The organism is Streptomyces sp. BI87 (assembly GCF_025957665.1).
Lineage (GTDB): Bacteria > Actinomycetota > Actinomycetes > Streptomycetales > Streptomycetaceae > Streptomyces > Streptomyces albidoflavus.
In genome coordinates this window covers 3,005,973-3,114,949 of the sequence record NZ_CP110079.1, presented here as the reverse complement: position 1 = coordinate 3,114,949, position 108,977 = coordinate 3,005,973, and the positions used below count along the sequence as shown (strand labels likewise).

Annotated in this window: 113 protein-coding genes, 2 tRNA genes and 2 pseudogenes (2 of these 117 cut by a window edge); 64 read left to right on the top strand and 53 right to left on the bottom strand. The window is 73.5% G+C overall.

Features of this window, described 5'->3' with window-relative positions; all coding sequences use genetic code 11:
* From OIM89_RS13680 to OIM89_RS13670, 3 genes are all read right to left on the bottom strand, one after another.
* A protein-coding gene (locus OIM89_RS13680; RefSeq protein ID WP_217467806.1) for a GntR family transcriptional regulator crosses the window boundary here: on the bottom strand, positions 1 to 63 show its beginning. 327 nt of this gene lie to the left of the window's left edge; 63 of the gene's 390 nt are visible here — the first part of the coding sequence; the start codon lies at positions 61 to 63; its stop codon lies off the left edge, out of view.
* A 103-nt stretch (positions 64 to 166) separates the two neighbouring features.
* Complete coding sequence (locus OIM89_RS13675; RefSeq protein WP_151168659.1) at positions 167 to 1,450, bottom strand: RNA polymerase sigma factor; 1,284 nt, start codon at positions 1,448 to 1,450, stop codon at positions 167 to 169.
* A 34-nt stretch (positions 1,451 to 1,484) separates the two neighbouring features.
* The gene (locus OIM89_RS13670) at positions 1,485 to 1,856 is read right to left on the bottom strand and encodes a YciI family protein (protein WP_217467807.1); all 372 of its coding nucleotides are present in this window, start codon (positions 1,854 to 1,856) and stop codon (positions 1,485 to 1,487) included.
* Positions 1,857 to 2,057: 201 nt separating this feature from the next.
* On the opposite strand from OIM89_RS13670, the gene OIM89_RS13665 reads away from it, so the two are divergent.
* Positions 2,058 to 2,495, top strand: a complete 438-nt coding sequence (locus OIM89_RS13665) for a hypothetical protein (protein WP_217467812.1) — start codon at positions 2,058 to 2,060, stop codon at positions 2,493 to 2,495.
* Between the two features lie 249 nt (positions 2,496 to 2,744).
* Here OIM89_RS13665 and OIM89_RS13660 read toward each other — a convergent pair whose 3' ends face one another.
* Positions 2,745 to 3,599: an alpha/beta hydrolase gene (locus OIM89_RS13660; protein WP_264491300.1), complete on the bottom strand. Its 855-nt coding sequence runs from the start codon at positions 3,597 to 3,599 to the stop codon at positions 2,745 to 2,747.
* A gap of 257 nt (positions 3,600 to 3,856) precedes the next feature.
* On the opposite strand from OIM89_RS13660, the gene OIM89_RS13655 reads away from it, so the two are divergent.
* A complete protein-coding gene (locus OIM89_RS13655) occupies positions 3,857 to 4,459 on the top strand; it encodes a TetR/AcrR family transcriptional regulator (RefSeq protein WP_319802327.1) in 603 nt (200 codons plus the stop codon).
* Between the two features lie 83 nt (positions 4,460 to 4,542).
* Here the strand turns inward: OIM89_RS13655 and mshD are convergent, their stop codons facing one another.
* A complete protein-coding gene (gene mshD / locus OIM89_RS13650) occupies positions 4,543 to 5,466 on the bottom strand; it encodes a mycothiol synthase (RefSeq protein ID WP_030699474.1) in 924 nt (307 codons plus the stop codon).
* A 175-nt stretch (positions 5,467 to 5,641) separates the two neighbouring features.
* On the opposite strand from mshD, the gene OIM89_RS13645 reads away from it, so the two are divergent.
* The gene (locus tag OIM89_RS13645; RefSeq protein ID WP_264491298.1) at positions 5,642 to 7,471 is read left to right on the top strand and encodes a bifunctional metallophosphatase/5'-nucleotidase; all 1,830 of its coding nucleotides are present in this window, start codon (positions 5,642 to 5,644) and stop codon (positions 7,469 to 7,471) included.
* Positions 7,472 to 7,547: 76 nt separating this feature from the next.
* On the opposite strand, the gene araD is transcribed toward OIM89_RS13645, so the two are convergent.
* The 3 genes from araD to araB form a co-directional block, all read right to left on the bottom strand.
* Complete coding sequence (gene araD / locus OIM89_RS13640; protein WP_151168653.1) at positions 7,548 to 8,267, bottom strand: L-ribulose-5-phosphate 4-epimerase AraD; 720 nt, start codon at positions 8,265 to 8,267, stop codon at positions 7,548 to 7,550.
* The gene (gene araA / locus OIM89_RS13635) at positions 8,264 to 9,775 is read right to left on the bottom strand and encodes an L-arabinose isomerase (RefSeq protein ID WP_047465987.1); all 1,512 of its coding nucleotides are present in this window, start codon (positions 9,773 to 9,775) and stop codon (positions 8,264 to 8,266) included. The genes araD and araA overlap by 4 nt, the downstream gene beginning before the upstream one ends.
* Before the next feature lie 65 nt (positions 9,776 to 9,840).
* Positions 9,841 to 11,556: a ribulokinase gene (araB, locus tag OIM89_RS13630; RefSeq protein WP_030699478.1), complete on the bottom strand. Its 1,716-nt coding sequence runs from the start codon at positions 11,554 to 11,556 to the stop codon at positions 9,841 to 9,843.
* Between the two features lie 243 nt (positions 11,557 to 11,799).
* On the opposite strand from araB, the pseudogene OIM89_RS13625 reads away from it, so the two are divergent.
* Positions 11,800 to 13,070, top strand: a pseudogene (locus tag OIM89_RS13625) (APC family permease).
* A gap of 65 nt (positions 13,071 to 13,135) precedes the next feature.
* Here the strand turns inward: OIM89_RS13625 and OIM89_RS13620 are convergent.
* Complete coding sequence (locus OIM89_RS13620; RefSeq protein ID WP_264491297.1) at positions 13,136 to 14,455, bottom strand: helix-turn-helix domain-containing protein; 1,320 nt, start codon at positions 14,453 to 14,455, stop codon at positions 13,136 to 13,138.
* A 151-nt stretch (positions 14,456 to 14,606) separates the two neighbouring features.
* Between OIM89_RS13620 and OIM89_RS13615 the strand changes: the two genes are divergently transcribed.
* From OIM89_RS13615 to OIM89_RS13600, 4 genes are all read left to right on the top strand, one after another.
* A complete protein-coding gene (locus tag OIM89_RS13615) occupies positions 14,607 to 14,750 on the top strand; it encodes an albusnodin family lasso peptide (RefSeq protein ID WP_204369276.1) in 144 nt (47 codons plus the stop codon).
* 64 nt (positions 14,751 to 14,814) lie between these two features.
* Positions 14,815 to 16,497 (top strand): albusnodin/ikarugamycin family macrolactam cyclase, encoded by a 1,683-nt coding sequence (locus tag OIM89_RS13610; RefSeq protein ID WP_226964173.1) that lies wholly within the window; start codon positions 14,815 to 14,817, stop codon positions 16,495 to 16,497.
* Positions 16,494 to 17,102 carry a lasso peptide biosynthesis B2 protein gene (locus OIM89_RS13605; RefSeq protein WP_047465975.1) on the top strand — a complete coding sequence of 203 codons (609 nt, stop codon included), beginning with the start codon at positions 16,494 to 16,496 and terminating at the stop codon, positions 17,100 to 17,102. The genes OIM89_RS13610 and OIM89_RS13605 overlap by 4 nt, the downstream gene beginning before the upstream one ends.
* Positions 17,099 to 17,662, top strand: a complete 564-nt coding sequence (locus OIM89_RS13600; RefSeq protein ID WP_047465972.1) for a GNAT family N-acetyltransferase — start codon at positions 17,099 to 17,101, stop codon at positions 17,660 to 17,662. The genes OIM89_RS13605 and OIM89_RS13600 overlap by 4 nt, the downstream gene beginning before the upstream one ends.
* Positions 17,663 to 17,716: 54 nt before the next feature.
* Here OIM89_RS13600 and OIM89_RS13595 read toward each other — a convergent pair whose 3' ends face one another.
* A complete protein-coding gene (locus OIM89_RS13595; protein ID WP_047465967.1) occupies positions 17,717 to 18,760 on the bottom strand; it encodes a LacI family DNA-binding transcriptional regulator in 1,044 nt (347 codons plus the stop codon).
* Positions 18,761 to 18,949: 189 nt separating this feature from the next.
* Here OIM89_RS13595 and chvE point away from each other — a divergent pair, with 189 nt between their 5' ends.
* The 4 genes from chvE (at position 18,950) to OIM89_RS13575 (ending at position 24,335) form a co-directional block, all read left to right on the top strand.
* Entirely contained in the window at positions 18,950 to 20,071 is a 1,122-nt protein-coding gene (gene chvE, locus OIM89_RS13590) for a multiple monosaccharide ABC transporter substrate-binding protein (protein WP_030699481.1), read from the top strand.
* On the top strand, positions 20,068 to 21,648 hold the full coding sequence (gene mmsA / locus OIM89_RS13585; RefSeq protein WP_030699482.1) for a multiple monosaccharide ABC transporter ATP-binding protein: 1,581 nt from the start codon (positions 20,068 to 20,070) through the stop codon (positions 21,646 to 21,648). The genes chvE and mmsA overlap by 4 nt, the downstream gene beginning before the upstream one ends.
* Positions 21,645 to 22,883 carry a multiple monosaccharide ABC transporter permease gene (mmsB, locus tag OIM89_RS13580; RefSeq protein WP_030699483.1) on the top strand — a complete coding sequence of 413 codons (1,239 nt, stop codon included), beginning with the start codon at positions 21,645 to 21,647 and terminating at the stop codon, positions 22,881 to 22,883. The genes mmsA and mmsB overlap by 4 nt, the downstream gene beginning before the upstream one ends.
* 132 nt (positions 22,884 to 23,015) lie before the next feature.
* Complete coding sequence (locus OIM89_RS13575; protein ID WP_226964175.1) at positions 23,016 to 24,335, top strand: DUF2993 domain-containing protein; 1,320 nt, start codon at positions 23,016 to 23,018, stop codon at positions 24,333 to 24,335.
* A gap of 22 nt (positions 24,336 to 24,357) precedes the next feature.
* Here OIM89_RS13575 and OIM89_RS13570 read toward each other — a convergent pair whose 3' ends face one another.
* The 5 genes from OIM89_RS13570 to OIM89_RS13550 all read right to left on the bottom strand — a co-directional run bounded on the left by OIM89_RS13570 (position 24,358) and on the right by OIM89_RS13550 (position 29,768).
* The gene (locus tag OIM89_RS13570; RefSeq protein ID WP_030699485.1) at positions 24,358 to 25,851 is read right to left on the bottom strand and encodes a sensor histidine kinase; all 1,494 of its coding nucleotides are present in this window, start codon (positions 25,849 to 25,851) and stop codon (positions 24,358 to 24,360) included.
* Positions 25,848 to 26,588 (bottom strand): response regulator transcription factor, encoded by a 741-nt coding sequence (locus OIM89_RS13565; RefSeq protein WP_030699486.1) that lies wholly within the window; start codon positions 26,586 to 26,588, stop codon positions 25,848 to 25,850. Before OIM89_RS13565 ends, OIM89_RS13570 begins: the two co-directional genes overlap by 4 nt.
* A gap of 75 nt (positions 26,589 to 26,663) precedes the next feature.
* Positions 26,664 to 27,692, bottom strand: coding sequence for a S1C family serine protease (locus OIM89_RS13560; RefSeq protein WP_030699487.1), 1,029 nt, complete (start codon positions 27,690 to 27,692; stop codon positions 26,664 to 26,666).
* A gap of 111 nt (positions 27,693 to 27,803) precedes the next feature.
* Positions 27,804 to 28,826, bottom strand: coding sequence for a LacI family DNA-binding transcriptional regulator (locus tag OIM89_RS13555; protein ID WP_003949050.1), 1,023 nt, complete (start codon positions 28,824 to 28,826; stop codon positions 27,804 to 27,806).
* A 150-nt stretch (positions 28,827 to 28,976) separates the two neighbouring features.
* The gene (locus tag OIM89_RS13550) at positions 28,977 to 29,768 is read right to left on the bottom strand and encodes a response regulator transcription factor (protein ID WP_003949049.1); all 792 of its coding nucleotides are present in this window, start codon (positions 29,766 to 29,768) and stop codon (positions 28,977 to 28,979) included.
* 477 nt (positions 29,769 to 30,245) lie between these two features.
* Between OIM89_RS13550 and OIM89_RS13545 the strand changes: the two genes are divergently transcribed.
* From OIM89_RS13545 to OIM89_RS13515, 8 genes are all read left to right on the top strand, one after another.
* Positions 30,246 to 31,088, top strand: a complete 843-nt coding sequence (locus OIM89_RS13545) for an alpha/beta hydrolase (protein WP_264491296.1) — start codon at positions 30,246 to 30,248, stop codon at positions 31,086 to 31,088.
* 538 nt (positions 31,089 to 31,626) lie between these two features.
* Positions 31,627 to 31,881, top strand: a complete 255-nt coding sequence (locus tag OIM89_RS13540; RefSeq protein ID WP_030699489.1) for a MoaD/ThiS family protein — start codon at positions 31,627 to 31,629, stop codon at positions 31,879 to 31,881.
* A gap of 11 nt (positions 31,882 to 31,892) precedes the next feature.
* On the top strand, positions 31,893 to 33,503 hold the full coding sequence (locus OIM89_RS13535; protein ID WP_264491295.1) for a hypothetical protein: 1,611 nt from the start codon (positions 31,893 to 31,895) through the stop codon (positions 33,501 to 33,503).
* A 229-nt stretch (positions 33,504 to 33,732) separates the two neighbouring features.
* Positions 33,733 to 34,461, top strand: coding sequence for a DUF2993 domain-containing protein (locus OIM89_RS13530; RefSeq protein WP_030698336.1), 729 nt, complete (start codon positions 33,733 to 33,735; stop codon positions 34,459 to 34,461).
* A 240-nt stretch (positions 34,462 to 34,701) separates the two neighbouring features.
* Entirely contained in the window at positions 34,702 to 34,782 is an 81-nt protein-coding gene (locus OIM89_RS29995; RefSeq protein WP_350495130.1) for a putative leader peptide, read from the top strand.
* A gap of 250 nt (positions 34,783 to 35,032) precedes the next feature.
* Complete coding sequence (locus OIM89_RS13525; protein ID WP_030698335.1) at positions 35,033 to 35,872, top strand: sulfurtransferase; 840 nt, start codon at positions 35,033 to 35,035, stop codon at positions 35,870 to 35,872.
* Between the two features lie 64 nt (positions 35,873 to 35,936).
* Positions 35,937 to 36,224, top strand: coding sequence for a DUF1416 domain-containing protein (locus OIM89_RS13520; protein ID WP_003949043.1), 288 nt, complete (start codon positions 35,937 to 35,939; stop codon positions 36,222 to 36,224).
* Between the two features lie 222 nt (positions 36,225 to 36,446).
* Complete coding sequence (locus OIM89_RS13515) at positions 36,447 to 36,980, top strand: DUF3099 domain-containing protein (protein ID WP_107049108.1); 534 nt, start codon at positions 36,447 to 36,449, stop codon at positions 36,978 to 36,980.
* A 53-nt stretch (positions 36,981 to 37,033) separates the two neighbouring features.
* Here OIM89_RS13515 and OIM89_RS13510 read toward each other — a convergent pair whose 3' ends face one another.
* Positions 37,034 to 37,396, bottom strand: coding sequence for a DsrE family protein (locus tag OIM89_RS13510; protein WP_030698333.1), 363 nt, complete (start codon positions 37,394 to 37,396; stop codon positions 37,034 to 37,036).
* 129 nt (positions 37,397 to 37,525) lie between these two features.
* On the opposite strand from OIM89_RS13510, the gene OIM89_RS13505 reads away from it, so the two are divergent.
* The 6 genes from OIM89_RS13505 (at position 37,526) to OIM89_RS13480 (ending at position 42,516) form a co-directional block, all read left to right on the top strand.
* Entirely contained in the window at positions 37,526 to 38,392 is an 867-nt protein-coding gene (locus OIM89_RS13505) for a hypothetical protein (protein ID WP_151168643.1), read from the top strand.
* The gene (locus tag OIM89_RS13500; RefSeq protein ID WP_052230983.1) at positions 38,389 to 39,183 is read left to right on the top strand and encodes a hypothetical protein; all 795 of its coding nucleotides are present in this window, start codon (positions 38,389 to 38,391) and stop codon (positions 39,181 to 39,183) included. The genes OIM89_RS13505 and OIM89_RS13500 overlap by 4 nt, the downstream gene beginning before the upstream one ends.
* Complete coding sequence (locus tag OIM89_RS13495) at positions 39,180 to 40,043, top strand: hypothetical protein (protein ID WP_217466332.1); 864 nt, start codon at positions 39,180 to 39,182, stop codon at positions 40,041 to 40,043. Before OIM89_RS13500 ends, OIM89_RS13495 begins: the two co-directional genes overlap by 4 nt.
* Before the next feature lie 274 nt (positions 40,044 to 40,317).
* The gene (locus OIM89_RS13490; protein WP_030698330.1) at positions 40,318 to 40,890 is read left to right on the top strand and encodes an FABP family protein; all 573 of its coding nucleotides are present in this window, start codon (positions 40,318 to 40,320) and stop codon (positions 40,888 to 40,890) included.
* A gap of 131 nt (positions 40,891 to 41,021) precedes the next feature.
* Positions 41,022 to 41,465, top strand: coding sequence for a Fur family transcriptional regulator (locus OIM89_RS13485; protein WP_030698329.1), 444 nt, complete (start codon positions 41,022 to 41,024; stop codon positions 41,463 to 41,465).
* 79 nt (positions 41,466 to 41,544) lie between these two features.
* Positions 41,545 to 42,516, top strand: a complete 972-nt coding sequence (locus OIM89_RS13480; RefSeq protein ID WP_030698328.1) for a YgfZ/GcvT domain-containing protein — start codon at positions 41,545 to 41,547, stop codon at positions 42,514 to 42,516.
* 202 nt (positions 42,517 to 42,718) lie between these two features.
* Here OIM89_RS13480 and dtd read toward each other — a convergent pair whose 3' ends face one another.
* Complete coding sequence (dtd, locus tag OIM89_RS13475) at positions 42,719 to 43,144, bottom strand: D-aminoacyl-tRNA deacylase (protein WP_195730640.1); 426 nt, start codon at positions 43,142 to 43,144, stop codon at positions 42,719 to 42,721.
* 194 nt (positions 43,145 to 43,338) lie between these two features.
* Here dtd and OIM89_RS13470 point away from each other — a divergent pair, with 194 nt between their 5' ends.
* Positions 43,339 to 44,154 carry an ABC transporter permease gene (locus OIM89_RS13470; RefSeq protein ID WP_175458962.1) on the top strand — a complete coding sequence of 272 codons (816 nt, stop codon included), beginning with the start codon at positions 43,339 to 43,341 and terminating at the stop codon, positions 44,152 to 44,154.
* A 98-nt stretch (positions 44,155 to 44,252) separates the two neighbouring features.
* Positions 44,253 to 45,272, top strand: coding sequence for an asparaginase (locus OIM89_RS13465; RefSeq protein ID WP_052230982.1), 1,020 nt, complete (start codon positions 44,253 to 44,255; stop codon positions 45,270 to 45,272).
* Positions 45,273 to 45,302: 30 nt separating this feature from the next.
* Here the strand turns inward: OIM89_RS13465 and OIM89_RS13460 are convergent, their stop codons facing one another.
* A complete protein-coding gene (locus OIM89_RS13460; RefSeq protein ID WP_030698338.1) occupies positions 45,303 to 45,653 on the bottom strand; it encodes a MerR family transcriptional regulator in 351 nt (116 codons plus the stop codon).
* 218 nt (positions 45,654 to 45,871) lie between these two features.
* Between OIM89_RS13460 and OIM89_RS13455 the strand changes: the two genes are divergently transcribed.
* A complete protein-coding gene (locus tag OIM89_RS13455; protein WP_195730639.1) occupies positions 45,872 to 46,507 on the top strand; it encodes a flavodoxin family protein in 636 nt (211 codons plus the stop codon).
* Positions 46,508 to 46,637: 130 nt separating this feature from the next.
* Positions 46,638 to 47,375 carry an HAD family hydrolase gene (locus OIM89_RS13450; protein ID WP_195730638.1) on the top strand — a complete coding sequence of 246 codons (738 nt, stop codon included), beginning with the start codon at positions 46,638 to 46,640 and terminating at the stop codon, positions 47,373 to 47,375.
* A gap of 16 nt (positions 47,376 to 47,391) precedes the next feature.
* Here the strand turns inward: OIM89_RS13450 and OIM89_RS13445 are convergent, their stop codons facing one another.
* Together OIM89_RS13445 and OIM89_RS13440 are read right to left on the bottom strand one after the other, a co-directional pair.
* Entirely contained in the window at positions 47,392 to 47,613 is a 222-nt protein-coding gene (locus OIM89_RS13445; RefSeq protein ID WP_151168639.1) for a hypothetical protein, read from the bottom strand.
* Positions 47,610 to 47,789: a hypothetical protein gene (locus OIM89_RS13440; RefSeq protein WP_030698321.1), complete on the bottom strand. Its 180-nt coding sequence runs from the start codon at positions 47,787 to 47,789 to the stop codon at positions 47,610 to 47,612. The genes OIM89_RS13445 and OIM89_RS13440 overlap by 4 nt, the downstream gene beginning before the upstream one ends.
* Positions 47,790 to 47,958: 169 nt before the next feature.
* Between OIM89_RS13440 and OIM89_RS13435 the strand changes: the two genes are divergently transcribed.
* The 3 genes and pseudogenes from OIM89_RS13435 (at position 47,959) to OIM89_RS13425 (ending at position 49,359) form a co-directional block, all read left to right on the top strand.
* Positions 47,959 to 48,789 carry a helix-turn-helix domain-containing protein gene (locus tag OIM89_RS13435; RefSeq protein WP_078858034.1) on the top strand — a complete coding sequence of 277 codons (831 nt, stop codon included), beginning with the start codon at positions 47,959 to 47,961 and terminating at the stop codon, positions 48,787 to 48,789.
* Positions 48,786 to 48,995, top strand: a complete 210-nt coding sequence (locus tag OIM89_RS13430) for a DUF397 domain-containing protein (RefSeq protein WP_047465944.1) — start codon at positions 48,786 to 48,788, stop codon at positions 48,993 to 48,995. Before OIM89_RS13435 ends, OIM89_RS13430 begins: the two co-directional genes overlap by 4 nt.
* A 153-nt stretch (positions 48,996 to 49,148) precedes the next feature.
* Positions 49,149 to 49,359, top strand: a pseudogene (locus OIM89_RS13425) (DUF397 domain-containing protein).
* Positions 49,360 to 49,457: 98 nt separating this feature from the next.
* Here OIM89_RS13425 and OIM89_RS13420 read toward each other — a convergent pair.
* Positions 49,458 to 50,201, bottom strand: a complete 744-nt coding sequence (locus tag OIM89_RS13420) for an ABC transporter permease (protein ID WP_030698318.1) — start codon at positions 50,199 to 50,201, stop codon at positions 49,458 to 49,460.
* Entirely contained in the window at positions 50,194 to 51,174 is a 981-nt protein-coding gene (locus OIM89_RS13415; protein ID WP_030698317.1) for a daunorubicin resistance protein DrrA family ABC transporter ATP-binding protein, read from the bottom strand. The genes OIM89_RS13420 and OIM89_RS13415 overlap by 8 nt, the downstream gene beginning before the upstream one ends.
* A gap of 115 nt (positions 51,175 to 51,289) precedes the next feature.
* Here OIM89_RS13415 and OIM89_RS13410 point away from each other — a divergent pair, with 115 nt between their 5' ends.
* Complete coding sequence (locus OIM89_RS13410; protein WP_030698316.1) at positions 51,290 to 52,075, top strand: TetR/AcrR family transcriptional regulator; 786 nt, start codon at positions 51,290 to 51,292, stop codon at positions 52,073 to 52,075.
* An 811-nt stretch (positions 52,076 to 52,886) separates the two neighbouring features.
* Here the strand turns inward: OIM89_RS13410 and OIM89_RS13405 are convergent.
* Both OIM89_RS13405 and OIM89_RS13400 read right to left on the bottom strand, forming a co-directional pair.
* Positions 52,887 to 53,525, bottom strand: coding sequence for a histidine phosphatase family protein (locus OIM89_RS13405; protein WP_030698315.1), 639 nt, complete (start codon positions 53,523 to 53,525; stop codon positions 52,887 to 52,889).
* A gap of 394 nt (positions 53,526 to 53,919) precedes the next feature.
* Positions 53,920 to 54,942: a helix-turn-helix transcriptional regulator gene (locus tag OIM89_RS13400; protein WP_175458577.1), complete on the bottom strand. Its 1,023-nt coding sequence runs from the start codon at positions 54,940 to 54,942 to the stop codon at positions 53,920 to 53,922.
* Positions 54,943 to 55,057: 115 nt separating this feature from the next.
* Between OIM89_RS13400 and OIM89_RS13395 the strand changes: the two genes are divergently transcribed.
* The gene (locus tag OIM89_RS13395; RefSeq protein ID WP_030698313.1) at positions 55,058 to 55,417 is read left to right on the top strand and encodes a VOC family protein; all 360 of its coding nucleotides are present in this window, start codon (positions 55,058 to 55,060) and stop codon (positions 55,415 to 55,417) included.
* A gap of 21 nt (positions 55,418 to 55,438) precedes the next feature.
* Here OIM89_RS13395 and OIM89_RS13390 read toward each other — a convergent pair whose 3' ends face one another.
* Positions 55,439 to 56,110, bottom strand: a complete 672-nt coding sequence (locus tag OIM89_RS13390) for a haloacid dehalogenase type II (protein ID WP_151168625.1) — start codon at positions 56,108 to 56,110, stop codon at positions 55,439 to 55,441.
* 210 nt (positions 56,111 to 56,320) lie between these two features.
* On the opposite strand from OIM89_RS13390, the gene rox reads away from it, so the two are divergent.
* On the top strand, positions 56,321 to 57,760 hold the full coding sequence (gene rox, locus OIM89_RS13385) for a rifampin monooxygenase (RefSeq protein ID WP_030698311.1): 1,440 nt from the start codon (positions 56,321 to 56,323) through the stop codon (positions 57,758 to 57,760).
* A gap of 12 nt (positions 57,761 to 57,772) precedes the next feature.
* Here the strand turns inward: rox and OIM89_RS13380 are convergent, their stop codons facing one another.
* Positions 57,773 to 58,627, bottom strand: a complete 855-nt coding sequence (locus OIM89_RS13380; protein ID WP_175458575.1) for an alpha/beta fold hydrolase — start codon at positions 58,625 to 58,627, stop codon at positions 57,773 to 57,775.
* 126 nt (positions 58,628 to 58,753) lie between these two features.
* Here OIM89_RS13380 and OIM89_RS13375 point away from each other — a divergent pair, with 126 nt between their 5' ends.
* Positions 58,754 to 59,494 carry a class I SAM-dependent methyltransferase gene (locus OIM89_RS13375; protein ID WP_226964182.1) on the top strand — a complete coding sequence of 247 codons (741 nt, stop codon included), beginning with the start codon at positions 58,754 to 58,756 and terminating at the stop codon, positions 59,492 to 59,494.
* Positions 59,495 to 59,628: 134 nt separating this feature from the next.
* Positions 59,629 to 60,267 carry a maleylpyruvate isomerase family mycothiol-dependent enzyme gene (locus tag OIM89_RS13370; protein WP_047465917.1) on the top strand — a complete coding sequence of 213 codons (639 nt, stop codon included), beginning with the start codon at positions 59,629 to 59,631 and terminating at the stop codon, positions 60,265 to 60,267.
* Positions 60,268 to 60,283: 16 nt separating this feature from the next.
* Here the strand turns inward: OIM89_RS13370 and OIM89_RS13365 are convergent, their stop codons facing one another.
* Both OIM89_RS13365 and OIM89_RS13360 read right to left on the bottom strand, forming a co-directional pair.
* The gene (locus OIM89_RS13365) at positions 60,284 to 61,093 is read right to left on the bottom strand and encodes a hypothetical protein (RefSeq protein ID WP_226964183.1); all 810 of its coding nucleotides are present in this window, start codon (positions 61,091 to 61,093) and stop codon (positions 60,284 to 60,286) included.
* 48 nt (positions 61,094 to 61,141) lie between these two features.
* Complete coding sequence (locus OIM89_RS13360; protein WP_030698306.1) at positions 61,142 to 61,519, bottom strand: hypothetical protein; 378 nt, start codon at positions 61,517 to 61,519, stop codon at positions 61,142 to 61,144.
* 85 nt (positions 61,520 to 61,604) lie between these two features.
* On the opposite strand from OIM89_RS13360, the gene OIM89_RS13355 reads away from it, so the two are divergent.
* The 4 genes from OIM89_RS13355 to OIM89_RS13340 all read left to right on the top strand — a co-directional run bounded on the left by OIM89_RS13355 (position 61,605) and on the right by OIM89_RS13340 (position 64,046).
* Positions 61,605 to 62,219 carry a TetR/AcrR family transcriptional regulator gene (locus OIM89_RS13355; protein WP_175458732.1) on the top strand — a complete coding sequence of 205 codons (615 nt, stop codon included), beginning with the start codon at positions 61,605 to 61,607 and terminating at the stop codon, positions 62,217 to 62,219.
* A gap of 70 nt (positions 62,220 to 62,289) precedes the next feature.
* Positions 62,290 to 62,700, top strand: a complete 411-nt coding sequence (locus OIM89_RS13350; RefSeq protein ID WP_047465906.1) for a helix-turn-helix domain-containing protein — start codon at positions 62,290 to 62,292, stop codon at positions 62,698 to 62,700.
* 71 nt (positions 62,701 to 62,771) lie between these two features.
* Positions 62,772 to 63,431, top strand: coding sequence for a hypothetical protein (locus OIM89_RS13345; protein ID WP_030698303.1), 660 nt, complete (start codon positions 62,772 to 62,774; stop codon positions 63,429 to 63,431).
* A gap of 270 nt (positions 63,432 to 63,701) precedes the next feature.
* Positions 63,702 to 64,046, top strand: a complete 345-nt coding sequence (locus OIM89_RS13340) for a DUF2516 family protein (protein WP_030698302.1) — start codon at positions 63,702 to 63,704, stop codon at positions 64,044 to 64,046.
* 106 nt (positions 64,047 to 64,152) lie between these two features.
* Here OIM89_RS13340 and OIM89_RS13335 read toward each other — a convergent pair whose 3' ends face one another.
* The 3 genes from OIM89_RS13335 to OIM89_RS13325 all read right to left on the bottom strand — a co-directional run bounded on the left by OIM89_RS13335 (position 64,153) and on the right by OIM89_RS13325 (position 68,100).
* Positions 64,153 to 65,700: a PP2C family protein-serine/threonine phosphatase gene (locus OIM89_RS13335; RefSeq protein ID WP_030698301.1), complete on the bottom strand. Its 1,548-nt coding sequence runs from the start codon at positions 65,698 to 65,700 to the stop codon at positions 64,153 to 64,155.
* A 232-nt stretch (positions 65,701 to 65,932) separates the two neighbouring features.
* The gene (locus OIM89_RS13330) at positions 65,933 to 67,039 is read right to left on the bottom strand and encodes a C40 family peptidase (protein ID WP_151168614.1); all 1,107 of its coding nucleotides are present in this window, start codon (positions 67,037 to 67,039) and stop codon (positions 65,933 to 65,935) included.
* Between the two features lie 251 nt (positions 67,040 to 67,290).
* Complete coding sequence (locus tag OIM89_RS13325) at positions 67,291 to 68,100, bottom strand: class I SAM-dependent methyltransferase (protein ID WP_195730631.1); 810 nt, start codon at positions 68,098 to 68,100, stop codon at positions 67,291 to 67,293.
* Between the two features lie 226 nt (positions 68,101 to 68,326).
* Between OIM89_RS13325 and mshA the strand changes: the two genes are divergently transcribed.
* Complete coding sequence (mshA, locus tag OIM89_RS13320) at positions 68,327 to 69,706, top strand: D-inositol-3-phosphate glycosyltransferase (protein WP_047465899.1); 1,380 nt, start codon at positions 68,327 to 68,329, stop codon at positions 69,704 to 69,706.
* Positions 69,699 to 70,232 (top strand): YbjN domain-containing protein, encoded by a 534-nt coding sequence (locus OIM89_RS13315; RefSeq protein ID WP_030698297.1) that lies wholly within the window; start codon positions 69,699 to 69,701, stop codon positions 70,230 to 70,232. Before mshA ends, OIM89_RS13315 begins: the two co-directional genes overlap by 8 nt.
* Before the next feature lie 78 nt (positions 70,233 to 70,310).
* On the opposite strand, the gene OIM89_RS13310 is transcribed toward OIM89_RS13315, so the two are convergent.
* Entirely contained in the window at positions 70,311 to 70,565 is a 255-nt protein-coding gene (locus tag OIM89_RS13310; RefSeq protein ID WP_030698296.1) for a hypothetical protein, read from the bottom strand.
* A gap of 316 nt (positions 70,566 to 70,881) precedes the next feature.
* On the opposite strand from OIM89_RS13310, the gene OIM89_RS13305 reads away from it, so the two are divergent.
* Positions 70,882 to 72,093 (top strand): lactonase family protein, encoded by a 1,212-nt coding sequence (locus tag OIM89_RS13305; protein WP_047465892.1) that lies wholly within the window; start codon positions 70,882 to 70,884, stop codon positions 72,091 to 72,093.
* Positions 72,094 to 72,148: 55 nt separating this feature from the next.
* Here OIM89_RS13305 and OIM89_RS13300 read toward each other — a convergent pair whose 3' ends face one another.
* The gene (locus OIM89_RS13300) at positions 72,149 to 73,498 is read right to left on the bottom strand and encodes an MDR family MFS transporter (RefSeq protein WP_257203756.1); all 1,350 of its coding nucleotides are present in this window, start codon (positions 73,496 to 73,498) and stop codon (positions 72,149 to 72,151) included.
* A 133-nt stretch (positions 73,499 to 73,631) separates the two neighbouring features.
* On the opposite strand from OIM89_RS13300, the gene OIM89_RS13295 reads away from it, so the two are divergent.
* A complete protein-coding gene (locus tag OIM89_RS13295; RefSeq protein ID WP_030698293.1) occupies positions 73,632 to 74,393 on the top strand; it encodes a phosphoglyceromutase in 762 nt (253 codons plus the stop codon).
* Positions 74,394 to 74,698: 305 nt separating this feature from the next.
* On the opposite strand, the gene OIM89_RS13290 is transcribed toward OIM89_RS13295, so the two are convergent.
* Positions 74,699 to 74,890 carry a hypothetical protein gene (locus OIM89_RS13290; protein WP_257203755.1) on the bottom strand — a complete coding sequence of 64 codons (192 nt, stop codon included), beginning with the start codon at positions 74,888 to 74,890 and terminating at the stop codon, positions 74,699 to 74,701.
* 1 nt (position 74,891) lies between these two features.
* Complete coding sequence (locus OIM89_RS13285) at positions 74,892 to 75,356, bottom strand: helix-turn-helix domain-containing protein (RefSeq protein ID WP_257203754.1); 465 nt, start codon at positions 75,354 to 75,356, stop codon at positions 74,892 to 74,894.
* Positions 75,357 to 75,548: 192 nt separating this feature from the next.
* On the opposite strand from OIM89_RS13285, the gene OIM89_RS13280 reads away from it, so the two are divergent.
* Genes OIM89_RS13280 through OIM89_RS13270 form a run of 3 tightly spaced genes read left to right on the top strand, consistent with a single transcriptional unit; the run spans position 75,549 to position 76,974 of the window.
* Positions 75,549 to 76,073 (top strand): DUF4232 domain-containing protein, encoded by a 525-nt coding sequence (locus OIM89_RS13280; protein WP_047465879.1) that lies wholly within the window; start codon positions 75,549 to 75,551, stop codon positions 76,071 to 76,073.
* Between the two features lie 42 nt (positions 76,074 to 76,115).
* Positions 76,116 to 76,802 carry an MOSC domain-containing protein gene (locus OIM89_RS13275; protein ID WP_151168610.1) on the top strand — a complete coding sequence of 229 codons (687 nt, stop codon included), beginning with the start codon at positions 76,116 to 76,118 and terminating at the stop codon, positions 76,800 to 76,802.
* On the top strand, positions 76,795 to 76,974 hold the full coding sequence (locus OIM89_RS13270) for a hypothetical protein (RefSeq protein WP_264491294.1): 180 nt from the start codon (positions 76,795 to 76,797) through the stop codon (positions 76,972 to 76,974). The genes OIM89_RS13275 and OIM89_RS13270 overlap by 8 nt, the downstream gene beginning before the upstream one ends.
* Before the next feature lie 53 nt (positions 76,975 to 77,027).
* Here OIM89_RS13270 and OIM89_RS13265 read toward each other — a convergent pair whose 3' ends face one another.
* The 4 genes from OIM89_RS13265 to phoU form a co-directional block, all read right to left on the bottom strand.
* Positions 77,028 to 77,591 carry a TetR/AcrR family transcriptional regulator gene (locus OIM89_RS13265; protein WP_030698288.1) on the bottom strand — a complete coding sequence of 188 codons (564 nt, stop codon included), beginning with the start codon at positions 77,589 to 77,591 and terminating at the stop codon, positions 77,028 to 77,030.
* Positions 77,581 to 77,904, bottom strand: coding sequence for a DMT family transporter (locus tag OIM89_RS13260; protein ID WP_030698287.1), 324 nt, complete (start codon positions 77,902 to 77,904; stop codon positions 77,581 to 77,583). The genes OIM89_RS13265 and OIM89_RS13260 overlap by 11 nt, the downstream gene beginning before the upstream one ends.
* A gap of 121 nt (positions 77,905 to 78,025) precedes the next feature.
* Complete coding sequence (locus OIM89_RS13255) at positions 78,026 to 78,193, bottom strand: hypothetical protein (protein WP_165438940.1); 168 nt, start codon at positions 78,191 to 78,193, stop codon at positions 78,026 to 78,028.
* A gap of 333 nt (positions 78,194 to 78,526) precedes the next feature.
* Positions 78,527 to 79,207 (bottom strand): phosphate signaling complex protein PhoU, encoded by a 681-nt coding sequence (gene phoU, locus OIM89_RS13250; protein ID WP_030698286.1) that lies wholly within the window; start codon positions 79,205 to 79,207, stop codon positions 78,527 to 78,529.
* Positions 79,208 to 79,494: 287 nt separating this feature from the next.
* Between phoU and OIM89_RS13245 the strand changes: the two genes are divergently transcribed.
* Together OIM89_RS13245 and OIM89_RS13240 are read left to right on the top strand one after the other, a co-directional pair.
* Positions 79,495 to 80,799 carry a sensor histidine kinase gene (locus tag OIM89_RS13245; RefSeq protein WP_030698285.1) on the top strand — a complete coding sequence of 435 codons (1,305 nt, stop codon included), beginning with the start codon at positions 79,495 to 79,497 and terminating at the stop codon, positions 80,797 to 80,799.
* Positions 80,796 to 81,476, top strand: coding sequence for a response regulator transcription factor (locus OIM89_RS13240; protein ID WP_008410337.1), 681 nt, complete (start codon positions 80,796 to 80,798; stop codon positions 81,474 to 81,476). Before OIM89_RS13245 ends, OIM89_RS13240 begins: the two co-directional genes overlap by 4 nt.
* Before the next feature lie 86 nt (positions 81,477 to 81,562).
* Here the strand turns inward: OIM89_RS13240 and OIM89_RS13235 are convergent, their stop codons facing one another.
* On the bottom strand, positions 81,563 to 82,243 hold the full coding sequence (locus OIM89_RS13235) for a copper chaperone PCu(A)C (RefSeq protein ID WP_264491293.1): 681 nt from the start codon (positions 82,241 to 82,243) through the stop codon (positions 81,563 to 81,565).
* 734 nt (positions 82,244 to 82,977) lie between these two features.
* Here OIM89_RS13235 and OIM89_RS13230 point away from each other — a divergent pair.
* The 3 genes from OIM89_RS13230 to ispF all read left to right on the top strand — a co-directional run bounded on the left by OIM89_RS13230 (position 82,978) and on the right by ispF (position 85,132).
* On the top strand, positions 82,978 to 83,460 hold the full coding sequence (locus tag OIM89_RS13230) for a CarD family transcriptional regulator (protein ID WP_003949795.1): 483 nt from the start codon (positions 82,978 to 82,980) through the stop codon (positions 83,458 to 83,460).
* A 372-nt stretch (positions 83,461 to 83,832) separates the two neighbouring features.
* Positions 83,833 to 84,630: a 2-C-methyl-D-erythritol 4-phosphate cytidylyltransferase gene (ispD, locus tag OIM89_RS13225; RefSeq protein ID WP_030698283.1), complete on the top strand. Its 798-nt coding sequence runs from the start codon at positions 83,833 to 83,835 to the stop codon at positions 84,628 to 84,630.
* A complete protein-coding gene (gene ispF, locus OIM89_RS13220; RefSeq protein ID WP_264491292.1) occupies positions 84,620 to 85,132 on the top strand; it encodes a 2-C-methyl-D-erythritol 2,4-cyclodiphosphate synthase in 513 nt (170 codons plus the stop codon). The genes ispD and ispF overlap by 11 nt, the downstream gene beginning before the upstream one ends.
* A gap of 164 nt (positions 85,133 to 85,296) precedes the next feature.
* Here the strand turns inward: ispF and OIM89_RS13215 are convergent, their stop codons facing one another.
* Positions 85,297 to 85,575, bottom strand: coding sequence for a hypothetical protein (locus OIM89_RS13215; protein WP_030698281.1), 279 nt, complete (start codon positions 85,573 to 85,575; stop codon positions 85,297 to 85,299).
* Between the two features lie 136 nt (positions 85,576 to 85,711).
* On the opposite strand from OIM89_RS13215, the gene OIM89_RS13210 reads away from it, so the two are divergent.
* The 8 genes from OIM89_RS13210 (at position 85,712) to OIM89_RS13175 (ending at position 95,784) form a co-directional block, all read left to right on the top strand.
* On the top strand, positions 85,712 to 86,317 hold the full coding sequence (locus OIM89_RS13210; RefSeq protein ID WP_030698280.1) for a GNAT family N-acetyltransferase: 606 nt from the start codon (positions 85,712 to 85,714) through the stop codon (positions 86,315 to 86,317).
* 58 nt (positions 86,318 to 86,375) lie between these two features.
* The gene (locus tag OIM89_RS13205; protein WP_264491291.1) at positions 86,376 to 87,926 is read left to right on the top strand and encodes an ABC transporter substrate-binding protein; all 1,551 of its coding nucleotides are present in this window, start codon (positions 86,376 to 86,378) and stop codon (positions 87,924 to 87,926) included.
* A gap of 34 nt (positions 87,927 to 87,960) precedes the next feature.
* Positions 87,961 to 89,727: an ABC transporter permease subunit gene (locus tag OIM89_RS13200; protein WP_264491290.1), complete on the top strand. Its 1,767-nt coding sequence runs from the start codon at positions 87,961 to 87,963 to the stop codon at positions 89,725 to 89,727.
* Complete coding sequence (locus OIM89_RS13195; protein WP_047465859.1) at positions 89,724 to 90,992, top strand: MFS transporter; 1,269 nt, start codon at positions 89,724 to 89,726, stop codon at positions 90,990 to 90,992. The genes OIM89_RS13200 and OIM89_RS13195 overlap by 4 nt, the downstream gene beginning before the upstream one ends.
* Before the next feature lie 50 nt (positions 90,993 to 91,042).
* Positions 91,043 to 91,453, top strand: a complete 411-nt coding sequence (locus tag OIM89_RS13190) for a PPOX class F420-dependent oxidoreductase (RefSeq protein ID WP_030698276.1) — start codon at positions 91,043 to 91,045, stop codon at positions 91,451 to 91,453.
* A gap of 92 nt (positions 91,454 to 91,545) precedes the next feature.
* Positions 91,546 to 92,946: a cysteine--tRNA ligase gene (cysS, locus tag OIM89_RS13185; RefSeq protein WP_030698275.1), complete on the top strand. Its 1,401-nt coding sequence runs from the start codon at positions 91,546 to 91,548 to the stop codon at positions 92,944 to 92,946.
* Between the two features lie 140 nt (positions 92,947 to 93,086).
* Positions 93,087 to 94,025 (top strand): 23S rRNA (guanosine(2251)-2'-O)-methyltransferase RlmB, encoded by a 939-nt coding sequence (gene rlmB, locus OIM89_RS13180; RefSeq protein WP_047465856.1) that lies wholly within the window; start codon positions 93,087 to 93,089, stop codon positions 94,023 to 94,025.
* A gap of 175 nt (positions 94,026 to 94,200) precedes the next feature.
* Positions 94,201 to 95,784 carry a DoxX family membrane protein gene (locus OIM89_RS13175; RefSeq protein ID WP_030698273.1) on the top strand — a complete coding sequence of 528 codons (1,584 nt, stop codon included), beginning with the start codon at positions 94,201 to 94,203 and terminating at the stop codon, positions 95,782 to 95,784.
* A 114-nt stretch (positions 95,785 to 95,898) separates the two neighbouring features.
* Here the strand turns inward: OIM89_RS13175 and OIM89_RS13170 are convergent, their stop codons facing one another.
* The 5 genes from OIM89_RS13170 to OIM89_RS13150 form a co-directional block, all read right to left on the bottom strand.
* Entirely contained in the window at positions 95,899 to 96,921 is a 1,023-nt protein-coding gene (locus OIM89_RS13170) for a hemolysin family protein (protein WP_030698272.1), read from the bottom strand.
* Positions 96,918 to 98,258, bottom strand: a complete 1,341-nt coding sequence (locus OIM89_RS13165) for a hemolysin family protein (protein WP_047465853.1) — start codon at positions 98,256 to 98,258, stop codon at positions 96,918 to 96,920. Before OIM89_RS13165 ends, OIM89_RS13170 begins: the two co-directional genes overlap by 4 nt.
* Before the next feature lie 211 nt (positions 98,259 to 98,469).
* Complete coding sequence (locus tag OIM89_RS13160; protein WP_195730622.1) at positions 98,470 to 99,219, bottom strand: nucleotidyltransferase family protein; 750 nt, start codon at positions 99,217 to 99,219, stop codon at positions 98,470 to 98,472.
* Positions 99,216 to 99,626, bottom strand: a complete 411-nt coding sequence (locus OIM89_RS13155; RefSeq protein ID WP_030698269.1) for a hypothetical protein — start codon at positions 99,624 to 99,626, stop codon at positions 99,216 to 99,218. Before OIM89_RS13155 ends, OIM89_RS13160 begins: the two co-directional genes overlap by 4 nt.
* Before the next feature lie 185 nt (positions 99,627 to 99,811).
* Positions 99,812 to 100,945, bottom strand: a complete 1,134-nt coding sequence (locus OIM89_RS13150) for an ABC transporter ATP-binding protein (RefSeq protein WP_030698268.1) — start codon at positions 100,943 to 100,945, stop codon at positions 99,812 to 99,814.
* A gap of 252 nt (positions 100,946 to 101,197) precedes the next feature.
* Between OIM89_RS13150 and OIM89_RS13145 the strand changes: the two genes are divergently transcribed.
* A tRNA-Thr gene (locus OIM89_RS13145) sits at positions 101,198 to 101,271 on the top strand.
* Between the two features lie 70 nt (positions 101,272 to 101,341).
* On the opposite strand, the gene OIM89_RS13140 is transcribed toward OIM89_RS13145, so the two are convergent.
* The 7 genes from OIM89_RS13140 to OIM89_RS13110 all read right to left on the bottom strand — a co-directional run bounded on the left by OIM89_RS13140 (position 101,342) and on the right by OIM89_RS13110 (position 107,505).
* Complete coding sequence (locus OIM89_RS13140; RefSeq protein ID WP_264491289.1) at positions 101,342 to 102,622, bottom strand: hypothetical protein; 1,281 nt, start codon at positions 102,620 to 102,622, stop codon at positions 101,342 to 101,344.
* Positions 102,623 to 102,830: 208 nt separating this feature from the next.
* Complete coding sequence (locus OIM89_RS13135) at positions 102,831 to 104,339, bottom strand: SulP family inorganic anion transporter (RefSeq protein WP_264491288.1); 1,509 nt, start codon at positions 104,337 to 104,339, stop codon at positions 102,831 to 102,833.
* Between the two features lie 8 nt (positions 104,340 to 104,347).
* Positions 104,348 to 104,938, bottom strand: a complete 591-nt coding sequence (locus OIM89_RS13130) for a carbonic anhydrase (RefSeq protein WP_030700126.1) — start codon at positions 104,936 to 104,938, stop codon at positions 104,348 to 104,350.
* 144 nt (positions 104,939 to 105,082) lie between these two features.
* Entirely contained in the window at positions 105,083 to 105,460 is a 378-nt protein-coding gene (locus OIM89_RS13125) for a hypothetical protein (protein WP_030700127.1), read from the bottom strand.
* A 416-nt stretch (positions 105,461 to 105,876) separates the two neighbouring features.
* Positions 105,877 to 106,467, bottom strand: coding sequence for a TetR/AcrR family transcriptional regulator (locus OIM89_RS13120; protein ID WP_030699860.1), 591 nt, complete (start codon positions 106,465 to 106,467; stop codon positions 105,877 to 105,879).
* 409 nt (positions 106,468 to 106,876) lie between these two features.
* A tRNA-Met gene (locus OIM89_RS13115) sits at positions 106,877 to 106,953 on the bottom strand.
* A gap of 60 nt (positions 106,954 to 107,013) precedes the next feature.
* Entirely contained in the window at positions 107,014 to 107,505 is a 492-nt protein-coding gene (locus OIM89_RS13110; RefSeq protein WP_030699859.1) for a GNAT family N-acetyltransferase, read from the bottom strand.
* 245 nt (positions 107,506 to 107,750) lie between these two features.
* Here OIM89_RS13110 and OIM89_RS13105 point away from each other — a divergent pair, with 245 nt between their 5' ends.
* Positions 107,751 to 108,977: the 5' portion of a PP2C family protein-serine/threonine phosphatase gene (locus tag OIM89_RS13105; protein ID WP_264491287.1), read on the top strand. 462 nt of this gene lie beyond the right edge of the window; the window shows 1,227 of its 1,689 coding nt (coding positions 1-1,227); it begins with the start codon at positions 107,751 to 107,753; its stop codon lies beyond the right edge, outside the window.

Genomic DNA, 108,977 nt, shown 5'->3' with positions numbered 1-108,977 from the left:
CTGCTGGACGATCTGGAGGTACGTGGCGACTCCGCTACGCCGGTCGATCCGGTAGGCGATCACCTGTCACCCCCCTTTCACTAATCAAGTAGTGAAAGGGTGATGCAAGGGTGGTGTTCCGTCAAGTGCGGTGCGCAGAAGTGGCCTTGTTGCCGATGAGCCGCCGTCAGCTGCCGGCCACGTCGGCCCCGTCGGCCCGTTCGGCCTCGGTGAGGAGGTAGCGGCGCTCGGCTCCGTTGGCGGTGAGGGTGGCGGCCTCGCGGTAGAGGGTGGCGGCGTGGGCGGTGTCGCCGGTCATGCGGGTGAGGTGGGCGCGTACGGCGCGTTCGTGGTGGCGTACGAGGGGGTCCCGGTCGAGGGCGTGGCGGCGGCAGAGGGTGTCGAGGAGGGTCAGGCCGCGAGTGGGGCCGAAGGCGCGGGCGACGGCGACGACGCGGCTGAGCCGGACCGGCGCGGTCGGGGTGAGGTGCTCCAGCCAGAGGTAGAGCATCGCGATGCGTGGCCAGTCGGTGAGTTCCGGCGCGGGCGCCTGCGCGTGGAGCGCCGCGATGGCGGCCTGGAGCTGGTACGGGCCGGTCCCGGTACCGCTCGGGTCCCCCACCGCGTCGAGGAGTCGGGTTCCCTCGCGGATCAGCTCCTGGTCCCAGCGGGTGCGGTCCTGCGACTCCAGCGGGACGAGGGCGCCGTCCGCGTCGGTCCGGGCGGTGTGGCGGGACTCGATGAGCAGCATCAGGGCGAGCAGTCCGGCGGCCTCGGCGTTGTCCGGGTCGGCGGCGTGGAGGAGGCGGGCCAGCCGGACGGCTTCCTCGGAGAGGTCGCGGCGGGCCAGGGTCTCTCCGGAGCTGGCGGTGTAGCCCTCGTTGAAGATGAGGTAGAGCACGCGCATGACGGCCTCGGTGCGGTCGCGCCGGTCCGTGTCGGTGGCCGGTACGAAACGCGCCCCGCTGCGCACCAGTTGCTGCTTGGCCCGGCTGATGCGGGTACCCATGGTGGCCTCGCTCGTCCCGTACGCGCGGGCGATCTCGGCCGTGGTGAGCCCGCCGACCGCGCGCAGGGTGAGCGCCACCTGGGAGACCGGGCTCAGCCGGGGGTGGCAGCAGAGCAGGAGCAGGGTGAGGCTGTCGTCCGTACTGCCGGTCGGCGCCGCCCGGCGTTCCGGTGCCCCCAGGGCGAGTTCGGTCCGGCCGACCTCCTGTTCGCGGCGGTGGCGGGCCTGTTCGGCGCGGAGCAGGTCGACCATGCGGCGGTAGCCGACGCGGATCAGCCAGCTGCGCGGGTCCTGCGGGACCCCCTCGGCCGGCCACCGCTGCCCGGCGACGATCAGCGCCTCCTGCACGGCGTCCTCGGCGACGTCGAAGCGGCCGAAGCGCCGGGTCAGCGCACCGAGCACCTGTGGCGCCTCGGTGCGCAGCAGGTGCTCGACGCCCGCGTCCGGGGGAGGCCGCCTCATCGTGGACCCAAGCGGGTCCGCCGGCTGCGCGGGGTCACGCCGCGAAGTCCGCGCCCATGACCGGCCGGATCTCGACCGGTTCGCCCAGCACCGCGACGATCCGGGCGGCGATCTCCACGGCCCGCTCCTGCCCCGACACGTCGATGACGGCGAAACTGGCCAGCACCTCCTTCAGCTCCGCGAACGGCCCGTCGGTGGCGGTGACCCCCTCGGCCGTGGGGCGCACGGTGGTGCTGACCGCCGGATGCCCCAGCCCCTCGGTGGAGACCAGCTCGCCGGAGGCGGTCAGCTCCTCCTCGAACCGCTGGTAGGCGGCGAACGCGTCCAGCGCCTCCTGGGTCGGCGCACCGGCGGTGGCGGCGTCCCAGCCGTCGGCCGAGGTGTAGCCCAGCAGCAGGTACTTCACGGAACCTCCGTGGTGGTCGTCGGTGACGGGCCGGGCGACCCGTGGTCGTCCAGGGAACCTCGGAGCCGGGCGGCCGTCCTCGACATCCCCGCCATGTGACGTACGTCACCGCCTCCCTGTGTCGAACTCCCGCCGACGGCCCCGAGGTAGCGGCGAGAACCCGGACGACGACGGACGACGAAGGAGAACACGATGAACACGATGTCCGAGACCGAGGGCGCCCCCCAGCAGCCCACCCCCGAACTCCGGGCCCTGGACCGCCTGACCGGCACCTGGAAGGTGACCGGCGGCGCCGAGGGGACCGTGCGCTACGAGTGGATGGACGGAGGCTTCTTCCTCCTCCAGCACGTCGACCTGGTCCAGTTCGGCCAGCCGGTCACCGGGATGGAGATCATCGGCAACCTGCGCCCGTTCGGCGAGCCCACCGGTCCCGACGTGGCGTCCCGCTACTACGACTCCCAGGGCAACACCTTCGACTACGTCTACGAACTCGACGGCGACACCCTCACCATCTGGGCCGGGGCCAAGGACGGCCCCGCCTACTTCCGGGGCACCTTCGCCCCGGACGGCACGGTGATGACGGGCGACTGGGTCTACCCCGGTGGAGGCGGCTACTCCTCGACCATGACCAGGGCCTGACCGGGGGCGTCGGTACCGGCGACGCTCACCAGAAGTCCGGAGCAGTTCGTGCGGCCGCCCGCACCCGAGCATGGGGCAGCGGACGTGGCCGGGCGGGGGCGGGCAGGGCCGGGGGTGGTGGGCCTGGTCGCCCTCCCGCCCTGGCTCCGGGACCGAATCCGATGTCCCTTCCGGACGTGCGGAGTCCTCGGGGATCTGCACGGGTTCGCTCCTCGGGGGCGAGAGGAAGGCGAACGGTTCGATGGTGCCCTACTGGGCTCGGCAGGTCCTGAGGTAGCTGAGGAACGACGCCTGTAGTCCGGTCACATGCGTCTCGTGCAGGAGCGCGCTGGTGACGGGCCCGCCCCGGGCGGTGAGGCGGTGAAGGAACGTGGCCGCGTTCTTCGCGAGATTCTGGTAGACCGCGATGTCTCCCAGCAGCTCCCGCTCGTTGAAGGTCACGTGAAGCCGGGTGGCGGGCAGGGCGTCACCCATTGCCTGGAGGCGGGCGAAGACCTGGCTGGACGTGTCCACGATGCCGGGGCTGCCCGCGCCGACGCTCTCGAAGAAGGTGCTTCGGGTGAGCCAGGCGTAGAGGCTGAAGAGCCCTCCGTACGAGTAGCCGAAGAGGCCGTGGCCGTTCGGGGCCGCGCCCCAGTCGCGTGCGATCCGCGGGTGAAGGTCGTCGGTGAGGAAGTCGAGGAACATGTCCCCGCGGCTGTTGCTCAGTTCGGCGAGGTAGGCATCGGCCTGGTCACGAGTGGTCGTGCCCGTCTCGACACTCATCTCCACGGCGTCGACATACTCCTTCGCGATGGGCTCGCCGGGGGGTACGAGGTCCCGGTTGCGCAGCCGCTCCCAGTGCTCGGCCTCCTTGCCCGCGTATCCCACGCTGACCTGGATGTAGGGCCGGATCGACTGCATGGGGTCCAGTTGCGTGACGATGAGGGGGGCGGTCAGGCCCACGGTCCAGTTGCCGTCGAGCACGTACACGACAGGCGCCTGCGCCACGGCGGCATCGTGGCCCGGGGGCGTGGTGACCCAGATGCCGTAGTCGTGCCCCCCGCCGGAGCGCATCTCGAAGTAGTCGGTGTGGGCGAGGCAGCCCTGCCACATGGTGCTCATCTGAGGTCCTTCACGATTCGGCCGGCCTTGATCACGAGGGCGGCGAGGGTGGGTCCGAGGGCGGCGCCGGGGAGCGACGGAGCGGCTGGCGCCACGGCGGCAGGCGAGCCTGTGGGATCGCGCGCCGACCCGTCGGTGATCGTCACGCCGATCACCCGAGCAGGTCCCATGAGCGATCCTCCGAGGGCGCGAGCCGACTGCGACCATGAGCGGAGCAACACGGAATCGCCGGCATTTTCTTTTCCAATGGATAAACTGTGGGAGTGGTCCTGTCAACCTCCGAACGCAAGGGCAGCGCGCGCGAGCGACTCCTGGCACGGCTTCTCGACGCCTTCGGCGAGGCCCTGCCCCCGCCGGAGATGTCGCTCCGTGAGATCGCCGCCCGGGCCGACACCAGTCACGCCCTCCTGCGTTACCACTTCGGGTCGCTGCCGGGCGTGCTGGCCGACGTGCTCCAGGCGCAGCGGTCCCGGGACAACGAGGCACTTCTGGAGGAGGCCCAGCAGGGCACCTTCGAGGATTTCGTCGCGGCGATCTGGCGTACCTACGCGAGACCGGAGCAGTTGTCGCGTGTGCGCGGCTTCTTCTACGTCGCCGGACTGGCCGCCTACGGCCCGGAGGACTTCCGTGAGTTCGTGGAGTCGCTCGACGATCTGACCGTGACGCTGTCCTCGCTCGCGGAACGCGAGGGGCTGGACGCGCGGGAAGCGCGGGACGTGGCCACCGTCACCGTCGCCGCGATCCGCGGCCTCCTCCTCCAGGAGGTTCTGGCTCCCGGCACCCGTTCGAAGGACGCGGTCGGCCTGATCCTGCGCATGAGGGAGGGCGGGCCCGATCCGCGGGCACGTCCACAGCGTTGAGCGGGCCCCCGGCTCTCCAGCGAGAAGCCCCGCCGCCGCCCGGCGGAGGGGCGACGGCGGGGCTCTTCCGGGAGCCTGCGAGGTCACCCCTCCGTGCGGTACATCAGGTCCGTCTCGTACGTCGTGAAGCCGAGCCGCTCGTACACGCTGACGGCCGCCTCGTTGTCGGCGTCGACGTAGAGCATGGCGGTCGGGAGGCCCTGGGCGGCGAGGTGGGCGAGGCCGGTGGTGGTGAGGGCCTTGCCGAGGCCGGAGCCCTGGGCCTCGGGGGCGACGCCGACGACGTAGACCTCGCCGAGGCCCTCGTCGGCGTGGATCTTGGTCCAGTGGAAGCCGGCCAGGACGCCGTCGCGCTCGGCGAGGAAGAAGCCCTTCGGGTCGAACCACGGTTCGGCCATGCGGGCGTCCAGGTCGCGCTGGGTCAGGGAGCCCTGCTCGGGGTGGTGGGCGAAGGCGGCGGCGTTGACGGCGAGCCAGGCCGCGTCGTCCTCACCCGGGACGAAGGTGCGGACGGTGACGCCCTCCGGGTACGCCGACTCGTGCAGCGGCGGGACGGAGAGCGGGCGGCGCATCTGGCGCAGCTCGCGGAAGAGGCTCATCCCCAGCACCGTCGCCAGGTGGCGGGCGGCCGGGTGGCCGCCGTGCGCCCAGAGCCGCAGCGGGCCACCGGACGCCTCCAGCAGGGCGGTGCCCAGTGCCCGGCCGTGGCCGCGACCCCGGTGCGCGGGGTGGACGACCAGTTCGCCGGCGGGCGGCTCGACGGGGTCGGCGCCCTCCAGCTGGGCGTAACCGGCGAGCTGGCCGTCGGCGGTCAGCAGGAGGTGGCGTACGCCCTCGCGGCGGCCACCGCGCAGCTGGAGCCGGCCCTGTTCGGAGACGGCCTGCTGGCCGTCCTCGGCGGCGGCGTCGGCCAGCAGGGCCAGGACCGTGGCGGCCTGGTCCTCGGTGAGCTCGTCGGTGGTGTGGATCTGGCGGGAGGGCACGGGGGCCGCGGCGTCGCTGGTCATGGTCCCGAGGGTACGGCGGACGGGCCGCCGGGCCGCCGCATTCGGGGGCGTAACGGGCGTCCGGGGTGGCGCGCCGTCCGACGGCAACCTGTCCGTAACCGCAACCCCCTGTCGCGCTACGCGCGTTGACCCTAGGCTGCCGCTCGTATCCCAGACCACTCCCTCAGGGGGACGCATGTCAGCCACACCCCGCACGAGACGCCGTACCTGGCGCCTGGTGACCGGTACCGTCTCGCTGGCCGCCGTGGGCGCGCTGGTCGCCGCGATGCCGGCCGGGGCCCACGGGAAGCCCGGCCACGGCGGCGGCCACGACCACGGCAAGCCGGGCCACGGCCACGGCCGCACCGTCGACGTGCAGCTGCTCTCCTTCAACGACCTGCACGGCAACCTCGAACCCCCGGCCGGCTCCTCCGGCCAGGTCACCGAGGACCAGCACGACGGGACGACGAAGGCGATCGACGCGGGCGGCGCCGAGTACCTGGCGACCTCGCTGCGCACCGCGCGCAAGGGCAACCCGTACAGCGTCACGGCGGCCGCCGGTGACATGGTCGGCGCGAGCCCGCTGCTCTCCGGGCTCTTCCACGACGAGCCGACCATCGAGGCGCTCAACAAGATGAAGCTCGACGTCGCGGGCGTCGGCAACCACGAGTTCGACGAGGGCCGCGCCGAGCTCGACCGCCTCCAGAAGGGCGGCTGCCACCCCGAGGACGGCTGCTACACGGACGGTCGCACGTTCGAGGGCGCCGACTTCCCCTACCTCGCCGCCAACGTCACGGACGAGAAGACCGGCAAGCCGATCCTCAAGCCGTACACGGTGTGGAAGAAGAACGGCGTCAAGATCGGGTTCATCGGCGTCACCCTGGAGGGCACGCCGGACATCGTCTCGGCCGAGGGCGTCAAGGGGCTGAAGTTCCACGACGAGGTCGAGACGGTCAACAAGTACGCGCGGGAGCTGGAGCGCAAGGGCGTCAAGTCGATCGTGGCGCTGATCCACGAGGGCGGGGCCCCGGCCTCCAAGTCGTACAACTACGACTGTGACGCCTCCGGTGCCGGGGACGGCATCTCCGGCCCGATCGTCGACATCGCCAAGGGCATCACGCCGAAGGTCGACGCGCTCGTCACCGGCCACACCCACGAGGCGTACGTCTGCACGATCCCGGACCCGGCCGGCAAGCCGCGCACGGTCACCTCGGCCTCGTCCTTCGGCAAGCTCTACACCGACACGACGCTGACCTACGACCGGAAGACCAAGGACATCGTCCGCACCAGCGTCTCCTCGGCCAACCACGTCGTCACCCGGACCCAGCCGAAGGCCGAGGACATCACCCGGCTGATCTCCGACTGGAACGAGCTGGCCGCGCCGATCGCCGCCCAGCCCGTCGGCCACATCTCCGGCGACCTGCCCGGCCGGGGCGCGACCACCCCCGAGTCGCCGCTCGGTGACGTGATCGCCGACGCCCAGCTGGCCCACGCCAAGACCCTGGACGACACGGCGGTCCTCGCCCTGATGAACCCGGGCGGCATCCGCTCCGACCTGGTCTACAAGGCGTCCGGCAGCGAGGGCGACGGGGTGGTGACCTACGGCGAGGCGTTCACCGTCCAGCCGTTCAGCAACACGGTCAACCTCGTCACGCTCACCGGCGAACAGCTGGTCACCGCGCTGAAGCAGCAGGTCAGCGGGGGTAACGAGGCCTCCCCGAAGATCCTCCAGGTGTCGGAGGGGCTGACGTACACCCTCGACTACACCCAGTCCGGCGCCGACCGCGTCGTCGCCGACACCATCCGCCTGAACGGCGAGCCGATCGACCCGGCCGCCTCCTACCGCGTCGCGATGAACTCCTTCCTCGCGGGCGGCGGCGACGGCTTCGCGGCCCTCGGCGAGGGCACCGACCCACTCGTCGGCGCCGACGACCTGGCCGCCTTCAACGACTACCTGACGGCCACCACCTCGGCCGACAACCCGCTGGACCCGCCGAAGGCGGACCGGATCACGATCGTGAAGTAGGGCTCACGCCCACGACGCGAGGAGGGGCGCCCCCGGCAGGTCCGGTGGGCGCCCCTCACGCGTGCCAGGACCCGTGTCAGGCCGCGTCCGGTGCCGGGTTCCCGTAGTACGCGCCGGGCCCGTGCTTGCGCGTGTAATGCCGGTCCAGCAGATGCTGCGGCGGCTCCACCCGGCCGAGCGCCAGGGTGTGCAAGGCCATCTCGGCGACCGCCTCCAGGACCACCGCGTGCTCCAGCGAGGCCGTCGCCGTGGCGCCCCAGGTGAACGGCCCGTGGTGGGCGACGAGCGCGCCCGGGACCGCCTCCGCGCGGGCCTCGTCGCCGTCGAGCAGGTCGACCACGACCTGGCCGGTGTGGAACTCGTAGTCCCGGGCGCACTGTTCGGGGGTGAGGACGTCGGTCACCGGGACCGGGCCGTCGAAGGTGTCGGCGTGGGTGGTGCCGAGTACCGGTATCGCGCGCCGGGCCTGGGCGAAGGCGACGGCGTGGGTGGAGTGGGTGTGGGTGACGCCGCCGATGGCCGGAAAGGCGCGGTAGAGGCAGCGGTGCGTCTCGGTGTCGGTGGAGGGGCGCAGGGTGCCCTCGACCACGCGGCCGTCGTCCAGGGCGACCACGACCAGGTCGTCCTCGGTCAGCCGCTCGTACGGCACGCCCGAGGGCTTGATGACGAAGACGCCGGCCTCGCGGTCGACGCCGCTGACGTTGCCCCAGGTGAGGGTGGCGAGGCCGGTGGCGGGGATGCGCAGGTTGGCCTCCAGCACCTCGCGGCGCAGGGCGGCCCGCGCGGTGGCGGTCACAGCGGCAGGGCCAGGCGGTGGTACGCCTGGTTCCAGCGCAGTTCGCGGACGAACGTGCGGATACGGGTGTCGGCGTCGATCACGACCAGCTCGGTACGGAGCATTTCGGCCAGGTCGTCTATCGCCTCGGTGCCGAGAGCGGTGGTCAGCACGGTGTGGTGCGGGGCGCCGGCCGTCAGCCATGCCTCGGTGGAGGTTCGCAGGTCGGGGGCGGGGCGCCAGACCGCGCGCGCCACCGGAAGGGCGGGCAGCGGCTCGGGCGGGGTGACCACGTCGATCTCGTTGGCGACCAGCCGGAAGCGGTCGCCGAGGTCGGCGAGGCCGACGACGACGGCGGCGCCCGGATCGGCGTCGAAGACGAGCCGCACCGGGTCCTCCCGCCCGCCGATGCTCAGCGGATGGATCTCGCAGGACGGCCGGGAGCCGGTCAGCGAGGGGCAGACCTCCAGCATGTGCGCCCCGAGGATCACCTCCTGGCCGGGCGTGAGGTCGTACGTGTAGTCCTCCATGAAGGAGGTGCCTCCGGGCAGCCCCGCCCCCATCACCTTCAGGGTGCGCAGCAGCACCGAGGTCTTCCAGTCGCCCTCGCCGCCGAAGCCGTAGCCGTCGGCCATCAGGCGCTGCACGGCCAGCCCAGGCAACTGCCGCAGCCCGCCCAGGTCCTCGAAGTTGGTGGTGAAGGCGCGGAAGCCGCCCTCGGTGAGGAAGGCGCGCAGCCCGGCCTCGATCCGGGCCGCGTACCGCAGGGAGTCGTGGCGGGGCGCGCCCGGGCGCAGCTCGTCGGCGAGGGAGTACAGGTCGCCGTACTCCTCCACCAGCGCGTCCACGGTGGCCTCCTCGGCCCCGTCGACGGCGGCGGCCAGGTCGTTCACGGCGTACGCGTTGACGGAGACCCCGAAGCGTCGCTGGGCCTCGACCTTGTCGCCCTCGGTCACCGCGACGTCCCGCATGTTGTCGCCGAACCGGGCCAGCCGCAGCGTCGCCAGCTCCGCCCGCCCGGCCGCCGCCCGCGCCCAGGACTCGACGCGGGCGCCGACGGCCGGGTCCGCGACGTGCCCGGCGACCGTCTTACGGGCCACCCCGAGCCTGGTCTGCACGTGCCCGAACTCGCGGTCGCCGTGGGCGGCCTGGTTCAGGTTCATGAAGTCCATGTCGATGGTGGACCAGGGGAGCGCCTGGTTGGCCTGGGTGTGCAGGTGGAGCAGGGGCTTGCGCAGGGCGTCCAGGCCGGAGATCCACATCTTGGCCGGGGAGAAGGTGTGCATCCAGGCGACGAGGCCCGCGCAGCTGTCGTCGGCCTCCGCGTCCAGGCAGATCCGCCGGATCGCGGCGGCGTCGGCGAGGACCGGCTTCCAGACCAGGCGGGCGGGGAGCGAGGTGCGCTCGGCGAGGGTCCGGCAGATCTCGCGGGACTGGGCGGTGACCTGGGCCAGGGTCTCCTCGCCGTAGAGGGACTGGCTGCCGGTGAGGAACCAGATCTCGGACTCGGGCGGTGCGGGCGGGGTCATGGCGATGTGCTCCTCGTACGGGACGGGGCGGGGCGGGGCGAAACGGGGCGACGCGGACGGCGGGCTCAGGCGGGGGAGCCGGCGGTACGGGTGGCGGTCCGGGCGGTGTTGCGGATGCGGCGCAGGCGGTGCAGGAGGAGGTCCGGGCCGGTGCCGAAGTGGTCGTGCAGGGCGCGGTACTCGGCGAAGAGCGCGTCGTACGCGTCGGCCCGCGCCGCGTCCGGGAGGTAGGCGGCCCGCTCGACGCTGCCCATCGCGGCGGCCGCCGCCCGTACGTCCGGGTGGGCGCCGGCCGCGACGGCGGCGTGGATGGCGGAGCCGAGCGCCGGGCCCTGGTCGGAACCGGCCAGCGAGACGGGGCGGCGCAGCACGTCGGCGTGGATCTGCATGAGCAGCGGGTTCTTCTTCAGCCCGCCCGCCACGATGAACTCCTCCACCGGGACCCCGCCCTGCTCGAACGCCTCCACGATGACGCGCGTGCCGTACGCCGTCGCCTCCAGCAGGGCGCGGTAGACGTCCTCCGGGCGGGTGTCCAGGGTCAGGCCCGCGACCACACCGGAGAGGTGGTGGTCCACGAGGGTCGAGCGGTTGCCGTTCATCCAGTCCAGGGCCACCAACCCATGGGCTCCGACCGGCTGTTCGGCGGCCAGCCGGGTCAGGTACGCGTGCGCGTCCTCCCCGGCCGCCTCCGCCTCGGCCCGGTACTCCTCGGGCAGGCCCTGCCGCAGCCACCAGGCGAAGATGTCGCCGACGGCGCTCTGCCCGGCCTCGTAGCCGTAGGCGCCCGCGACGATGCCGCCGTCGACCACGCCGCAGATCCCCGGGACCTCGGCGAGGGCCGGGCCGCTGAGGACGTGGCAGGTGGAGGTGCCCATGATGGCGAGCAGCCGGCCGTTCTCCACGGCGCCGGCGGCGGGTGCGGTGACGTGCGCGTCGACGTTGCCGACGGCGACCGCGATGCCCTCGGGCAGGCCCGTCCAGGCGGCGGCCTCGGCGGTCAGCCCGCCCGCGTGGCCGCCGAGCGCGGAGAGCGGATGGGCCAGGCGGGTCGCCGGGAAGTCCGCGAACTCCGGGTGCAGCCCGGCCAGGAACTCCGGCGACGGGTACGTGCCGTCCTGGTGGATGCCCTTGTACCCGGCCGTGCAGGCGTTGCGCGACTCGGCCCCGGTCAGCTGCCAGACGATCCAGTCCGCCGCCTCGATCCAGCGCACGCAGGCCGCGTACACCTCCGGGTCCTCCTCCAGCACCTGGAGCGCCTTCGCGTACTGCCACTCCGCCGAGATCCGCCCCCCGTACCGCCCGATCCACGGCTCCCCGCGCTCGTGCGCCAGCGCGTTCAGCCGGTCGGCCTGGTCCTGCGCGGCGTGGTGCTTCCACAACTTGGGCCAGGCGTGCGGGCGTTCGGCCCACTCGGGCAGCAGGGCGAGCGGGGTGCCGTCGGCGGTGGCCGGGAGCACCGTGCAGGCGGTGAAGTCCGTCCCGATGCCGATCACGTGGCCCGGCTCGACCCCGGCCGCCGCCAGCGCCTCGGGAACGGCGTGCCGCAACACGTCCCGCCAGTCCTCCGGATGCTGAAGCGCCCAGTCCGGCGGCAACCCGGCCCCGCTCCCGGGCAGGGCCCGGTCGATCACTCCGTGCCGGTACTCGTGCACGGCCGTCCCCAACTCGGCCCCGTCCGCCACGCGGACGACCACGGCCCGCCCGGACAGCGTGCCGAAGTCGACACCGACGGTGCAGGGGGCGCCGGGGGCTCCCTGGGCAGGGGGTGCGGGGGTGTTCACGGGGCTGGCCTCCGGGGGTCGCTCGGGTGGCGGCGGGGTACCCGGATGATTGTTAGCGCTCACATTGGCGGGGGGCAAGGGGGGTGCGGGGAGGTTTCGGGTCCGCGTCGGGCGCGGCCGGTCCGGCGGCGTGGCTGCCGAGGCGCTCCATCACGGCCTCGGGGCGGACCAGCAGCTCCTATATCGTCGGCCGACACCGGAGGCCGTGGAGCGTGCGGCCTCGTGTCGCTGAGGAGTACGGCCATGAGCACTCCACCGAACGCCGGCGGCCTCCCGGAGGAGCTGCGGCGGACGCTCGGCGTGCCCGACGCCGTCATGATCGGCCTGGGGGCGATGATCGGCGCCGGTATCTTCGCCGCGCTCGCCCCGGCCGCACGCGCCGCCGGGTCCGGGCTGCTGATGGGTTTGGCCCTGGCGGCCGTCGTCGCCTACTGCAACGCCGCCTCCTCCGCGCGGCTCGCGGCCCGCTACCCCGCCTCCGGCGCACCTACGTGTACGGCCGCGAGCGCCTGGGCGAGTTCTGGGGCGTCCTGGCGGGCTGGGGCTTCGTCGTCGGGAAGACGGCCTCCTGCGCGGCGATGGCGCTCACCGTCGGCTCGTACGTGTGGCCCGGTCAGGAGCACGCGGTCGCGGTCGCCGCGGTGGTGGCGCTGACCGCGGTGAATTACACCGGGGTGCAGAAGTCCGCGCTGCTGACGAGGATCGTCGTGGCCGTGGTCCTGGCGGTGCTGGCCGCCGTGGTGGTGGCCGCCCTCACCTCCGGCACGGCGGATGGGGCCCGCCTGGACATCGGCTCGGACGCCACGGTGGGCGGAGTGCTCCAGGCGGCGGGGCTGCTGTTCTTCGCCTTCGCCGGCTACGCGCGCATCGCCACCCTGGGCGAGGAGGTCCGCGATCCGGCCCGCACGATCCCTCGGGCGATCCCGGTCGCGCTGGGCGTCACCCTCGTCGTGTACACGCTCGTCGCGGTCTCCGTCCTGATGGTGCTGGGGCCGGAGGGCCTGGCCCGGGCGACCGCGCCGCTGTCGGAGGCCGTGCGGGCCGCGGGCGCCGACTGGCTCGTGCCCGTCGTCCGCATCGGTGCGGCCGCCGCCGCACTCGGCTCCCTGCTCGCCCTGATCCTCGGCGTCTCGCGCACCATCCTGGCCATGGCCCGCGACCGGCACCTGCCGCCCGCCCTCGCAGCCGTCCATCCGAAGTTCCAGGTGCCCCACCGCGCCGAACTGCTCGTCGGCGCGGTCGTGGCCGTGGCCGCCGCGACGGCGGACCTGCGCGGGGCGATCGGGTTCTCCTCCTTCGGCGTCCTGGTCTACTACGCCGTCGCCAACGCCTCCGCCTGGACCCTCACTCCCGACGAGGGCCGGCCGAACCGCCTGATCCCCGCCGCCGGGCTGGCCGGCTGCCTCGTCCTGGCCTTCGCCCTGCCCCTCTCCTCGGTCGTCTCCGGCGCCGTGGTGCTCGCGCTGGGCACCGCGGTTCACGCGGTACGTCGCGCCCTCGGTGCGCGGGGGTGACCTGCCCGGCCCCGCGTCCCCGAGCGCCGGGCTGAGCGACGGGGGAGTCGCCGCCGCCGAGTGGGCTACGCGCTGGCTTGCAGGAATTCGGTCACGCCGGGGGCTTGCGAGTGCTCCTCGAAGCGAGGGCGTAGCCGCTGGATGAGGGTGACGCAGCGAGGGGCGCCGATGGTCCGGGCGAGAGTCAGGGAGTCGGTGGCCGCCACGGACGCTTCGTCGGCGTGGCCCTGGGCGAGGAGGCTGGAGGCGCGGTAGGAGAGGAAGACGGCCCGGGTCTTCGCCCGCGCGGGGGCCAGATGGCCGATGCCCCTGTCGATGAGCCGGTCACCTTCGCCGGTGTCGCCGAGGTCGACGAGGGCCTGGCCGGTGTCGACCTGGAGGTCTTCGGGGCCGAACCAGGCGCACCAGGCGGGGGCGGGGTCCGGGGTGGTCCGGTCGAGGTTGTGCTCGGCGGCGCGGAGCGAGGCGCGGCAGTCGGCGGCCTCGCCGAGCGCGGCCTGGGCGCGGGCGAGGCGGAGGTGGAGCAGGGCGCGGGCCGTGGGGTGCTCGGTGCGGGCGACGGCGTGCTGGAGGATCGTGGCGGCGGTAGCGGGGTCGTGGCGCCAGGTGGCTTGGTAGGCGAGGTCACTGACGATGCCGGCGCCGAGATCGCGGTCATGGGCGGCATGGGCGCTGTGGAGGGCACCGTGCCAGAGGCGGGCGGCGGCCGCGTGCTGGCCGGCGTCGAAGCGGGTCCAGCCGGCTGTCTGGGCGAGGCGGGCGCCGAGAGTGTGCAGGCGGGCGGCCTGGCCGGCGGTATAGGTGGCGTCGGCGATGAGGTCGGTGACGGTGGCGAGGTGGCCGTCGAGCGCGGCGAGGGTGTGCTGCCGCTGGTGGGTGATCATGCCGGCGAGACGGAGCCCGGATTCCTCCATGACATCGAGGAGGTCGGGGTCGAGCCGGCCACCGTCGAGGGAGCGGGCGAGGGCGGTCGGCTCGGTGGTCGCCCACTGGTGGGTGAGGCCGGTGAGGGCTGCGGTGGAGTAGGCGAGGAAAGTGCGGCGGTCCATATAGGTGCGCAGGGCCTCTCGTAGGGCTGGAGCGGTGCTGTGCCGGGTGAAGGGGTGAGGCTGTTCGCGGCCGGGGAGCCAGTCGGGCCACGGGGTGGCGGCGACGGCGCCGGGGTCCACGCCGAAGATCTCGGCGAGGTAGGACTGGGACTCCGCGTCCGGCCGGGCCCGTCCGGTCTCCCAGGCCCAGATCCGCTGTTTTTTGGTGCCGGACTGCAGACCGCGGCGCTCGGCCGCCCGGCGGACGCGGTCGGCGAGGTCGGGCTGGGTCCAGCCGGCCTGGATGCGGGCGTACGCCAGGGGGTGACGGATCAGGTCGTGATCGTCCACGAGCATCCCTCCCGAGAGTGACGAACGATCTACAGATCGTGAAGGCACGGGGGTACCGCGAGGGTACCGGCAACTCCTGTTCCGTGGTCGCTGGTTGGCGTGTACTGGCGGTGTCGGGACGCCACCGGGGCGGACCGCCGAACGCCAGGAGGGTCCCGTGACCAACCCCACCAGCACTTCGCTCACCGCCGTCACCGCCACCGACGACGCCATGTCCGTCGACCTCGGCGACGCCGCCGACCTGACGCTGGGCGGCGACAACGACTCCTCCGAGAACAAGCAGAGCCCGTACAGCCACTGACACCGGTGGTTCGGCCCCCTCGCGTCCGGCGTGCGAGGGGGCCGCTCCGTGAAGGGAGGCGCCGGTGAGCAGCACGGAGAGATGGACGGGCGGGGGACAGCCCGGCGGTACCGGCCCCGCAGTCGTGTCGCAGGGCGCGCGGGTGCGCTGGTCCGATCCGCTCTGGTGGACGGCGGGAAACTGGGCCGGCCGGCTGCTGTGCCTGGATGCCGGGGAGTCCACCCGCATCGCGGTCTTCGGCGCGAGCGAGGCCGGGGCCGCCGGCCTGGCCCGGGCCCTGGCCGCCCCCGACCTCGGTGCGGCCGTACGCGGGTGGCCGGGGGCTTTCGGAGTGGTGCGGGCGGTGGACGGCCGGGTCGAGGTGCTCGCCGACGCGGTCGGCACAGTGCCGGTGTACTGGACGAGTACCGCGACCGGCATCGTGTGGTCGACGCACGCCAGGGCCCTGGCTGCCCTGGCCGGCGACGGGCCGGACCTCGCGTGGTTGGGGGCATACCTACGCGACCAGCGGGCCCCGGCGGCCTGTTCCGCGTTCGCCGGCGTGCACCGCGTACCACCGGGCCACCGCCTGGTCCTCACCGAGCGGGGCGCGAGCGTCTCGCCCTGGTGGTCGGTGCCGCACCCGGATCGCTACGAGGTGGCCGTGGCGCGGCTGCGGACGGCGCTGACGGGCGCAGTCCGGGTGCGCGTTGGCTCCGGGAAGCCGGTCTCGACCGACCTCGCCGGCATGGACTCCACGACCCTGACGGTGCTGGCCGAGCGGTACGGGCCGGTCAACGGCGTCACCGCCCACCCCCGGGGTGTCACGGCCGGCGGCGACCTGGACTTCGCGCGCACCCTGTCCCTGCCGCAGCTCACCCGCCGCACCTTCGAACTGACCGACGAGCACCTGCCCTTTGCGGAGGCAGAACTGCCCGCGACTGACCAGCCGCCGTTGTCCGCGCACCTGTGGGGGATGTTCTCCGCGCAGCTCGCGGCCGCACGTCCGGTACACCTGACCGGCGACGGCGGCGACCACCTCTTCCAGCCCGCCCCCACCCACCTCGCCGACCTCGTCGCCCATGGCCGGCTTCTGCACGCCGCCCGGGACGCCGCACAGTGGGCCCGCGCCCGACGGATCAGCCCGGTCCCGGTGCTGAGGCACGCCATCGCCCGCGATGTCGCCGCCCTCGGAGCGTCCGGGGCCGGCGCCGCCGCGTCTTGGCTGACGCCCGGCACCGCCTACGACCGGGACCCCGTCGACCGGACAGCAGCCGCCGCGCTCACCGACAGCCTGCGCGCGGCCGCCCGGCGCGCCCAGGCTGACACCGAACTCGCCGCCTCGGTCGGCGTGGAGCTGCACAACCCGTACCACGATGCGGCCGTCCTGGACGCCGTCCTGGCCGCCCGCTCCTGGGAGCGGGTCAGCTCCACCCGTTACAAGCCCATGCTGGTCGACGCCTTCGGTGACCTTCTCCCGGCCCGCCATCGTGACCGCACCACCAAGGGCACCTTCGAGACCAGCTTCCACGCGGGTGTCCGCGCCCGGCTCCCCCACCTCCTCGACCACTGCGACGGGCACCTCGCCGCCCTCGGCCTCATCCGCCCCGAGCAACTCCGCGCAGCCCTCCACAGGGCCGCCCTCGGCGCCCGGACGCCGTGGCGGGCGATCCTCGCCGTGTACGGCGCCGAGGTCTGGCTGCGCGCCGTCGGCAACGCCCCCGCTCCCACCTGGGCCGTTCTCGCCCCCGCCCGGAGGATGCCGTGACCGCGCCCCGCCTGCCGCGCCGAGCCTGGGTCGGCACCGGCCACGCCCACATCGAGGTCGACTACGCGCACGGCCGCGTCGTCCTCCACCCTCCCGCCACCCCTGTTCCGCCGGACGCAGTCCTGCACACGCGCGAGGTGAGTGCGCCCTCCTGGGGAACCAGCGAGCTGGACGCCGTCCTCACCCTGGCTCCGCCTGCCCCCCGGCGCTGGAAGGCAGCCGCCCTGCTCGCGACCGCTGCCACCGCCACCGTCCTGCTCTGCGGCCGCCGCCACAGGCGCCTGGCCCGGCTCGCCAGGCTCGCCGCGATCGGGCACCGTCTTGCCGCCGCCGACCCCGGCCAGGCCACCCACGCCGTACGAGCCGCCCGCTGGGCCGGACGCCTCCTCCCCGCCCGCTGGGCCTGCCTGGAGGAGTCCGTCACCGCCGCCGTGGCCCTCGCCGTCGCCGGACGCGGCGCGCACTGGCACCACGGCGTCGCGACCGACCCCGTGCGGCTGCACGCCTGGATAGCATCTCCCGACGGCAACCCCGTCGAAGAACCCCCCTCCACCGGCGCCTACACCACCACCCACACCGTCCGCCGACCCCGAAGGACGCCGTGACCGACCTCCCGCAGTTCCTGCTCACGGGCGACCGCCTCGCCCTCACCCAGCCCACCCGGGGTCACCTGGAGACCTACCACCGCTGGGAGAACGACCCCGGCACCATCCACGCGTACGGCAACCACTTCCCCCAGGCGTGGGAGGTCCGCGTCGCCGGCTGGGACCGGCAGCGCGCCAACGAGCGCTACCGCCAGTTCGAGGTCGCTCTGGCCGACACCGGAGCTCCCGTCGGGATGACCACCCTCGCCGTCAACCCCTACGTCAACACCGCTGAGTACACCCTCCTCATCGGCCCCGAACACCGCCGCCAGGGCTACGCCGCCGAGGCCACCCGGCTCACTCTGGAGTGGGCGTTCGCCCGCGCCGCGCTCCGCGCCGTCTGGCTCAAGGTCCTGACCCCGAACACCTCGGCGATCCGCGCCTACACCGAGGCAGGCTTCCAGGAGGCCGGCCGCCTCCGCGCCGCGGGCTACTGGAACGGCCAGCCCGTCGACGAACTCCTCATGGACGCCCTGGCCGACGACCATCGCGGGAACGGGGCGCTGTCCGACCGCACATGACGCCCGGCCCGCGCCATGGCATGGGTCCGGACCGCTCCGGTGCGCATGCCCCGCTCACCACTCCGCCACCCCCCGCGTGCTCCCCCGAACGATCAACTGCGGTTCCACCAGCAGATGCTCGTTCCCGTCGGCCCGCCCCTCGATGTGGTCGACGAGCAGCCGAATGCTCTTCCGCCCGATGGACCCGAAGTCCTGGCGGACCGTGGTGAGCGGGGGCGGGAAGAACTCGGCCTCGGGGATGTCGTCGAAGCCGGCGACGGCGACGCGTTCCGGGGTGCGGACGCCGGCTTCGCGCAGGGCGCGGAGGACGCCGAGGGCCATCTGGTCGTTGGCGACGAAGACGGCGGTGACGCCGGGGCCCCGGCCGGACAGGACGTGGCCGGCGAGTTCCTGGCCGGCCCGGTAGCCGGAGAGGGGGCTCCAGTCGCCCTGGAGCGGGGGCGGGGCGTCGATGCCGCGTTCGCGCAGGACGGCGCGCCAGCCGGCGGTGCGGGCCTCGCTCTCGGACCAGCCGTCCGGCCCCGCCACGTGCCAGACCGTGGCGTGCCCGGCGGCGAGCAGGTGCTCGGTGACCATGCGGGCGCCCGATTCCTGGTCGAGGGAGACGGCGGGCAGTCCGAGCTGGTCGCCGCCCTCGACGCTGACCACGGGGAACGGGGCGTCCAGGCGGGCGAGCGCCTGCCCGGTGGCGCGCTGCGGAGTGAGCGCGACGACGCCTTCCACGCCCCAGGAGGAGAGGTGGTCGACGGCGTCCTTGAGCCCTTGGCGCCCGTCGCCGCGCAGGGTGACGGCCGAGACGAGGTACCCCTCGTCGCGGGCGGCCTCGTGGAGCCCGGCCATGGTGCTGGCGGGACCGTAGAGCGTGGTGTTGACGGCGATGACGCCCAGCGTGCGGGTGCGGCGGGTGACCAGGGCGCGGGCGGCGGGGTTGCGGCGGTAGCCGAGGCGGTCGACGGCGGCGGTGACCTGGGCGCGGGTGGCGGGCCGTACGTGCGGGTGGCCGCTGAGGACGCGGGAGACCGTCTGGTGGGAGACGCCCGCCTCACGGGCCACGTCGGCCATCGTCGGCGGCCGGGAGACTTCCGCGGACCGGGCCACGCGGGCCTCCCCTCTCGCTGGGACGCGCGCGATCCGGCCGGATCGCGGTCTGGTGTCGATGCCGAAAAAGCGTATCCCCCATCTTGTATCACCCGTGTGTGAGCGCTAACAATCGTGCCTTGCCGGGAGAGGGACGACGACCCGGCAGCCCCGCCCATCGCCCCCACCACGGGATTGCCAGGGAGAGACATGACGAAGGCCCGAGCCGCCACGACCGCCGCAGCGGTGACCGCCTGCTGCGCCCTCCTGCTGACCGCCTGCGGCCAGGACAGTACGGGCGGCAGCAAGGAGGAGAAGGGGAAGAAGAAGCAGACCATCGGGGTGGCGATGCCCACCAAGTCGTCCGAGCGCTGGATAGCCGACGGCCGGAACATGACGAAGATCCTGGAGAAGGCGGGCTACGGCACCACGCTCCAGTACGGCGAGGACGACCCGGACCAGCAGGTCGCGCAGATCGAGAACATGATCACGCAGGGCGTGGACGCCCTGGTCATCGCGGCCATCAACGGCGAGGCCCTCTCCAACGTCCTCCAGCAGGCCGCCGACGCCGACATCCCCGTCATCTCCTACGACCGGCTGATCCTCGGCTCCCCGCACGTCGACTACTACGCCTCCTTCGACAACGAGAAGGTCGGCCGCCTCCAGGGCGAGTACCTGGTGGAGAAGCTGGGGCTGGACAAGGACGGCGGGGAAGGGGCGGAGAAGGGCCCGTTCAACATCGAGCTGTTCGCCGGGTCGAACGACGACAACAACACCCGCTACTTCTTCAACGGCGCGATGGAGGTCCTCAAGCCGTACCTGGACAAGAAGCAGCTGGTGGTCCGCTCCCAGCAGACCAAGCTCAACCAGGTGACCACCCTGCGCTGGGACGGCGGTACCGCCCAGAAGCGGATGGACGACCTGCTGACCTCGGCGTACTCGAAGGAGCGGGTGGACGCGGTGCTGTCGCCGTACGACGGCATCTCGATCGGCATCCTCTCGGCGCTCAAGTCGGACGACTACGGGTCGAAGGCGAAGCCGCTGCCGGTCGTCACCGGGCAGGACGCCGAGGTGTCCTCGGTGAAGTCGATCATCGCCGGGGAGCAGACCCAGACCGTCTACAAGGACACCCGCGAACTGGCCAGGATCGCCGCCGAGATGGTCGACGCGGTGCTCGGCGGGGACGAGCCGGAGATCAACGACGACAAGACGTACGACAACGGCGAGAAGGTCGTCCCCGCCCACCTGCTGGAGCCGGTCAGCGTCGACAAGTCCAACTACCAGGAGATCCTGGTCGACTCGGGCTACCTCGACGCCGAGGACCTGGGATGAGTTCCACGACCGTCCTGGAGATGCGCTCCATCGTGAAGCGCTTCACCGGCGTCACGGCGCTGGCCGACGTCACCCTCTCCGTCCGGCGCGGCGAGATCCACGCCCTGTGCGGGGAGAACGGCGCGGGCAAGTCGACGCTGATGAAGGTCCTCTCCGGCGTGCACCCGCACGGGAGTTACGAGGGCCAGGTGCTCTTCGACGGTGAGGAGTGCCGGTTCAAGGACATCCGGGCCAGCGAGCGGCGCGGGATCGTCATCATCCACCAGGAGCTGGCGCTCGTCCCGCACCTGTCGATCGCCGAGAACATCTTCCTCGGCAACGAGCCCTCCCGGCGCGGCGTCATCGACTGGGACCAGGCGCTCAGCGGCGCCGCCCGGCTGCTGCGCCGGGTCGGCCTGGACGAGCACCCCCGGACCCGGGTCAGTGACATCGGTGTCGGCAAGCAGCAGCTGGTGGAGATCGCCAAGGCCCTGGCCAAGGACGTGAAGCTGCTCATCCTGGACGAGCCGACGGCGGCGCTCAACGACGAGGACAGTGCCCAACTCCTGCGACTGATGAAGGAGTTGCAGGAGCAGGGCATCACCTCGATCATCATCTCGCACAAGCTCAACGAGATCTCCGAGGTCGCCGACTCGGTCACCGTGCTGCGCGACGGCCGCTCCGTGGAGACCCTCGACGTGCACGCGCCGGAGACCACCGAGGAGCGCGTCATCCGCGGCATGGTCGGCCGCGACCTCGGCAGCCGCTTCCCCGACCGCACCCCCTACGAGGGGCCGCGCGACAGCGAACCGGCGCTGGAGATCCGCGACTGGACCGTCCGCCACCCCGTCGACCACCACCGCCGGGTCGTGGACGGTGTCTCGCTCACCGTCCGCCGGGGCGAGATCGTCGGCCTCGCCGGTCTGATGGGCGCGGGCCGCACCGAACTGGCGATGAGCGTCTTCGGCCGCAGCTACGGACGGTACGAGCGCGGCACCGTGCACAAGGACGGCCGCGAGATCCGTACCCGCACCGTCCCGGAGGCGGTCGCGCGCGGCCTCGCGTACGTCACCGAGGACCGCAAGCGGTACGGGCTCGACCTCGGCGACACCGTGGCCCGCAACATCTCGCTCTCCTCGCTGCCCGACCTCGCCCGGGGCGGCATCGTCGACGCCCACCGGGAGCGGCAGGTCGCCGAGGAGTACCGGCGGGTCATGAACATCAAGACCCCCGACGTCCTGGAGCCGGTCGGCCGGCTCTCCGGTGGCAACCAGCAGAAGATCGTGCTGAGCAAGTGGGTGCTGTCCGGGCCCGACGTGCTGATCCTGGACGAGCCGACGCGCGGCGTCGACGTCGGCGCCAAGTTCGAGATCTACGGCGTGATCGACCGGCTCGCCGCCGAGGGCAAGGCGATCCTGATGATCTCCTCCGAGCTGCCCGAACTCCTCGGCATGTGCGACCGGGTGTACACCATGGCCGCCGGCCGGCTCACCGGCGAGGTGGCCCGCGCCGACGCCTCCCAGGAAGTCCTCATGCGCCACATGACGCGCGTCCCGTCCGCCGCCGGCACCGACCCCAGTGAAGGGCACCACCCATGAGCAGCGAAGCGACCACCCAGCCCGAGGCGCCGGCGGGCGCCCCGGAACGCGGAAAGGGCCGCGGGCTCGGCACGATGCTGCTGGACGCCGTCCGGCAGAACTCCCGCCAGTACGGGATGCTCTTCGCGCTCGGGCTGATCGTCGTCCTCTTCCAGATCTGGACCGGCGGCGACCTCCTGCTGCCGCGCAACGTCTCCAACCTGGTCCTCCAGAACAGCTACATCCTGATCCTCGCCATCGGGATGATGATCGTCATCATCGCGGGCCACATCGACCTGTCGGTGGGCTCCCTGACGGCGCTGGTCGGCGCGGTCGCGGCCGTGCTCATGGTGCAGCAGCAGATCCCGTGGCCCGTCGCGGTCGCCCTCACGCTGCTGATGGGCGCCGCCGCCGGGGCCCTGCAAGGCTTCTTCATCGCGTACATCGGCATCCCGTCGTTCATCGTGACGCTGGCCGGGATGCTGCTCTTCCGGGGGCTCACGGAGATCTTCCTCGACGGGCAGACCATGGGCCCGTTCCCCTCCGGCCTCCAGAAGGTGGCCAACGGCTTCCTGCCCGAGGTCGGTCCGGCCACCAACTACCACAACCTCACCCTCCTCCTCGGCCTCGTGCTGATCGTCTTCGTGGTCTTCCAGGAGGTCCGCGACCGGCGCCGGCAGCGGGAGTTCTCCCTCCAGGAGGTCCCGCCGACCCTCTTCGCGCTGAAGCTGGCCGCCCTGGTCGCGGTCATCCTCGTCGCCACCCTGCTGCTCGCCAGCTACAAGGGCGCCCCGGTGGTCCTGCTGATCCTCGCCGCCCTCCTCGTCGGCTTCGGCTACGTGATGCGGAACGCGGTCGCAGGGCGCCACGTCTACGCGATCGGCGGCAACCTCGGCGCCGCCAAGCTCTCCGGCGTCAAGGACAAGCGGGTCACCTTCGCGGTCTTCCTCAACATGGGCGTCCTCGCCGCCCTCGCGGGGCTGGTCTTCGCCGCCCGGTTCAACGCCGCCTCGCCCAAGGCCGGCATCAACTTCGAACTGGAGGCGATCGCCGCCGCGTTCATCGGCGGCGCCTCGATGAGCGGCGGCGTCGGCACCGTCCTCGGCGCCATCATCGGCGGCCTGGTCCTCGGCGTCCTCAACAACGGCATGAACCTCGTGGGCGTCGGCACCGACTGGCAGCAGGTCATCAAGGGCCTGGTGCTGCTCGCCGCCGTCGGCTTCGACGTCTGGAACAAGCGCCGCGCGGGCGGCTGAGGCCACCGGTCCGTACCCCCGGCACGCGGCACCCCCCCCCGCGTGCCGGGGCCGTGTGGAATACCTCGCATTCCCCGAGGTACCGGAAGCCGAAGTTGCGGGTGGTGGCGGGGTGCGTGGTGGGATGACGCGATGCGTTCCCCCCACCGCATGACCCAGGACACCGACCGTTCACCCGAGGCCCCGGCCCCCACCGAGGCGCCCGCCACCCCCGCACCGCGCTACGGCCCGTACGACTCCAACCCCGAGTGGGACAACCCGTACGAGCAGCTCGCCGGGCTCGACGACCGGGCCGTGGACACCTTCCTCCAGAAGGACCCGGACGCCTTCGACGCCTTCGAGACCGGCGAGCCCCCGGCCTACGAGCCGCCCCCGGCCACCCCGCCGAGGCGCCGCCGCCCCCGCGGACGCAGCCCCTTCCGGCGCGCGCTGGGCCACCTGAGCTGGGGCGCCAAGATCACCGTGGGCATCCTCGTCCTCGCCGCCTTCCTCACCCTCGGCGACCGCTGGGTGGTCCTCTACGCCGAGAACAAGGCGGAGGAGTCGCTGAAGCAGTCGATGGACCTCACCGCCGCCCCCGAGGTCGACATCGACGGCTTCCCCTTCCTCACCCAGGTCGCCGCCCGCCGCCTCGACACCGTCCACCTCACCGTCCCCGACGTCGCCGCCGGACGCGTCTCGCTCGCCGAGGTCTCCGCCACCGGCCACGACGTGCGGATATCCGGGGAGGGACTGACCGGCATCGACGGCGCCGACATCGGCGGCGTCGACGGCGAGGTCCGGCTCTCCTTCGACGACCTCGGCCGCGAACTCGGCGCCTCCCAGGTCACCTTCACCGGCAAGGGCACCGACCGGGTCCTCGCCCGCGGCACCCTGCCCGTGGCCGGCCACGAACTCGCCCTGCGCGCCGACGCGTCGATCCGCCGCGACGGCGACCGGGGTGTCTCCACCGAGGTCACCGGCATGCGCCTGGACATCGGCGACCTCGCCGTCTTCCGTCCCGGCACCGGCCCGGACGACGGCCTCCACCTCACCCCGAGCAGCCTGAAGAAGCTCACGGACGAGACGGCCAAGGCCAAGGCCCTGCTCTCGGTCCCGGCCATCGTCCACGCCCTCGGCGTCCCCGACGCCCACATCCGCGCGGCCCTCGACAACGACCGCAAGCTCGCCGATCTCCTGGGCACCCCCGCCGTCGTCGACGACCTCCTCGCCGTCAACCTGGTCGACCTCGCCGCCACCCACCCCGACGTCCTCCGCCGCCTCGGCATCGACCCGGGCCTCCTCGACGCCCTCACCGACCTCACCCGCCCCCAGCTCGCCGACCGCCTGACCCTCGGCTTCACCCTTCCCGAACTCCCCGGCGAGGGCGACGTACGCCTGCGGGACGTGCGGGTGGAACCGGACGGCATCCTGGTGCGGCTGGAGGGGACGGGGGTCAGCTTCGGCAAGTAGGCGGCGGGGAAGAGGGCAGGGCTCAGTCCGCCCCCGGACCCCTGTCGTCCTCGCCCTTGCCCGCGCCCTCGCCCGTACGCTCCGAGCCCGGCGGTGGCGTGGGCGCCCCCGGCAGCACCAGCCGCACCAAGGTCCCGCCCCCCTCGGCCCGTTCGACCGCGACCCGGCCGCCGCACTGTTCGGCGGTGCGGGCCACGATGGACAGGCCCAGTCCCGAGCCGGGCAGGGAGCGGGCCGAGGGGGAGCGCCAGAAGCGGTCGAAGACGTGGCGGAGTTCGTCCTCGGGGATGCCGGGGCCCCGGTCGCGGACGGTGAGTTCGCCGCGGTGGAGGCGGAGATCGACGGTGCCGCCGGGCGGGCTGAACTTGACCGCGTTGTCGAGGATGTTGACCACCGCCCGTTCCAGCGCGGCCGGGCGGCAGCGGACGTACCACGGGGCCAGGTCGGCGGTGAAGGTCAGCTCCGGGCCGCGCAGGCGGGCCCGGCGCAGGGCGGTCGCCGTCGTCTCGTGGAAGGCGACCACCTCCAGGCGGCCCTGCTGCGCGCCGTCGGTACGCGAGAGTTCCTGGAGGTCGCCGATGAGCGCGGCCAGCTCCGTCATCTGCGCCTTGACCGAGTCGAGCAGCGCGGCCCGGTCCTCGGCGGGCAGCGCGCGGCCGGTGCGCTCGCTGCGGGCCAGCAGCTCGATGTTGGTCCGCAGCGAGGTCAGCGGGGTGCGCAGTTCGTGCCCGGCGTCCGCGATCAGCTGCTGCTGGAGGTCGTGGGAGTCGGAGAGCGCGCTGGTCATCGCGTTGAAGGAGGCGGAGAGCCGGGCGATCTCGTCGTCGCCGCCGACGGGGATGCGCACGGTCAGGTCCCGGGTGCGGGCCACCTCCTCGACGGCCTCGGTCAGCCGGTCGACGGGCCGCAGCCCCGACCGGGCGATCCACAGCCCGGCCCCGCCCGCACCCAGCACCCCGACGCCGGAGACGAGCAGGAGCAGCAGCGCCAGGTCGTCCAGGGTGTCCCGGGTCTCCTCCAGCGAGTACGCGTAGACGATCGCGGTGTTGCGGAAGTGGGCCGGGGGCGGGCCCTTGGCGAGGGCCGGGGCGGCCAGGACGCGGACCTCGGTGCCGTCGGCGGCGGTCGCGTCGTGCGGCTCGGGGTCGTGGCCGGGGCCGCCCGCCGCCACCGCGAGGTCGGCCGGGTCGGGCTCGACCACTCCGGCGGAGGCCTCGGCGACGCAGACCTGGCCGTCGGCGGTGACCAGCTGGAGGTACAGCTCGGGCTGGGCCCGGCCGAAGCCGCCCGGGCCGGTCGGTGCCGGTTCGCTCGGGCAGTCGGCGAGCAGGTCGCGCAGGGCGGCGGTGGGCTGCGGCTGGTTCTGCGCGTGCAACTGGGCGTCGATCTCGTCGTACAGCTTGCCGCGCACCACGAACCAGCAGGCCACCGAGACGGCGGCGACCGCCAGGGCCACGGCCGCCGCCACCAGCAGGGCGAGGCGGGCCCGCAGCGGAAGCGCGCCGAGCCGTCTCACTCGCCGCTCCCGGAGCGCAGCACGTAGCCGACGCCGCGCACGGTGTGCACCAGGCGCGGTTCGCCGCCCGCCTCGGTCTTGCGGCGCAGGTACATCACGTACACGTCCAGGGAGTTGGAGGTCGGCTCGAAGTCGAAGCCCCAGACGGCCTTGAGGATCTGTTCGCGGGTCAGCACCTGGCGCGGGTGGGCGAGCAGCATCTCCAGCAGGGTGAACTCGGTACGGGTCAGCTCGACTCGCCGGTTGCCGCGCAGCACCTCGCGGGTGGCGAGGTCCATCCGCAGGTCGGCGAAGGCGAGCACGTCCCCGTCGTCGGCGGGGCCGGCCTGCTCGGCGGCGTACGAGGAGCGGCGGAGCAAGGCGCGGACGCGGGCGAACAGCTCGTCGAGTTCGAAGGGCTTGACGAGGTAGTCGTCGGCGCCCGCGTCGAGGCCGGTGACGCGGTCGCCGACGGTGTCGCGGGCGGTCAGCATGAGGATGGGCACGGTGTCCTGCGCGGCCCGGACCCGCCGGGCCGCCGTCAGCCCGTCCATGCGGGGCATCTGGATGTCGAGGACGATCAGGTCGGGCCGGTAGGAGGCCACCTTCTCCAACGCGTCGAGCCCGTCGACGGCGACCTCGGTGCCGTACCCCTCGAAGGCGAGGCTGCGGCGGAGCGCGTCGCGGACCGCGGGCTCGTCGTCGACGATCAGGATGCGCTGCTCACGCTCCTGGTCCTGGGGTTCGGCGGCCGGCATGGCGGACTCCCTGGGGGCTTCGGGGTACGGGTCTCGGTGCGGCCAGCCTCGCACGCGCGAGGCCGGGCGCGCCGGTCACCGCTGGGAGCCGGAGCGCAGCGTGTCGAGGTCGGCCTTGAGGTCGTTCACGGGGATGGCGAAGCCGAGGCCGACACTGCCCGCGTCGGAGGACTGGCCCTGCGAGGAACCGGCCGAGTACATCGCGGAGTTGATGCCGATGATCTGGCCGTCCATGTTGATCAGGGCGCCGCCGGAGTTGCCCGGGTTGAGCGAGGCGTCGGTCTGGATCGCCTGGTAGGTCGTGGTCCGCTCGCCGGTCTCGCCGTTGAACTGCTCCCCGCCGTACTCGAACGGCCACTCCCGGCCGCCGCCCTGCCCGCTGCCGCCCTGGCTCTCGTCCCGGGAGACGGTCACGTCGCGGTCGAGGGCGGAGACGATGCCGCTGGTCACGGTCCCGGTGAGCCCGGCGGGCGACCCGATGGCCACCACGTCGTCGCCGACGGCCACCCTGTCCGAGTCCCCGAGCGAGGCCGCCTTCAGCCCCGAGGCGCCCTGGACCTTGATCAGCGCCAGGTCCTTGGAACTGTCGGTGCCGACCACCTCGGCGCTGTACGTCTTCCCGTCGCTGGTCGCCACCTGGACCTGGGAGGCCCCGGAGACCACGTGGTTGTTGGTGACGACCTCCCCGTCCTCGCTGATGATCACGCCGGAGCCCGTCGACTGGCCGGACGACCCCGCCGCCTTGATCTCCACGATGCTCGGCCCGACCGCCTCGGCCACCCCGGCCACCGTCCCCTTGCTGGAGGCGGCCACGGTCGTCCCGTTCACCTGCGAGCCCGAGCCGCCGGCCCCGCCCCCGGTCAGCTCCTGGAAGGCGTACGCCGTCCCGCCGCCGACCGCCGCCGCGGCCACCGCCACCGCGGCGAGCAGCCCCGCCGGACCGCGCAGGCGGCGCCGGTGGCGCGGGGTGTGCGGCGGGTGTGCGGGCGGCGGCGGCCAGGCGCCCGCCGCGCCGGAACCGTCGGGGGAGGTCGTCGGGTACGTCGTGGGGTACGCGCTCGGGTACTCACTGGGTGCGCCGTCGTGGCGGTAGCTCTCCGTCATGTCTCCGACGATCCGGCCGCCGGATGAGAGCGAGCTGAGAAGGGGCTGAGAAGCGGGGGAGAATCCTGTATGCCCGGTATAAGGGCGGCCCCGCCGGGAGGGCCGCCCGCCTCACGAGCAGCCGCAGGACCGCCGGACGACCAGCCGCGACGGGAACACCTTCTGCCGCTCGCGGCGGGAGCCGGCCACGCGCAGGGCGTCGTCGAGGACGAGGTCGACGGCGGCGCGGGCCATCGTGGTGCGGTCGGAGGCGACCGTGGTCAGGGGCGGGTCGGTGAGGCCGGCCTCCTTGACGTCGTCGAAGCCGGCCACGAGCAGTTCCCCGGGCACGTCGATGCGCAGCTCGCGGGCGGCGCGCAGGACGCCTATCGCCTGGTCGTCGGTGGCGCAGACGATGGCCGGCGGGCGGTCGGGCCCGGCGAGGAGGGTGAGGGCGACCTCGTAGGCGTCGTAGCGGTTGTACGGGGCCTGGAAGAGGCGGCCCTCCGTGGGGCGGCCGGCCTCGGCCATGGCGCGGCGCCAGCCCTCGACGTGGTCGGAGACCGGGTCGCCGACCGAGGGGGTGCTGGGGGTGCCGCCGAGGCAGGCGACGTAGGAGACGCCGTGCTCCAGGAGGTGGCGGGTGGCGAGCTGGGCGCCGCCCACGTCGTCGGTGACCACGGCGACGTCGTCGATGGCGTCGGGCCGGCGGTGCAGCAGGACGACCCGGGCGTCCCACGCCTCTATCTCGCTGGCGGCGGTCTCGCTAGGGCCCTGGCTGACCAGGATCAGGCCGGAGACCCGCATGCCGAGGAAGGCGCGGAGGTAGTGGACCTCACGCTCGTCGAGGTAGTCGGAGTTGCCGACCAGGACCATCTTTCCGCGTTCGGCGGCCGCCTGTTCCACGGCGTGCGCCATCTCCGCGAAGAAGGGCTGCCGGGCGTCGGGCACGATCATGCCGATGAGGTCGGTGCGCCGGGACGCCATCGCCTGCGCGACCCGGTCGGGCCGGTAGCCCAGCTCCTTGATCGCGGCGAGTACCCGCTCTCTGGTGGCCGGGGCGACCGGCCGGGGTCCGTTGTTGATCACGTAGCTCACGACGGCGGTCGATGTCCCCGCCAGTCGCGCCACGTCGTCCCGCGTCACCTTGGCCACGGCGGCAGTCTACGCGGGTCGAGGCCGCTCCCTAAGGGCTGTCCGCCCTTCAATACCGGGCCGGGACACCCCTCCGCCCGCCTCCCCGGGCCGCCGTGCGGGGCGGCCGGGAGACGGGCGGAGTAGGGCATGATCACGGACCGGGGCGGCTCAGGGCTTGGCCGCCGCCTTCTCCGTGACAGTGGAACCGGAGGCGGCGCGGGACTCGCGCACCTTCTCGGCGGCCTCCTCCTGTGCCTGCTCCTTGGCCGCCTTCTCCTTCGCCTCGGGCTTCTCCGGGGTGACGAAGCGGTAGCCGACGTTGCGGACGGTGCCGATCAGCGACTCGTGCTCGGGGCCGAGCTTGGCGCGCAGCCGCCGTACGTGCACGTCGACGGTGCGGGTGCCGCCGAAGTAGTCGTAGCCCCAGACCTCCTGGAGCAGCTGGGCGCGGGTGAAGACCCGGCCCGGGTGCTGCGCCAGGTACTTCAGCAGCTCGAACTCCTTGAAGGTGAGGTCGAGGATGCGGCCCTTGAGCTTGGCGCTGTAGGTGGCCTCGTCCACGGAGAGGTCGCCGTTGCGGATCTCCATGGGGGAGTCGTCGGTGGTGATCTGCTGGCGGCCCATGGCCAGCCGCAGCCGCGCCTCGACCTCGGCCGGGCCCGCGGTGTCCAGCAGTACGTCGTCGATGCCCCAGTCGGCGGTGACGGCGGCGAGGCCGCCCTCGGTGACGACCAGGACCAGCGGGCAGCCGGGACCGGTGGAGCGCAGCAGCTGGCAGAGGCTGCGGACCTGGGGCAGGTCGCGGCGGCCGTCGATCAGGATGACGTCCGCGCCCGGGGTGTCGACGAGGGCCGGGCCCTCGGCGGGGGCGACGCGGACCTGGTGGAGGAGCAGCCCCAGTGCGGGCAGCACCTCGGTGGAGGGCTGGAGGGCGTTGGTGAGCAGCAGCAGGGAGCTCATCGGCGCTCACCCGCCTCGTGGCGGGAGTCTCGGCAGCTCGGATGGTGGGGGTTGGATCGTTCGCCCATGACGTCGGTTCCTCCTCGGTTCCCTGCGAGAGGGAGTCCGTCCGGAGTGGCGCGCCGGACGGACTTGCGGCACTGCGTACGGATACGTCCACGACCCCCGCGCCCTGGGGACCGCCGGCCTCCCGGAGCGCAGGACGCGACCGGGAGGCCCGGTCGTATACAACGTGCCGGAAAGCACGAAAGGACCCGGGGGCGTCGCTGCCCGAGTCCTCTTCCCAGCACAATAACCCACATGAGTACGCCTACGGCAGGGCGCGACGTGCGCCCGGACCCCTCTCCGGCCGCCTCCCGACTGCCCTCGCAGGGTCGTGCGGACGGGCCGGAACCCGGGCCCGGCGGCGGTGCTCGCGGACCTCGCCAGGGCGCCTTTCCCGCAGGTCAGAAAGGTTTCGCCGAAGGGGCCGAACGGGTGGTGCTGCTGGCGGCCGACGGGGTCGCCATCGAGGCGGTGTACGAGCCCGCCGATTTTGACGCGGATGTGACCCGGGACGCGGCCGGGCGGGTGCCGGTCACCGTCGTCGCCCACGGCTTCACCGGCAGCGTCCACCGCCCGCACGTCCGCCGGGCCGCGGCCGTCTTCCGCCGTTACGGGGCGGTGATCACCTTTTCGTTCCGCGGACACGGAGCCTCCGGCGGCCGCTCGACCGTCGGCGACCGCGAGGTGCTCGACCTCGCCGCCGCGGTCGCCTGGGCACGGCGGCTGGGCCACCGCACGGTCTGGACGGTCGGCTTCTCCATGGGCGGCTCGGTCGTCCTGCGGCACGCCGCGCTGTACCCGGCGGGGGCGCCCGACGGGCACGGCTCCGCCCACGACGACGTGCACGGCTCCGGCCACGACGACGCGCACGGCCCGGCCCACACCGACGCCGTGGTGGCGGTCAGCGCCCCGGCCCGCTGGTACTACCGGGGCACCGCCGCCATGCGCCGCCTCCACTGGGTGGTCACGCGGCCGCTGGGGCGCGCGGTCGGCCGCTACGGGCTGCGCACCCGCATCCACACCTCCGACTGGGACCCCGTCCCCCTCGACCCCGCCGAGGCCGCCGCCCGCATCGCCCCCACCCCTCTCCTCCTCGTCCACGGCGACCGCGACCCCTACTTCCCCCTCGACCACCCGCGCGCCCTCGCCACCGCCGCCGGCTCCCACGCCGACCTCTGGCTCGAACCCGGCATGGGCCACGCCGAGAACGCGGCCGACGAGGCCCTACTGGCCCGAATCGGCGCATGGGCGGCCCGGCGGGCGCCGGGCGGGTGAGGGAGCCGGGGGTGCCCCTCGGGACACCGGCCTGCGGCCGTGTGCGTCCTCAAATGCCGGACGGGCTCAGTGTCCTTAAGCGCCGGACGGGCTGAGATTGCGCCCGGACGCGTGGTCGAGCTCGCGCGGGAGCCGCTCGGGATTGTCCCTGGACCGGCAGAGATCCCGCGCCGACCGGTCGAGACTGGGCCCGGACGTGGCTGAGATCCCTCGTGGACCCGTTGAGACTGGCACTGGGGCCCCAACCTGACCAAGATCGCGCGGGCCGGCCAAGAGACTTCGCCGCCCAGCGGGCTGATCCAAGCCCGTCCGGCGCTTGAGGACATCCAGCCCGTCCGGCGTTTGAGGACACTCAGCCCGTCCGGCGCTTGAGGACACCCCAGCCCCCGGCACGGCCACCACGAGCCCACCCCCGCGAACCGGGGCAGCGCAGAGTCCCCCCGCCCCGCGAGGGCCTAACCTTGCGTTCGGGCGCGCCCGCGGACCGCGCCAGGCAGCAAGCAGGGCCGGTGTCCCGCACCCGGCCGAGGAGGACCCCATGCCCACCGGCACGATCCGCTACTGGGCGGCCGCCAAGGCCGCCGCCGGGATCGCCGAGGAGCCGTACGTCGCGGCGACCCTCGCCGAGGCCCTGGACGGCGTTCGCAGCGCCCACCCCGGCGAGCTGGTCCGCGTGCTCCAGCGCTGCTCGTTCCTGGTCGACGGCGACCCCGTCGGCACCCGCGCCCATGAGACCGTACGGCTGGCCGAGGGCGGCACGGTCGAGGTGCTCCCGCCGTTCGCAGGAGGGTGACCCCCCACAGCATGAGCAATCAGCCGCAGCAGCCGTACTACGACCCGTACGGTCAGCAGCCCCCGCAGGGCCAGCCGTACGACCCGAACGCCGCGCAGTACGGCCACGACCCGTACCAGCAGGCCCCGCAGGACCAGACCGGCCCGGCGCAGACCTGGCAGGGCCAGACCTGGGAGAGCCAGAGCCACCCCACGATCCACCCGGACCCGGCGCAGGGCTCCTACGGCGGGCAGCCGTACGGCGGCCAGCAGGGGTACCCCGTGCAGGGGCACCCGGCGCAGAGTTACGGGGCCCAGCCCTCAGGCCAGTACCCCGGCCCGGCCGCGCCCTCCCCCTACGAGGAGACGGCGCTCATCCCGCCCACCCCGGCCGCCGGCCCGCCCCCGGCCCCGCCCGCGCCCCCGGGCGTCCCGGCCCGGCCCGCCCCCTCCCCGTACGAGGAGACGGCGATGATGCCGCAGGCCACCTCGGGCGGCACCCCGACGGGCCCGCCCCCGCCGGGCATGCCGTCCTACGGTGGCCAGGGCCGCCCGGTCCCGCCGCCCTCCCCGTACGAGGAGACGGCGCTCATCCCGCCGACCTCGGCCGGGCAGCCCTCCCCGTACGAGGAGACGGCCTTGATCCCGCCGGTGACCGGCGCCGGGCCCGCCCCGTACGAGGAGACCGCCCTGATCCCCCCGGTGACCGGCGCCGGGCCGATGCCCGCGGCCCAGCCGCAGCCGCACCCCCAGTCGCACGCCCAGTCGCAGGCCGGACACCGCGCACCCGCCGGGACCGGCAGTCACCGTGCCGCCCCGGCCGCCGAGGAGCCGGCGGCCGACGGGCCCGCCTACGGTCCGGCCACCGTCACCGGCAACACCCGGATCACCGACGCCCAGCGCGCCCGCGCCGAGGGCCGCTCGCCGATCATCGATCCGGGGACGCAGCCCGCGCTGCTCACCGCCGCGCTCGGCCTGCTGATGGCGGGCGGGGCGGCGCTCGGCTGGTTCGGGCTGCTGGTGCCGCTGGTGGTGCTGCAAGGGCTGACGGCGGCGGGCTGGTTCCGGCTGAACGGGATGTGGCCCGCCCGGCAGGGCATCGCCCTCGCCTTCGCGGGCGCGCTGGTCGCGGACGCGGTGCTGCTGGTCGCCGGGCGGTCGAACGGCCCGGCCGCCGTCGTCGGCACGCTCGGTGTCTGGGTGCTGCTCTGCCTCGTGCTGCAACTGCGCAGCAACGCCCCGGCCGACGACCGGCTGCACGGCCTCTTCGCCACCATCGCCTCGGCGGCGCTGGCGATCCTCGCCGCCGGGTACCTGGCCGCCGAGGCGGACGCCGTCGTGGTCGGCGGGATTTCCGTGGCCGTGGCGATCTTCGTCCGCTCGCTGCCGCTGCCCGCCGCCGCCTCGATGGCCGTCGCCGTCCTCGCGGGCGCGGGCGCCGGGGCGCTGGGCGGCGCCCTGACCGGGCTCGGCACCCAGGCCGCGCTGATCGGCGCGGGCGCGGCGGCGTGCGCGGTGATCGGCCACCGGGTCGCGGCGTACGACTACCCGTCGCGGTTCGTGCACATGACGGCGGGCGTCGCCCTGCCGCTGACCGCGGCCGTCCCGGCCGTCTACCTGCTGGGCCGGGTCGTCACCGGCTGACCCCGCCCCCTCGCGAGTCCCACCGCGCCCCCGGCCCTTCCCGGCCGGGGGCGCGGTGGCTTTCCGTACGCGTCCGGTCGCGTCCGGTCTCCTCCGGGCGTCGGGACGTATCAGGTCGCACACACTCGGGCGGAGACGATCAGGACGTTGGGCCGTCCGGGTTACGCTCGCGGCCAGGTGCCCACCGGGGCGCCGGGAGCGAAGTCCACCTGGTGGGGGAAGCCGAACGATGCGCGCACTACGCATACTCCTGATCGTCGTCGTGGTCCTGGGGGGACTCTTCGTCATCGCCGACCGCCTCGCGGTCAACTTCGCCGAGGGCGAGGTGGCCGACCGGCTCAAGGCGAGCGGGTCGATGAACGCCGACCCCGAGGTGACCATCCACGGCTTCCCCTTCCTCACCCAGGTCGTGGGCAGCGGCCTGGAGGACGTCGAGGTCTCGGTGAAGGAGTTCGACGCCACCACCGACGGCAAGAGCGTCCGTATCGCCGACCTCAACGCCCACCTGCGCGGCGTCGAGTTCTCCGGCGGCTTCAGCCAGGCCACCGCGAAGACCGCCGAGGGCACCGCCCGGATCGGTTACGCCGACCTGCTGAAGGCGGCCAAGCCCGACCCGATCGACGTCGGCCCCGGCGTCACCGCCAAGGTCATCGGCCTCTCCGACGGCGGCAACGGCAAGATCAAGGTCGAGATCGAGGCGGAGGTGTTCGGCGCGACCCTCCCCAAGCCGCTGGAGGTCCTCTCCACGCCGACCGTGCAGGACGGCGAGGTGCGGGTGAAGGCCGACGCGCTGCCCAGCCTCGGCATCAAGGTCGCCGAGGACAAGGTCCGCGAGATCACCGACTTCCAGCAGAAGGTCGGCGGCCTGCCCGGCGGCATCGAGCTGTCGAAGGTGACACCGGCGAAGGACGGCGTCGAGATCAGCGTCGAGGGTTCGTCGGTCCGCCTCGCCGGGTAGGACGGGGACGGCCGCGCGCGTCCGGGTCCACCGGCCCGCGCGGCGTCCGCAGAGCGAGACGCCCTCGTCCGTAATTCCGGCCGCCCGGGCCGCTCGCGACCGCCCCAGCCCTCTCCGCGAGGGGCCGGGGCGGTTCGGCGCTGTCCGGGGCCGACCCGGGTGCCCGTATCGCGGACGATCTCGTCTCGGATGGTGAAACGTCGGTGACATCGCCGCCGATTCGTCCCTACGATCGGACCCATGAAGCGACAGGCGGACCTCACGAAGCGGCGGGCAGTCGACCTGTGCCGCGTCGCCGCCATGCTCTGTCGTCGCGGCTGAGCAGCACGGGGACCGTACGCCTGGGCCCGCCCCGTCCGCGACGGGACCGGCCCGCTACCGCCCCGCCGAGAAGCCCGGAAGCCCGCGCGAGCGCCACGATCCCGCATCCTGTCCGTATCGCGGACACCGCAGCCACCGGACCGCACCGGCCGGAGACGGGCGGAACCCCGCGCACCGGCACCCCGGACCGCCCCGCACCGCACGCACGCACCGCCGTACCAGCCCCGCAACTGCCCCGGAGGAATGCACCATGAGCCGTAGTGACGTCCTGGTCGACGCCGACTGGGTCCAGGAAAACCTGGACGACCCGAACGTCGCCGTCGTGGAGGTCGACGAGGACACGTCCGCGTACGACAAGAACCACATCCGCAACGCGATCCGCATCGACTGGACCAAGGACCTCCAGGACCCGGTCCGCCGCGACTTCATCGACCAGGAGGGCTTCGAGAAGCTCCTCTCGGCCAAGGGCATCGCCAACGACACCCTCGTCGTCCTCTACGGCGGCAACAACAACTGGTTCGCCTCGTACGCGTACTGGTACTTCAAGCTCTACGGCCACGAGAACGTCAAGCTCCTCGACGGCGGCCGCAAGAAGTGGGAGCTGGACTCCCGCGACCTGGTCGCCGAGGTCCCCCAGCGCCCGGCCACGGACTACAAGGCCAAGCCGCAGAACACCGCGATCCGCGCCTTCCGCGAGGACGTCGTGGGCGCCATCGGCAACCAGAACCTGGTCGACGTGCGGTCCCCCGACGAGTTCTCCGGCAAGCTGCTCGCCCCGGCCCACCTCCCGCAGGAGCAGTCGCAGCGCCCCGGCCACGTGCCGAGCGCCCGCAACATCCCGTGGTCGAAGAACGCCAACGACGACGGCACCTTCAAGTCCGACGAGGAGCTGAAGGCGCTCTACGCCGACGAGCAGGTCGACCTCGCCAAGGACACCATCGCGTACTGCCGCATCGGTGAGCGTTCCGCGCTCACCTGGTTCGTCCTGCACGAGCTGCTCGGCGTCGAGAACGTCAAGAACTACGACGGCTCGTGGACCGAGTACGGCTCCCTGGTCGGCGTGCCGATCGAGCTCGGCGCCAACAAGTGACCCCCCGCCCCCGCCGCCCCTCGGCGGCGGGGGCACACCGCACCAGCGAAGGACGGATGCAGGAATGTGTGGAGCCAAGGCCGGCGGCCCCGACGCCTCGACCATCAAGCCCGGTGAGACCACCATCCAGGGCAGCGTGACCCGCGACGGCGAGCCCGTCACCGGTTACGTGCGGCTGCTCGACTCGACCGGCGAGTTCACCGCCGAGGTCCCGACCTCGGCCACCGGTCAGTTCCGCTTCTACGCCGCCGAGGGCACCTGGACGCTGCGCGCCCTGGTCCCGGGCGGCTCCGCCGACCGCACGGTCGTCGCCCAGCAGGGCGGCCTCGCCGAGGTCGCCATCGCCGTCTGAGACGCCCCGCCGTCCTCGGGCGGCGGGCGCCGGGCAGGCCGCGGGGCCGCACTCCACGGGGTTGGACGCCACCGGTACGGAGTGCGGCCCCGCGGCCTGTCCGTGTCCGGACCGCTACCCACCGGCGTCGCCGTTTCCCCTGGTCAGGGGCGTTTTTCGGGCAGTTTCGCGTGAGGCCGTCCGCCGGGGTGCGGGGCGGCCCGACGTGCCTACGCTGGAACCATGTATGCGCGAAGGCGGCATGTGTACTTCGCCATGATGGGCCTCTGCTTGAGCCTCTTCGTCGTGGCGTGCGCCGTCGTGCGCCTGTGGTCGGTACCGGCCGCCGTCGCGATGTGCGTGGTGGCGATGGTGATCCCGCCGTTCGCCGCCATCGTCGCCAACCGCAAGGGGCCCGAGGACCGCTGGTACGACGACCCCGGCGCCGGTTCCGCTTCCGGCCAGGACGACGGCACCTCTCCCGCCCCGCCGACCCACGTCCGCAGGAAGGACCCGAGGGACGGCCCCGGCACGCCACCGGTGAAGCCGCCCTCCGAGCGGGGCGCGTCCGGCTCCACCGGGATCTCCGGCGGGCACGGCCCCGGTCACGGCCATGGCCACGGCGGGCGCCGGGGGCCCCTCTCCGACCAGGACCGGGTCAAGGGCGACGACCCCGAGTCCGAGGCGTGGTGGCGGGAACTGGACCGGCGCGGCAGCGGCGGCCCGCCCGGACACGGCAGCGACCCGCGCCGGCCGGGACCCTGGCCCGAGGAGTAGCGGCCCGTACTGGCCCCCGGTGTACGGGAGTCGGGCGGAAGTCGGGGCGGGACTCAGTAGACGAGCGCCTGCACCCCGTCCGCCATGATCTCGCTGACGAAGACCTGCGCCCCGGCGATCCGGACGCCCTCGATGACATCGCCCTCCGAGATGTCCCGGCGGGCGGCGCACTGCGTGCAGAGGGTGATCCCGCCGCCCGCCATGATCCCCTCGATCAGCTCCGGCAGCGGTGCGGCGTGCGGGAGTGCGAACTCGGCCGCCCGTCCCGGCAGCGCGAACCACGACGACTCACCGGTCAGCCAGAGCGACACCTCCACCCCGCTGGCCACGGCCACCGCCGCCACCGTGAACGCCTGCGAACACCGCTCCGGGGAGTCCGCCCCGGCCGTCACCTTGATCACGAGCTTTTTCGCCATGCCCGAATCGTAATGAACCCCGGGGCAACCCCGGACCCGCCTGGTCGGTCACCCGTGCGAACTGATCATGCACCGCACACACGCATCCGGAGCCTGATCCTCGACTTCGCGGACCCTGGGGGGACCTCTTTGGACACGTCAGACCCGAGCAGGCCGGGGGCGGAAGCCACTCCGGCCGAACCGCCCACCGAGGCGCCGGCCGAAGCAGTGGAGGCACCGGCCGAGGCGCAGGCCGAGACCCCGGCCCCGCGCCGCCGCCCGCGCGGCCTCACCACGCTCATCGTGGCCTGCGCGGCCCTCGTGGGCGTGGTCGGCGGCACCGCCACCGGCTACGCGATCCAGGCCGAGCGGAAACCGACCCCGCTGCCCGCCCTCTCCCAGGCGGACCTGGCCTACCCGAAGAAGGCCCTGCCGGAGAGCGAGCGGCCCGCGCCGCTGACGGCCAAGCACGACACGGCGGTCAAGGCGGACGGGGATCTGCGGAAGCTGCTGGTGGGGAAGCCGAAGGGGTTCCGGGAGGCCACGGGCTACTTCGTCAACGGGGTCAGCCCCGAGGACGGCTGGCTCTCGCCGGGTGGGCGCAGCCTTGAGTACACCGAGCCCGGTGAGGTGCTGGTCGACTCGGTGCGCAACGGCATCCGGCGGGTCGCGGCGGCCAACTGGCAGCGCGGCGAGTACGAGTACGTCGCGGTGCGGCTGGTGCAGTTCCGGCCGGGAGCTGTCGCGGAGGCCCAGGCAGGGGTGGAGAGCAGCCGTTGGGACGCCGCGAACCGCACGCGTTCCGGTCACGAGGAAGGCCGTGAGGTCAAGGCAGGCAGCGGGGCCGGCTTCTTCGTCTACGAGCCGGACTCCAAGCCGGGCTACCTGACCGTCTACGGGGGCCGCGCCGTCGGCTACCGCGGTGACGTCATGTTCGACCTGCACTTCAGCGACACCAAGCCCCTGTCCGAGAAGGCGATCAAGGATCTCGCCCTGAAGCAGCTGGAGCGCCTGTGACCGACTCCGGAAAGCCGGACACCACGGCGCTCGCGCCCGCGTCCGGCAAGAAGCCCGCCCGGTTCTCACGCGGCCGGATCCTGCGCGTCGTGGCGGTCGGCCTGGTGGCGGGCGCCTGCATCGGCACGGTCACCGGCGTCTCGGGAATGGTGGAGAGAGCCGACAAGAAGGTGGCGACGGAACGCTGGGGCGAGCTGGCCGAGCCCGGCAAGGACCCCGCCGAGCGGGCTTACGAGGGCCGCCACAACACCCCGCTGAGCAAGCTCCTGCTGCCCGCCTCGGACTACGCCCTCGGGCCGGACAGCGGCGAGCGGGGCAACGACACCGAGGTGGACGGTGCCGAGGCGGTCGCCGCCGTCAAGGAGACGCTGCGCGGCCTGCCGCAGAAGCTCCGCCGCGACATGGAGAAGCGACTCGACCGCAGCGGCGTCGAGGGCGCCGCCATGCGCACCTACGCCCGCACCGACAACGACACCTTTTTCGCCGAGATGAACATCAGCGTCGTCAAGGACACCCAGGTCATCCAGGACCGGTACCGGAGGATGACCAGCCTGCTCCGGTCGATCGGCGTAGACAAGGGGCCGAAGGTCAAGGGCCACCGGGACGCGGCGTGCTTCCGGTTCAAGGGCGAACGCAAGAAGGACGTGCAGGAGCTGTACTGCGCGGCCGCGAAGGGCAAGCACTTCGTCTCCATGTCGGCCGAACTGCCCGGCGACGGCTCCGTGAAGCCGCCCGCCGAGCTGTTCGCCGCCCAACTGGACCACCTCGCCTCACCGGGGGAGTACGTATGACCGAGCAGACCCTGCCCAGAACGCCCGAGGAGCCCGCCGCCCCGGCCGAGGCCGCGGGGCCCTTCGCGGCGCCGGCCGAGCCGCCCCGCAAGCCCTTGCGGGAGCGCCGCGTACTGCGCGCCGTCGCCCGCTGGAGCCTCGCCGTCGTGGTCGCGGGTGGCCTCGGCGCGGGGACGGCTGCGTTCGTCACCTCCCAGGAGCGCACCGACCTGCCGGGCCTTGCCACCGCCTCCGACGGCCGCTGGGACTTCCCCCGGCAGAAGCTGCCGGCCCTGCCCGCCGACGCCCCGCGCCCGGGCCACTCCGACAACGCCGCCGGCATCCACCACGCCGACCTCCGCGACCTCCTGGTCACCGCCCCCGGCAGCGCCGAGCCGGACGCGAAGCTGACCGGCGACTGGACACCCACCTCGGCCTACCTCGCCGAGTACGCCAAGGGCGACCGCCGCGAGCTGGGGCACAAGCTCCACGAGTTCGCCCTGCGGCACGTCGCCTCCCGGGCCTGGACCATGCCCGACGGCACCGAGGCCCGCGTCCACCTGCTGCGGTTCCCGTCGTCGGGGCTCACCGACCTGTACCGGGACGAGGGGCTCGACTTCGGCTCGACCACCGGTGCCTCGCCGGCTCACGCCAAGGAGACCTCGATCGACGAGCAGTGGACCAGCCGAGGCGTCCCCGACACCACTTCCGTCTACGCCTACGAGGAACCCGCCCCCTACGGCGACGACGGCGTCCAGACCCGGGTGGCGTACATCGTCGCCGGGGACACCCTCGGGATGGTGGTGCACGAGAAGAAGGACGGCGCGGCTCGCGTCCCCTTCCACCAGACGGTGATTCTCCAGACGCAGCTGCTCGGCTGAGGGGTGTGGCCGGGCCGGGTGCGGGGCCCGGCCCGCCCTCGCCGAGAGAGCCGGGGCCAGGCCGTCTAAGCTGGGGGCGGCTTCGTATCCGCTCATCCACGTGTCACCGAGGAGCACCCCGTGCTTGAGGCATTCTTCTCCGCCCTGCTGGTCCTGGTCTGCGTCGGCGTTCTCGCCTTCGTCGGCCTGAGCGTGAAGAAGCTGTACCAGGGCCAGCGCTGACCCGGCTGCCCCGCCCGAACCGAACCCCTGCGACGAAACGCGTGAGCCGCTCATGATCGAGATCCCGTCCGACCTGCACCCGGACCTCGTGCCGCTGACCTTCCTCCTCGGCGACTGGGCGGGCGCGGGCGTCTTCGACTTCCCCGGCGCCGAGAAGTGCAACTTCGGCCAGGAGGTGTCCTTCAGCCACGACGGGCGGGACTTCCTGGAGTACCACTCGCACACCTGGGTCCTCGACGAAGAGGGCAAGAAGGTCAGGCCGCTGGAGTCGGAGGCGGGGTTCTGGCGGATCGACAAGGACCGCAAGGTCGAGGTCGTCATGACCCGTGACGACGGGGTCGTCGAGGTCTGGTACGGCGAGCTGGCCGACAAGAAGCCGCAGATCGACCTGGCCACGGACGCGGTGGCCCGCACGGCGGCCTCCGGTCCGTACAGCGGCGGGAAGCGGCTCTACGGGTACGTCAAGAGCGACCTCATGTGGGTCGGGGAGAAGCAGACCCCCGAGGTGCCGCTGCGGCCCTACATGTCCGCCCAGCTCAAGAAGGTCGTGACCCCGGGCGAGGTCGAGTCCTGGGCCAAGGACCTGGGTGACCTTCCGGACGACGGGATCGCCTTCTTCAAGTAAGCGGCCCTCAAACGCCGGCCGTGCTCTTCTTGGCCTCAAGCGCCGGCCGGGCTGTCTATAGCCCGGCCGGCGCTTGAGGCCGTCTTTTCGCGAGCCCGGCCGGCGTCGAGGCCCCCTCTACACTGGGCCGTGTGGTGAGCATCGACTGGAAGAGCGACCTGCGGCAGCGCGGCTACCGACTGACGCCCCAGCGTCAGCTGGTGCTGGAGGCCGTCGACAAGCTGGAGCACGCGACCCCGGACGACATCCTCGGCGAGGTCCGCAGGACGGCGGCAGGCGTCAACATCTCCACGGTCTACCGCACCCTGGAGCTCCTGGAGGAGCTGGGCCTGGTCAGCCACGCCCACCTGGGCCACGGCGCCCCCACCTACCACCTGGCCGACCGCCACCACCACATCCACCTGGTCTGCCGCGACTGCTCCGAGGTCATCGAGGCCGACGTCTCGGTGGTCGAGGCGTTCACCGCCCAGCTCCGCGAGAGCTTCGGCTTCGACACCGACATGAAGCACTTCGCGATCTTCGGCCGGTGCGAGGCGTGCACCCGGAAGCGCGAAGAGGCGGCGGCCCGCGACTGACCCGCGCGCCCGGGCACGTACCCGGGCTCGTACGGACGGAATATTCAGGCCCCCACCTGGCGTCCTAGGCTGTGTGTCCATGAAGAGTCCCCTGCTGTCCCTGCCCGGTGCCGTGCCCGCCGAAGGGCCCGACGAAGGCGTCGCCGCGCACTACGGCGACCTCTTCCGCGAACAGCGTGCCCTCGCCGACGGCACGGGGTTCGTCGACCTCTCGCACCGCGGCGTCCTCACCGTCACCGGCGACGACCGGCTGAGCTGGCTCCACCTGCTGATCACCCAGCACGTCAGCGAGCTGCCCGCCGGCCGCGCCACCGAGGCCCTGGTGCTCACCGCCAACGGCCACATCGAGCACGCGCTCTACCTGGTGGACGACGGGTCGACCACCTGGGTGCACGTCGAGCCGGGTACGCAGGGCGCGCTCCTCGCGTACCTGGAGAGCATGAAGTTCTTCTACCGGGTCGAGGTCGCCGACCGGACCGAGGAGTTCGCCCTCGTCCACCTGCCCGCCGGGTCCATCGTGAACCTGGCCGAGGGCGAGGCGGCGGCGGTCCGCGAGACCCCGTACGGGCGGGACGTCTTCCTGGAGCGCGGGCGGCTGGAGGAGTTCGCCGCCGCGCACGGCCCGGCCGTCGGCGTCCTCGCCCACGAGGCGCTGCGCGTCGAGGCGCACCGGCCGCGGCTCGGCTTCGAGACCGACCACCGCACCATCCCGCACGAGCTGGGCTGGATCGGCACCGCCGTCCACCTCCAGAAGGGCTGTTACCGGGGCCAGGAGACGGTGGCCCGCGTGCAGAACCTGGGCAAGCCGCCGCGCCGCCTGGTCTTCCTCCACCTCGACGGCAGCGAGGTGCACCTGCCGGGACCCGGTACGCCGGTCCGGCTGGCCGCCGACGGGCCCGACGGGCGGAAGCTGGGCTTCGTCACCACCTCGGCCCGCCACCACGAACTGGGCCCGATCGCGCTGGCGCTGGTCAAGCGGAACGTACCGGTCGACGCCGAGCTGATCGCGGAGTCGACGGCGGCGGCGCAGGAGGTCGTGGTCGAGCCTTAGGGCAGTCGTAGGGCAGTCGTAGGGCAGCTGTGGGGCGTAGGGCGTTCTACGGTTGCGGGGGAGCCCGGTGGGGCCGGTGCGCCCCGTGTGTCGCCGTGCGCCGTCCGTGCCCCCAGGTGCGCCCTGGGGTGGCGGAGGCGCGCCCGCCGGGGGTGGCGGAATGCGACGGGCGGGGCCGGACGCCGGAAGGGCCTCGGCCCCGTCAGACCTCCAGCAGGACCGTGAACGGGCCGTCGTTGGTCAGCCCCACCCGCATCTTGGCGCCGAACCGGCCCGTTGCCACCGTGGCGCCCAGTTCGCGCAGGTGCGCCACCACCGCCTCGACCAAGGGTTCGGCGACCGGGCCGGGAGCCGCCGCCGACCAGGTGGGGCGGCGGCCCTTGCGGGCGTCGCCGTAGAGCGTGAACTGGCTGATGACCAGGAGCGGGGCGCCGGTGTCGGAGCAGGAGCGCTCCTCGTTCAGGATGCGCAGCGACCAGAGTTTGCGGGCCAGTTGGGCCGCCTTCTGCGCGGTGTCGTCGTGGGTGACGCCCACCAGGACGCACAGCCCCTCGCCGCCGATCTCCCCGACCGTCTCGTCGTCGACCACCACGCTCGCGCCGTCGACCCGCTGCACCACTGCTCGCATGGGGCCCATCATGCCGTGCGCCCGGCGCGTGCCGCGCACGCGCCCGCGCGCCCCTCGCGCCCCACGCCGGGCAGGAACGGTACCGCCGTACGGGCACGAAATCGGGCACTCCGGCACGTTGCGGTCATCCGGGGTGGCACGATGCTCCCACGCGGTGCAGCCCGCCGCCGGTTCGAGGGGACGGACGAGAAGACATGAGCACGTCGAGCACATCGAGTACACCGACCACGGCAGCCACCGGACGACTGGCCCCGGAGCAACGTTCCGGCGGCGTCTACGGGAGCGCGCGCCCGCCGACCCAGCGCACCGACAGCCCCGCCCCCGGCGCCGTCCTGTCGGCCACCGGCGAGCCCACCCGCGACCTCGTCCTCCTCTCCCTCGCCGAACTGCGCACCGTGCGCCGCACGGCCCTGCGCGACGAGGGCGACCTGAGTTACGTACGGCGCATCCTCCAGGGCCGGCTGGACATCCTGCGGGCCGAGGCGGCGACCCGCAGGGCCGAGCGGACCCCGGCCCCCGGGAGCGATTCCGGTTCCGAGGCCGCCCAGGCGGGCAGCCCGCACCCCGCCGGGGCAACCGGCGCCGGTGAGGGCACCGTCTCGCGTTCCGGTTCGAGCCCGGTGCCGGGACTGGCGCTCGGCTTCGGCTCCGGGCTGACCGGGGCGGGCCGGCGGCTGGTCGTGGGGGCGCCGGTGGTGGCGCGCCTCTCGCAGATCCTCGCCGACGCCCCCACCCGGCACCGCGCCTCCGCCCGGCACGTCACGGTCTCCGTGCCGCAGGGCGAGGAGTACCGGCGGCTCGCCGCCGAGATGCTCTCCGAGGTGGAGCTCTCCGACCTCTCCGCCCTCACCGACGAGGAACTGGAGAACGCCACCGCCCGCCTCGGCCGCTACGAGCTACAGGTCTCCCGCCGCCGCGGCCAGCTCCAGCGCACCGCCGACGCCTGCGGCGCGGAGATCACCCGCCGGTACCGGGAGGGCGAGGCGCAGGTCGACGACCTGCTGGCCTGACCCGGAGCCGGGCCGGGTGGCGGCCCGGGGACCCCCGCCCGTGCGGGACGGCGCCGGGTGCCGAGAATGGGAGGGACCCCGCTCCGGAAGGCCGCCCGATGTCCCCCGCTCAGCCCGTCCCGCCCCGCCCCGCCGACGACATCCCCGCCGACGACGTCTCTGTCGCGCCGTCCGCCGCGCCGTCCCCGGTCCTCGCCGAGGTGGTGCGCTCCGGCTTCGTCGAGGGCGTCCACCGGGGCAGCGTCGTGGTGCTGGACGCCGACGGCACCGTCGTCTGGTCCCTCGGCGACCCGGACCGGCCGGTCTTCCCGCGCTCCGCCAACAAGCCGATGCAGGCCGCCGCCATCCTCCGCGCCGGCCTCGACCTCGCGGGCGAACGGCTCGCCCTGGCCGCCGCCAGCCACTCCGGCGAGCCCTTCCACCTGGAACTGGCAGAGCGGATGCTCACCGAGTTCGGCCTGAGTGCCGACGCCCTCCAGTGCCCGCCCGACCTGCCGCTCGACCCGGTCGAGGCCGAGCACTACCTCGCCTCCGGTCAGGTCCGCCGCCCCCTCACCATGAACTGCTCGGGCAAGCACGCCGCCATGCTCGCCGCCTGCGCCCGCAACGGCTGGCCGCTCGACAGCTACCTCGACCCCGGTCACCCGCTCCAGCTCCTCGTCCGCGAGACCGTCGAGGCGGCCGCCGGCGAGCCCGTCGCCGCCCTCGGCACCGACGGCTGCGGCGCCCCGCTGATGGCCCTCACCCTGCCGGGCCTGGCCCGCGCCTTCGCCGCCTTCGTCCGCGCCGAGCCCGGCACGCCGGAACGCCGCGTCGCCGACGCCATGCGCGCCCACCCCGAGTACGTCGCCGGGACGCGCCGCCCGGACACCTGGCTCATGCGCGGCATCCCCGGCGCCCTGTCGAAGATGGGCGCCGAGGCGGTCCAGGCGGTGGCCCTGCCGGACGGCCGCGCCCTCGCCTTCAAGGTGGACGACGGCGCCACCCGCGCCCTCGGCCCCGTCCTCGCCCGCCTTCTGGAGCAGCTGGGATACGCGGGCGAGACGGCCACCCGGATCGGCAGCGCGCCGCTGATGGGCGGTGCCGTCCAGGTCGGGGAGATCCGGGCCGCCTTCTGAGGCCGGCCGGGCGGGCGGCGGTGGCGCGGGTCAGCTCTGACCGAGCAGGCCCGCCAGTGAAGTGCGGCGCTCCTGGAGGCAGTTGAGGCGTTCGTCCAGGGCGGCCAGCTCCCCGGCGAGGAGGTCGCGCAGCTCGCCGCACCAGTCGATGCCGGTGTCGAAGGTGTCCTGGTCGACGCAGGGCAGCACGGCCTGGATGACCTCGGTGGTCAGCCCCGCGTCGAGCAGGAATCTGATCCGGCCCACGACGGCGACCGCGTCCTCGCCGTACGAGCGGTAGCCGTTCTGGCCGCGCGCGGCCTGGAGCAGGCCCTGGTCCTCGTAGTAGCGCAACAGCCGCCTGCTGACGCCGGTCCGGCGGGACAGTTCTCCGATCAGCATGTGACGCCCCCGTCTCCTCACGGCCCGCCGGAGAGAGATCCGGCTTGACCTTCTCACTGATGTGAAGCCTTAACGTCCTTTCCCAGAGCGGCATTCCGCCCCGCCGGGGGAGGGCGGACCGCCCCGGGCCGTCCGCCCGTCCACGGGGGAACGGGCGGCGGCCCGGACCGTAGCGCCCCCGGCCGTCCGCCCGCCCGCCCCGCACCGCAGGAGCAGCCGTGACCTCCTTCCCGACCCAGGCCCCGGACCAGAACCAGCACCAGGACCGCTCGTTCCTCTTCGTCCTCGGCAGTTCGCGCCCGGACGGCAACACCGCGCAGCTGGCGCGGGCCGCCGCCGAGCACCTGCCCGCCGACTACGGCCGGCGCTGGATCGACCTCAACGACCTCGTGCTCCCCGACTTCCAGGACGGCCGCCACGAGGGCGAGGGCTGGCAGCCCGGTGAGGCCGAGGCGACCCTGCACGAGGCGACCGTCGCCGCCACCGACATCGTCATCGCCACCCCGCTGTACTGGTACTCCTTCTCCGCCCAGACCAAGCGCTACCTCGACTACTGGTCGGGCTGGCTGACCCTGCCCGGCTCCGACTTCGCCGCGCGCATGGCCGGGCGCAGGCTCTGGGGCGTCACGGTCATGGCCGACCGCGACGAGGTGGTCGCCGACGGCCTGGACACCTCGCTCCACCACACCGCGGCCTACCTGAAGATGGGGTACGGCGGCATCCTCCTCGGCAACGGCTCCCGCCCCGGCCAGGTCGCCGCCGACGAGCGGGCGATGCGCCGCGCCAAGACCTTCTTCGCCGGCCCCACCCCGCTCGCCCGCTTCCCGCACGAGGAGACGGCCGAGGCCGCGTGAGGCCCCCGGGGACCCGCCGCAGATCCGGCCGCCGGGACCTCCCCCGGCGGCCCACTCGGCGGTACGCTGCCCGGCACGCCCCCTGGGGCCCGCCCTGGTCCTGCCGCCGAGTGAAGCGGACACTCCCCTCGTGACCTCCAGCACGCACCCTCCCGAGCCGACCGCCGACGAACTCGCGGGCCTCCGCGACCTGGTCGCCGCCGCGAAGACGGTGATCCTCGGCTTCGACGGCCCCCTCTGCCGCCTCTACGACCCGCTCACCGCGCGCGCCGCCGCCGACTCCCTCACCGGGCTCCTCGCCGAGCACGGCGTCCCGGCCGGTGACGTAGCCGGCCGCACCCCGCTCGCCCTGCTCCGCTCCCTGACCCTCGGCGCCCTCGACGACGACCCCGCGCTCAGCACCGCGCTGGACGAACTGCTGACCGGCTCCGAGGTCGCGGCCACCCTCACGGCCCGCCCCGCCCCCTACGCCGACAACCTGGTCCGCACCTGGTCGGCGGTGGGCACCCGGCTCGCCGTCGCCACCGGCCACTCCGCCGACGCCGTCCACGCCTACCTCGCCGGACGCGGCCTCACCGCCTGCTTCGGCCCGCACGTGTACGGCCGCACCGACGGCCTCACCCACCTGGGCCACGACGCCCCGCCCAGGGCCCTGGCCGCGCTGGGCGCCGACCCCGCCGAGGCCCTGGTGGTCGGCTCCACCCCGGAGGACCTGCGGGCCGCCCGGGACGCGGGCGCCCCCTTCCTCGGGTACGCCCGCGACCTGCCCGCCTACGACCGCCTCCGCGCGGCCGGTGCCCCCCTGATCACCGGCACCCTGGAACCCGTACGCCAGGCCGTGTGGGAGCTGAACCTGCCCCGGCGGTGATTCCGGTGCGGCACGCTCACCCGGGGTCGTCGGGGAGCGCGGGGTGCAGCCGCCCGCAGCCGAGCATGGGGCAGCGGACGTAACGGGGCTGCTCGGGAGCGGGGACGGGGTCGGTGGGCGGCAGGGGCTGGCTCTCCAGCGCCGCGCGACGCCGGCAGTCCTCGCACTCGCAGGGCGGGAAGCGCAGCGGGTCGAACTCGCGGTACGCCTTCCCCGGCGGCTCGTACCCCGCGCTCATCCCTGCCCACCCGCGACGCACTCGGCGCTCTCCTGGTGCCGCTTGAGCAGAACCCGGCAGTCGGTGGCCTTGCTGTAGTCCCGCCGGCCGTTGGCGTCCGTCTCGGCCAGCTTCCACGACTCGCAGGTGGAACAGGGCTGGGCGCCATTCCCGTGAGGGGAGTCGGCAGCACTCATGGGCATGCCTCCTTTCGTCGGGGGAAGCGCCCCGGGGGCGTGAACACCCGTGAATACGCCCCGGCGTTCACTCCACTCCGTAGCGATTCCGCTACCAAGGGGCATCAGCGTGGCCTAGTGTCGAGAAGTCATCAACGTGGGAACCCTGGGCGAGGAGTTGAGCTGCGCCGTGGTGAATCGAAAGGACCTTGACCCCGAAGAGTCGCCTGCTGCGGAGTTCGGGGTACTTCTTCGCAGGTTACGAGACGAGCGGGGCTGGACCCAGGAGGACCTGGGTGCGCGAATGCGCGTTTCCGGGACGCATATATCCGCGGTGGAAACTAATCGCAGGCCCCCAACTCCTCAGTTCGCGAGGAGTGCTGATCGGGCGCTGGGGACGGGCGACCTGCTGGCCCGGAAGGTGCGTGCGGTGCGGAACACCTCCTTGCTGGAGGGCTTCCCGGAGTTCGTGAAGCAGGAGATACGCGCTGCCGAACTCAGGCTCTTCGAACTGGGCATCATCCCCGGATTGCTTCAGACGCCCGAGTACGCCGCTGCCATCACTCAGGGTGCAGTACGTCGCGGGGCCATCAGCGAGCAGCAGGCCGAGGAGCGCTTGACGCTACTCGCCAAACGACAGACTTCGCTGGTGCGCGACCCGGCTCCCATCGTCCACGTGGTGCTGGACGAGAGCTGCCTTCGTCGCTTGGTCGGTGGCCCGCACGTCATGTCTGCACAGTTGGAAAGCATCGTCGCTTTCGGGGAGCTGCCGAACACTGTCCTTCAAGTAGCCCCGTACGACCTGGGCGAACGTAGATCATTTGACCTGCCCATTCACCTGCTCACGCTACCGGAACGGACGTTTCTGGCGTACTCGGAGTCAGCCCAACAGGGCATGCTGGAGCGCGATTACACCGCTGTCCAACCCTTGCTGACGGCGTACCATCAGCTTCAGGCCGAAGCGCTGTCCCAGACCGCCTCCATGGCCATGATCGAGCAGGTACGAAAGGGCATCTCGTGACGACCGAATCCCCCCGCTGGTTCAAGTCCTCCTACAGCAGCAACGGCGGCGCCTGCGTCGAGGTCGCCACCAACCTCGTAGCACCGCAGGGCATCGTCCCCGTCCGCGACACCAAGGTGCAGTCCGGCCCGGTTCTGGCCTTCCCTGCCGCCGCGTTCTCCTCCTTCGTGGCGGGCGTCAAGGCGGGCGAATTCCGCTCCGCCTGAACGATTCGGCCTCCCCGGGCCACCGCTGAACCGCCCCGTCGCCTCCTGCGGCGGGGCGGCCCGCTGTCCGGATCGTGCCTCCTGACCGACGCACACCTCGCCCCTACGATCGAGGTAGACCGAAGCGTGCCCAGGGCTACGAGAGGGTCCCCCATGACTCCCAACTCCCCTTACTGGCACAAGTCCTCGTACAGCGCGAATGGCGGGGACTGCGTCGAGGTGGCCGCCAACCTCGTCCCCCACCCACGGCCTCGTCCCGGTCCGCGACTCCAAGAATCCGTCCGGCCCTGTCCTGACGGTCCCGGCTGCCGCGTTCTCCTCCTTCGTGGCAGGCGTCAAGGCGGGCGAGTTTCGCTCCGCCTGAACGATTCGGCCTCCCGGGACGCCGTCGAACCGCCCCGCCGCACCCGGCGGTGGGACGGTCCACCCCTGCCCGTGGGGACGCTGCTCGCTCTCAGCCCCTCAGCGCGTCCGGCGCCGGAACAGCGCGTTCGAGGCGGCCACGGCGACCAGCAGGATGCCGCCGCACCAGGCCAGCGCCGCCCAGGGCGCCGAACCGACGGGCTCGCCAAGCAGTAGTGCGCGCAGCGTCTCGATGATCGGGGTGACGGGCTGGTGCTCGGCGAATCCGTGCAGCCAGGTCGGCATCGTCTCGATCTGTACGAAGGCGCTGCTCGGGTACGGCAGGAACATCAGGAAGAAGGTGAACCCGCTCGCCCCCTCCGGTGTCCTGGCCAGCAGCCCGACGCCCGCCGCCAGCCAGGAGACGGCGACCAGGTAGGCGAGCAGCATCCCCGCCGCCGCCAGCCAGGCGAGCGGGTCGGCGGCGGGGCGGAAGCCGATCAGCAGGGCGACCGAGAGCACCATCGCGGTGGCCAGGATGTTGCGGACGACGCTGGCCGCGACGTGCCCGGCCAGCATCGGCGTACCGGTGACCCCCATGCTCCGGAAACGGTCGACGACCCCGGTCCGCATGTCCTCGGTGACCCGCATCGCCGTCCCGGCCGACCCGTACCCGGCGCAGAGCACCAGCAGTCCGGGGACGACGTACGTGACGTAGGCGCTGCCGGTGTCGATGGCGCCGCCGAAGAAGTAGACGAAGACCAGCATCAGGGCGACCGGCAGCAGGATCGCCATGAACAGGGCTTCCGGGTCACGGCGGTTCATGCGCAGGCAGCGGCCGGCCAGGGTCAGTGCCTCAGACATGGCTGGGCTCCTTCGCGTCGGTCGAGCCCGTCGTCCCGGCCGTCCCGGTGAGGGCCATGAACACGTCGTCCAGGGTGGCCCGGCGCACGCTGAAGCCGGTGATCTCGTCGCGGCCCGGGTCGAGTTCGTCCAGCAGGGTGCGCAGGTGGCGGGCGTCGCCGCGGGTGGGGAAGGAGAGGGCCAGCGTCTCGGGGGAGCGGTGCGCCACCGGGTGCGGGGTGCGGGCCTCCAGCCGGGCGAAGGCCGCGGCGTCGGCCGCCGTCACCTCCAGCACCGTCTGCCCGGCGGACGCCTTCAGCTCCTCGGGCGTCCCCTCGGCCGCGATCCGGCCGCCGTGCAGGACGGCGACGCGGTCGGCCAGCTGATCGGCCTCCTCCAGGTACTGCGTGGTCAGCAGCACGGCGGTCCCGGCCGCCGCCAGCTCCCGCACCACCTCCCACAACTGCCGCCTGCTGCGTGGGTCGAGACCGGTCGTCGGCTCGTCCAGGAAGAGCACCCGGGGCTCGCCGACCAGTCCGGCCGCGAGGTCGAGCCGGCGCCGCATCCCGCCGGAGTACGTGCGGACGAGGCGGCCGCCGGCGTCGGTGAGCGCGAACCGCTCCAGCAGTTCGGCGGCGCGCCTGCGGGCCGCCGACCGGGTCAGGCCGGCCAGCCGGGCCGTCGTCCAGAGGTTCTCGGCGCCGGTCTGCGTCTCGTCGACGGCGGCGAACTGGCCGGTCAGGCTGACCGCCCGCTGCGCCTGGCGCCGCTCGGCGACCACGTCGTACCCGGCGACCCGCACCGTTCCGGCGTCCGGGTCGGTGAGCGTGGCCAGCACGCGGACGGTGGTCGTCTTGCCCGCGCCGTTCGGGCCGAGCAGGGCGAGGACGCCACCCTGCTCGACGCGCAGGTCGACGGAGCGGAGTACGGCGTGGTCGCCGTAGGACTTGCTGAGGCCCTGGACCTCTACGGCGTTCTGCGGTGGCGGTCTCATGACGGTGTCCCCCGGGGAAGGTCTTCGCGCATGCTCTGCGTATGGCATACGCGCTACTGTTTAAGGGTTACGCAGAAATAGGATGGCGTCAACAGGCCAGGTAGGAGGAGCAGGCATGGCGCCACCACCGCCCGAGAGGGGCGGCCCCGCGGACGAGACGGGGCTGCCCGCCAGCGTCGAGGCCGCCTGGGGGCTGCGCGGGCGCCCCACCAAAGGGCCGCGCCCCGGCATCGGGGTCGAGCGCATCGTCGACGCCGCCGTGAGACTGGCCGCCACCGAGGGGCTCCAGGCCGTCTCCATGGGCCGGGTCGCCAAGGAACTGGGCGCCTCCACCATGTCCCTGTACCGCTACGTCGCCGCCAAGGACGAACTCTTCATCCTCATGCAGGAGGCGGCCACCGGGCTGCCGCCCGAGGACGCCCCGCCTCCCTCGGCCGGCTGGCGGGCCCGGCTCGCCTGGTTCGGCCACGCCTACCGTGGCGTCCTGGAGGCCAACCTCTGGCTCCTCCACATCCCCATCAGCTCCCCGCCCGCCACCCCCAACTCCGTCGCCTGGATGGAGGCCGGGCTCGACGCCCTCGACGGGACCGGGCTCGACGAGGCGACCAAGCTCGGCGTGATGATGCTCATCAGTGGCTACGTCCGCAGTCAGGCCGGGCTCATGGCGGACCTCACCGAGGCGATGCGCCGCAGTGGGCGTTCGGCCGAGGACACGCACCGCCAGTACATCCACACCCTGACCCGCCTGGCCGACCAGCGGGGGCCCGAGGCGTTCCCCGCGGTCCGGCGGTTGCTCGCCTCCCAGGCGCTGGGTGAAGGGGATGACGCTGACGCGGACTTCGACTGGGGGTTGCACCGGGTGCTCGACGGGGTCCAGGTCCTGGTCGAGGGCCGGGCTTAGCCCCTTTGCCGGGCTGTGGCTCTGTGGCCTCACTCGCCGGCCGGGCTGGGGTGGGCTGCGCCCCGGCTGGGCTTCCTCGCGATCTGCCGCGGCCGCGCCCCTGCGGGTCACCGATTGGCCTCAATCGCCGGCCGGGCTGTGGGGTTCGCGGTTCGTTCGCCGTGTGGGTCGGGCGGGGCCGGGCCGGGGTACCTCCTCACAAACTGCATGGTGCGGGGTCAGTCGCTTCAAGGCGGCCGTGTGTGCAGTTTGCTGCGGGGGCACCCCGACCCGTCCCCGCCCTTCCGTCTCGTCGGCGTCGTCCCGCCGGTGGGAGAGGAAAAGACAGACCGTCGCCTATTGATCTTTGTGGCGAGCGAGAGCGATGACGGTGGTCACTGTGGGGGAGGGAGCCATCGGTGACGGCCTCGTCCCCCCTCCGGCGGTCGGCCGCGTACGAGACCGTGGGGTGGGGTCGTGTCGGGGTGCCCCCGCAGCAAACTGCACACACGGCCGTCTTGAAGCGACTGACCCCGCACCTTGCAGTTTGTGAGGAGGTACCCCGGCGCGGCCCCACCCCACCCCCGCACCGGAGGAACCGCGAACCTGACAGCCCGGCCGGCGTTTGAGGCCAGTCGGTGACCCGCAGGGTCACGGCGGGGCAGGCGGAGGCGGAGCCCAGCCACAGCGCAACCAAACCCAGCCCGGCCGGCGCTTGAGGCCAGTCAGTGACCGGCACGGGCACGGTCGGCACCCCCAGACGCGGCGCAGCCACACCCCAGCCCGGCCGGCGCCCGAGGCCCCAGAGCCAGGCCGGCAAGTGAGGCCAGCCCTAGACGCGAAGCCCCGGCGGGAACCCGGTCCACCGAAGCTCCTCGGGGAGGTGGCGGATGTCGTTGTAGACGATCAGCGAGGAGGGCCGCTCAGGCGCGTAATGGATGATGCTGAGCGCGGCGTTGGCATGGTGCAGCCCGATCCACCGCCAGTCAGGCGCATCCAGCGCCTCCCGCACGAGCCACCCGATCACGAAGTTGTGCGTGACGACCAACTCGTGCCGAGCCACACCCCCGGGCACCGCCCCGGTGAACCTCCGCAAGGCATCCCGGGCCAGCTCGGGCCCGGGCAACCGCTCCCGCTCGGGCAACTGCAAAAGCCACTCCCACGTCGCCTCGGGCAACCCCGAGGCCACCTCCCGGCGCTCCGGCAGGTAGGGCACGTAGTCCCCGGCCGACTCGCAGGTACGGGGCACCGGCGCCCCGTCGACCCGCTGGGCGGCCACGATCTCGGCCGTCTCGCGGGCCCGCGCTTGCGGCCCGTGGTGGATGGCGGAGAGCGGAACCCCGCGCAACCGCTCGCCGAGGAAGGCGGCTTGTCTGCGCCCCTGCGCGGAGAGCCCTCCCTCGCCCGGCGCGTCCCCGTGCCTGGCCAGGTAGAGCGTGCGGGAGGCCGTCCCGGTGGCGGCGGTGGTCATGGGTGTGGGTCTCCGGATCTGTGGTGCGGACCGGCGCGCCACGTGCTGGCGGGGGCGGCCGGTGGGCCGGTCGTACGGCCGGTGGTTGTCAGGACTGCCATCCGGGAAGGCACAGTTCCGCGCGTGCGGGTGGCTGCCGACTCCCTCTGGTTGACGCGGTGTTCGCCCCGACGTGCGGCCCCGTCGCAGGTGCGACGAGGCCGCACAGGGACTGCCCACCCCCTCGCCGTTCCATGACTGCCGAACAGGAGCACGCGGTGGTGGCGGCGCACACAGGGGCGTACGCCGTAACCCTTCACGCCCCGCCTTGTACACGTCCAGGGAGAGCGGATGGCCGTACGCGCGGTCGAGGTGACGCACCAGCTCCCCGGCCCTCTGGCCTCGCTGGGACCGGTCATGAGGGGGCAGGGCGCGAGGGGCCGGTCTCCTCGTCCGCCGGCTCCGGCTCCGCGTACTGGGCCACCACCTCTGCCGCGAGTTCGCGTAGGCGGGCGCGGGCCTCGGGTGGGTCGGTGATGAGCAAGTCGGCGCCGAAGGGGAGAAGTTGGCGGACCTCCTCCAGGTTGCGGCAGGTGAGGGTGATGGCGACCTGGTCCGGGCCGGGGGCGAGGGCAGGGCCCTCGCCGGTGCGGTGCACGGTCACGCGGGAGCCGAGGATGCGCCCGGCGCGTTCGGCGTGGCGGGCGGCGAGCAGGCCGTGGATGTGGAGGCCGGCCGAGGTCTCCCAGCCGGTGGTCAGTTCGGCGACCGCGTCGGCGAGGGAGATTCCGGGGCGCAGGCGGCGGGGTGCGGCGGTGGGGCGCCAGTCGGTGAGGCGTTCCAGGGAGTAGAGGCGGGGGGTGCCCGAGCGGTCCGCGACCAGGTACCAGCGGCCCGCCTTGGCCAACAGGCCGTACGGGTCGACCAGTTGCCAGGCCGGGGCGGCCTCCGCCGCGCGGCGGTACCGGATGCGGAGCCGTACCCCGCGCCGGACGTCGCCGATCAGGGCGCTCGGTTCGAGGCCCTGGGTGCCGGACCAGAACCACGGCCTGCTGTCGGTGGTGACCACCGCGCTCAGCGGCAGCAGGGGGCCGGGCGCCCCCGCCGTCCGCGCCGCGACCTTCTCGCGCGCCCGCCGCCCGTCGGCAGCGGCCCCCAGTTGGTGCCGCTGCCGGTCGTCGAGGCCGTGCAGGGCGAGCTGGTCGCGCTCGGCGGGGGTGAGCCGCGCGGTGTCCAGGGCGCCGCCGGGCAGCAGCGTCACCCCGCCCCACCTGCCCCGCTCGACGAGGACGGGGAAGCCCGCGTCCTGGAGCCAGCGCAGGTCGCGCAGGACGGTGCGGACCGACACGCCGGTCTCGGCGGCGAGGTCGGTGGTGGTGACCGGGTCGCGGCGGGTCTGGAGGGCGAGGAGCAGGGCGAAGAAGCGGTCCGGCGTCACCCGGCCACGATCTCACCCGGCCGCCGCGCGGCAACACGCCAGGATCTGTCAGGTATGGCAGGCAGGCTTCCCCCGTACCGCACGACCACCGAGACCGAGCAGGAGCTGCTTCGCCATGACCCGCCCGAACATGTTCATCGTCCACGTCTCCGACGCCCCGAAGTCCGCCCGGTTCTACGGGGACCTCTTCGCGATGGAGCCCGTCTTCGAGGCGCCGCGCTTCATCGCCTTCGAGCTGGGCGGTGGCGTCCAGCTCGCCCTGTGGAGCGGCGCCGCCGAGGACCTGTCAGGACCGCGTACCTCCGAGGTCTGCCTCAACCTCGACGGCGCCCCGGCCTCGGTCGACGCCCGCTACGAGGAGTGGACGGCGAAGGGCGTCACCATCGTCGAGGAGCCGCACGACGCGGTCTTCGGCCGCACCTTCGTCGCCGCCGACCCCGACGGCAACCTGATCCGCGTCGCCCCCTTCGACTGAGACCGGCCGGTCAGGCGCCCTCTAGGCCCCGAGGAGTTCCACCACCCCGGCCAGGGTGGTGACCTCGTACGCGTGGCAGTGCGGGGCGGACGGTTCGTACCCCCGGTTGAGGTACACCGTCTCCCGCACGCCGAGGTCGGTCGCCGACTGGAGGTCGTAGCGCGGGCTCGCCGAGACGTGCAGCGTGTCCTCCGGCCGGCAGCCCAGCTGTGCGTAGAGGAACTCGAAGGCGCCGAGCCGGGGTTTGTAGGCGCGCGCCTGCTCGGCGGTGTACACCGCGTGGAAGGGGGCGCCGAGGAGGGCGGCGTTGCGGCTCGCGTGCCGGTCGGCGGCGTTGGAGAGGATGACGAGGGGGTAGCGCGCGGCGAGGCGGGCGAGGGGTCCGGGGACGTCGGGGTGCGGGCCCCAGGTGGGGATCTGGTCGAAGACGGCGGCGGGGTCGGCCGGCCGGAAGGGGATGCCGGCGCTGCGGCAGGCCCGTTCGAAGGCCCGCGCGATCAGCTCGTCGTACGGGCGCCAGTCGCCCATCGACTCGTCGAGCTGGTAGGCGGCGAACCGGCGGCGGAACACGTCCCGCTGCCCGGGGGAGGAGATGGCCTCGATCGTCTTCTCGGCGGCGGCGCCGACGGGGAAGTCGGTCAGCGTCCCGTACATGTCGAAGGTGACGAACTGGGGATCAGGGCGTCGGCTCATGTGGGAGCCAACCGGGCGCGTGCGAGTCGCTATTCCCCGTGCCCGCCGCGACCCCCACTCCTGGCCACTCTCAACGTATAGCCGAAGGGGGGCCTTGCGGCAAGACCCCCCTCTTCCCGCACAATGACCCGCCGAAGCCGCTACCTGGGGAAATACCAGGAATGGCGTGAAACGAGCGGGAACGAGCGGGGACGGGTGGGAAGCGTGACGATGATCGACGTTCTGGTGGCCGGGGCCGGGCCGACCGGGCTGATGCTCGCCGCCGAGCTGCGGCTGCACGGGGTGCGTACCGTCGTGGTGGAGAAGGACACGGAGCCCACGGGGCACTCGCGGGCGCAGGGGCTGCACGTGCGCAGTACCGAGGTGATGGACCAGCGCGGGCTGCTGGATCAGTTCCTGGCGCGAGGGCGGCAGTTCCGGGTCGGCGGGTTCTTCGCCGGGCTGGGACCCGCCTGGCCGGAGGGGATGGACACGGCTCACTCGTACGTGCTCGCCATCCCGCAGGCCGAGACCGAGCGGCTGCTCGCCGAGCACGCCACCGGGCTCGGCGCCGAGTTCCGGCGCGGCTGCGCGCTGACCGGGCTGGAGCAGGACGCGGACGGGGTGACGGCCGAACTGGCCGACGGGAGCCGGCTGCGCGCCCGTTACCTCGTCGGCTGCGACGGCGGCCGCTCCACGGTACGCAAGCTGCTCGGCACCCCCTTCCCGGGCGAGCCCAGCCGCGTCGACACCCTCCTCGCAGATGTGGCACTGACCGCCACCCCGGAGGAACTGGCCGCCGTCACCGCCGAGGTGCGCAAGACACATCTGCGGTACGGCGCGATGCCGCTGGGGGAGGGCAGGTACCGGGTGATCGTGCCCGACGAGGGGGCGAGCGAGGACCGGACGGCCCCGCCGAGCCTGGACCACCTGCGGGCGCGGCTGCGGGCGGTCGGCGGGACCGACTTCGGGGCGCACGACCCGCGCTGGATCTCCCGCTTCGGCGACGCCACCCGCCAGGCCGAGCGGTACCGGACCGGCCGGGTGCTGCTGGCCGGGGACGCGGCCCACGTCCACCCGCCGACCGGCGGCCAGGGCCTCAACCTCGGTGTCCAGGACGCCTTCAATCTCGGCTGGAAACTCGCCGCCGAGGTGAACGGCTGGGCCCCCGACGGCCTCCTCGACAGCTACCACGCCGAACGCCACCCGGTCGGCGCCGCCGTCCTCGACAACACCCGCGCCCAGACGGAGCTGATGAATCCCGGCGCCGGGCAGCGCGCACTGCGCCGGCTGGTGGCGGAACTCATGGAGTTCGAGGAGGTCAACCGCCACCTCATCGAGAAGATCACCGCGATCTCGGTCCGCTACGACCTCGGCGGCGGGCACCCGCTCACCGGCCGCCGCCTGCGCGACGTACGGCTCGGCCGTGGCCGCCTCTACGAGCTGACGCGCGCCGGCCGCGGCCTGCTCATCGACCAGACCGGGCGGCTCTCGGCAGGCGGCTGGGCCGACCGCGTCGATCACGTCGTCGACACCGGGACGGAACTCGACGCACTGGACGTCCCCGCGGCCCTGCTGCGCCCGGACGGACACGTGGCCTGGGTCGGGGACGACCACGAGGAGCTGGTGGCCGCCCTGAGGCGGTGGTTCGGTGAGCCGGCGGCCGGGTGAGGGTGTCGCCGGTCAGGCCGGCGCCAGCTCCGCGAGCAGGGCGGCGGCCCGCTCCGGGTGAGCCAGCCAGTGCAGGTGGCTGCCCTCCAGGGTGCGGACGCCGAAGGGGTTGCCGGGGGTGAGCGCGTCGGCCTCGCGGATCATCCGGTCCTGCACCGCGGTCGGCATGCTGGCGTCACCGGCCAGGCGTACGTAGGTCCTCGGGACGCTTCCCCAGGTCGCGGCCTGGGCGCGGTCGGCCTCGGTGCCGACGTCGAGGTTCTCGTCGGGCTGGAAGGTGTTGAGGAAGACCCGGAACTCGTCGTCGGTGAGGTCGGCGGCGAGTTCCTTCTTGAGCCCGGCGAGCGTCGCCGCGCTCGACGTACGGAAGTTGGCGCGCATCAGGCCGAGGGCGACCGGGTCGCCGTGGAGTGCGGCGGCCATGGCGGCCTGGTCGGTGCCGGCCATCTCGGGCTGGGCGTAGTAGTCGCCCACCGGCAGGTCGACCGGGCACCAGGCGCCGACGTAGACGAGGTGGTCGACGAGGTCCGGCCTGGCGTTGGTGACGGCGGTGATGGTGATGCCGCCCCGGCTGTGGCCGACGAGGACCGTGGGCCCATGACGTTTCGCCCGCTCCAGGGCCTTGATCACGTGGGCGACGTTGTCGGCGAGCGTGACGCCGTTGATGGCGCCCGGCTCGGCCGCGAGCGCCGTGAGGTCCTGGGGAGCCTGGTACGCCGCGGGGAACGTGGCCTCGAAACCGTGCCCCGGGAGGTCGATCGCCGCCGACCGGTGCCCGAGGAGGGCGAGTTCGGCCTGGAGCGGTGCGTACGAGAACGAGTTGGCGAAGGCACCGTGGACGAGGACGAAGGTCGGATTCTCTGGCATGCCTTCAGCCTCCGGTGCGAAGCCAGTCAGGCACAAGCGACTTTCGAGCGGCGGGAGTTACCGTCCTGGCCGAATCACGCGGGAGCCCGCCGGGCGCCCGGACACGGCCTCCCCTACCCTCGCCGTATGGCTGACGAGTGTTTCCGGCACCCACGGCTCGCCGCGGTCTACGACGCCCTCGACCCCGACCGGAGCGACCTCGACGCCTACGTGCGGGCGGCGGAGGAGTTCGGGGCGCGGCGCGTGCTGGACATCGGGTGCGGCACCGGGGTGTTCGCCCTGCTGCTGGCGGCACGCGGGATCGAGGTCGTCGGCGTCGACCCGGCCCGCGCCTCCCTCGACGTGGCCCGGGCCAAGCCGGGCGCCGACCGGGTGCGCTGGATCTGCGGCGACGCCACGGGGCTTCCGCCGCTCCGGGCCGACCTGGCGACCCTGACCGCCAACGCCGCCCAGGAGATCACCGGCCCGGCTGCCTGGCGCGCCACCCTGCGCGGCGCGTACGGCGCCCTGCGTCCGGGCGGCCACCTGCTCTTCGAGACGCGCGACCCGGCCCGCCGCGCCTGGGAGGAGTGGACCCCCGAAGCCTCCCGGCACACCACCGAGATCCCGGGCACCGGCGCCGTCGAGAGCTGGGTCGAGCTTCGCGAGGTGCGCGGCCCCCTCGTGACCTTCCGCTGGACCTACGTCTTCGCCGCCGACGGCCAGGTCCTCACCTCCGAATTCACCGTGCGCTTCCGCGAACGTGAGGAGGTCGCAAGCGACTTGGCGGCCGAGGGCTTCGAGGTGGCGGAGGTGCGCGACGCCCCCGACCGACCGGGCAGGGAGTTCGTCTTCGTGGCGCGGCGGGGGCGGGGCGCGATTGCGTAGGGGCAGCGGAATCGCTCAGGACCGATGAATTCGCGCCAGGAATCCGGTCTCCTGTGCGCACGTGCGCGCCACCCCGGCGCCGCACCGCACCCGCCACGACATGCCTGCACACGCCACGACAGGAGACCATCCACATGACCGATCCGGTCTGGGCCTCGATCCACGCCGAGAGGGCCGCGCTCGCCGACGACCTCGCCGGCCTGACGGAGGAGCAGTGGGAGACGCCCTCGCTCTGCGCCGGGCTGACGGTGCGGGAAGTCCTCGCCCACCTCACCGCGGGCGCCAGTCTCAACGCCGTGCGCTGGCTGGCGGGGGTGATCCGGTGCCGGTTCGACTTCGACCGGCAGGTGGCGGTGCGGCTGGCCGAGCAGCTGGGCGCGACCCCGGCCGAGACGCTGGAGCGGTTCCGGGGCGTCGTCGCGAGCACCACCAAGCCCCCTTTGCCCGTCGTGGCCATGCTCGGCGAGACGCTCGTCCACGGCGAGGACATCCGCCGTCCGCTGGGCCTGCGTCGCGACCACCCGGCCGAAGTCGTCACCCGGGTCGCCGCGTACTACCAGGGCTCCGACCAGGTGGTCGTCGCCAGGAGCCGCGTCGCCGGACTGCGGCTCGTCGCGGACGACGGCTCGTTCGCGGCAGGGGAGGGCCCGATCGTCTCGGGCCCCACCCTCGCCCTGGTGATGGCGATGACCGGGCGGACGGCGTTCTGCGACGACCTGGAAGGCGAGGGCGTGGAGCTGCTGCGCTCCCGGTGCGGGGCGGGCGCGGCGTGAGGTGCGCCCCGCGCGATCAGAGCGCGACAGGGAGCGCGAGGACGGGCCGGGTGGAGAACTCCTCGTACATGTCTTCGCCGTCCGGGCCGTAGACGAACTCCGCCATGGCCGGATTGCGCTGGGCGGTGGCCAGCGGCAGCCAGGCCAGCACGGTGCCGTAGCCGCCGCACACCGACTCGCCCCCGTCGCCGCCGTGGACCGCGCCGGGGTCGCCGGTCAGCTCCGCGGCGTAGGTGTCGTGGGCGATGCGCAGGCCGAAGGCGTTCGGCTGCTGGTGCGGGCCGCCGTCGTCGCCGTGGGGGACGCGGTCCAGCGGGCACGCGTCGCCCCACCGGAACAGCGTGCCCGCCCCCGCGCCGCAGGCGTGCTCCCACTCGTCGGAGCTGGGCATCCGCAGGCCCTCGGCCGCGAGGAGGTCCGGCGTTTCGGCGGGCGGTGCGGTCAGCGGCTCGTCCTCGACGGCCATCAGCACGGTGGGCACGCTGACGCTCCGGCGGGGGCTGAGCACCTGCGCGAGGTGGCTCCGCAGGTCAGGCCCGTAGCCGTAGCCCTGTTCCGCACTCTCCGCGTAGTCGGCCTCCAGCCCCGGCGGCGACCGCCAGCCGTCCGCGTCGAAGCCGAGCACCACCTCGCCCCCGGGTACCAGCGCGAACTCCCGCCCCTGACGCGCGATCCGCACCCGGTGCAGCGGCGCCCCCAGATGCTCCACGGTCTCCACGGCGACGACCTGTCCCCCGGTCTGGTCGGCCGCCTGCCGGGCGAGGCGGCGGGCGGCGGGCAGGCCGAGGGAGCGCCACCGGGTGAGGCTGAGTTCGGCGAGGGACATGGCGGAAGTGTCGCAACAGGGACCGACAGGGGGCGTGCGGGCGCCGGTTCAGCCCGGACCCCGCCGCGTGGGCCCGCCGGCGACCAGCACCACCGCGAACGCGGCCTGAGCCACCACCTGGTACCCCATCCACACCTCGCCCCCCGCACCGCCGCCCCGCCACGCCACCAGAAGGCCGGCCAGCGCCGCCAGCACCCAGCCGCTGTCGTAGCCGACCATGAGCCGTGTGTAGAGACGCATCGACCGGCGGCCCGTGTACGCGAGCTCGACGCCGCCGCCGATCAGCAGGACCACGCCCGCGACGGCCATCAGCCAGACCGGCGTCCCCAGCAGCCGGGCGAGCGGGACGGCACCCGCGAGGTAGGCCACGCCGAGCGCGATCTTGAAACCCCCGTCGGCGACGGCCCCCACCGTGCGGCGGTCCACCCTTACTGCCACGTTCTTCCCCCTCGGAACACGTCCTGCCCTGAAGTTTCCGTAACGAGATTACGATAATAATGGGATTATGAGAATGACGAGAGCCGAGGCCAAGGAGCGCAACCGTCGGGCCCTGCTGGACGCCGCCCTGGAGGTGGTGTCGCGGGACGGGTACCGGGCCAGGCTCGACGAGATCGTTGCCCGCGCCGGTCTGACCACGGGGGCCGTCTACTCCCTGTTCGGCAGCAAGAACGGCCTGGTGGTGGCCTTGGCCGACGACCACCTGCGGCCCCAGTACGAGAAGATGGGGCAGGCGGTCCCCGCCGGGCTCGGCCTGCTGGAGGCGGTCGACGCCTTCGCCCGGCACTACCGGCGTGGCCTGGAGGCCCCGGACGCCCGCTCGGCCCTCTCCCTCCAGGTCACCCTGCTGGACATGGCCCTGCACGACCCGGAGCTGGGCGCGCGGCTCGCCGCCTCCGTCCGCGAACAGGAGGACCAGCTGGTCGCCCTGTTCGCGGGCAGGCCCCACGCCGGCGGCACCGTCACACCGCACCAGGCCCGGCGCCTGACCACGGCGCTCAGGGCCCTGCTCACCGGCCTCGGCCAGGGCGTCCCACTCGGCCTCGCCCCGGACGCCGACGAGGAGTTCTTCGCGGCGGCGGCGCGGGCGCTGGCGTCCGGGGCGCCCCTTGAGGGGGAGGGCCCCTGAGGCCGCGCCCCGCTACTTTTGCAAGCGGCCCGCTTGCAGAAGTTAGCGGGGGTGGGGCATGGTGGGGCGCATGGCATCGCTCAACGTCGGTGGTCTCGGGGAGTATCTGCGCGAACAGCGGCGCAGCGCGCAGCTGTCGTTGCGGCAGCTCGCCGACGCCGCCGGGGTGTCGAACCCGTACCTGAGCCAGATCGAGCGCGGGCTGCGCAAGCCGAGCGCGGAGATCCTCCAGCAGATCGCCAAGGCGCTGCGGATCTCCGCCGAGACGCTGTACGTGCAGGCCGGGATTCTCGACGAGCGGGACCGCGGCGAGGTGGAGACGCGCGGCGTCATCCTCGCCGACCCGACGCTCGACGAGCGGCAGAAGCAGGTACTGCTCCAGATCTACGAGTCGTTCCGCAAGGAGAACGGCTACGGGGTCGACGATGGGCCCGCGGGCGACGGCGGCGCATCCTCCGCCGGGACGGCGGACGCCTCGTAAACAGCTGCCGGGCGAGGTGCGCGGCAGGCTCCACACCCTCGAAACGACGCAAGACCGGGAGGATCACGTTCATGGCCATCACCGACGACCTGCGCAAGACCCTGAGTGAGTCGCGTTCCCTGTACTTCGCGGCCGGCACCGCCGACCTCGCCGTGCAGCAGGCGCGGAAGGTGCCGGAGCTGATCGAGCAGCTGCGGGCCGAGGCGCCCGAGCGCATCGAGGCGGTCCGCAACACCGACCCCAAGGCCGTGCAGGACAAGGCCGCCGCCCGTGCCAAGGAGGCGCAGGAGGCCGTCCAGGCCAAGGTCAACGAGGTTTTCGCCTCGCTCGACACCGATCTGCGCAAGCTGGGCGAGAGCGCCCAGGAGCTGGCGCTGCGTTCCGTGGGCGTCGCCGCCGAGTACGCGGTGAAGGCCAAGGAGGCGTACGACAAGGTCGCCGACCACGGTGAGCAGGCGGTGCGGACCTGGCGCGGCGAGACCGCCGAGGGCGTCGTCCAGGTCGCCGAGCTGGTCGACGAGGCCGCCGACAGCGTGGTGGACGTCGCCGAGAAGGTGGAGCCTGAGCCGGCTCCGGCCGCGCCGGTCACCTCCGAGAAGTCCTCCACGGCGAAGGGCGCCGGGACCGGTGCGGCGGCCGGGAAGACCGTCGCCCCGAAGAAGCCGGTGGCGCCGCGGAAGGCGCCCGCCCGGAAGCCGGCGGCCCGGAAGAGCACGCCGTCCGACAGCTGACGGCGGCCCGTCGGGGGTAGGCGTCCAGGTGTACCCCCCGGGGTGGCGGTATCGGGCATTCCGGATGCTGTGGCGTATTCCTCAGGGAAACGGGCACGGATCCGGAGGGCGTGGACGTTGTCCGGAGAGCCGGCGCGTGCGATACGTGTCCGCGCCGGACCGTGATTCCGGGGGGCGTCCGGGACACTGGGGGCAGGCGTCCGGCGCGGAGCCGGGCGGCCCGTCCGCGGTGACCGCGGTGCCGTGATGTCGAAACTGGTGGTGGAGAGAGTGCTGATACAGGGATTCAACAGCCTGCTGGGGCTGCTGCAACTGGCGTTCGCCGCCTTTGCCGCCTTCGCGTTCATCGACGCGCTGACGCGCCGCGAGGACGCCTACCGCGCCGCCTCCAAGCAGTCCAAGCCGTTCTGGCTGATCATTCTCGGGATCGCGCTGGCGGTGAGCCTGCTCTTCCCGATCATCTCCTTCCTGCCGATCATCGGCCTCATCGCCGTGATCGTCTACACGGTCGACGTGCGGCCCGCCGTCCGGGAGGTCTCCGGAGGGCCCCGGCGCGGCGGCTCCCGCGGATCGAGCAGCGACGGCCCGTACGGGCCGTACAACGGCGGCCGCTGACCCCGGGCGCGGGAGCGGACGGCGAGGACGGCACGACGGCGAGAGGCCGGGACCGCGTGGAGCGGTCCCGGCCTCTCGCCGTCGGTCGTGGCGGCCGGGCGGTGGCTCAGCGGGTGGTGGGCACCATCCGGTCCAGCAGGAGGACGGCCACGTCGTCGGTCAGCTCGCCGCCGTTGAGCGCGCGGACCTCGGTCATCGCGGCCTCCAGCAGGGCGTCCCCGCGCAGCCCCTGGTCGAGCAGGCCGCGGACGAGGGAGACCATGCCGTCCTGGCCCAGGCGCTGGTTGCCCGCGCCGATACGGCCCTCGATCAGGCCGTCGGTGTAGAGCATCAGGCTCCAGGAGCGGCCCAGCTCGACCTGGCGCCGGGGCCAGCGGGCCTGCGGGAGCAGACCGAGCGCCGGGCCGTTGTCGTCGTACGGCAGGAGTTCGGCGAGGTGGCCCTGGCGGGCGATGAGCGGGGACGGGTGTCCGGCCAGGCAGAGCCCGGCCGAGCGGCCGTCCGGCGAGATGTCGACCGTGCAGAGCGTCGCGAAGATCTCGTCGTCCGGGCGCTCGTTCTCCAGGACCTTCTGGAGGGTGGAGAGCAGCTGGTCGCCGCAGAGCCCGGCGAAGGTCAGCGCGCGCCAGGCGATGCGCAGCTCGACGCCGAGCGCCGCTTCGTCCGGGCCGTGGCCGCAGACGTCGCCGATCATCGCGTGCACCGTGCCGTCGGCGGTGCGCACCGTGTCGTAGAAGTCGCCGCCGAGCAGGGCGCGGGAGCGGCCCGGCCGGTAGCGGGCGGCGAACCGCAGGGGCGCGCCCTCCAGCAGCGGGGTCGGCAGCAGGCCGCGCTCCAGGCGGGCGTTCTCCTGGGCGCGCAGCCGCGACTCCGTCAGCTGCCGCTGGGCGTGGTCGGCCCGCTTGCGCTCCACGGCGTAGCGGACGGCGCGGCTCAGGAGCCGGCCGTCGAGCTCGTCGCGGTACAGGAAGTCCTGGGCGCCGACGCGGACCGCTTCCGGGCCGCGTGCGCTGTTCCCGGCGCCGGTCAGCGCGAGGACGGCGTGGCGCGGGGCCAGGCGCAGGACGTGCCGCAGCACCGCCAGCTCGTCCTCGGTGCCGTCCTCGGCCTCCGCGGGGCGCGGGCCGGGGGCGGGCAGGGCGAGATCCAGCAGGATGCAGTGGACGTCGTCGGTGAGCAGCCGCTCGGCCTCGGTGAGGTTGCGGGCGGTGCGGACGCGCACGGTCAGCTCGGCGGAGTCCAGCAGCGACGGGATGTTGAGCGAACCGGCCGGGTCGTCCTCGATCACCAGCAGGGTGAGCGCGGTCGACGTCTGGCCGGAGCCGGGGTGCGCCGCCGAGCCGGCCGCGATCCGGGCCAGCGCCTCCGCAGCCTCGGCGGCCGTGGGGGCCGCCGGGCCCAAGGCGGCGCCGGTGCCGTCGGGCCCGCCCGTGGTCCGCGGGGTGCCGGTGGCGTCGGTCGTGGTCTGCTCCGTCGTGGTGTGCTCGGTCGGCGTGGCCGGCTCGGTCCGAGGGCCGGTGGTGCCGCCGGGAGCGGTGTCCCGGGTGGTGTCGGTGGGCGACCCCGTGGGCCGGTCCGTCCGTGGTGCGGCGCCCCCGTCGTGACCGTTCTCCACGGCGGGGATGACTCTCTGCCGCGGTATGGGTACGGGCATCGTCTTGGTTTCCTTCCCTCCCCCCGAGGGCGCGACAGGGCGACGAACGACGCCTTGTCCGACGGGGACCATAGCGGTTGGCGGCCCTCCAACGGAATGCCACGGCGTGTATGGCCAGAGTCATATGCCGTGGCATGTAAGGGAATTGGGGGCCTTTGTGGGGGAGGGGTGATGACGAAGCTCACCCTGGGGCCGGGGCGCGGGTGACCTGGCCCACCCGCGCCCCCGCCGCTCACGCGTCCGGCCGGACCACCCCGAGGATCGTCATCGTCCCCGCGCCCGCCAACGTGATGTGCCGGCCCGGTCGCGGGGCGTGCACGATCTTGCCGTCGCCCACGTACATGCCGACGTGGCTGGCGTCGTCGTGGTAGATGATCAGGTCGCCCGGCTGCATCTCGCGTATCGGGACGCGCTCCAGCTGGCGCCACTGCTCCTGGGAGGTGCGCGGGATGGGGACCCCGGCCGACGCCCACGCCTGCGAGGTGAGCCCGGAGCAGTCGTAGGAGTCGGGGCCCTCGGCGCCCCAGGAGTACGGCTTGCCGATCTGCTCCGCCGCGTACTCCAGGGCCTTCTTGCCGGCGGCGGAGGCCTTGCCGGAGATCGCGTCGAGGACGCCGGAGTCGACCCAGGCGCTCTGCGCCCTGCGCTGCGCCTCCTCCTCCAGCTTCCGCAGCCGCTCCAGCTCCTCGGCGGCGAGCCGGGACTCCAGCTCCTCGGCCGCCTTGATCTGCTTCTTGATCTCCTTCTTGGCCTTCGCCTTGGCGGCGCGGTGCCGCTCCAGCTTCTTGTACTCGGCGGAGGCGGCGGCCTCGTCCTTCTCCAGCTGCTCCTGGGTGGTCCGCAGCTGGGACATCAGGCCCCTGGCGGCGTGCTGGCCGCGCTGGAAGCGGTTGGCGTTGTCCAGGAAGAGGCGGGGGTCGTCGGAGAGGAGGAACTGGGCGCCCTCGGGGATGCCGCCGCTGCGGTACTGCTCGCGGGCGGTGGCGCCGGCCTGGTGGCGCAGCAGGGTCAGGCGGTCCTGGCCCCGGGCGACGGCGCGCTCCAGGCGGGCCACCTCCTTGGCCTGGCGCTCGGCCTTCTCCTCGGCGGCGTTGTACGCGTCGGTGGCGACCGAGGCGCGGTGGAGAAGCTTCTCGATCTTCTTCCGCACCTCTTCGAGGGCGGTCGCCGTCGCCGGCTCCCCCTCGGCCGCCTCCTGCCCGGGGGCGCCCGGCATGGCCGGTGCCGAGGTGGTGGGGGCGGGCTCCGGGGCGGCGTACGCCGTGCCCGCCGAGGCCAGTCCGCCGACGCAGGTGATGCCGCACACCAGCGCCACCGCGGCAAGGGTCGTCCTTCGCATGCCGGTCACTCTCCGCCCCCACAAAGTTATTTCCCGTCAGTAACATCGGGGATGCTGCCATGTCCGGCCCAGATACGACAGACCCGACACCGGACCGGCTGTACGGCACCCCCGCCGCACAGGTCACTTTGCCCGTCCTCCGGCGGCTTCGGGCGAAAAGCACCCACAGGTGGTTCGCCAACTTCCGGGAGCTGTACCGGTTTTCCACCCCTGCGGGGGACACGGGCTGACTCACGGGTCAGCTCCTGGACTCACCCCCGAGGCGCCAGCGCCCCCCACGCCACCGTGACCTCCCCCTGCCGCCACCGCGCCGGCCCGTCCACCACCGGCCAGTCGGCGGCCAGCGCGCGCACCGTCCGCTGCCAGCGCTGGCGCGCGCCGTAGGAGGCGTACGGCGCGGCCCCCGCCCAGGCGCGGTCGAAGTCGCGGAGGAAGGCGTGCACGGGCTCGCCCGGGACGTTCCGGTGGATCAGTGCCTTCGGGAGGCGTTCGGCCAGGTCGGAGGGGCGGCCCAGGGAGCCGAGGCGGGTCGCGAAGGTGACCGTGCGCGGGCCCTCGGGGCCCAGCGCCACCCAGACGTGGCGGCGGCCGATCTCGTCGCAGGTGCCCTCGACGAGCAGGCCGCCGCCGAGGCCGTCCGGGTCCGGCGGGGCGAGGCGGGCGGTCAGCCTCTCCCAGACGGCGCGTACCTCGTCCTCGTCGTACTGGCGCAGCACGTTGGCGGCGCGGATCAGGTGCGGGCGGTCCGGGACCGGCAGTTCGAAGCCGCCCCGGACGAAGGTGAGGCCCTCGTGGGCGTGCGGCTGGGCGGCGGCGACGCGGGCCGGGTCGATCTCGATGCCGGTCACGCGGGTCGCCGGGGCCGCTGTGCGGAGGCGGGCCAGCAGCTCGACCGCCGTCCACGGGGCGTGCCCGTACCCGAGATCCACCGCGAGGGGGTGGTCGGCCCTGCGCAGGGCCAGGCCGTGGACGGCGGTGATCCAGCGGTCCATGCGGCGCAGGCGGTTCGGGTTGGTGGTGCCCCTGGTCGCGGTGCCCACGGGGCGCGGCGGGGGCGGCATGGTTCGAGTATGGCCGCGATGCCTGCGGCGGGGCCGGGTGGGGGCGCCTGCGGCGGGGCCGGGTTGGGGGGTCCGGTTGCGGCCGTGCTGGGCGGGGGTTGGGCGCCCGTAACGTTTAGGCAAAACGGGAAGCGCAGGCCCTTCCGTGCTGTTTCCCCGTCGGGGCGCCCGTGTGCCCCGACGGACCCCCGCCCTCCGAGGCGGGCGCAGCGAGGAGGATCGCCAGGTGAGCCAGTACGTGTCCCGGCTCTCACGCCGGGCCGCACAGCCGAGGCTGCGGCTGCCCGGGGGTGGCCGCAGGCCCCGGCGGGTGGCGATGCTGAGTGTGCACACCTCGCCGCTGCACCAGCCGGGTACCGGTGACGCCGGCGGGATGAACGTCTACATCGTGGAGCTGGCGAAGCGGCTGGCCGCGATCAACATCGAGGTGGAGATCTTCACCCGGGCCACCACCGGCACCCTCCCGCCCACCGTCGAGCTGGCCCCCGGCGTCCTCGTCCGGCACGTCGACGCGGGTCCGTACGAGGGGCTCGCCAAGGAGGAGCTGCCCGCGCAGCTCTGCGCCTTCACCCACGGCGTGATGCAGGCGTGGGCCGGCCACCGTCCCGGCCACTACGACCTGGTCCACTCCCACTACTGGCTCTCCGGCCACGTCGGCTGGCTGGCGGCCGAGCGCTGGGGCGTCCCCCTGGTGCACGCCATGCACACCATGGCCAAGGTCAAGAACGCCGCCCTCGCCGAGGGCGACACCCCCGAGCCGGCCGCCCGCGTCATCGGCGAGACGCAGGTCGTCGACGCCGCCGACCGCCTGATCGCCAACACCTCCGGCGAGGCCGACGAGCTGATCCACCACTACGCCGCCGACCCCGGCAAGGTCGCCGTCGTCCACCCGGGCGTCAACCTCGACCTGTTCCGCGTCGACCCGCGCCGCTCCGGCGCCGTCGAGCCCCGCGCCGTACCCGAGTCCCGGGCCGCCGCGCGGCAGCGGCTCGGGGTGCCGCAGGACGCGCTGGTTCCGCTCTTCGCCGGGCGCATCCAGCCGCTGAAGGCGCCGGACGTGCTGCTGCGCGCCGTCGCCGTGCTGCTGGACGAGCGGCCCGAACTGCGCTCCCGGCTGGTCGTGCCGGTGGTCGGCGGGCCTTCGGGCTCCGGCATGGCCAAGCCGGAGCGGCTCCAGAAGCTGGCGGCGCGGCTCGGCATCTCCGAGGTGGTGTGGTTCCGGCCGCCCGTCGGGCAGGAGCAGCTGGCCGACTGGTTCCGGGCGGCGTCGCTGCTGGTGATGCCCTCGTACAGCGAGTCCTTCGGCCTGGTCGCCATCGAGGCGCAGGCCACCGGCACCCCGGTGCTCGCGGCCCGGGTCGGCGGCCTGCCCGTCGCCGTACGCGACGAGGTGACCGGTTTCCTCGTGGAGGGCCACGACCCGGCCGACTACGCGCGCCGCCTCGCCCGCTTCGCCGACGACCCCGCGCTCGCCGACCGGATGGGCGCGGCCGCGGCCCGGCACGCCCAGTCGTTCGGGTGGGACACGGCCGCCTCCGGCACCGCCGACGTCTACACGGCCGCCGTGCAGGAACACCGCCGTCGCGTACGCTCGCACCATGGCTGACACCCCGTCCCACCAGGCCCCCGCGTCCCCGGACGCGGCCGCCCACCGGCGTGTCCTCGAGGGCGCGTTCGCCGGCGCCGAGCTGGAGTGGGAGAGCCCGCGGCCCGGCCACTACGTGGTCAAGCTGCCCGGCAGCCGCAAGCTGTGGACCACCGTCTCGTTCATCCTCGGCGGCCACTCGCTCTCGGTGAACGCCTTCGTCGTCCGCCGCCCCGACGAGAACCACGAGGCCGTCTACCGCTGGCTGTTGGAGAAGAACCTCAAGCTCTACGGGGTCTCCTACGCCGTCGACCCGCTCGGCGACATCTACCTCGCGGGCAAGCTCCCGCTCGCCGCCGTCACCCCCGAGGAGGTCGACCGCCTCCTCGGCGCCGTCCTCGAAGCCTCCGACGGCGCCTTCAACACGCTCCTGGAACTGGGCTTCGCCTCCGCCATCCGCAAGGAGTACGACTGGCGCGTCGCCCGCGGCGAGCCGACCCGGAACCTGGAGGCGTTCCAGCACCTGATCGAGCGCGGGCCGCGCTGAGCCGGAGCGCGCCACTCCGGTACGTTCTGACGCCCGCTCCCGAGGACTTCGGGGCGGGCGTCAGGCGTACCGGGACGGTCAGGAGTGCGCGGCCGTGGTGACCGTGGCGGCGCCGTGCGGGCCGGCCACCCGGAAGACGTCGAAGTAGTACACCTCGCCGTCGGCGGTGACGCCGCTGGCGCGGGTCTTCGTCCAGGCGCCGTCGGGTCCCGCGTACCGGGAGCCGTCGGCGTAGGCCGGGCCGCCCGCGTCGGCGGCGGCAGCGGCGGCGCCGCCCAGGACGGCGGGGACGAGGAGGGCGCCGAGGGCGGCGGCCTTCAGGAGCTTGCGCATGGTGGGCCTTTCGGTCGGAGGACCGGACCTGACGACGGACCCGGTCTGGGGCGAGTTTCCCCCGGCCCGGGTCCGCGCGGAGGGGGGCGCCGCGCCCGCGTCACCCGTCAGGCCCAACCCCCGCGCGGGCCGTCCGCGCCCCTCCCGTCACCCGGTCGCCCGTGCCGCGCCGGGCGTCCGCGCAGGTCGAGGCGGTGCCGGGCGGTCCTCCGCCGGGGCCGATCGAGTGGCGGGTGACCGGCGGCGTACTAAGGGTGAGGGCAGGTCCAGCCGCTGTGGCGGGACCGTCCTGTCGGCCCTGTAGGAAGGACGACCGATGTTCCGTCCCACCAGCAAGCCCGCCCGGGCGGCGGCCAAGGCGGCCGCCGTCTCCCTCTCCGCCGTGACCGCCTGCGCCGCGACCCCGGCCGCCCTCGCCTCGGCCGCCCCCGACGGCGCCCGTCCGGCCGTCCAGCAGCGTGCCCCCGGAGACCAGGAGGCGGCGCGCGGGACGGACGGACCGCACGACGTGGTCTTCGTGCAGACCTCGGCCGAGGACGGGAACATGATCGTCGCCTACACCCGGACCGCCGAAGGCACCCTCGTCGAGGCGGGCAGCTACGCCACCCGCGGCGACGGCGGCCGGCTGAACGGCTCGGAGGTCGACCACCAGGCCTCGCAGGGCTCCCTCGCGTACGACCCGGACGAGGGAATCCTCATCGCCGCCAACTCCGGCAGCGGCACCGTCTCCGTCTTCGAGGTCGACGGCCCGCGCCTGACGCTGCGCCAGGTCACCCCGTCCGGTGGCGGCTTCCCGGCCAGCATCACCGTGCACGACGGCATCGCGTACGTCCTGAACGCCGGAACCGGCGGCTCCGTCCAGGGCTTCACCATCGACGGGCCGCGCCTGGAGCCGATCGCGGGCAGCCGCCGCGAACTCGGCCTCTCCACCGACCGTGGCCCCCTCCAGTACGTGAAGACGCCCGGCCAGGTCGGCTTCACCGACGACGGCTCCCGCCTCGTCGTCACGACCAAGGCCAACGGCTCGATGCAGGTCTTCGACGTGGACGACGACGGCCTGCTCTCCGCCGAGCCCGTCACCAACGACCAGGCGCCCGGCATCCCCTTCTCCTTCGTCACCGACGAAGGCGGACGGATCGTCGTCGCCGACGCCTCCAACAAGGTCAACACCTTCACCCTCTGGAAGGACAACACCTTGAAGCCCGCCGACTCCGCCGACACCGGCGAGATGGCCACCTGCTGGATCGCCCGCGACGGCTCGACCGTCTACGTCTCCAACGCGGGCAGCGACTCCCTCAGCGCCTTCGAGGTCGACGAGGCCGGGCGCCTGACCCCGGCCGGGCGTACCCCGACCGGCGCGGGCCCCACCGACCTGGCGGTCTCCCCGGCGGGTGACTACCTCTACGTCCAGACCGGTGAGACCGGCGGCCTGGAGACCTACCGCATCGGCCCGGACGGCGGGCTGACCCGGACCGACGCGGTCACCGTGCCGAACGCGGTCGGCGGCGAGGGGATCGTGGCGCCCTGACCGGGCGGCCCGCACCCCGAGTCCCGGTCCCCGGAACCCGTCGCCCCGCCCTCGCTCAGACCAGTTTGCGCAGCGCGTCCCGCTCCCCGTCCGGCTTCGGCGCCGTCAGCTCCACCGCCGGCTCCGGGGTCAGCGGGACGGAGTCGGTGGCGGCGGGCGTGGGGCGGCTCTCCTCGCCCAGGCCCCGGACGAGCAGCCAGTACCCGCCGGCCGCGACGGTGCCGATGACGGCGCACGCGCCCCAGAGCCAGGCCGCGCCCCAGCGGTCCAGGACGACGCCGGACATCAGCGGCGCCACCATCGCCGCGACCGCCCAGGAGAGCGTGTACATGCCCTGGTAGCGGCCGCGCCCGTGGACCGGGGAGAGGCGGACGACCAGGCTCGTCTGGGTCGGCGCGTTGATGATCTCGGCCAGCGTCCAGACGCAGACGGTCAGGGCGAAGACCCCGACCGACCCGGCGAAAGCGGTCAGCCCGAAGCCGTACCCGGCCAGCAGGGTGGAGAGGGTCAGCAGCCATCCCGCGTCCCGGTGCTCGATGAACCGGGTGACGGGGATCTGGAGCGCCACGATCAGCACCCCGTTGACCGCGATGACCAGGCCGTAGTCGGCCGGGCTGAACCCCTCCCGCCCCATCGCCACCGGCAGCCCCACCGAACCCTGCTGGAAGACGAGGGCTGCCAGGAAGGACAGCACGACCACGCCCATGAACCGCCCGTCGCGCAGCACCGTCCCGAGACTCACCGCGTCCTCGGCGCCCTGCTCCTCGGCCGACCGCTCCGGCCGCGACTCCGGCAGCTTGACGAAGACGAGGATCGCGCAGGTCAGCGTCATCACCGCCTCCCCGAGGAACCCGGCGAGGTAGCTGTACTGCGCGATGAACCCGGCCGCCATCGCGGACACGGCGAACCCCAGGTTGATCGCCCAGTAGTTCAAGGAGAACGCCCGCACCCGGTCCTCGGGCCGCACGATGTCGGCCATCATCGCCTGCACCGCCGGCCGGCTCGCGTTCATCGACGCGCCGACCAGGAAGGCGACGGCGGCGATGGCGACCGGGTGCGTCATGAAGCCGAGCAGCGCCACCGACAGGGCCGTCGACACCTGCGCGATCAGCATGGTGGGCCGCCGCCCGAGCCGGTCGGTCAGCACCCCCGCGACCAGCGAGGAGATCACCCCGCCGAGCCCGTGCAGGGCCGCGACCAGGCCCGCGTACGAGGCGGAATGCCCGCGCTCCAGCGTCAGGTACAGCGCCATGAAGGTCGCGACGAACCCGCCGAGCCGGTTGACGAGCGTGCTCGTCCACAGCCACCAGAACTCGCGGGGCAGCCCCGAGACACTGCGCCGCACGGCCGTCCGGACGGTTCGGGGAAGGAGCGCCGACGGCGACGGCAAGGACGGCACGGGCATGAGCGCGACTCCGCGTAGGTAAGTGGTGAAAACAGCTCGCGCATATTACGTCCGTCAGGACGCCGAAAGCCATCCGATTTCGCGATACGGGCCGTCCGCGCCCGCCCCCGGGCCTTGGATTACGCTCGGGCCCATGGCCGACGCACCGTACAAGCTGATCCTCCTCCGCCACGGCGAGAGCGAGTGGAACGCGAAGAACCTGTTCACCGGCTGGGTGGACGTCAACCTCACCGAGAAGGGCGAGAAGGAGGCTGTACGCGGCGGCGAGCTGCTGGCGGCCGCCGGGCTCCTCCCCGACGTCGTACACACCTCGCTCCAGAAGCGCGCCATCCGCACGGCGCAGCTCGCCCTGGAGTCCGCCGACCGCCTCTGGATTCCCGTCCACCGCTCCTGGCGGCTGAACGAGCGCCACTACGGCGCCCTCCAGGGCAAGGACAAGGCCCAGACCCTCGAGGAGTTCGGCGAGGAGCAGTTCATGCTCTGGCGCCGCTCCTACGACACCCCGCCCCCGGCGCTCGCCCCCGACGCCGAGTGGTCCCAGTTCGACGACCCGCGCTACGCGGTCATCCCCCCGGAGGCCCGCCCCCGCACGGAGGCCCTCCTCCAGGTCGTCCAGCGCATGCTCCCGTACTGGTACGACGACATCGTCCCCGACCTCCTCGAAGGCCGCACGGTCCTCGTCGCCGCCCACGGCAACAGCCTCCGCGCCCTGGTCAAGCACCTCGACCAGATCTCCGACGCCGACATCTCCGGCCTCAACATCCCCACCGGCATCCCCCTCGCCTACGAACTGGACGAGAACTTCCGCCCCCTCAACCCGGGCGGCACCTACCTCGACCCGGAGGCGGCGGCGGCCGCCATCGAGGCTGTGAAGAACCAGGGGAAGAAGAAGTAAGCAGTTCGCGGTACGGATCAGGCCCTCGTCCGGGATTTCGAGGACGAGGGCCTGACGCGTGTTCCTTCCGGCGCGGGACTCAGGTGGCCGAGTCCACGGTCCCCGGTCCTTGGCGCAGGCCGTCACCGACCTGGTCAGCCCCGACTTGTCGAACGTCCGCGGTGGGCGACGCCGGGAGGTGGCGATCTCCTGGACGCAGGCGTAGACGGCCGCGGCCAGTACGTGCCGGTCGTCCTCGTCGGGGAGCTTGAGCCCCTCGATGAGCGGCTCGAAGCCCGTCACCAGGCAGTCGCGTACCGCTCGGTTCATGAGGGTTCTGCGGGCGCCAGCTTCTCGGGCGGGATCTGGTGGTTCCGTGCGATGCCCCGGTCCACCTCGTCCAGGATCGCCTCCGTCCACCGGGCGCGGACCAGACCTGTCCGGGCGACCCTGACCAGCAGGTGCCGCAGTGTGTCCGGATACAGCACGCACGCGTCGTAGAGCACGACGAAGGTCATGTCAGAGCGGTCCCAGCTCCTGGTCCAGCTCCATCAGGTCGTCGGCCGCTCCCTTGCGTGCCGCGTCGTCCTCCCGGATGTACTGGCGCAGGTCCGCGAAGCGGATGCGGCGGTGGCGGCCCACGAGCCTGAAGGGGATCTCCCCGGACTCCAGGAGTCCGATCAGGTAGGGGCGGGAGACGTTCAGCATGTCGGCGGCCTGCTGGGTGGTCAGTTCGTCGACCGGCATGACCTGTACGCCCTGCCCGTCGGCGAGGGCGGCCAGCATCGAGGCGAAAAACATCTCCGCCGCAGGCCGTGGCAGGACGAGCACCTCGTCGTCGGCTCCGGTCTCCAGGCGGACCTGGATGTCTTCGTCGCTCGGTGCGGTCCGCGAGAGGCGGTCGTTGATGCGCCGCAGTGCACGCTGTGCGTCACCCGCGTTTACCACGCCTGGTTCGAGCTTCTTGCCTGTTGCAGTCCCCATGGCGTCCTGCACTGGTGTATTCGAAGCAAGCGCAACCCCCTCGCCGTTTCCTTCCCCGATCGGGCGAAGCGGAGGCTCTCGGCGGCCGTGGCCGTGAAGTCGCTACAACCCCGCCCCCCTCAAGCCGGTCAAACTGACCACAAACGCCCGCGGGCGCTCGCCCCGGGCGGAGTTCGACACAGGGGGTACCCCATGCGTATCCGTCCACTGCTCGCTCTCGTGGCCGCCGGGGCGGCGGTCGTCGCCGTCGCTCCGCAGGCCGGGGCCGCCACCGCCGCCGGGCGGGCTCCGCTCCCCACCTGCCGTCCCTCCGCCGTGGAGGTCGGGGCGAAGGCGGATGCCCGGGACAAGACCGTCGTCCGGATCACCGTGACCAACAAGGGGCGTCACGTCTGTGCCGTCGACCGGCTGCCGACCGTCACCTTCGGGGACCTGGACGGGGCCGCCCAGCATGTGCCGCCGGGGGAGAGCGGGCCGTACCGGCTGGTGACGGGGGAGACGGCGTACGCGACCGTGCGGACCGTCGGGGCGCCGGGGGACGAGGTCCGGCGGGTCGGCGGCGTGACCGTGGCGGGGGACCCCTCGCACCACGGACGGACCTTCTCGGCGCGGGAGTTGGGGGCCGGGCGGTACGTCGAGGTGTGGGAGCCGGTGAGTTCCTGGTGGAAGGGGTCGGCGCGCGCGGCTGACGCGGCCGTGGGGGTCGGGCGCGGGTAAATCCGTGGCCGGTGGGGACGGGGTGCGCATAGCGTTCCGGGTATGGAACTGCTTTCCGTGAACGTCGGCGTGCCCCGTCCCAACCCCTGGAAGGGCCTGGCGACCACGGGGATCGACAAGCGGCCCGTCCAGGGACCGGTGGCGGTGTCCGCGCCGGGGCCCAAGGGGGACGGGCGGGTCGGGCTGGCGGGCGACCGGGTCTACGACGTGCAGCACCACGGGGGCGCCGATCAGGCCGTCTACGCGTACGCGCGCGAGGACCTCGACCGTTGGGAAGGGGTGCTCGGGCGGCCGCTGTCCGGGGGCGCCTTCGGCGAGAACCTCACGACGCGCGGCCTCGACGTCAACGGCGCCCTGATCGGCGAACGCTGGCGGATCGGGGCGGACGTGGTGCTGGAGGTGGCGGTACCCCGAGTGCCGTGCGGGACGTTCCAGGGGTGGCTGGAGCGGGCCGGGTGGGTCAAGGAGTTCACCGTGGCCGCCGAGCCGGGGGCGTACCTGCGGGTGGTGGCCGAGGGGGAGATCCGCGCCGGGGACCCCGTCGAGATCGTCCACCGGCCCGACCACGAGGTGACGGTGGCGCTCACCTTCCGGGCCCTGACCCGCGAACCGGAGCTGCTGCCCCGCCTGTTGCCGGCCCACGCGCTGCCCGAGGAGGCCCGCGAGACGGTCCGGCGGAGAACGGCGCCGGACACGCGCGCGAAGAAGACGGGGGCCGGACATGGCTGAGCCCTCCTCCGGCGACTCCGGGCCGTACGCGCTCCTCGACGTCCCTGCCTGCGCCGCCCGCGTCCGCGCCGGCGCCGAGGCCCGGGGCGGCCACTACCTGCTCGGCGTGGACGGACCCGGCGCCTCCGGCAAGAGCGCCCTCGCCGGCCAGCTCGCCCGCCACCTCCCGTAGGCCCACGTCGTCCACGTCGACGACTTCCACCTGCCCAGCGCCGACGGCTTGACCTACCGGGCCGCGCCCTCGATCACCACCCGCATCGCCGCCTCCACCCGGCCCGCGTCGACCGGCTCGTCCCGCAGCAGGGCCTGGAGGAACAGCCCGTCCAGGGTGGCCGTCAGGGTGGCGACGGTGGCGGGGTCGGTGGTGAAGGGGGCCGCCAGTTCGGCGAGGACGGCGGTCCAGCGGGCGGCGGCCGGGCGCAGGGCCGGGCGGCGGGCCGCCTGGAGGTACAGCTCGTACTCGGCGAGCGCGCGGGAGCGGTTCTCCTCCTGGCAGGCGGAGAGGTGGGCGGCGAGGTCGCCCAGGCCGTACCCCTCGGGGAGGAGGGTGGCGAGGTCGCGGGCGTAGGCGTCGGAGCTGTCGCGCAGGGCGGCGGTGAGGAGGTCGTCGACGGCCGGGTAGTGGTAGGAGGCGACCGACTTGGGGACGCCCGCCTCGGCGGCGACGGCGCGGTGGGTGACCCCGGCGACGCCGTCCCGCTCGATCACCCGGACCGTCGCGTCCAGCAGGCGGCGCCGGGTCTCCTCGCCGCGCGCCCGGCGGCCGTCCGCCACGGGTTCAGTGGGCACCGCCGGCCTCCAGGGCGACCACACCGGCGGCGACCAGGACCAGGCCGCCGTACTGGACCGGGGTCAGGCTGTCGCCGAGGAAGGCCGCGCCGATCAGGGCGACCAGGGCGACGCCGGCGGCGGCCCAGATGCCGTAGGCGATGCCGATGGCCATGCCGCGCTTGAGGACCAGGGCGAGCAGGGTGAAGGCGGTGACATAGCCGACGACCACGACGACCGACGGGGCGATCTTCGAGAAGCCGTCGGAGAGCCGTAGCGAGATCGTCGCCGTGACCTCGGCGAGGATCGCGCACGCCAGCAGGACCCACGTCATCGTGATGCTCCGTTTCGTCTCTTAGGGAAGCTTCCGGACGAACAACCTGGACGTCTGTCCAGTTATTCCGGCACGGAGAGGCCCACGACCGCGCGCGTGCGGTCGTGGGCCGGGCGGAGGGTCAGCCGCAGCCGCCCCCGCACTGGCAGGAGCCGCCGGACTGGCAGCCGCAGCCGCAGCTGGAGCCGCAGCCGCAGGCGCCCAGCAGGACGAGCCGGGGCAGGTCGCGGCGGTCGGCGGGGTGGACGCGCTGTTCCTGGGGGGTCTCGGGTGTGCGGGCCTGGGCCATGGCGTTCCCTTCACAGGTCGCGGGCGGACGGCGTACGCGGCCCGGGCCGGCTCGGTGGCGGTGGATCGGCCGGGTACGCGTCCACAGCTCGCGGACGGGCGGGCGGTGCGTACGGCTCGGAGCCGTACCGCCTCTCATTGGACGCCCCGACCGGCGGGCGCATCAACGGCGCACATGGGCGTGCGGGCCCGGAGGGCCGCACGCCGATGCGCCCGCCCGCACCACCGCACGTGACGGGAGGGGAGACGGGTGCCGACGTGACAGGAGGAGCGACGGAGGGGGGTGCCCCTCGGCACCCCGCCCCTCCGTGCCGTTCCGCACGGCCTGTCCGGGCTACACGCCCTCGACCGGCACCCCCGGCGTCTGGATGTCGTCGGCGTGCTCGCCGGTGACCAGGTAGACGACGCGGTTGGCGACCGAGACGGCGTGGTCGGCGAACCGCTCGTAGTAACGGCCGAGCAGCGTCACGTCGACGGCCGTCTCCACACCGTGCTTCCAGCGGTCGTCCATCAGGTGCTGGAAGAGCGTGCGGTGCAGCAGGTCCATCTCGTCGTCGTCGGTCTCCAGCTGGAGCGCCAGGTCGACGTCCTTGGTGATGATCACCTCGGCCGCCTTCGCCATCAGGCGCTGGGCCAGCTGCCCCATCTCCAGCAGCGTCGCGTGGAGGTCGCGGGGGACCGGCGACTCGGGGAAGCGCAGCCGCGCCTGCTTCGCCACGTGCTTCGCCAGATCGCCGGAGCGCTCCAGGTCCGCGCTCATCCGCAGGCTCGTCACGACGATCCGCAGATCGGTCGCGACCGGCTGCTGGCGGGCCAGCAGCGCGATGGCCCGCGCCTCCAGGTCGTGCTGGAGGTCGTCGATCTTCTGGTCCCCGGCGATCACGCTCTCCGCCAGATTCAGATCGGCGTCCAGTATCGCCGTCGTGGCACGTCCGATGGCCGAACCGACCAGCCGCGCCATCTCGACCAGGCTGTCCCCGATCGAGTCCAGTTCCTCGTGGTACGCGTCCCGCATGGGCTCCCTCTCTCCCGGTAACGGGGGGCTCTGGGGGTGCCTCCCCGGCCTTCGTGGATCAGCCCGCGGTGTCTGGTACGGCGAGGCGCCGCGCCAGGCGCCGTGGGCCCACGAAGGCCGGGGAGGCACCCCCAGGCCCCACGCTCCCACGTTGACGGGGCTTCGCGACGACATCCGGCATCTCCGGTGAACCGGCTCCGTCGCCACGGTGAACTCTGGGCGACGAGTGGTGCGGGCCGCACTCCCGTCGCTGTGAGCGGGGGGTTCCGCGCGCATAACCTGGACACATGGACGTGAACACGGCAGTGGCCGCGGTGGCCGCGATCGCCGGGGTGTGCACCGGTGTCATCGCGATGCTGGCGTTCCGCTGGAGCGAACGCGAGCTGCGGCGGCCCACCCGCTCCTCCCTGCACAGCACCCCGGTGCTGCCCGCGGGCGTCGACACGGTCCTGTCCGCCCTCCGCTCCTCCGCCGTCGTTCTCGACGAGGGTGACGGCGTGGTCAAGGCCAGCTCCGCCGCGTACGCCCTCGGGCTGGTGCGGGGCGGCAAGCTGGCCGTCGAGCCGATGCTGAAGATGGCCCGCGACACCCGGCGCGACGGCGAGATACGCCAGGCCGAGCTGGACCTGCCCCGCCGGGGCGCCGGCCGGGGGGACGGGCTCGCCGTCTCCGCGCGGGTCGCCCCGCTCGGCTCCCGCCTGGTACTGCTGCTGGTCGAGGACCTCACCGAGGCCCGCCGGATCGAGGCGGTCCGCCGCGACTTCGTCGCCAACGTCAGCCACGAGCTGAAGACCCCGGTCGGCGCCCTCTCCCTGCTCTCCGAGGCGGTCCGGGACGCGGCCGACGACCCGGAGGCGGTCGAGCGGTTCGCCGGGCGGATGGAGATCGAGGCGACCCGGCTCACCAGCCTCGTCCAGGAGCTGATCGACCTCTCCCGGGTGCAGAACGACGACCCGATGGAGGACGCCGAGCCCGTCGACGTCGACGAGCTGATCGCCGAGGCGATGGACCGCAGCCGCCAGGCCGCCGCCCACAAGCAGATCACCATGAGCTGGGGCGGCGACATCGACCTCTTCGTCTGGGGCAGCCGGGGTGCCCTGGTCGGCGCGCTGGGCAACCTCGTCGAGAACGCCGTCAACTACTCCCCGCCCCGCACCCGCGTCGGCGTCGCCGCCCGCCGGGTCGCCGAGCCCGACGGCGCGTACATCGACATCACCGTCACCGACCAGGGCATCGGCATATCCGAGAAGGACCGCGAGCGGATCTTCGAACGCTTCTACCGCGTCGACCCCGCCCGCTCCCGCGCCACCGGCGGCACCGGCCTCGGCCTCGCCATCGTCAAACACGTCGCCGCCTCGCACGGCGGCGAGGTCACCGTCTGGAGCTCCGAGGGCCAGGGCTCGACCTTCACCCTCCGCCTCCCCGAGGCCGGCGCCACCCGCGACCGCCGTACGAAGCCGAAGGCACGGCCCCGGCCTGAGACGGGCGGCCCGGACGCCTCCGGCGCGACCGCCGCCCGCGCCACCGACGACGTACCCGTACCGCTTTCCGCCCCACCATCCGTTCTTCCTGCCCCGGAGGTCCTTCCGTGACCCGAGTGCTCGTCGTCGAGGATGAGGAATCCTTCAGCGACGCTCTGTCCTACATGCTCCGCAAGGAGGGTTTCGAGGTCGCCATCGCGGCCACCGGGCCCGAGGGACTCGACGAGTTCGAGCGCAACGGCGCCGACCTGGTCCTGCTCGACCTGATGCTGCCCGGACTCCCCGGCACCGAGGTCTGCCGCCAGCTGCGCGGCCGCTCCAACGTGCCGGTGATCATGGTCACCGCGAAGGACAGCGAGATCGACAAGGTCGTCGGCCTGGAGATAGGGGCCGACGACTACGTCACCAAGCCCTTCTCCTCGCGCGAGCTGGTCGCCCGTATCCGCGCCGTGCTGCGCCGCCGGGGCGAACCGGAGGAGGCCGTACCGCAGGCCCTGGAGGCCGGACCGGTGCGGATGGACGTCGACCGGCACGTGGTGACCGTCTCCGGCGGCAAGGTCGACCTGCCGCTCAAGGAGTTCGACCTGCTGGAGATGCTGCTGCGCAACGCCGGACGCGTGCTGACCCGGATGCAGCTCATCGACCGGGTCTGGGGCGCCGACTACGTGGGCGACACCAAGACCCTCGACGTCCACGTCAAGCGCCTGCGCGCCAAGATCGAGCCGGACCCGGGCGCCCCGCGCTACCTGGTCACCGTGCGCGGCCTCGGCTACAAGTTCGAGCCCTGACAGGGCCCGGCCCCCACGCGGGGCCGGAACACGTGAGGAGGGCGGGACCCGGACCGGGTCCCGCCCTCCTCACGTACGTACGGGTCTCAGTGCCCGGCGTGCGACGCCTCGCCGGCCGCCCCGCCCTCGGCGCCCTCGGCGCCCTCAGCGCCTTCGGTGGGGCCGCCGGTCTCGTCGGCCGGGGTCTCGGAACCCTCACCGGGGCTCGCGGAGGTGTCCGGAGACGGGCTGCCCGAGGCGGGGGCGCTCGGCATCTCGCTCGGGCCCCACTTCTCGAAGTAGTTGGTGGCCGGGACGACCAGGGTGTTCAGCTTCACGTCACCCGTGCGGCTGAACGTGAAGGTGATGGCCTGCGCGTTGCCGTCGAGGACGGCGGTGCGGCTGCTGGGCAGGACCGCGGACGCGTTGTCCTTGCCGCCGACGACGAGGCTGCCTCCGGCCGGGACGGTCAGCTTGCCGTTGCCCTGCGCGGCGGTCAGTTCGGCCTTCTTGTCCACGCCGTCGACCACGACCGAGTCGAGGGTCTGGTCCTTGGTGCCGTTGTTGAAGATCGTGGCGGCGACGATCGCGGGACCGGTCGACTCGAGGTCGGGCTGGGTCACGACCACGGCGTTCTGGACCATGATGTCGCCCACCGTGGCCCGTGCGTTGTCCGGGTTGATCTGGTGGGTCTCGGCGTTGTTCCCTGCGGCGCACGAGGCGAGCGAGGCGATCGAGAACGCGATGGCGGCGGCGGCGAGGGCGCCGCGTCGAAGGCTGCTGCTCACGGTGCGGGCAACTCCTTGAACGAGGACGGAACGAGGTCGGTACGGGACAAGGGGCGCATCGGGACCCTCCCGGTCAAGCGTGATCAGGTTACCGAGCCGTCGCCACCGGGATTCACCCGACCCGCCTCCACCTGGACCAGGGACACCCCGGGCGGCCCTACGTCCCCCGCCACGAGGGCGCGCGGGGCGCGACCGGCGTACGCCCCGGGGCCCGGCAATGCGGAAATGCGCGGGGGGCTCCGATGAGGGGGATTCCCGGGTTTTTCGGTAAGGAATGCATGGGCGCCGGGGAAAAGGATCAGAGCCCCGCCGCTTCTCGCCCCACGCCGCGCCGCGTGATCACCCCGTGATCGTGCCGTGATCCCGCCCGGCGTTTCCCCGGCGGCCCCGAGCCGGCCCCTCCGGCGGCTCCGGACGCACCCGCGTGATCAATTCCGGCAATGCCGGGAAGTGTGACGCGGTCCCTCGAACGCGGGAGCCGTACAGGGGGTCACCGTACCGGACAAAACAGGACATAGAGCCCTTCCTTTACGGCTTCAACTACCTGTAACGTACGCGTTTCCCTTTCCCCGGAGAGCTGCCCCGACCTGCGAATACCTCGTTCCGCGGCCCCTTCGCAGCACGTTCGCGTTGTTGTTGTCAAGCCCTGAGATATGGCCTGACCTGCGAAAACGCCATTCAAGGGCCCCGATTCTCGTGTTACCCTTGATAGCCACGGAAGGGGTACCTGTCACATGACGTTCAAGGTTGGCGACACCGTGGTCTATCCCCATCACGGGGCCGCGCTGATCGAGGCAATCGAAACTCGTCAGATCAAGGGTGTGGACAAGAACTACCTGGTTCTCAAGGTCGCGCAAGGCGACCTGACGGTGCGTGTGCCCGCGGACAACGCGGAGCTGGTCGGCGTGCGCGACGTAGTGGGCCAGGACGGTCTGGACCGGGTCTTCGAGGTGCTGCGCGCGCCGTATGCCGAGGAGCCGACCAACTGGTCCCGACGCTACAAGGCGAATCTGGAGAAGCTGGCGTCGGGCGATGTGATCCGCGTCGCCGAGGTCGTCCGCGACCTGTGGCGCCGGGAGCGCGAGCGCGGTCTGTCCGCCGGTGAGAAGCGCATGCTGGCGAAGGCTCGCCAGATCCTGGTCAGCGAGCTGGCGCTGGCCGAGAACACCAACGAGGACAAGGCCGAGGCCCTCCTCGACGAGGTGCTCGCCTCCTGACACCCCGCTCCTCGCGGAGCGGCGTGGCGTGAAGCGCGCACGTCCATCTGCCGTATCGCCCGTTGATCTTCTTCACCGGGCGATTCGGCATGCCCGGACGGAGAAGCGGGCTGTGAGGAAAGTGAGCCACGAAAGAGGGGCACGCCTGCCGGTGTGCCCCTCTGGCGTACCGGGATACTGATCGTCGCGTGCCGCGTGCGGTGTGGTGTCGCGTCTGCGGTCGGAAGGCCCCCGGCGTGTCGCTGCTGGACGTGCCGGGTCCCCGGTGAACGGCTCGACCGGAAGTCACGGAAGGGTCCGGTCCAGACGTCGCGCCCGGCACGTTGGTGGCCATACCCAGGACGCCCGAGCGTACAAACCTGAACGGAACCGATGACTGACGAAACCCAGGCGCCCCGCACGGCGGTGGTGATCCCGGCGGCCGGCCGCGGTGTGCGGCTCGGCCCCGGCACCCCGAAAGCCCTGCGTACGCTGCACGGAACTCCCATGCTCGTCCACGCCGTCCGGGCCATGGCGGCCTCGCGCGCCGTGTCCCTGGTCGTGGTGGTCGCCCCGCCCGACGGCGTCGCCGAGGTGCGCGCCATGGTCGACGACCACCTCCACCCCACCGAGGCGCCCTCCTTCGCTCCCGCGCGGGCCGGGGGCGGCGACGAGACCGACATCGTGGTGGTGGCCGGCGGCGAGACCCGGCAGGAGTCGGTACGGCGCGGGCTCGACGCGCTGCCCGCCGACGTGACGACCGTCCTGGTGCACGACGCGGCGCGGCCGCTGGTGCCGGTGGACATCGTCGACGGCGTCGTGGCGGCGGTGCGGGGCGGGGCCCCGGCCGTCGTGCCCGGGCTGCCGCTCAGCGACACCGTCAAGGAGGTCGGGGCACTCGCCGAGGGTGCCACCGGGCCCGGTGAACCCGTGGTGGCGACGCCCGAGCGGGCGCGGCTGCGGGCGGTGCAGACGCCGCAGGGGTTCGACCGCGAGGCGCTCGACCGGGCGCACCGGCAGGGGCCCGTGCAGGGCGAGGGCGCCACCGACGACGCCGGGCTCTGCGAGCGGCTGGGGCTGCCGGTCGTGGTCGTGCCCGGGCACGAAGAGGCGTTCAAGGTGACACGGCCGCTCGATCTCGTGCTGGCCGAAGCGGTACTGGCGCGCAGGAGGGCCAACGATGGGTACTGAGACGCTCCCGGGCGGGGGCGGGTTCGCGATGCCGCTGGTCGGGATCGGGACCGATGTGCACGCCTTCGAGCGGGGGCGTCAGCTGTGGTGTGCCGGGCTGCTCTGGGAGGGGGAGGAGTTCGGGCTCGCCGGGCACTCCGACGGGGACGTGGCCGCGCACGCGGCGTGCGACGCGCTCTTCTCGGCCGCGGGCCTCGGGGATCTGGGGGCGCACTTCGGGACCTCTCGGCCCGAGTGGGCCGGCGCGTCCGGCGTCGCGCTTCTCGGTGAGGCCGCGCGGATCGTGCGGGCCGAGGGGTTCCAGGTCGGGAACGTGGCTGTGCAGGTGATCGGGGTGCGGCCCAAGGTGGGGAAGCGGCGTGCTGAGGCCATGGCTGCCTTGTCCGAGGCTGTCGGGGCGCCTGTGTCCGTGTCCGGGACCACGACGGATGGGCTGGGGCTCACCGGGCGGGGTGAGGGGTTGGCGGCGATCGCCACCGCGTTGGTGTACCGGGTGGGCTGAGCTTGGTTTGGCCTCAAGCGCCGGCCGGGCTGTTTTGGGGCGCGGTGGGATCGACCGTGCCGGTCACCGATGGCCTCAAGCGCCGGCCGGGCTGTCTTGGGGCGCGGTGGGATCGACCGTGCCGGTCACCGATGGCCTCAAGCGCCGGCCGGGCTTGGTTCTGGTCAGCGGAGGTCTCCTCGCCAGTCCCAGCGGGACGGGGCGGTGGGGCGGGGTTGGTAGAGGGAGCGGCCTTCGGGGCCGTGGGTGCTGAGGGCGGTGGGGAGGGCAGCGCCTTCCGGGCGGGCCTCCGGGGGGACGGTGGTGATGTCCAGGAGGAGGCCGTCGAGGGGGCCGCCCACGAGTTCGGCGTAGTGGTGGCCCGGGAGCGGGGCGGCTTCGGGGGCGGTGGGGTCGTGTCCGTAGACGCGGCCGCGGAGAAGTCGTTCGTCGTCGCTGTCCATGGGGGCAGGGTGGCAGGGGGGTCCGACAGGGCGGAGGGGGTGCTTCCGGAAGAGGGGGGACCCCTTCTGCACATCAGTTGCACGTACGCTGGCGGGGCAGGTTCGTGTGGCTGATGAGGGGCTGGTGGCAGGCGGGATGGCTGTGGTGGCCGGAGTGGAAGCGGGCGTCCGGGAGCGGGCCGAGCGGGACGCGTATGTGGTGCGGACCGCGTCGGAGGCCGATGTCCCGGGGGCCCGGGCCGTGATGCTCGACACGGTCTACCGGGATCTGCGGTCCGGGTACGTGCCCCGCTGGCACGCCGACATCATCGATCCGGCCGCCGCCTACCTGGAGCCCGAGCGGTGCACGCTGCTCGTCGTCGAGCGGGACGGGGAGATCGTCGCCACCGGCGCCGTCCGTGACCGGGGTCCGGCCGCGCCGCCCAACCCGCGGTGGGTCGCCGACCGCTTCCCCTCGGGCAGCACCGCCCAGCTCTGCCGGATCTACGTACGTCCCGAGCACCGGCGCCACGGGCTCGCCCGGCGTCTGGTGCGGGAGCTGTGCGACTTCGTGGTGCGGGCCGGCGGGTACGAGCGGGTCTACCTGCACACCGACCCGTCGGTGCCCGGGGCCGAGGCGTTCTGGCGGGCCACCGCCGAGGAGGTCTGCGACGAGCGGGCGCTGCCCGGGGGCGGGCAGGGGATCGTGCACTTCGAGGTGCCGGTGGTGGGGCTGGGCCGGCCGGCCGTCGCTCCCGCCTGAGCCGGTACGCCCGCATCCCCCTTTCTTATGACAATCGTTTTCATATAAGGTCGCGCCCATGTCGTCCCAGTCGTCCCAGTCGTCGAAGTACTCTGTCCGCCGCCGTCCCCTGCTCGCGCTGGGGGCCGCCGCGCTGCTCGTCCCCGTCGCCGCCTGCGGCGGCTCGACCGACGGGGGCGCGTCCGGCGGGGGTGACCAGCGGCTGCGTGCCGTCATGGCGTTCCCGCCCGCGCAGGCCATGTCGCCGTACGGGGACGACGCGGTGACGCTCAGCCGGCTCTCCGTCGTCGAGGGGCTGACCCGGATCGACGAGGAGGGCGCCGCCAGGCCCGCACTCGCCACGAAGTGGCAGCGGGACGGGGCGAAGGGCTGGGAGTTCACCCTGCGCGACGCCCGGTTCCAGGACGGCGACGCCGTCGACGCCGAGGCGGTCGTACGGTCGCTGGCCGCCGCGCAGGACGCCTCGCCCAGGCCGCGGGTCCTCAGTGATGTGCGGCTGACGGCGGAGGCGGAGGGGAAGCGCACCGTCCGGATCACCACGGACGAGGCCGATCCGCTGCTGCCCCAGCGCCTCGCCAACGCCTCGCTCGCGATCCTCTCGGAGGGGGCGTACGAGAAGGGCGAGAAGGGCGGCAAGGTGAATCCGGCCGGGCACGCGACCGGGCCGTACACGCTGTCCGAGGTGAACGGGGCCGTCTCCGCGAAGCTGGAGCGGAACGACACGTACTGGGGCGGGAAGGCGAAGGCGTCCGGTGTCGACGTGAAGTTCGTCGCCGACGGGACCGCGCGGGCCAACGCGCTGCGGACCGGGACGGCCGACATCGCCGAGTACGTGCCGGTGGCGCAGGCCTCGCTGCTGGAGGAGAAGCAGATCCACGAGGTGCCGACCGCGCGCACCAACACGCTCTACCTGAACACGGAGAACGGGGTCTTCGCCGACCCGGCCGTACGGGCCGCCGCGCGGTCGGCGATCGACTCGAAGGCGCTGGTCGACGGGGTCTACGAGGGGCGCGCCGACACCGCGCGGGGGCTGCTCGGGCCGGGTGTGCGGTGGGCCGCCGAGGCGCGCAAGGCGCCCGAGGGGCGGGCGAAGGCCGCGAGCAAGGCCGAGGTGGCGAAGACGAAGGAGATCGTGCTCGCCACGTACACCAACCGGCCCGAGCTGCCCGAGGTCGCCTCCGCCGTCCAGCAGCAGCTTCAGGCGCGCGGGTTCACCGTCAAGCAGTACGTGCGGGACTACGCGCAGATGGAGGCGGACGCGCTGGCGGGCAGGTACGACGCCTTCATCCAGGCCCGGAACACCCTGCTCGACACCGCCGACCCGGTCTCCTACCTCGGCTCCGACTTCACCTGCGAGGGCAGCTTCAACATCGCGCAGCTCTGCGACAAGGGCGTGGACGAGGCCGTGGCGAAGGCCGCCGGGACGGACGGGCTGGACGCGCGGCACGCCGCCGAGATGGAGGCCGAGGCGAAGATCCTGGGTGCCGACGCCGCCGTGCCGCTGGTCCACGAGCGGTTCGTGCAGGGCTTCGACTCCGGGAAGGTCGACGGGGTCGCCCTCGACCCGATGGAGCGCCGCCTGATCACCGCCGACACCCGGCTGCGCTGACCGGCCCGCCACCGCGACCACGACCGCCACCGACGTGAAGCACCTCGCCGGGCGAGCCCTCACCCTGCTCGCCGTCCTCGCCCTGGTCGGCCTGCTGCCCTGGCTGACCACGACCGACCCGGCGCTGACGATCCTGCACGCCCGCTACAGCGACCGGCAGCCCACCCCCGAGGTCCTCGACGCCATCCGCGCCGAGACCGGCCTCGACGGCGGGCCCGCGCACGTGCTCGGCGGCTGGGCCGGCGGGCTGCTCCACGGCGACCTGGGCACCTCCTGGGTCTCCGGGCAGCCGGTCGGCCCGGACGTCACGGCCGCGCTCACCACCTCGCTGTCGCTGATGGGCGTCTCGCTCGCCGTCGCCTTGGTGCTCGCCCTCGCCCTGAGCGCCCGCACCCTGCGCCGGGGCGCCCGCCGGGAGGCCACCACCACCCGGGCCGGGGTCCTCGCCGCCGTCCTCGCCGCGCTCCCCGAATTCCTGCTGGCCGCCGTGCTGGCCACGGTGTTCGCCGTCCACCTCGGCTGGTTCCCGGCGCTCGGCTGGGGAACCCCGGCCCAGGCGGTGCTGCCCGCCCTCGCCATGGGCGTACCCGCCGGGGCCCTGCTCGGCCGCCTCCTCGACGACGCGCTCCCGGCCGCCTTCGCCGAACCCTGGGCCAAGGCCGCCACCGCCGCCGGGCTGCCGCCGCGCCGCATCGCCCGGCACGCCCTGCGCCGCACCCTGCCGGGGCTGCTGCCGCAGGGCGGGCTGGTGGTGGTGGGGCTGACCGGCAGCGCGGTCGCCGTCGAGACCCTCTTCGCCGTGCCGGGGCTCGGCTCCACCGCGCTGGCCGGCGCCCTCGCCCAGGATCTGCCCGTCCTCCAGGCCGCCGTGCTGATGCTGCTGCTGACGGGGCTGGTCGCCGCCCTCGCCGTACGGCTGCTGAGCCGGGTGCTGCTCGGCCCGGCCCTGACCGACCGGGCGCTGCCCGCGCTGGTCGCGCCCCGGCTGCCCGCGCGCAAGGGGGTCGCGGCGGGGGCGGTCGTGCTCGCCGTGGTGTTCGGCGCCGTGCTCCTCGCGGGGCTGCTGCGCGACCCGCTGCACGTGGACGCCGCCGCCCGGCTGCTGCCGCCCTCGGCCGCGCACCCCTTCGGCACCGACGCGCTCGGCCGCGACGTGCTGGCCCGGCTCGGCCACGGGGCCGCCCGTACCGTGCTGCTGGCCTTCGCGGTCGCCGCCGCCGCGCTGCTGCTCGGGCTGGCCGCCGGGTTCCTGCGCGCGGGCGCCCTCACCGAGACCGTCAACGCGCTCCCCGCCGTCCTCGCCGGGCTGCTCACCGCCGCCGTCGCCGGACCCGGACCCTGGGGCGCGGCCGCCGCCGTCGCCGCCGTGGCCTGGGCGCCGCTCGCCGCCCACACCGAGGCCCTGTACGTCCAGGAACGGGCCGCGCCCCACCTCGCCGCCACCCGCTCGCTCGGCGCCGGCCGCGTCCACCTGCTCCGCCGCCACCTGCTTCCCGCCGTGCTGCCCCCGGTCACCCGCCACGCCCTGCTCCGCGTCCCCGCCCTCGCCCTGGCCCTCGCCGCCCTCGGCTTCCTCGGCCTCGGCGCCCAGCCGCCCGCGCCCGAATGGGGCCGGATGCTCTCCGAGAACATGCCGTACGTGGAACGCGCCCCCTGGGCGGTGCTGGCCCCCGCCGTCGCGCTCGCCGTCCTCGGTGCCCTGGCCGTCCTGCTGGCCGCCACCGTCCGTGGCCGCACCGGCGCCGACACCGCCACGGCCACCGCCCCGACCGCCCCCGCAGCCCGCGAGGCCGCCGCATGAGCACCAACGGCACCCGCCTGCGCCCGGCCACCTCCAGCCTCCGCGAGGTCACCGGGCTGCCGCCCTACCTGCGGCTGCTCGCCGGGACCCAGTTCGCCTTCAACACCGGCTTCTACGCCGTGCTGCCCTACCTCGCCACCCACCTCGGCGACGGCCTCGGCATGGCGGGCTGGCTGGTCGGACTGGTGCTGGGGCTGCGCACCTTCAGCCAGCAGGGCCTGTTCGTCGTCGGCGGCGCCCTCACCGACCGGTACGGGCCCCGGCCCGTCGTCCTCGCCGGGTGCGTGCTGCGGATCGCGGGCTTCGCCTGGCTCGCCTTCGCGGCCTCCACCGTCACCGTGGTCGCCGCCGTGGTGCTGATCGGCTTCGCCGCCGCCCTGTTCTCCCCGGCCGTCGAGTCCGAGACCGCCCGCGAGGCCGTCCACCGCGAACAGGCCGACGGCACCGCCCGCGCCCGCACCCTCGCCGTCTTCTCCGCCGCCGGACAGGCCGGGGCCTTCCTCGGACCGCTGCTCGGCTCGCTGCTCCTCGCCGTCGGCGGGGACTGGGGGTTCCGGGCCGCCTGCGCGGCGGGTGTCGCCGTCTTCGTCGCCGTGTTCGCCGGGCACGCCGTGCTGATGCCGCGCCGGGCCGCCGTCCACCGCGCACGTTCGCGCGGCGGCGTACGCCACCTCGCCCGGAACCCCCGCTTCCTCGTCCTCTGCCTCACCTACAGCACCTGGCTCCTCGCCTACAACCAGCTCTACCTGGCGCTCCCCGCCGAGGTGGAGCGGGCCACCGGCTCCCAGGCCGCCCTGGGCTGGCTCTTCGCCCTCTCCTCCCTGCTGGTGGTCACCGCCCAGATCCCGCTGACCCGGCACGCCGCCGTCCGCCTCGCCCCGCGCACCGCGCTGACCTACGGGCTCGCCCTGGTCGCCGCCGGGTTCGCCCTGGTGCCGGTCACCCCGGGCGGGCCCGGCGGGCTGCTCCCCGGCGCGGTCCTGGTCACCCTGCTGACCTGCGGGCAGATGCTGCTGGTCCCGGCCGCCCGGGGACTCGTACCGGACCTGGTGGACGGGCGGCACCTGGGGCTCGCCACCGGGGCGCTCTCCTCGGTGTCGGGGCTCGCGGTGCTCGGCGGGAGCGCGGCGAGCGGGCTGCTGCTCCAGGCGCCCGCGCCGGTGCTGTGGGGCGCGCTGGCCGCCGTACCGCTGGCGGGGGCGGTGGCGGCGCGACTGCTGCCGTCCGGGCGGGGGGACGGTGAGGCGGGGCGCGCGGCGGGGTAGGGGTGAGCGGAGAACCGTAGGCACCATCCGCATCAGGAGGCATTCCCGCGATGAGTGACACCGCGCAGCTCAGCGACGCCCTCAAGCAGAAGCTGGACACCCCCGTCTTCATCACCGTCGCCACCATCCAGCCCGACGGCAGCCCGCAGCTGTCCCCGGTCTGGGTGAAGCGGGACGGGAACGACGTGCTCTTCTCCACCACCGTCGACCGGCGCAAGACCAAGAACCTGCGCCGCGACCCGCGCGTCACCGTGCAGGTCCAGCCGTTCGACGAGCCGTACACCTACGCCGAGATCCGCGGCCGGGCCACCGTCACCGAGGAGGGCGGCCAGGAGCTGATCGACGAGCTGTCCCGGAAGTACACCGGCAAGTCGTACGCCGAGTTCAACCCGGCCTCGGGCGAGGACGCCGCCCGCGTCGTCGTCCGCGTCACCCCGGACAAGGTCGTCGGCCGCCTCTGAGCCACCCGTACCCCGCTCCCTTCGGTCACGAAGTGGACGCCCTTCGCGCACGGGGGGCGGGGCACTGCCCGGGGCCTACTACCCTGGGAGACGTGACTATTCGGCTGTACGACACCAGCGCCCGGCAGATCCGTGACTTCGCCCCCCTGACGCCGGGCTGTGTCTCGATCTACCTCTGCGGCGCCACCGTGCAGTCGGCACCGCACATCGGGCACATCCGCTCGGGGCTCAACTTCGACATCCTGCGCCGCTGGTTCGCCTATCGCGGCTACGACGTGACCTTCGTCCGGAACGTCACCGACATCGACGACAAGATCATCAAGAAGTCGGCCGAGCAGGAGCGCCCCTGGTGGGCGATCGGCTACGAGAACGAGCGCGCCTTCAACGACGGTTACGACGTCCTCGGCTGCCTCCCGCCCACCTACGAGCCCCGCGCCACCGGCCACGTGCCGGAGATGATCGAGATGATGCGCGGCCTCATCGAACGCGGCCACGCCTACGAGGCCGACGGCAACGTCTACTTCGACGTGCGCTCCTTCCCCGAGTACCTGGAACTCTCCAACCAGGACCTCGACGAGCTGCGCCAGCCCTCCGGCGAGGGCGAGACGGGCAAGCGGGACCCGCGCGACTTCGCCATGTGGAAGGCGGCCAAGCCCGGCGAGCCCAGCTGGGAGACGCCCTGGGGCCGCGGCCGCCCCGGCTGGCACCTGGAGTGCTCGGCGATGGCCCACAAGTACCTCGGCTCCGCCTTCGACATCCACGGCGGCGGCCTCGACCTGGTCTTCCCGCACCACGAGAACGAGATCGCCCAGGCCAAGGCGTACGGCGACGACTTCGCCACGTACTGGGTGCACAACGCCTGGGTCACCATGGCCGGCGAGAAGATGTCGAAGTCCCTCGGGAACTCCGTCCTGGTCTCCGAGATGGTCAAGCACTGGCGGCCCATCGTGCTCCGCTACTACCTCGGCACCCCGCACTACCGCTCGATGATCGAGTACAGCGAGGAGGCGCTGCGCGAGGCCGAGTCGGCCTTCGCGCGGATCGAGGGCTTCATGCAGCGCGTCACCGAGAAGGCCGGCAAGACCCCCGAGGCGGCCGCCGAGGTGCCGCCCGCCTTCGCCGAGGCGATGGACGACGACCTGGGCGTGCCGCAGGCCCTCGCCGTCATCCACACCACCGTCCGCCAGGGCAACTCGGCGCTCGCGGCCGACGACAAGGAAGCCGCCGTCGCCCGCCTCGCCGAGGTCCGCGCGATGCTCGGCGTCCTCGGCCTCGACCCGTACGACCCGCACTGGGCGGGGGAGGCGGACCGTGGCGAGGACCTGCACGGTGCCGTCGACACCCTCGTCCGCCTCGTCCTCGACCAGCGCGAGGCCGCCCGCTCCCGCAAGGACTGGGCGACCGCCGACGCCATCCGCGACCAGCTCCAGCAGTCCGGCCTGGTCATCGAGGACAGCCCCACCGGCCCCCGCTGGACGCTCGGTCCCCGCTGAGCCCCGGCCAGGACGCCGTACCCCACCCGGTGTGCCACCCCGCCCGCGAGGCGGCACACTGGGTGGCGGCGTGTCCGGACCACCGGGCACCACCACCCCGCTTCATCTGACGCAGTACCCGACGGAAACAGGTAGACCTCATGGCCGCGAACAACCGCCGCATGTCCGGTAAGAAGGGCGCGCAGATCGGCAGCGGCGGCAAGCGACGCCGCGGCCTGGAGGGCAAGGGCCCGACCCCGCCCGCCGAGGCGCGCAAGGGGCACGTGAAGAACCGCCTCGCCAACGCCAAGGCGAAGCAGCAGGCCCGCCGCCCCAAGGCCCGCCCCGGCCAGCGCTCCACCTCCGAGCTGGTCGTCGGCCGCAACCCGGTCTACGAGGCCCTGCGCGACGGCGTGCCCGCCTCGACCCTCTACGTCCAGCAGTTCATCGACAACGACGAGCGGGTCCGCGACGCCCTGGCGCTCGCGGCCGAGCGCGGCGGCATCCACCTCATGGAGGCCCCCCGCCCCGAGCTGGACCGCATGACCAACGGCCTCAACCACCAGGGCCTGGTCCTCCAGGTCCCGCCGTACGAGTACGCGCACGCCGAGGACCTGACGGCGGCCGCCTACGACGCCGGGCAGGACCCGCTGATCGTCCTCCTCGACGGCGTCACCGACCCGCGCAACCTCGGCGCCGTCGTCCGCTCCGTCTCCGCCTTCGGCGGCCACGGAGTGGTCGTTCCCGAGCGCCGCGCCGCGGGCATGACCGCCGGCGCCTGGAAGAGCTCGGCCGGCGCCGCCGCCCGTACCCCCGTGGCCCGCGCCACCAACCTGACGCGGACCCTGGAGGCGTACAAGAAGGAAGGTGTCGTCGTGGTCGGCCTGGCCGCCGACGGCGAGGCCGACATCACCGACCTGCCGGCGCTGGAGGGCCCGGTCGCCATCGTGGTCGGCAGCGAGGGCAAGGGGCTGTCCCGGCTGGTCGGCGAGACCTGCGACATCCGGGTCCGCATCCCGATGCCGGGTGGCGCCGAGTCGCTCAACGCCGGGGTCGCCGCGGGCATCGTCCTCTACGAGGCGGCCCGCCGCCGCGCCTGATCCGCGTCCTGTCCGGGCTCCAAGATCATTTGACGGGGCCCGGACAGATTCGGTGGCGTCAAGGCAGTGTCCAAACCACGCATCACTCGGTTAGATGAGCGTGGAAACCAGAACGCCCCGCACGCCCACGGGGGGACGCTCGTCAGGGTTCGACGAAACTCCCGCGCCGCTCAGCATGGTGAAAGTCCACTGCGACCCGGCGCAGGTCATCGTCAACCACGCGAGTTTCCGCGTACAGCTCCCCTCCGCGCAGAAGGCGCAGTCCCCGCGCATCTCGCGGCTCACCGGCGGCGCGTCGGCCGACACCGCGCGCATCCCCGTCGTCGGTACCGTCACCCGGCGCCGCGCGCCCGTCGTCTGGTCCGGCCGGTCCGCGCCCGGTGACGGCGGCGCCACCACCGGCCTGCTCCAGGCGGTCCGCGCCTCCGGCATCCGGCACGGCGACGACCCGCCCGGCGCCACCCAGGTCATCCCGCGCGTCGACCCCGACGAGGTCGCCACCGGCGAGATCCCCACCCTCACCGGCCACACCCCCGGCGAACCGCTCCTGCCCCGGATGCGCTCGGCCGGCAGCGCCTACGACGACGACACGTACACCCCGCACCACGGCACCCCCGCCTACGACGGCGACGACGGTGACGACCGCGCGGGGATCGACGGCGGCGACGGCAGCGACCTCGACCAGGACGGCCGCCCCAAGGCCCGCTCCTCCGTGCGGCACGCGTACTACCCGTACCGGCGGATGAACCTCGGCGTCGTCCTGCTGCCGCTGCGCGTCGGGCTCGGCTTCGCCACCGCCTACGCCGGGATGAGCAAGCTCTGCGACCCGGCCTACTTCGACGGCGGCGAGCGCGGCTCCCTGATGCGGTGGCTCGGCTCGCTCCAGCCGTGGTCGTTCGCCGAGCCGCTGCACGGCTTCGCCGTCCACCACCCGGTCGGGGTCGGCCTGCTGGTCGCCTTCCTCCAGGTCCTGGTCGGGGTGCTGACCGTGCTCGGCCTGTGGCAGCGGCTCGCCGCCTCGGCGGGCGCGGTGCTCGCGGCGGGGCTGCTGATCACGGTGAGCTGGCGCGCGAACCCCGTCTACTCGATGTCCGACGTCATCTACCTGGCCGCCTGGACCCCGCTGATCATCGCGGGTGCCCCGGTCTGGTCGGTCGACGGCAAGCTCGCCGCCGACGCCTGGCGCAAGCTCGGCCCGCGCGCCGAGCTCTGGGAGCTGCGGCGGTGGGTGCTCAAGCGCGGCCTGGTCGTCGCCACCGTCGCCGTCGGCCTCACCCTGCTCTTCGGCGCCCTGCTCGGCAGCGCCGTCCGCGACGCCGACCGGGTCGTCGTCCCCGGCCCCGGCGAGGCCCCGCGCAACAGCGTCCCGGGCATGCCGCTGCCCAGCGAGTCCGGCCAGGTCTCCGGCAGCCCCGACGCCTCCGCCGGGCCCGACGAGACCCCCTCGGGCGCCACCTCGGAAGGCCCCGCCGAGACCAGCAGCGGCCCGGCCGGCACCGAGCAGCGGGAGACCGCGGGCACCGGCACCACCGCCCCCGCCGAGACCCAGGGCCCCGGCCAGGCCCCGCCGCAGCAGAACGCCCCGCAGCCCCCGCCGCAGACCAGCGCGGGCCCGGGCGACGACTCCTCCGGCGGCGGCTCCGGCGAACCGGGCGGCGGCCCGGGCCCCGGGGACGGCGGCGGCGCCGAGGAGCCGGGCGAGGACCCGGCCGACGGCGGCGGGGGCGGCCCGAAGCTGGTCGGCGGCCTCTTCGGCTGACCCCCCCGCCCGGCTCCCGCCGGGAACGGGCGAAGGCCCCGGACACGTACCGCGTACGTGTCCGGGGCCTTCGCGGTGTGCGGGGTGTCCGGCCCGGTGGGGCCGGACGGTCCGTCAGGCCGCCTCCTGCGGGTGCAGCAGGCGGGCCAGCAGGTCGTCCAGGGAGACCAGGCCGGTGACCCGGCCCTCGCGGTCCTGGACCAGCGCCAGCGAGGCACGCCGCTGGCGCAGCAGCTCGATCGCCTGGCCGACCGTGTCGCCCTCGGTGAGGGCGGGCAGCGGCCGGGCGAGCGCGCGGGCGGTCGCCTTACGGCCCCGGGCGCGGGTGATGAGCGCGTCCCGGGCGTGCAGCGAGCCGATGAAGCGGTCGCCGTCGCGGACCACCAGGCGGCTGCGGTCGTGGGCGGAGGCGGTCGCCAGGATCGTCTCGGCGTCCGCCCCGGCCGGTACGGAGACGATCCGCTCGGCCGGGACCTGGAGCGCCTCGACGGGGCTCAGCGGCTCGGTGAGCGAGCTGGTGATCAGCTCCGAGTCGTCCTCGCTGATGAGGCCCAGGCGCCGGGACTCCGCCACCAGGTGGGTGAGCTGCTCGCGGTTGTGGACCTCGGCCAGCTCGTCGCGCGGGGTGACCCGGCAGAGCCGTACCAGCGCGTTGCTGATCCGGTTCATGACCCAGATCAGCGGGCGGACCACCGTCACGATGCCCCGGAACGGCGGGGCCAGCAGCATCGCCGAGGTCTCCGGGTGGGCGATCGCCCAGGACTTGGGGGCCATCTCGCCGACCACCATGTGGAGGAAGACCACCACGATCATGGCGACGGCGAAGGCGACCCCGTAACTGAGCGAGGCCGGCAGGCCCCAGCTCTCCAGGACCGGGTCCAGGGCGTGGGAGACGGCCGGTTTGGAGACCGAGCCGAGCCCCAGGGTGCAGACCGTGATGCCCAGCTGAGCACCGGCCAGCATCAGGGACAGCTCCTTCATCCCGGCGAGCGCGGAGGCCGCGCCCCGCTTCCCCTCGGCGGCCGCCTTCTCCATCCGGTGCCGCTTGGCGGCGACCAGGGCGAATTCGGCGGCGACGAAGAAGCCACTGCCGATCAGCAGCAGCACGGTCACGAACATGGCCAGACCGAAGCTCATGCCTCGCTCCCTTCAGCGGTCGCCGCCGGGGCGGGCGCGACCTCCAGCCGCACCAGGTCCGGCACGTGCCGGTCCAGGGTGCGGACCTCCAGGACGGCCTCGCGGCCGTCCTCCACCGGTACGCCGACCCGGTCCCCGATGGCCGGGAAGCGGCCTAGGCGGTCCACGATGAGCCCGGAGACCGTCTCGTACGCCTCGTCCTCGGGCAGCTCGACGCCGGTGGCCTCGGCCACCTCGTCCAGGCGGCGGTGGGCGTCCACCAGCCAGCCGGTGCCGTCCGGCGCGGCCACGTCGGTGACCTGGTCGGACTCGTCGGCGATGTCGCCGACCAGTTCCTCGGCGATGTCCTCGTAGGTGACGATGCCGGCGACCCCGCCGTGCTCGTCGAGGACGACCGCGAACTCGTCGTCCCCCTCGCGCATCCGCTCGACCGCGTCGGGCAGCGCCAGCATCTCGGGGAGCAGCAGCGGCTGCCGGGCCACCCCGCCCGCCGTGGTGGCGGCCAGCGCGGGTTCGGACAGGTGCATCAGCTCCCGGACGCCGACCACGCCGGTGACGTCGTCGGGGTGGTCGCCGAGGACCGGGTAGGTGGAGTGGCCGTGGCGGGCGATCAGGTCGACCGCCTCGGTGGCCGGGGCGTCGTACCGCACGAAGACGGTGTCGGCGCGGGGCACCAGCACCTCCTTGAGGGGGCGCTCGGAGAACTCCAGGGCGTGGTCGAGCAGGAGGGCGGTGTCCCTCGGCAGCTCGCCCTGCTGGTGGGACTCACCGATCAGGTGGCCCAGTTCCTCCAGGGTCGCGCCGTGGTGCAGCTCCTCGACCGGCTCGATGCCGACCTTGCGCAGCAGCCAGTTGGCGGAGCTGTCGAAGATCCGGATCAGCGGGCCGACGATCTTGAGGTAGAGCAGGGTGGAGGCGGCGAGGGACTTCGCCAGCCGTTCGGGGACGGCGAGGGCGAGGTTCTTCGGCGCCAGCTCGCCCAGGACCATCTGGACGGCGGTGGCGAGGACGAAGGCGAGGATCACCGAGATGCTGGGCACGGCCGCGTCCGGCAGGCCGACGCCGGTCAGGACCGGACGCAGCAGCGCGGAGACGGACGGTTCGGCGAGGAAGCCGACGACCAGGCCGGTGACGGTGATGCCGAGCTGTGCTCCGGAGAGCATGAACGACAGGCGTTCCAGCACCTTCAGGGCGCGCTTGGCGCGCTGGTCACCCTGTTCGGCCTCGCGGGACAGCTTGAGCCGGTCGGCGGAGACGTAGGCGAATTCCTGGGCGACGAAGTAGCCGGTGCCGGCGGTCAGGACGAAGACGGCCAGCAGGCCGAGAGCGGCACTCATCGAACACCACCCCGCCGAGTGCCTTGATCATGATGAGGGCGGGATGGTCGGGGACTGTGCCCCGGAGGGTCCGTCGGACTGGCGGACACGCTTTCTCTCCTTATGAGCTGGGTCGGTCCCCAGGGAACGCCTGGGACGGGTGGGGCGTTCCCGCCTGGGCGTGTGGTGTACGTCGTTGCGCGGGACGGCCGCGTGTGCTCCGCCGTCCGGCTCAGCGGCCGGGGTACGCGGAGAGCTCGGCGGCGGCCTCGGTGAGGTCCTTGGCGGTGTCGATGGCCCGCCAGTACGCGCCCTGCGGGATCGGGTACCCGGCGAGGCGGCGCTCGCGGGCCAGCCGCGGGAAGGTGGTCCGCTCGTGGTCGCCGCGCTCGGGCAGCAGGGCGGCGAAGGCGGCGGCGAAGACGTAGACGCCCGCGTTGATGTGGAAGGGCGACGGGGGCGCCTCGACGAAGTCCGTGACGTGTCCGAAGGCGTCGGTCTCCACGGCGCCCCAGGGGATGCGCGGCCGGGCCAGCGCGAGGGTCGCCAGCGCGTCCCGCTCGGTGTGGAAGGCGGCCATCTCGCCGAGCGGGAAGCGGGTCCAGATGTCGCCGTTGGCGGCGTACCAGGGCGCGCCGGGGTCCGGCAGGCGCGTGGCGGCGTACTTGAGGGCGCCGCCCCGGCCGAGCGGTTCCGCCTCGACCACGGTGCGGGCGCGCAGGGGCAGATCGGTGGCGTCCAGCCACTCCTGGAGCACCCCGGCCAGGTGCCCGCAGGAGATCACCGCGTCGGTGACGCCCTCGGCGGCGAGCCAGGCCAGCTGGTGGCCGATGATCGGCGTACCCGTGCCGGGGATCTCCACCATCGGTTTGGGGCGGTCGTCGGTGTACGGGCGCAGCCGTGTGCCCTGCCCGCCGGCGAGGACGACCGCCTGCGTGGGCCCGGCCGGCGGGGGCTGCGGGGCGGGGGCGGGCGCGGTCACCCGAACTGGGCGACGCCGGAGGCGAAGGAGGTGTCGCAGACGGGCCGGGCGAAGGACTGGGCGCGGGTGGCGCCGTAGGTCTTCACGGCCGCCTTGCCGAGGGCGCGGGCGAGCGAGACGCAGTGCCGGGCGAGCGAGGGCTTGCGGTCGACGGCGCGCTGGAGGGAGGTGAGCGCCTCGCCCGGGTCCTTCTCCTGGAGCTCCAGGAGCAGCTTGTCGCGCAGCACGTCGTGGGCGGCGCGGGGCTTGGCCGGGACGGAGGCGTCCTCGGAGGAGGCGGTGAGGACGGAGTCGGCCGGGTTTCCCGACCAGTTGACGTGGGAGACCGCGAACGTCCCGGACAGCACCAGGACGACGGGGAGGACGAGTGCGAGGGAGCGGCCGATGCGGCGAGCGGTGTGGTTCACGCGCCTGAGAGTAGCGTCAAGTGATGATTTGGCGACATTTAGTCACTCGATCGAGTTGTGGCGCTCGGGTTTTTCCGGGTGTGAAGTTGACGGTTGGTGGGGAAGGCGTGGGAAAACGCCGGCAGGGCCGGTCCGCCCGCGTGTCGCGGGGGACTGGCCCTGCCGGGTGTCGTGCGGGGGTGCGGTCAGCTGAGGCGCTCGCCGGTGGAGGTGGCGAAGACGTGCAGCTCGCCCGGGCGCGGGACGACGTGCACGGTGGAGCCCTTCTCCGGGACGGCCCGGCTGCTGACGCGGATGACCAGGTCCTTCGACCCGCCGTCCAGGTCGACGCTGCCGAAGACGTAGGCGTCGGCGCCGGTCTCCTCGACCACGTTGACGGTGACGGCGAGGCCGGCCGGGGCGTCCGAGCTCTGCTTGGTGAGCGCGTCGGCGGCGGCGCCGTTCTGCTCGGCCACGTCGAAGTGCTCGGGGCGCACGCCGACGGTGACGGTGGTGTCGCCGCGGTCGGCGGCGGCCTTCAGCGCGTCCCGGCCGACCGGCACCACGGAGTTGCCGAACTTCACGCCGCCGTCGGTGATTGGCACCTCGATGAGGTTCATCGCGGGCGAGCCGATGAAGCCGGCGACGAAGAGGTTGGCCGGCTTGTCGTACATGTTGCGCGGCGAGTCGACCTGCTGGAGCAGCCCGTCCTTGAGGACGGCCACCCGGTCGCCCATCGTCATGGCCTCGATCTGGTCGTGGGTGACGTAGACCGTGGTGATGCCCAGGCGCCGCTGGAGCGAGGCGATCTGGGTGCGGGTGGAGACGCGGAGCTTGGCGTCGAGGTTGGAGAGCGGCTCGTCCATGAGGAAGACCTGCGGCTCCCGGACGATCGCGCGGCCCATCGCCACACGCTGCCGCTGACCGCCGGAGAGCGCCTTGGGCTTGCGGTCCAGGTACGGCGTGAGGTCGAGGATCTTCGCGGCCTCCTCGACCTTGGCGCGGATCTCGCTCTTGTTGACGCCGGCGATCTTCAGGGCGAAGCCCATGTTGTCGGCGACCGTCATGTGCGGGTAGAGCGCGTAGTTCTGGAACACCATGGCGATGTCCCGGTCCTTGGGCGGCAGGTGGGTGACGTCGCGGTCGCCGATGCGGATGGCACCGCCGTTGACGTCCTCCAGTCCCGCGAGCATCCGCAGCGAGGTGGACTTGCCGCAGCCGGAGGGACCGACCAGGACGAGGAACTCCCCGTCGGCGATCTCGATCTCCAGCTGGTCCACCGCGGGCTTCTCCGAGCCCGGGTAGATGCGCGTCGCCTTGTCGAACGTAACCGTGGCCATGGTGACAGGCCCCCTTCACCGGCAGGAACGTGCCGGACGATCCGAGTAAAGAAGGTGAACCGCCCCGGGGACTCCCGCGGCGGGTGATTGGTCCAGTCCACCGAGGTGAACCACCTGGAAGCTACCCGGTCGCGGGGATTCTGTCAGTAGCCGAAGAAGAAGAATCATGCTCGGAGCGGTAACGATCCCGCCTGCATCCCCCCGGGAACCCACCCGGGCCCCGCCCCCGCGATGGGTACACTGCACGGGCACGCCTCCTTAGCTCAGATGGCCAGAGCAACGCACTTGTAATGCGTAGGTCGTCGGTTCGAATCCGACAGGGGGCTCATGGACAGGCCCAGGTCGGAACCGCTCCGACCTGGGCCTGTCGCGTGCTTGGGGGATGCGCCCGGGGGGTCACCGCCGGTCGCGGTGGGCGCGGAGGTTCCGGGAGCCGGCAGCCGGCTCTGTTGTTCCGCCCTCGCGCGAGCGGCCCCGGGTGAGGAGCAGCGTGAGGGCCAGCAGGGAGAGGACCCCCGCCACCGCAGCGGGCAGTACGGCCGGCGTGCCGCCGGGTTCCAGGGCGGAGGTGAGGGCCTGGGGGCCGGTCGCCGGGGCGAGCGGATGTGCCGCGGTCAGGGAACCCATGAGGAGGATGTTCGCGATCAGCACCGGCAGCACCCGGCGCAGGAGCGTGCCGGCCCCGAGCAGGAGGCACAGGACCGCGATGCCCACCGCCAGTCCGTACGCGCTCGCCGGCAGACCTGTCCGCTGGAACGGGAAGTGCGTCACTCCGCAGAGGAGCAGCGCGGCGACGGTCGTCCAGCGCAGCCACAGGGGGAGCGCTGGGGCGGGTGCGGCCTGCCGGTCCCCCGTGGACGCCTCCGGCCCCTGCCGGGGGCGCGAGGGCGGGCGGCGGCGTCCGTCCGTGAGGGAGGGCGCGGGCCGTGCCGTGGGGGCGTCCATGGTCGGTGCCTCCGTCGTCCCGGCGACGGTGGCCGTGCCCTCGGTGTGAGCGGTGGTCATGGAGTCGCCGTCGGGCAGGGGGGAGCCGGCCGGCTCCCCCTCCGAGGGCTCGGCCGGGAGGGCGTCGGGAGCCGGCGTCGCCCCGGTTCCCGCCCGTGCCACGCGTTCGGTCTCCAACCGGTCGATGAGCTCGGCCAGTTCCTCGACCGTCAGCCCGGTGGCGGCGGCATGGACGGCTTCCTCTCCCGCGTGGGAGTCGTGGGGCGGCCGGTGCAGGAGGGCCACGAGATCGCTGACGTCGTCGATCGGCCGTTCCGCGGCGGCCAGGTGGATCGCCTCGTCGGCACGTTCGACCGGCTGCGGAGGCCGGGAGAGCAGGGCGACCAGGTCGGAGACGTCGTCCACGGGCCGTTCCACGGCGGCGGTGCGCAGGATCTCCTCCGCGGCTTCCACCCCGCTCGGCGACTGCTCCAGCAGCCGGATCAGGTCGACGATCTCCGGCACCGACCGCGTCGTGACCGCTGTTCTGACCAGGCCGTCGACGGGGTGGGCGGCGGGCTCGCGCTCCGGCGCCTCGAAGGGGGCGACGGTGTCCTGTTCCGGCTGTGCGCCGGCCGGTCGGGCGCCGGGGGCGTCTTCCGGCGTGGGGTGCGCCGTCGACGGTTCCGCCGCGCCGGACGCGAGCTCTTGGGCCGATATGCCGGACGTGAGGTCTTCCGATTCCGTCGTCATGTTTGCCTTCCGTTTCGAGCGCCGTCTCAGTTCGGCGCTGCTGCACAGGCATCCGCGGACTACCAGCCTTCCTAGCCTCTGCGTGGGCCGACGACGACCGGGACGGGGCCGATCGAGTGATCCCGGTCCCCCTGCGCCGACGGGCGCAGGGGGACCGGGACCGGTGGTGCTGCGGGGCGAAGAAGGGGCGTCGCCCGAGACGTTGGGGTCAGTCCGGCGAGGAGCCTGTCCTGAGCTCCGGGGGTTCTCCCTCGCCCACCGCCGTCATCCGCACCGGCTCCGTCCCCGAAGTGCTGTGTCGTTCCGCCCAGTTCTCCAGGGCGGTGCGGCAGGCGTGGTCGAGGTGGTGGAGGCCGGAGAGGTTGAGTTCGACCGGGCGGTCCTGGGGGAGGGATTCGAGGCTGTCGAGGATTTTCGGGAGGCGGAGGAAGGTGGCGTTGCCGGAGAGGTGGGCCTGGACGGGACCGGCGCCCTTGTCTATGACCTCCAGTTTGACGTGGGAGGCGGTCCAGGCGGTCTTGGCGACGGAGAGGGCCAGGCCGATGAGGACGCCCTCGAACATGTTGACCGTGACGATGGCGAGGGCCGTGACCGCCAGGATCACCGCCTCGCCCCGGTGTTCGCGCCAGAGCGGGACGAAGGAGCGGAGCGGGATCAGCTTCCACCCGGCGTGGACGAGGATGCCCGCCAGCGCGGGGAGCGGGATCAGGGCGAGGGCGCCGGGCAGCAGGGCGGCGAAGAGGAGCAGCCAGACGCCGTGCATGACCCGGGATGCCTTGGTCCGCGCGCCCGCCTGGACGTTGGCGGAGCTGCGGACGATGACGGCGGTCATGGGCAGGGCGCCGAGCAGGCCGCAGACGGTGTTGCCGGCGCCCTGGGCGACCAGTTCCTGGTCGTAGCGGGTGCGGGGGCCGTCGTGCATCCGGTCCACGGCCGCCGCGCTGAACAGGGACTCGGCGGAGGCGATCAGGGTGAAGGCGAGGACGGTGCCGAGCAGGCTCAGGCTCGCCAACTGGCCGAAGGCGCCGGCGCCGGGTGGCTGGATCGAGTCGAGCAGGCCGCGTACCTCGACGGTGGCGACGGGCAGGCTGAGGACGAGCGAGGCGACGGTGGCGAGGAGTACGGCGGCCAGCGCGCCCGGTACGGCCTGGAACCTGCGGGGCAGGTGGTTCCAGCCGACCATCACCGCGACGGTCCCGGCGCCGACGGCGAGGGAGACGAGGGCGGTGGAGCTTGTCAGGGCCCCGGCCAGGGCGCCGGGCAGGTGGGTGATCTTGTCCAGTCCGGCGGCGGGGGCCTTGAGCCCGGCGGCGGCGTAGAGCTGGCCGGCGATGAGGACGAGGCCGATGCCGGCGAGCATCCCCTCGACCACGGAGACCGAGATGGCCCGGAACCAACGGCCCAGTTTCAGCAGCCCCATGGCGAGCTGGAGCACCCCGGCGCCGAGCACGAGGACGCCGAGGGTGGCGAGGCCGAAGTTCTGGACGGCCTCGAAGACCAGCACGGTGAGGCCGGCGGCGGGGCCGGAGACCTGGAGGCTGCTGCCGCGCATCAGGCCGGTGACGATGCCGCCCACGATGCCGGTGACCAGGCCGAGTTCGGCCGGGACCCCGGAGGCGACGGCGACGCCGACGCAGAGTGGCAGGGCGACCAGGAAGACGACGAGGGAGGCGGCGAAGTCCTGCCGCAGGTGGGGGAAGCGGGCGGTCTTCTCCACGGCGGGCCTCACAGCGCCCGGAAGAGGTCGGCGTGGGCGTCGTGGGCCAGGACGGACCCGGTGTGCACCTCGTAGTACCAGCCGTGCGTCCGCAACGTGCCCTGTTCCAGGCGGCGTTCGACGCAGGGGTAGGAGCGCAGGCGGAGCAGCTGGGTGAGGACGTGGTTCTGGACGGCGCCGCCGACGGCCGGGTCCTCGACCGGGCCCTCGGGGCGCGGGGCGGCGTGGGCGAGCCAGTCGCGGACGGCGGGGACGGCGGTCAGGTCGTCGCCGCGGACCAGGGCGCCGACGGCTCCGCAGTGTGAGTGGCCGCAGACGACGATGTCCGCGACGCCGAGCACCTCGACGGCGTACTCGATGGTGGCGGCCTCGCCGGTGGGCGGCTGGCAGGCGTACGGCGGGACGATGTTGCCCGCGGTGCGCAGCTCGAAGAGCTCGCCGGGGCGGGCGCCGGTGATCAGCGCGGGGACGACCCGCGAGTCGGAGCAGGTGATGAAGAGGACCTGCGGGGACTGGCCCTGGGCGAGCCGGGCGAACTCCTCGGGGCGCTCGGCCGACTGGCGGCGGAACGAGCGGGCGTGATCGATGAGGGGCTGCATCAGTGGTTCCTCCTGGCGCGCCGGGGGGCGCGTCGGTGCGGATGTGAGGGTGGCGCTGGCGGCATGCCGGGATGGCCCCGGGTCGGTGACCAGGGGGTGCCGGCCGGGGCGCGGGGGCGCGTCCGGGGGGTGCCGCGGGTCGGCTCAGCAGCGGAAGACTTGCAGGGCCGCGGGTTCGTGCACGCCGGACGTTCTCGGCGCGTGCGCGTCCGGGAAGGGGGCGCGGACGGCCGTCGCGTACGGGGTGGCGAACCGGTTCGGCAGGATCGCGCGGGCGGGCCCGTCGCCGGGTGCGCCCGCGGGGGCCCGGTGCCGGTCGCGGGTGTGACGCAAGGCGCTGATCTCACCGGTGCGTTCGCCTGTGCCGCAGCCGGCGTACGTGGGTTCCACCGCCTGGACCGGAGCCTGGTCGTGGGTGGCGTGCGCGGCGGGGGCGGGCGGGGTGGCCGGGCCGGTGAACGGGAGGGCCAGGAGCAGGCCGGCCAGGAGGGCGCCGGCGAAACGGCTGAGGGTGAAGCGCACGGTGCCTCCTTCCGGTCCCGGGCCCGGCATCGACAAAACGCTAACAGCGTAAAGCGATTGCCAAGTTAACCCGATGTGAAAAGGAACGCCCCTCATCCCTTTACTCGCTCTTTAGTTCTGACGGTGACCGATGCCTCTTCTTTCTTTCGTCACACATTTCGCACAAGTGAACGCCGGTATTTGCACAATGAGTTCGAACGGCGTGGCGGAATATGGTGCGCCGTGGCTTGATCCGGGCAGGTCAGGGGGCTGATGCGGGGTCGGGGGGGAGGGTGGGGCGGGGGGCTGCCGATGGGGCGCGGAAGGTGGATGCCGGGCCTGGCGGAGAACCCGCCCCCGAAAAATGGCGGAAAATTCCCCTTGGGGTTGCCTTGGGGTTGCCTTGGTGAACGCCTGGGGAATGGAGCGTGGTCGCTCTATCCCCTTACGGCGCTCCAGATCCGCTCCGGGAGTTCGCGCGCGGCCTCGTCGAGGTCGGTGTCGCCGAGGGTGAGGTGGCGGCGGGCGGTGGCGACGACCGGGCCGAGGATCAGCGATTCGAGCAACGACGGGGAGACGTCGGCCAGTTCGCCGGTGGCGATGCGGTGCTGGAGCCAGGCGGCGAGCGGGGAGAGGCGGGCCTCCTGGGCGTCCCGCAGCTCCTTGGCGTGGGCCATGCCGTGCCGGTCGGCGGTGGCCGAGTGCAGGAGGAGGGCGGCGTCGGGGTGGTCCCGGACGAAGTCGAGGTAGGCGCGGACGGCGGCGCGGATGCCCTCGCGCGCGGAGTCCGCCTCCAGCAGGGCGGTGGCGAGCGGGGTCATCAGCCGCTCCAGCCAGCGCTGGACGAGGGCGTGGACGAGCCCGTCGAGGTTGCCGAAGTGGTGGTAGAGGCTGCCGGGGCTCAGTGTGCCGGCCCGGGTGATCGCGCCCACCGTGAACCCCTGCTCGCCGTCGCGCGCGTAGACGAACAGGGCGGCCTCCAGGGCCCGTTCGACGGTGGCCTCGCCGCGCTGCTGCTTCGGGCTCATCGGGTGAGGTGTCCTCGGGGGTGGGCGGCGCGAGGCGCGGGTGGGTGAGCGGGTCGACGCCAGCCTAGAACACCCTTTCTGGAAACGGATTCCAGAAAAAGGTTCCAGTTCTCCGCCGGTTCCCGCACACTGTTCCGGTCGGTCGCCACGGCTCCACGAGCCGGTGGCCCACGCTCGCGCGCGCGAGCGGTACGAGGGCGGCGGGGGAGCCCTCGTGCCGCCGTGCTGCCGGCCGGGCGTACCGAGAGGGCTGGGCCCCCGGGGGAGGCGCGGAGTTCTTCGACGGAGGGGAACGAACTCCCGCCGGGCCCCGCCCCCGCAACAAGCAGGGTGAGCGGCCGTTCCCGGACCGAGGCACCGCAAAAAGCATCCGGCCCCCGGGCGCTGTGCGCGCCCGGGGGCCGGATCGTGGTAGCGGGGACAGGATTTGAACCTGCGACCTCTGGGTTATGAGCCCAGCGAGCTACCGAGCTGCTCCACCCCGCGTCGGTAGACCCCACCGTACACGAGTGCCGGGGTGGTCCCCGACCACCCGTGATCCGGCGGTCAGGCCGAGGGTGTCCGTGCGAGCACGGCCTCGTCGTCCTCCAGCAGGCCCGTGGGGCGGAAGCCGAGGGCGGTGTAGAGACGGAGGGCGGAGGTGTTGTCGGGGTGGACGGAGAGGCGTATCTCACGGCAGCCGGGGTCGGTGGCGAAACGGTCGAGCAGGACGTTCAGCGCGGCCCGGCCGACTCCCCGGCCCTGCTCGGTGGCGTCGACGAGCATGCCGCCGATCCAGTGGGCGTCCTCGTCGGCGTCGTACGCCCACATCAGGTGGCCCACCGTGCGGCCGCCCGCCTCGACGGCGAGCGAGGTCCAGACCTCCTCGCGGAGCGAGAGCAGGAGGTAGCGGGCGCCGAGGGCGGCGACGAAGCGGCGCTGGTCGTCGTGGGGCGCGAGGTCGGCGACGGCCCGCCAGTTGGCATCCGTGACCGGGCCGAGGGTGACGAGGCGGCCGGTGCGGTCGTGGCGGGCCGGGAGCGCGGAGGCGAGGGGCACGGCGGGTCCGTTCGGTGGGGCGGAGTGGGGTGGGGAAGAGGTGCGGTCAGGAATTCTGCGGGGGCGCGCGGGCCGGGGCGAGTGGTTTTCGCAGGCGGCGGGAGGGCCCGCGGGGCCGGGAAGGGGTGGTTCGCGGTGGGGGCGGCTTGCCGGGCGCGCCGGTCCTGCGGGATGGTTCCAGGAGGGGGAGGACCGTCGTCGATCTGCCGGGAAGGTGGCAGGGCCCCAGCGAAGGGCCCGCACACGTGGACGCTACGAGGAGTTCCACCATCGGCGCGCCCCGGGCGCGGACCGGGCGCACCGCCGTGCCCGGCGCCTGGGACGAGGCCCCCTGCCCGGTCCTGGTGGCCGACGCGGCCGGAGCCGTCGTCACCGCCAACCCTCACGCCACCGCCCTCTTCCCCGGCGCCGTTCCCGGCGCCCCGCTCTCCGCCGCCGTACCCGACTGGCTCGGCGCCGCCCACCGGGCGGCCGTCACCGGGCAGGAGCCGGGTGACGCCGCCTCAGGACCGGTCGGGGAGCGGGTCTACCGGGCCGTGGCGCGGCCGGCGGCCGGCGGCGGGAACCGGGGCGCCGGCGCGACGGAGCTCGTCTGGTGGCTGAGCGACGACACCGAGCGGGCCGAGGCCGAGGCCGCGCTCGCGGTCGAACGGGCCCGCACCGCCTTCCTCGCCGAAGCCTCCAACGCGCTGCTCGCCACCCTCAACACCGAGCGCTGCATGGAGGTGACCGCCCACCTCGCCGCCCGCCACCTCGCCGACGGCGTCGTCGTGGTCCTTCCCGGCGCCGGCCGGCGCACCCCGCTGGCCTGGGCGGTGGACGGCGGTGGCCCGACCCGCGCGCTGCTCCCCCTCGACCCGTTCGAGGTGCCCGGCCTCGCCGAGGCGCTCCAGGGCTTCCCGCCCGTCCCCTCGCGCTGGATCGACCCGGAGGCGCTGCCCGACTGGGCGGTGCCCGAGGAGTTCGGCGGGCCGGTCGGCGCGGTCGCCGTCATCCCGCTGCCCGGCCACGGCGTCCCGGCCGGGGCGCTGATCCTGCTCCGCCGCGACGGCAAGCGCGCCTTCACCGAGCCCGAGGAGGTCTTCGCCCGCCTCTTCGCCGCCCGCGCCGGAGCCGCCCTCTCCGCCGCCCGGATGTACGCCGAGCAGGCCGCCGTCACCCAGACCCTCATGCGGGAACTGCTGCCGCCCCGCCTGGAGCAGATCCGCGGCGTCGAGTTCGCCGGCGGCTACCGCGCCTCCGAGCGCGGCGAGCGGGTCGGCGGCGACTTCTACGACGTCCACCCGACGGCGGGCGAGGCCGGGGCCTCCCTGGTGGTCCTCGGCGACGTCTGCGGCAAGGGACTGGACGCCGCCGTCCTCACCGGCAAGATCCGCAACACCCTTCAGGCGCTGCTGCCGATGGCCGACGACCACCCGCGCGTCCTGCGGATGCTCAACGACTCGCTGCTCAGCTCCCAGCACACCCGCTTC

Excerpts from the sequence above, each read along its gene's own strand:
- OIM89_RS13675 (WP_151168659.1), bottom strand. The coding sequence starts at position 1,450 with ATGAGGCGGCCTCCCCCGGACGCGGGCGTCGAGCACCTGCTGCGCACC.
- OIM89_RS13665 (WP_217467812.1), top strand. The coding sequence starts at position 2,058 with ATGTCCGAGACCGAGGGCGCCCCCCAGCAGCCCACCCCCGAACTCCGG.
- OIM89_RS13660 (WP_264491300.1), bottom strand. The coding sequence starts at position 3,599 with ATGAGCACCATGTGGCAGGGCTGCCTCGCCCACACCGACTACTTCGAG.
- mshD (WP_030699474.1), bottom strand. The coding sequence starts at position 5,466 with ATGACCAGCGACGCCGCGGCCCCCGTGCCCTCCCGCCAGATCCACACC.
- OIM89_RS13645 (WP_264491298.1), top strand. The coding sequence starts at position 5,642 with ATGTCAGCCACACCCCGCACGAGACGCCGTACCTGGCGCCTGGTGACC.
- araA (WP_047465987.1), bottom strand. The coding sequence starts at position 9,775 with ATGACCCCGCCCGCACCGCCCGAGTCCGAGATCTGGTTCCTCACCGGC.
- OIM89_RS13620 (WP_264491297.1), bottom strand. The coding sequence starts at position 14,455 with ATGCTCGTGGACGATCACGACCTGATCCGTCACCCCCTGGCGTACGCC.
- chvE (WP_030699481.1), top strand. The coding sequence starts at position 18,950 with ATGACGAAGGCCCGAGCCGCCACGACCGCCGCAGCGGTGACCGCCTGC.
- mmsA (WP_030699482.1), top strand. The coding sequence starts at position 20,068 with ATGAGTTCCACGACCGTCCTGGAGATGCGCTCCATCGTGAAGCGCTTC.
- mmsB (WP_030699483.1), top strand. The coding sequence starts at position 21,645 with ATGAGCAGCGAAGCGACCACCCAGCCCGAGGCGCCGGCGGGCGCCCCG.
- OIM89_RS13575 (WP_226964175.1), top strand. The coding sequence starts at position 23,016 with ATGCGTTCCCCCCACCGCATGACCCAGGACACCGACCGTTCACCCGAG.
- OIM89_RS13565 (WP_030699486.1), bottom strand. The coding sequence starts at position 26,588 with ATGCCGGCCGCCGAACCCCAGGACCAGGAGCGTGAGCAGCGCATCCTG.
- OIM89_RS13560 (WP_030699487.1), bottom strand. The coding sequence starts at position 27,692 with ATGACGGAGAGCTACCGCCACGACGGCGCACCCAGTGAGTACCCGAGC.
- OIM89_RS13550 (WP_003949049.1), bottom strand. The coding sequence starts at position 29,768 with ATGAGCTCCCTGCTGCTGCTCACCAACGCCCTCCAGCCCTCCACCGAG.
- OIM89_RS13540 (WP_030699489.1), top strand. The coding sequence starts at position 31,627 with ATGCCCACCGGCACGATCCGCTACTGGGCGGCCGCCAAGGCCGCCGCC.
- OIM89_RS13535 (WP_264491295.1), top strand. The coding sequence starts at position 31,893 with ATGAGCAATCAGCCGCAGCAGCCGTACTACGACCCGTACGGTCAGCAG.
- OIM89_RS13530 (WP_030698336.1), top strand. The coding sequence starts at position 33,733 with ATGCGCGCACTACGCATACTCCTGATCGTCGTCGTGGTCCTGGGGGGA.
- OIM89_RS29995 (WP_350495130.1), top strand. The coding sequence starts at position 34,702 with ATGAAGCGACAGGCGGACCTCACGAAGCGGCGGGCAGTCGACCTGTGC.
- OIM89_RS13525 (WP_030698335.1), top strand. The coding sequence starts at position 35,033 with ATGAGCCGTAGTGACGTCCTGGTCGACGCCGACTGGGTCCAGGAAAAC.
- OIM89_RS13520 (WP_003949043.1), top strand. The coding sequence starts at position 35,937 with ATGTGTGGAGCCAAGGCCGGCGGCCCCGACGCCTCGACCATCAAGCCC.
- OIM89_RS13515 (WP_107049108.1), top strand. The coding sequence starts at position 36,447 with ATGTATGCGCGAAGGCGGCATGTGTACTTCGCCATGATGGGCCTCTGC.
- OIM89_RS13510 (WP_030698333.1), bottom strand. The coding sequence starts at position 37,396 with ATGGCGAAAAAGCTCGTGATCAAGGTGACGGCCGGGGCGGACTCCCCG.
- OIM89_RS13495 (WP_217466332.1), top strand. The coding sequence starts at position 39,180 with ATGACCGAGCAGACCCTGCCCAGAACGCCCGAGGAGCCCGCCGCCCCG.
- OIM89_RS13490 (WP_030698330.1), top strand. The coding sequence starts at position 40,318 with ATGATCGAGATCCCGTCCGACCTGCACCCGGACCTCGTGCCGCTGACC.
- OIM89_RS13480 (WP_030698328.1), top strand. The coding sequence starts at position 41,545 with ATGAAGAGTCCCCTGCTGTCCCTGCCCGGTGCCGTGCCCGCCGAAGGG.
- dtd (WP_195730640.1), bottom strand. The coding sequence starts at position 43,144 with ATGCGAGCAGTGGTGCAGCGGGTCGACGGCGCGAGCGTGGTGGTCGAC.
- OIM89_RS13470 (WP_175458962.1), top strand. The coding sequence starts at position 43,339 with ATGAGCACGTCGAGCACATCGAGTACACCGACCACGGCAGCCACCGGA.
- OIM89_RS13465 (WP_052230982.1), top strand. The coding sequence starts at position 44,253 with ATGTCCCCCGCTCAGCCCGTCCCGCCCCGCCCCGCCGACGACATCCCC.
- OIM89_RS13460 (WP_030698338.1), bottom strand. The coding sequence starts at position 45,653 with ATGCTGATCGGAGAACTGTCCCGCCGGACCGGCGTCAGCAGGCGGCTG.
- OIM89_RS13445 (WP_151168639.1), bottom strand. The coding sequence starts at position 47,613 with ATGAGCGCGGGGTACGAGCCGCCGGGGAAGGCGTACCGCGAGTTCGAC.
- OIM89_RS13440 (WP_030698321.1), bottom strand. The coding sequence starts at position 47,789 with ATGAGTGCTGCCGACTCCCCTCACGGGAATGGCGCCCAGCCCTGTTCC.
- OIM89_RS13420 (WP_030698318.1), bottom strand. The coding sequence starts at position 50,201 with ATGTCTGAGGCACTGACCCTGGCCGGCCGCTGCCTGCGCATGAACCGC.
- OIM89_RS13415 (WP_030698317.1), bottom strand. The coding sequence starts at position 51,174 with ATGAGACCGCCACCGCAGAACGCCGTAGAGGTCCAGGGCCTCAGCAAG.
- OIM89_RS13410 (WP_030698316.1), top strand. The coding sequence starts at position 51,290 with ATGGCGCCACCACCGCCCGAGAGGGGCGGCCCCGCGGACGAGACGGGG.
- OIM89_RS13405 (WP_030698315.1), bottom strand. The coding sequence starts at position 53,525 with ATGACCACCGCCGCCACCGGGACGGCCTCCCGCACGCTCTACCTGGCC.
- OIM89_RS13395 (WP_030698313.1), top strand. The coding sequence starts at position 55,058 with ATGACCCGCCCGAACATGTTCATCGTCCACGTCTCCGACGCCCCGAAG.
- OIM89_RS13390 (WP_151168625.1), bottom strand. The coding sequence starts at position 56,110 with ATGAGCCGACGCCCTGATCCCCAGTTCGTCACCTTCGACATGTACGGG.
- rox (WP_030698311.1), top strand. The coding sequence starts at position 56,321 with ATGATCGACGTTCTGGTGGCCGGGGCCGGGCCGACCGGGCTGATGCTC.
- OIM89_RS13380 (WP_175458575.1), bottom strand. The coding sequence starts at position 58,627 with ATGCCAGAGAATCCGACCTTCGTCCTCGTCCACGGTGCCTTCGCCAAC.
- OIM89_RS13375 (WP_226964182.1), top strand. The coding sequence starts at position 58,754 with ATGGCTGACGAGTGTTTCCGGCACCCACGGCTCGCCGCGGTCTACGAC.
- OIM89_RS13370 (WP_047465917.1), top strand. The coding sequence starts at position 59,629 with ATGACCGATCCGGTCTGGGCCTCGATCCACGCCGAGAGGGCCGCGCTC.
- OIM89_RS13365 (WP_226964183.1), bottom strand. The coding sequence starts at position 61,093 with ATGTCCCTCGCCGAACTCAGCCTCACCCGGTGGCGCTCCCTCGGCCTG.
- OIM89_RS13355 (WP_175458732.1), top strand. The coding sequence starts at position 61,605 with ATGACGAGAGCCGAGGCCAAGGAGCGCAACCGTCGGGCCCTGCTGGAC.
- OIM89_RS13350 (WP_047465906.1), top strand. The coding sequence starts at position 62,290 with ATGGCATCGCTCAACGTCGGTGGTCTCGGGGAGTATCTGCGCGAACAG.
- OIM89_RS13345 (WP_030698303.1), top strand. The coding sequence starts at position 62,772 with ATGGCCATCACCGACGACCTGCGCAAGACCCTGAGTGAGTCGCGTTCC.
- OIM89_RS13335 (WP_030698301.1), bottom strand. The coding sequence starts at position 65,700 with ATGCCCGTACCCATACCGCGGCAGAGAGTCATCCCCGCCGTGGAGAAC.
- OIM89_RS13330 (WP_151168614.1), bottom strand. The coding sequence starts at position 67,039 with ATGCGAAGGACGACCCTTGCCGCGGTGGCGCTGGTGTGCGGCATCACC.
- OIM89_RS13325 (WP_195730631.1), bottom strand. The coding sequence starts at position 68,100 with ATGCCGCCCCCGCCGCGCCCCGTGGGCACCGCGACCAGGGGCACCACC.
- OIM89_RS13315 (WP_030698297.1), top strand. The coding sequence starts at position 69,699 with ATGGCTGACACCCCGTCCCACCAGGCCCCCGCGTCCCCGGACGCGGCC.
- OIM89_RS13310 (WP_030698296.1), bottom strand. The coding sequence starts at position 70,565 with ATGCGCAAGCTCCTGAAGGCCGCCGCCCTCGGCGCCCTCCTCGTCCCC.
- OIM89_RS13305 (WP_047465892.1), top strand. The coding sequence starts at position 70,882 with ATGTTCCGTCCCACCAGCAAGCCCGCCCGGGCGGCGGCCAAGGCGGCC.
- OIM89_RS13300 (WP_257203756.1), bottom strand. The coding sequence starts at position 73,498 with ATGCCCGTGCCGTCCTTGCCGTCGCCGTCGGCGCTCCTTCCCCGAACC.
- OIM89_RS13295 (WP_030698293.1), top strand. The coding sequence starts at position 73,632 with ATGGCCGACGCACCGTACAAGCTGATCCTCCTCCGCCACGGCGAGAGC.
- OIM89_RS13290 (WP_257203755.1), bottom strand. The coding sequence starts at position 74,890 with ATGACCTTCGTCGTGCTCTACGACGCGTGCGTGCTGTATCCGGACACA.
- OIM89_RS13285 (WP_257203754.1), bottom strand. The coding sequence starts at position 75,356 with ATGGGGACTGCAACAGGCAAGAAGCTCGAACCAGGCGTGGTAAACGCG.
- OIM89_RS13280 (WP_047465879.1), top strand. The coding sequence starts at position 75,549 with ATGCGTATCCGTCCACTGCTCGCTCTCGTGGCCGCCGGGGCGGCGGTC.
- OIM89_RS13275 (WP_151168610.1), top strand. The coding sequence starts at position 76,116 with ATGGAACTGCTTTCCGTGAACGTCGGCGTGCCCCGTCCCAACCCCTGG.
- OIM89_RS13270 (WP_264491294.1), top strand. The coding sequence starts at position 76,795 with ATGGCTGAGCCCTCCTCCGGCGACTCCGGGCCGTACGCGCTCCTCGAC.
- OIM89_RS13260 (WP_030698287.1), bottom strand. The coding sequence starts at position 77,904 with ATGACGTGGGTCCTGCTGGCGTGCGCGATCCTCGCCGAGGTCACGGCG.
- OIM89_RS13255 (WP_165438940.1), bottom strand. The coding sequence starts at position 78,193 with ATGGCCCAGGCCCGCACACCCGAGACCCCCCAGGAACAGCGCGTCCAC.
- phoU (WP_030698286.1), bottom strand. The coding sequence starts at position 79,207 with ATGCGGGACGCGTACCACGAGGAACTGGACTCGATCGGGGACAGCCTG.
- OIM89_RS13245 (WP_030698285.1), top strand. The coding sequence starts at position 79,495 with ATGGACGTGAACACGGCAGTGGCCGCGGTGGCCGCGATCGCCGGGGTG.
- OIM89_RS13230 (WP_003949795.1), top strand. The coding sequence starts at position 82,978 with ATGACGTTCAAGGTTGGCGACACCGTGGTCTATCCCCATCACGGGGCC.
- ispD (WP_030698283.1), top strand. The coding sequence starts at position 83,833 with ATGACTGACGAAACCCAGGCGCCCCGCACGGCGGTGGTGATCCCGGCG.
- ispF (WP_264491292.1), top strand. The coding sequence starts at position 84,620 with ATGGGTACTGAGACGCTCCCGGGCGGGGGCGGGTTCGCGATGCCGCTG.
- OIM89_RS13215 (WP_030698281.1), bottom strand. The coding sequence starts at position 85,575 with ATGGACAGCGACGACGAACGACTTCTCCGCGGCCGCGTCTACGGACAC.
- OIM89_RS13210 (WP_030698280.1), top strand. The coding sequence starts at position 85,712 with ATGGCTGTGGTGGCCGGAGTGGAAGCGGGCGTCCGGGAGCGGGCCGAG.
- OIM89_RS13205 (WP_264491291.1), top strand. The coding sequence starts at position 86,376 with ATGTCGTCCCAGTCGTCCCAGTCGTCGAAGTACTCTGTCCGCCGCCGT.
- OIM89_RS13195 (WP_047465859.1), top strand. The coding sequence starts at position 89,724 with ATGAGCACCAACGGCACCCGCCTGCGCCCGGCCACCTCCAGCCTCCGC.
- OIM89_RS13190 (WP_030698276.1), top strand. The coding sequence starts at position 91,043 with ATGAGTGACACCGCGCAGCTCAGCGACGCCCTCAAGCAGAAGCTGGAC.
- rlmB (WP_047465856.1), top strand. The coding sequence starts at position 93,087 with ATGGCCGCGAACAACCGCCGCATGTCCGGTAAGAAGGGCGCGCAGATC.
- OIM89_RS13175 (WP_030698273.1), top strand. The coding sequence starts at position 94,201 with ATGGTGAAAGTCCACTGCGACCCGGCGCAGGTCATCGTCAACCACGCG.
- OIM89_RS13170 (WP_030698272.1), bottom strand. The coding sequence starts at position 96,921 with ATGAGCTTCGGTCTGGCCATGTTCGTGACCGTGCTGCTGCTGATCGGC.
- OIM89_RS13165 (WP_047465853.1), bottom strand. The coding sequence starts at position 98,258 with ATGAGTGCCGCTCTCGGCCTGCTGGCCGTCTTCGTCCTGACCGCCGGC.
- OIM89_RS13150 (WP_030698268.1), bottom strand. The coding sequence starts at position 100,945 with ATGGCCACGGTTACGTTCGACAAGGCGACGCGCATCTACCCGGGCTCG.
- OIM89_RS13140 (WP_264491289.1), bottom strand. The coding sequence starts at position 102,622 with ATGACGACGGAATCGGAAGACCTCACGTCCGGCATATCGGCCCAAGAG.
- OIM89_RS13130 (WP_030700126.1), bottom strand. The coding sequence starts at position 104,938 with ATGCAGCCCCTCATCGATCACGCCCGCTCGTTCCGCCGCCAGTCGGCC.
- OIM89_RS13120 (WP_030699860.1), bottom strand. The coding sequence starts at position 106,467 with ATGAGCCCGAAGCAGCAGCGCGGCGAGGCCACCGTCGAACGGGCCCTG.